Origin of the sequence: Paenibacillus segetis (assembly GCF_014639155.1) — a bacterium.
In the GTDB taxonomy this organism is placed as follows: domain Bacteria; phylum Bacillota; class Bacilli; order Paenibacillales; family Paenibacillaceae; genus Fontibacillus; species Fontibacillus segetis.
Genome location: NZ_BMFT01000001.1, coordinates 2,479,877 through 2,595,219 on the forward strand (window position 1 = coordinate 2,479,877; position 115,343 = coordinate 2,595,219).

General features: G+C 42.7%; 105 protein-coding genes, 1 tRNA gene and 2 riboswitches (2 of these 108 running past the window's edge). Of the genes, 14 read left to right on the forward strand and 92 right to left on the reverse strand.

What is annotated here, in order from left to right; translation table 11 throughout:
- The 5 genes from parC to IEW05_RS11570 form a co-directional block, all read right to left on the reverse strand.
- Positions 1 to 2,111, reverse strand: partial view of a DNA topoisomerase IV subunit A gene (parC, locus tag IEW05_RS11550; protein ID WP_188538825.1) — the 5' portion only. The gene continues 322 nt to the left of window position 1, outside the view; only the first 2,111 of its 2,433 coding nucleotides appear in the window; the start codon lies at positions 2,109 to 2,111; the stop codon falls past the left edge of the window.
- A gap of 13 nt (positions 2,112 to 2,124) precedes the next feature.
- A complete protein-coding gene (gene parE, locus IEW05_RS11555) occupies positions 2,125 to 4,113 on the reverse strand; it encodes a DNA topoisomerase IV subunit B (RefSeq protein ID WP_188538827.1) in 1,989 nt (662 codons plus the stop codon).
- Between the two features lie 121 nt (positions 4,114 to 4,234).
- Positions 4,235 to 5,215, reverse strand: coding sequence for an ABC transporter permease (locus IEW05_RS11560; RefSeq protein WP_373285830.1), 981 nt, complete (start codon positions 5,213 to 5,215; stop codon positions 4,235 to 4,237).
- Position 5,216: 1 nt separating this feature from the next.
- A complete protein-coding gene (locus IEW05_RS11565) occupies positions 5,217 to 6,200 on the reverse strand; it encodes an ABC transporter ATP-binding protein (RefSeq protein ID WP_188538831.1) in 984 nt (327 codons plus the stop codon).
- A 5-nt stretch (positions 6,201 to 6,205) separates the two neighbouring features.
- Positions 6,206 to 7,033 carry a GDSL-type esterase/lipase family protein gene (locus tag IEW05_RS11570; protein ID WP_188538833.1) on the reverse strand — a complete coding sequence of 276 codons (828 nt, stop codon included), beginning with the start codon at positions 7,031 to 7,033 and terminating at the stop codon, positions 6,206 to 6,208.
- Between the two features lie 143 nt (positions 7,034 to 7,176).
- On the opposite strand from IEW05_RS11570, the gene IEW05_RS11575 reads away from it, so the two are divergent.
- Positions 7,177 to 7,249 (forward strand) — tRNA-Lys (locus IEW05_RS11575).
- A 138-nt stretch (positions 7,250 to 7,387) separates the two neighbouring features.
- Here the strand turns inward: IEW05_RS11575 and IEW05_RS11580 are convergent.
- The 9 genes from IEW05_RS11580 to IEW05_RS11620 all read right to left on the reverse strand — a co-directional run bounded on the left by IEW05_RS11580 (position 7,388) and on the right by IEW05_RS11620 (position 18,763).
- The gene (locus IEW05_RS11580; RefSeq protein WP_229753348.1) at positions 7,388 to 7,921 is read right to left on the reverse strand and encodes a CAP domain-containing protein; all 534 of its coding nucleotides are present in this window, start codon (positions 7,919 to 7,921) and stop codon (positions 7,388 to 7,390) included.
- 143 nt (positions 7,922 to 8,064) lie between these two features.
- A complete protein-coding gene (gene mglC, locus IEW05_RS11585; RefSeq protein WP_188538837.1) occupies positions 8,065 to 9,060 on the reverse strand; it encodes a galactose/methyl galactoside ABC transporter permease MglC in 996 nt (331 codons plus the stop codon).
- A gap of 24 nt (positions 9,061 to 9,084) precedes the next feature.
- Positions 9,085 to 10,596 carry a sugar ABC transporter ATP-binding protein gene (locus IEW05_RS11590; RefSeq protein WP_188538839.1) on the reverse strand — a complete coding sequence of 504 codons (1,512 nt, stop codon included), beginning with the start codon at positions 10,594 to 10,596 and terminating at the stop codon, positions 9,085 to 9,087.
- A 154-nt stretch (positions 10,597 to 10,750) separates the two neighbouring features.
- Positions 10,751 to 11,782, reverse strand: coding sequence for a galactose ABC transporter substrate-binding protein (locus tag IEW05_RS11595; protein WP_188538840.1), 1,032 nt, complete (start codon positions 11,780 to 11,782; stop codon positions 10,751 to 10,753).
- 231 nt (positions 11,783 to 12,013) lie between these two features.
- Complete coding sequence (locus IEW05_RS11600) at positions 12,014 to 12,994, reverse strand: DUF4367 domain-containing protein (RefSeq protein ID WP_188538842.1); 981 nt, start codon at positions 12,992 to 12,994, stop codon at positions 12,014 to 12,016.
- Complete coding sequence (locus tag IEW05_RS11605) at positions 12,991 to 13,569, reverse strand: sigma-70 family RNA polymerase sigma factor (RefSeq protein WP_188538844.1); 579 nt, start codon at positions 13,567 to 13,569, stop codon at positions 12,991 to 12,993. The genes IEW05_RS11600 and IEW05_RS11605 overlap by 4 nt, the downstream gene beginning before the upstream one ends.
- A 151-nt stretch (positions 13,570 to 13,720) precedes the next feature.
- Entirely contained in the window at positions 13,721 to 15,274 is a 1,554-nt protein-coding gene (locus IEW05_RS11610) for a glycosyltransferase family 39 protein (protein ID WP_188538846.1), read from the reverse strand.
- A gap of 38 nt (positions 15,275 to 15,312) precedes the next feature.
- A complete protein-coding gene (locus IEW05_RS11615) occupies positions 15,313 to 17,373 on the reverse strand; it encodes a cyclic di-GMP-binding domain-containing protein, MshE-related (RefSeq protein WP_188538848.1) in 2,061 nt (686 codons plus the stop codon).
- A 19-nt stretch (positions 17,374 to 17,392) separates the two neighbouring features.
- A complete protein-coding gene (locus IEW05_RS11620) occupies positions 17,393 to 18,763 on the reverse strand; it encodes a sugar phosphate nucleotidyltransferase (protein WP_188538850.1) in 1,371 nt (456 codons plus the stop codon).
- 293 nt (positions 18,764 to 19,056) lie between these two features.
- Between IEW05_RS11620 and IEW05_RS11625 the strand changes: the two genes are divergently transcribed.
- The gene (locus IEW05_RS11625) at positions 19,057 to 19,374 is read left to right on the forward strand and encodes a hypothetical protein (RefSeq protein ID WP_188538852.1); all 318 of its coding nucleotides are present in this window, start codon (positions 19,057 to 19,059) and stop codon (positions 19,372 to 19,374) included.
- An 80-nt stretch (positions 19,375 to 19,454) separates the two neighbouring features.
- On the opposite strand, the gene IEW05_RS11630 is transcribed toward IEW05_RS11625, so the two are convergent.
- Genes IEW05_RS11630 through IEW05_RS11640 form a run of 3 tightly spaced genes read right to left on the reverse strand, consistent with a single transcriptional unit; the run spans position 19,455 to position 23,880 of the window.
- Positions 19,455 to 20,438 carry a substrate-binding domain-containing protein gene (locus IEW05_RS11630; RefSeq protein ID WP_188538854.1) on the reverse strand — a complete coding sequence of 328 codons (984 nt, stop codon included), beginning with the start codon at positions 20,436 to 20,438 and terminating at the stop codon, positions 19,455 to 19,457.
- Positions 20,435 to 22,225 (reverse strand): sensor histidine kinase, encoded by a 1,791-nt coding sequence (locus IEW05_RS11635; RefSeq protein WP_188538856.1) that lies wholly within the window; start codon positions 22,223 to 22,225, stop codon positions 20,435 to 20,437. Before IEW05_RS11635 ends, IEW05_RS11630 begins: the two co-directional genes overlap by 4 nt.
- A complete protein-coding gene (locus IEW05_RS11640; protein ID WP_188540832.1) occupies positions 22,222 to 23,880 on the reverse strand; it encodes a response regulator in 1,659 nt (552 codons plus the stop codon). Before IEW05_RS11640 ends, IEW05_RS11635 begins: the two co-directional genes overlap by 4 nt.
- 212 nt (positions 23,881 to 24,092) lie before the next feature.
- Between IEW05_RS11640 and IEW05_RS11645 the strand changes: the two genes are divergently transcribed.
- Positions 24,093 to 24,695 (forward strand): hypothetical protein, encoded by a 603-nt coding sequence (locus IEW05_RS11645; protein ID WP_229753349.1) that lies wholly within the window; start codon positions 24,093 to 24,095, stop codon positions 24,693 to 24,695.
- A gap of 110 nt (positions 24,696 to 24,805) precedes the next feature.
- Here IEW05_RS11645 and IEW05_RS11650 read toward each other — a convergent pair whose 3' ends face one another.
- The 16 genes from IEW05_RS11650 to lepB all read right to left on the reverse strand — a co-directional run bounded on the left by IEW05_RS11650 (position 24,806) and on the right by lepB (position 45,277).
- Positions 24,806 to 25,258, reverse strand: a complete 453-nt coding sequence (locus IEW05_RS11650) for a GNAT family N-acetyltransferase (RefSeq protein WP_188538860.1) — start codon at positions 25,256 to 25,258, stop codon at positions 24,806 to 24,808.
- Positions 25,251 to 26,435, reverse strand: coding sequence for a formate-dependent phosphoribosylglycinamide formyltransferase (gene purT, locus IEW05_RS11655; protein WP_188538862.1), 1,185 nt, complete (start codon positions 26,433 to 26,435; stop codon positions 25,251 to 25,253). The genes IEW05_RS11650 and purT overlap by 8 nt, the downstream gene beginning before the upstream one ends.
- A 207-nt stretch (positions 26,436 to 26,642) precedes the next feature.
- Positions 26,643 to 30,320, reverse strand: a complete 3,678-nt coding sequence (locus tag IEW05_RS11660; protein WP_188538863.1) for a dynamin family protein — start codon at positions 30,318 to 30,320, stop codon at positions 26,643 to 26,645.
- A gap of 217 nt (positions 30,321 to 30,537) precedes the next feature.
- Positions 30,538 to 30,822 (reverse strand): NAD/NADP transhydrogenase alpha subunit, encoded by a 285-nt coding sequence (locus IEW05_RS11665; protein ID WP_188538865.1) that lies wholly within the window; start codon positions 30,820 to 30,822, stop codon positions 30,538 to 30,540.
- A 42-nt stretch (positions 30,823 to 30,864) separates the two neighbouring features.
- On the reverse strand, positions 30,865 to 31,527 hold the full coding sequence (gene nth, locus IEW05_RS11670; protein ID WP_188538867.1) for an endonuclease III: 663 nt from the start codon (positions 31,525 to 31,527) through the stop codon (positions 30,865 to 30,867).
- 88 nt (positions 31,528 to 31,615) lie between these two features.
- The gene (locus IEW05_RS11675) at positions 31,616 to 34,348 is read right to left on the reverse strand and encodes an S-layer homology domain-containing protein (protein WP_188538869.1); all 2,733 of its coding nucleotides are present in this window, start codon (positions 34,346 to 34,348) and stop codon (positions 31,616 to 31,618) included.
- A gap of 72 nt (positions 34,349 to 34,420) precedes the next feature.
- Positions 34,421 to 35,026 carry a GerMN domain-containing protein gene (locus IEW05_RS11680; RefSeq protein WP_188538872.1) on the reverse strand — a complete coding sequence of 202 codons (606 nt, stop codon included), beginning with the start codon at positions 35,024 to 35,026 and terminating at the stop codon, positions 34,421 to 34,423.
- Between the two features lie 24 nt (positions 35,027 to 35,050).
- Positions 35,051 to 36,478: an N-acetylmuramoyl-L-alanine amidase family protein gene (locus IEW05_RS11685; RefSeq protein ID WP_188538874.1), complete on the reverse strand. Its 1,428-nt coding sequence runs from the start codon at positions 36,476 to 36,478 to the stop codon at positions 35,051 to 35,053.
- Positions 36,479 to 36,683: 205 nt separating this feature from the next.
- Positions 36,684 to 37,295 carry a GerMN domain-containing protein gene (locus tag IEW05_RS11690; RefSeq protein WP_229753350.1) on the reverse strand — a complete coding sequence of 204 codons (612 nt, stop codon included), beginning with the start codon at positions 37,293 to 37,295 and terminating at the stop codon, positions 36,684 to 36,686.
- A gap of 44 nt (positions 37,296 to 37,339) precedes the next feature.
- The gene (locus IEW05_RS11695; protein WP_308420402.1) at positions 37,340 to 38,905 is read right to left on the reverse strand and encodes an N-acetylmuramoyl-L-alanine amidase family protein; all 1,566 of its coding nucleotides are present in this window, start codon (positions 38,903 to 38,905) and stop codon (positions 37,340 to 37,342) included.
- A gap of 127 nt (positions 38,906 to 39,032) precedes the next feature.
- A complete protein-coding gene (locus IEW05_RS11700) occupies positions 39,033 to 40,391 on the reverse strand; it encodes an arsenic transporter (RefSeq protein ID WP_188538878.1) in 1,359 nt (452 codons plus the stop codon).
- 241 nt (positions 40,392 to 40,632) lie between these two features.
- Positions 40,633 to 40,938, reverse strand: a complete 306-nt coding sequence (locus IEW05_RS11705) for a hypothetical protein (RefSeq protein WP_188538880.1) — start codon at positions 40,936 to 40,938, stop codon at positions 40,633 to 40,635.
- A 208-nt stretch (positions 40,939 to 41,146) separates the two neighbouring features.
- The gene (gene leuD / locus IEW05_RS11710) at positions 41,147 to 41,752 is read right to left on the reverse strand and encodes a 3-isopropylmalate dehydratase small subunit (protein ID WP_188538882.1); all 606 of its coding nucleotides are present in this window, start codon (positions 41,750 to 41,752) and stop codon (positions 41,147 to 41,149) included.
- Positions 41,753 to 41,778: 26 nt separating this feature from the next.
- Entirely contained in the window at positions 41,779 to 43,200 is a 1,422-nt protein-coding gene (gene leuC, locus IEW05_RS11715; RefSeq protein ID WP_188538884.1) for a 3-isopropylmalate dehydratase large subunit, read from the reverse strand.
- Positions 43,201 to 43,457: 257 nt separating this feature from the next.
- Complete coding sequence (locus IEW05_RS11720; RefSeq protein WP_188538886.1) at positions 43,458 to 44,513, reverse strand: Gfo/Idh/MocA family protein; 1,056 nt, start codon at positions 44,511 to 44,513, stop codon at positions 43,458 to 43,460.
- Between the two features lie 212 nt (positions 44,514 to 44,725).
- Entirely contained in the window at positions 44,726 to 45,277 is a 552-nt protein-coding gene (gene lepB / locus IEW05_RS11725; RefSeq protein WP_188538888.1) for a signal peptidase I, read from the reverse strand.
- A gap of 153 nt (positions 45,278 to 45,430) precedes the next feature.
- On the opposite strand from lepB, the gene IEW05_RS11730 reads away from it, so the two are divergent.
- Positions 45,431 to 46,372: a LysR family transcriptional regulator gene (locus IEW05_RS11730; protein ID WP_188538890.1), complete on the forward strand. Its 942-nt coding sequence runs from the start codon at positions 45,431 to 45,433 to the stop codon at positions 46,370 to 46,372.
- On the opposite strand, the gene IEW05_RS11735 is transcribed toward IEW05_RS11730, so the two are convergent.
- Positions 46,363 to 47,205 (reverse strand): carbon-nitrogen family hydrolase, encoded by an 843-nt coding sequence (locus IEW05_RS11735; protein WP_188538892.1) that lies wholly within the window; start codon positions 47,203 to 47,205, stop codon positions 46,363 to 46,365. The genes IEW05_RS11730 and IEW05_RS11735 overlap by 10 nt on opposite strands.
- 464 nt (positions 47,206 to 47,669) lie before the next feature.
- Between IEW05_RS11735 and proB the strand changes: the two genes are divergently transcribed.
- From proB to mtnB, 5 genes are read left to right on the forward strand one after another with little or no spacing between them, the layout of a single operon-like run.
- Complete coding sequence (proB, locus tag IEW05_RS11740; protein ID WP_188538894.1) at positions 47,670 to 48,776, forward strand: glutamate 5-kinase; 1,107 nt, start codon at positions 47,670 to 47,672, stop codon at positions 48,774 to 48,776.
- A 25-nt stretch (positions 48,777 to 48,801) separates the two neighbouring features.
- A complete protein-coding gene (locus tag IEW05_RS11745; RefSeq protein ID WP_188538896.1) occupies positions 48,802 to 50,049 on the forward strand; it encodes a glutamate-5-semialdehyde dehydrogenase in 1,248 nt (415 codons plus the stop codon).
- 41 nt (positions 50,050 to 50,090) lie between these two features.
- Positions 50,091 to 50,954: a pyrroline-5-carboxylate reductase gene (gene proC, locus IEW05_RS11750; protein ID WP_188538898.1), complete on the forward strand. Its 864-nt coding sequence runs from the start codon at positions 50,091 to 50,093 to the stop codon at positions 50,952 to 50,954.
- Complete coding sequence (locus tag IEW05_RS11755; protein ID WP_229753351.1) at positions 50,951 to 51,640, forward strand: 2-hydroxy-3-keto-5-methylthiopentenyl-1-phosphate phosphatase; 690 nt, start codon at positions 50,951 to 50,953, stop codon at positions 51,638 to 51,640. Before proC ends, IEW05_RS11755 begins: the two co-directional genes overlap by 4 nt.
- 6 nt (positions 51,641 to 51,646) lie before the next feature.
- A complete protein-coding gene (mtnB, locus tag IEW05_RS11760) occupies positions 51,647 to 52,288 on the forward strand; it encodes a methylthioribulose 1-phosphate dehydratase (protein WP_188538900.1) in 642 nt (213 codons plus the stop codon).
- A 79-nt stretch (positions 52,289 to 52,367) separates the two neighbouring features.
- On the opposite strand, the gene IEW05_RS11765 is transcribed toward mtnB, so the two are convergent.
- The 25 genes from IEW05_RS11765 to IEW05_RS11885 form a co-directional block, all read right to left on the reverse strand.
- On the reverse strand, positions 52,368 to 53,474 hold the full coding sequence (locus IEW05_RS11765; protein WP_188538902.1) for a hypothetical protein: 1,107 nt from the start codon (positions 53,472 to 53,474) through the stop codon (positions 52,368 to 52,370).
- 26 nt (positions 53,475 to 53,500) lie between these two features.
- Positions 53,501 to 53,944, reverse strand: coding sequence for a hypothetical protein (locus IEW05_RS11770; protein ID WP_188538904.1), 444 nt, complete (start codon positions 53,942 to 53,944; stop codon positions 53,501 to 53,503).
- On the reverse strand, positions 53,941 to 54,510 hold the full coding sequence (locus IEW05_RS11775) for an RNA polymerase sigma factor (protein ID WP_188538906.1): 570 nt from the start codon (positions 54,508 to 54,510) through the stop codon (positions 53,941 to 53,943). Before IEW05_RS11775 ends, IEW05_RS11770 begins: the two co-directional genes overlap by 4 nt.
- 447 nt (positions 54,511 to 54,957) lie before the next feature.
- Positions 54,958 to 55,863, reverse strand: a complete 906-nt coding sequence (locus tag IEW05_RS11780) for an ATP-grasp domain-containing protein (protein ID WP_188538908.1) — start codon at positions 55,861 to 55,863, stop codon at positions 54,958 to 54,960.
- Between the two features lie 197 nt (positions 55,864 to 56,060).
- Entirely contained in the window at positions 56,061 to 56,750 is a 690-nt protein-coding gene (locus IEW05_RS11785; protein WP_188538910.1) for a DnaD domain-containing protein, read from the reverse strand.
- Between the two features lie 58 nt (positions 56,751 to 56,808).
- On the reverse strand, positions 56,809 to 58,104 hold the full coding sequence (gene asnS / locus IEW05_RS11790; protein ID WP_188538912.1) for an asparagine--tRNA ligase: 1,296 nt from the start codon (positions 58,102 to 58,104) through the stop codon (positions 56,809 to 56,811).
- Positions 58,105 to 58,139: 35 nt separating this feature from the next.
- Positions 58,140 to 59,345, reverse strand: coding sequence for an acetate/propionate family kinase (locus IEW05_RS11795; protein WP_188538914.1), 1,206 nt, complete (start codon positions 59,343 to 59,345; stop codon positions 58,140 to 58,142).
- A complete protein-coding gene (locus IEW05_RS11800) occupies positions 59,342 to 60,214 on the reverse strand; it encodes a 3-hydroxyacyl-CoA dehydrogenase family protein (RefSeq protein WP_188538916.1) in 873 nt (290 codons plus the stop codon). Before IEW05_RS11800 ends, IEW05_RS11795 begins: the two co-directional genes overlap by 4 nt.
- Before the next feature lie 136 nt (positions 60,215 to 60,350).
- A complete protein-coding gene (locus IEW05_RS11805) occupies positions 60,351 to 61,853 on the reverse strand; it encodes an AAA family ATPase (RefSeq protein ID WP_188538918.1) in 1,503 nt (500 codons plus the stop codon).
- The gene (locus tag IEW05_RS11810) at positions 61,846 to 62,379 is read right to left on the reverse strand and encodes a hypothetical protein (RefSeq protein WP_188538920.1); all 534 of its coding nucleotides are present in this window, start codon (positions 62,377 to 62,379) and stop codon (positions 61,846 to 61,848) included. Before IEW05_RS11810 ends, IEW05_RS11805 begins: the two co-directional genes overlap by 8 nt.
- Positions 62,380 to 62,672: 293 nt before the next feature.
- On the reverse strand, positions 62,673 to 63,158 hold the full coding sequence (locus IEW05_RS11815; protein WP_188538922.1) for a cell wall elongation regulator TseB-like domain-containing protein: 486 nt from the start codon (positions 63,156 to 63,158) through the stop codon (positions 62,673 to 62,675).
- A gap of 48 nt (positions 63,159 to 63,206) precedes the next feature.
- Entirely contained in the window at positions 63,207 to 64,505 is a 1,299-nt protein-coding gene (locus tag IEW05_RS11820) for an amidohydrolase (RefSeq protein ID WP_373285796.1), read from the reverse strand.
- A complete protein-coding gene (locus IEW05_RS11825; RefSeq protein WP_188538924.1) occupies positions 64,495 to 65,142 on the reverse strand; it encodes a redox-sensing transcriptional repressor Rex in 648 nt (215 codons plus the stop codon). The genes IEW05_RS11820 and IEW05_RS11825 overlap by 11 nt, the downstream gene beginning before the upstream one ends.
- A 12-nt stretch (positions 65,143 to 65,154) precedes the next feature.
- Positions 65,155 to 68,034: an ATP-dependent DNA helicase DinG gene (dinG, locus tag IEW05_RS11830; RefSeq protein ID WP_188540836.1), complete on the reverse strand. Its 2,880-nt coding sequence runs from the start codon at positions 68,032 to 68,034 to the stop codon at positions 65,155 to 65,157.
- A gap of 195 nt (positions 68,035 to 68,229) precedes the next feature.
- Positions 68,230 to 68,943 carry a tetratricopeptide repeat protein gene (locus IEW05_RS11835; protein ID WP_229753352.1) on the reverse strand — a complete coding sequence of 238 codons (714 nt, stop codon included), beginning with the start codon at positions 68,941 to 68,943 and terminating at the stop codon, positions 68,230 to 68,232.
- A gap of 56 nt (positions 68,944 to 68,999) precedes the next feature.
- Positions 69,000 to 69,383, reverse strand: coding sequence for an aspartate 1-decarboxylase (gene panD / locus IEW05_RS11840; protein WP_188538926.1), 384 nt, complete (start codon positions 69,381 to 69,383; stop codon positions 69,000 to 69,002).
- A gap of 3 nt (positions 69,384 to 69,386) precedes the next feature.
- Positions 69,387 to 70,280 carry a pantoate--beta-alanine ligase gene (panC, locus tag IEW05_RS11845; protein ID WP_188538928.1) on the reverse strand — a complete coding sequence of 298 codons (894 nt, stop codon included), beginning with the start codon at positions 70,278 to 70,280 and terminating at the stop codon, positions 69,387 to 69,389.
- On the reverse strand, positions 70,277 to 71,146 hold the full coding sequence (gene panB, locus IEW05_RS11850) for a 3-methyl-2-oxobutanoate hydroxymethyltransferase (protein ID WP_188538930.1): 870 nt from the start codon (positions 71,144 to 71,146) through the stop codon (positions 70,277 to 70,279). The genes panC and panB overlap by 4 nt, the downstream gene beginning before the upstream one ends.
- Before the next feature lie 278 nt (positions 71,147 to 71,424).
- Complete coding sequence (locus IEW05_RS11855; RefSeq protein WP_268238727.1) at positions 71,425 to 72,396, reverse strand: biotin--[acetyl-CoA-carboxylase] ligase; 972 nt, start codon at positions 72,394 to 72,396, stop codon at positions 71,425 to 71,427.
- Entirely contained in the window at positions 72,386 to 73,693 is a 1,308-nt protein-coding gene (locus IEW05_RS11860; protein WP_188538931.1) for a CCA tRNA nucleotidyltransferase, read from the reverse strand. Before IEW05_RS11860 ends, IEW05_RS11855 begins: the two co-directional genes overlap by 11 nt.
- A gap of 15 nt (positions 73,694 to 73,708) precedes the next feature.
- Positions 73,709 to 74,869, reverse strand: a complete 1,161-nt coding sequence (gene bshA / locus IEW05_RS11865; protein WP_188538934.1) for an N-acetyl-alpha-D-glucosaminyl L-malate synthase BshA — start codon at positions 74,867 to 74,869, stop codon at positions 73,709 to 73,711.
- A 39-nt stretch (positions 74,870 to 74,908) separates the two neighbouring features.
- Positions 74,909 to 75,622, reverse strand: a complete 714-nt coding sequence (gene bshB1, locus IEW05_RS11870; RefSeq protein ID WP_188538936.1) for a bacillithiol biosynthesis deacetylase BshB1 — start codon at positions 75,620 to 75,622, stop codon at positions 74,909 to 74,911.
- Positions 75,622 to 76,041 carry a methylglyoxal synthase gene (mgsA, locus tag IEW05_RS11875; protein WP_188538938.1) on the reverse strand — a complete coding sequence of 140 codons (420 nt, stop codon included), beginning with the start codon at positions 76,039 to 76,041 and terminating at the stop codon, positions 75,622 to 75,624. Before mgsA ends, bshB1 begins: the two co-directional genes overlap by 1 nt.
- Positions 76,042 to 76,057: 16 nt before the next feature.
- A complete protein-coding gene (gene dapB / locus IEW05_RS11880) occupies positions 76,058 to 76,861 on the reverse strand; it encodes a 4-hydroxy-tetrahydrodipicolinate reductase (protein WP_188538940.1) in 804 nt (267 codons plus the stop codon).
- Between the two features lie 138 nt (positions 76,862 to 76,999).
- Positions 77,000 to 77,332 carry a nucleotide pyrophosphohydrolase gene (locus IEW05_RS11885; protein WP_188538942.1) on the reverse strand — a complete coding sequence of 111 codons (333 nt, stop codon included), beginning with the start codon at positions 77,330 to 77,332 and terminating at the stop codon, positions 77,000 to 77,002.
- 160 nt (positions 77,333 to 77,492) lie between these two features.
- Between IEW05_RS11885 and IEW05_RS11890 the strand changes: the two genes are divergently transcribed.
- Together IEW05_RS11890 and IEW05_RS11895 are read left to right on the forward strand one after the other, a co-directional pair.
- Complete coding sequence (locus IEW05_RS11890; RefSeq protein ID WP_188538944.1) at positions 77,493 to 78,362, forward strand: YitT family protein; 870 nt, start codon at positions 77,493 to 77,495, stop codon at positions 78,360 to 78,362.
- Positions 78,363 to 78,483: 121 nt separating this feature from the next.
- Complete coding sequence (locus IEW05_RS11895; protein WP_188538946.1) at positions 78,484 to 79,287, forward strand: helix-turn-helix transcriptional regulator; 804 nt, start codon at positions 78,484 to 78,486, stop codon at positions 79,285 to 79,287.
- An 88-nt stretch (positions 79,288 to 79,375) separates the two neighbouring features.
- Here IEW05_RS11895 and IEW05_RS11900 read toward each other — a convergent pair whose 3' ends face one another.
- The 12 genes from IEW05_RS11900 to IEW05_RS11955 all read right to left on the reverse strand — a co-directional run bounded on the left by IEW05_RS11900 (position 79,376) and on the right by IEW05_RS11955 (position 88,695).
- The gene (locus IEW05_RS11900; RefSeq protein ID WP_188538948.1) at positions 79,376 to 80,347 is read right to left on the reverse strand and encodes an alpha-L-fucosidase; all 972 of its coding nucleotides are present in this window, start codon (positions 80,345 to 80,347) and stop codon (positions 79,376 to 79,378) included.
- Positions 80,348 to 80,594: 247 nt separating this feature from the next.
- Positions 80,595 to 81,482: a sporulation protein YpjB gene (locus tag IEW05_RS11905; protein WP_229753353.1), complete on the reverse strand. Its 888-nt coding sequence runs from the start codon at positions 81,480 to 81,482 to the stop codon at positions 80,595 to 80,597.
- A gap of 57 nt (positions 81,483 to 81,539) precedes the next feature.
- Positions 81,540 to 82,166: a DUF1405 domain-containing protein gene (locus IEW05_RS11910; RefSeq protein WP_188540839.1), complete on the reverse strand. Its 627-nt coding sequence runs from the start codon at positions 82,164 to 82,166 to the stop codon at positions 81,540 to 81,542.
- A 79-nt stretch (positions 82,167 to 82,245) separates the two neighbouring features.
- Positions 82,246 to 83,121, reverse strand: coding sequence for a menaquinol-cytochrome c reductase cytochrome b/c subunit (locus IEW05_RS11915; protein WP_188538953.1), 876 nt, complete (start codon positions 83,119 to 83,121; stop codon positions 82,246 to 82,248).
- A gap of 43 nt (positions 83,122 to 83,164) precedes the next feature.
- Entirely contained in the window at positions 83,165 to 83,836 is a 672-nt protein-coding gene (qcrB, locus tag IEW05_RS11920) for a menaquinol-cytochrome c reductase cytochrome b subunit (RefSeq protein ID WP_188538955.1), read from the reverse strand.
- Positions 83,837 to 83,851: 15 nt separating this feature from the next.
- Positions 83,852 to 84,394, reverse strand: a complete 543-nt coding sequence (locus tag IEW05_RS11925; RefSeq protein WP_188538957.1) for a Rieske 2Fe-2S domain-containing protein — start codon at positions 84,392 to 84,394, stop codon at positions 83,852 to 83,854.
- Positions 84,395 to 84,573: 179 nt separating this feature from the next.
- Positions 84,574 to 85,005 (reverse strand): DUF2487 family protein, encoded by a 432-nt coding sequence (locus IEW05_RS11930; RefSeq protein ID WP_188538959.1) that lies wholly within the window; start codon positions 85,003 to 85,005, stop codon positions 84,574 to 84,576.
- Between the two features lie 228 nt (positions 85,006 to 85,233).
- Positions 85,234 to 85,416, reverse strand: a complete 183-nt coding sequence (locus IEW05_RS11935) for an IDEAL domain-containing protein (RefSeq protein ID WP_188538961.1) — start codon at positions 85,414 to 85,416, stop codon at positions 85,234 to 85,236.
- Between the two features lie 151 nt (positions 85,417 to 85,567).
- Positions 85,568 to 86,659, reverse strand: coding sequence for a hypothetical protein (locus IEW05_RS11940; protein WP_188538964.1), 1,092 nt, complete (start codon positions 86,657 to 86,659; stop codon positions 85,568 to 85,570).
- Positions 86,660 to 86,794: 135 nt separating this feature from the next.
- Positions 86,795 to 87,397 (reverse strand): histidine phosphatase family protein, encoded by a 603-nt coding sequence (locus IEW05_RS11945; protein ID WP_188538966.1) that lies wholly within the window; start codon positions 87,395 to 87,397, stop codon positions 86,795 to 86,797.
- Between the two features lie 108 nt (positions 87,398 to 87,505).
- A complete protein-coding gene (locus IEW05_RS11950) occupies positions 87,506 to 88,105 on the reverse strand; it encodes an anti-sigma factor (protein WP_188538968.1) in 600 nt (199 codons plus the stop codon).
- Positions 88,102 to 88,695: an RNA polymerase sigma factor gene (locus IEW05_RS11955; protein WP_188538970.1), complete on the reverse strand. Its 594-nt coding sequence runs from the start codon at positions 88,693 to 88,695 to the stop codon at positions 88,102 to 88,104. Before IEW05_RS11955 ends, IEW05_RS11950 begins: the two co-directional genes overlap by 4 nt.
- Before the next feature lie 345 nt (positions 88,696 to 89,040).
- On the opposite strand from IEW05_RS11955, the gene IEW05_RS11960 reads away from it, so the two are divergent.
- Both IEW05_RS11960 and IEW05_RS11965 read left to right on the forward strand, forming a co-directional pair.
- Positions 89,041 to 89,886 (forward strand): FUSC family protein, encoded by an 846-nt coding sequence (locus tag IEW05_RS11960; RefSeq protein WP_188540840.1) that lies wholly within the window; start codon positions 89,041 to 89,043, stop codon positions 89,884 to 89,886.
- A 28-nt stretch (positions 89,887 to 89,914) separates the two neighbouring features.
- Positions 89,915 to 90,982 (forward strand): GNAT family N-acetyltransferase, encoded by a 1,068-nt coding sequence (locus IEW05_RS11965; RefSeq protein ID WP_188538972.1) that lies wholly within the window; start codon positions 89,915 to 89,917, stop codon positions 90,980 to 90,982.
- Positions 90,983 to 91,012: 30 nt separating this feature from the next.
- Here IEW05_RS11965 and IEW05_RS11970 read toward each other — a convergent pair whose 3' ends face one another.
- The 7 genes from IEW05_RS11970 to IEW05_RS12000 form a co-directional block, all read right to left on the reverse strand.
- On the reverse strand, positions 91,013 to 92,059 hold the full coding sequence (locus tag IEW05_RS11970) for a CapA family protein (protein WP_229753354.1): 1,047 nt from the start codon (positions 92,057 to 92,059) through the stop codon (positions 91,013 to 91,015).
- A 161-nt stretch (positions 92,060 to 92,220) separates the two neighbouring features.
- Positions 92,221 to 94,545 (reverse strand): universal stress protein, encoded by a 2,325-nt coding sequence (locus IEW05_RS11975; protein ID WP_188538974.1) that lies wholly within the window; start codon positions 94,543 to 94,545, stop codon positions 92,221 to 92,223.
- Positions 94,546 to 94,620: 75 nt separating this feature from the next.
- A complete protein-coding gene (gene kdpC / locus IEW05_RS11980) occupies positions 94,621 to 95,241 on the reverse strand; it encodes a potassium-transporting ATPase subunit KdpC (protein ID WP_188538976.1) in 621 nt (206 codons plus the stop codon).
- Between the two features lie 37 nt (positions 95,242 to 95,278).
- A complete protein-coding gene (gene kdpB, locus IEW05_RS11985) occupies positions 95,279 to 97,312 on the reverse strand; it encodes a potassium-transporting ATPase subunit KdpB (RefSeq protein ID WP_188538978.1) in 2,034 nt (677 codons plus the stop codon).
- A gap of 16 nt (positions 97,313 to 97,328) precedes the next feature.
- Positions 97,329 to 99,005: a potassium-transporting ATPase subunit KdpA gene (gene kdpA / locus IEW05_RS11990; protein ID WP_188538981.1), complete on the reverse strand. Its 1,677-nt coding sequence runs from the start codon at positions 99,003 to 99,005 to the stop codon at positions 97,329 to 97,331.
- 76 nt (positions 99,006 to 99,081) lie between these two features.
- Positions 99,082 to 99,159 carry a K(+)-transporting ATPase subunit F gene (gene kdpF / locus IEW05_RS26080; RefSeq protein WP_188540842.1) on the reverse strand — a complete coding sequence of 26 codons (78 nt, stop codon included), beginning with the start codon at positions 99,157 to 99,159 and terminating at the stop codon, positions 99,082 to 99,084.
- A gap of 121 nt (positions 99,160 to 99,280) precedes the next feature.
- A complete protein-coding gene (locus IEW05_RS12000) occupies positions 99,281 to 99,700 on the reverse strand; it encodes a DUF4218 domain-containing protein (protein ID WP_188538983.1) in 420 nt (139 codons plus the stop codon).
- Between the two features lie 203 nt (positions 99,701 to 99,903).
- Positions 99,904 to 100,091: riboswitch (cyclic di-AMP (ydaO/yuaA leader) on the reverse strand.
- Between the two features lie 402 nt (positions 100,092 to 100,493).
- A riboswitch (cyclic di-AMP (ydaO/yuaA leader) is annotated at positions 100,494 to 100,660 on the forward strand.
- Positions 100,661 to 100,888: 228 nt separating this feature from the next.
- Here IEW05_RS12000 and IEW05_RS12005 point away from each other — a divergent pair.
- The gene (locus tag IEW05_RS12005) at positions 100,889 to 101,320 is read left to right on the forward strand and encodes a hypothetical protein (protein WP_194434119.1); all 432 of its coding nucleotides are present in this window, start codon (positions 100,889 to 100,891) and stop codon (positions 101,318 to 101,320) included.
- 54 nt (positions 101,321 to 101,374) lie between these two features.
- Here the strand turns inward: IEW05_RS12005 and IEW05_RS12010 are convergent, their stop codons facing one another.
- The 14 genes from IEW05_RS12010 to aroB form a co-directional block, all read right to left on the reverse strand.
- Positions 101,375 to 102,046 carry an ABC transporter ATP-binding protein gene (locus IEW05_RS12010; protein WP_188538986.1) on the reverse strand — a complete coding sequence of 224 codons (672 nt, stop codon included), beginning with the start codon at positions 102,044 to 102,046 and terminating at the stop codon, positions 101,375 to 101,377.
- Complete coding sequence (locus IEW05_RS12015; protein WP_188538988.1) at positions 102,043 to 103,161, reverse strand: ABC transporter permease; 1,119 nt, start codon at positions 103,159 to 103,161, stop codon at positions 102,043 to 102,045. Before IEW05_RS12015 ends, IEW05_RS12010 begins: the two co-directional genes overlap by 4 nt.
- A 106-nt stretch (positions 103,162 to 103,267) precedes the next feature.
- A complete protein-coding gene (locus tag IEW05_RS12020; protein ID WP_188538989.1) occupies positions 103,268 to 104,647 on the reverse strand; it encodes a sensor histidine kinase in 1,380 nt (459 codons plus the stop codon).
- Positions 104,644 to 105,321 carry a response regulator transcription factor gene (locus tag IEW05_RS12025; protein WP_188538991.1) on the reverse strand — a complete coding sequence of 226 codons (678 nt, stop codon included), beginning with the start codon at positions 105,319 to 105,321 and terminating at the stop codon, positions 104,644 to 104,646. The genes IEW05_RS12020 and IEW05_RS12025 overlap by 4 nt, the downstream gene beginning before the upstream one ends.
- 401 nt (positions 105,322 to 105,722) lie before the next feature.
- Positions 105,723 to 106,817, reverse strand: a complete 1,095-nt coding sequence (locus IEW05_RS12030; protein ID WP_188538993.1) for a prephenate dehydrogenase — start codon at positions 106,815 to 106,817, stop codon at positions 105,723 to 105,725.
- 25 nt (positions 106,818 to 106,842) lie between these two features.
- Positions 106,843 to 107,940, reverse strand: a complete 1,098-nt coding sequence (gene hisC / locus IEW05_RS12035; protein ID WP_188540843.1) for a histidinol-phosphate transaminase — start codon at positions 107,938 to 107,940, stop codon at positions 106,843 to 106,845.
- Positions 107,941 to 107,969: 29 nt separating this feature from the next.
- Positions 107,970 to 108,791, reverse strand: a complete 822-nt coding sequence (gene trpA / locus IEW05_RS12040; protein ID WP_188538995.1) for a tryptophan synthase subunit alpha — start codon at positions 108,789 to 108,791, stop codon at positions 107,970 to 107,972.
- A complete protein-coding gene (gene trpB / locus IEW05_RS12045) occupies positions 108,788 to 109,987 on the reverse strand; it encodes a tryptophan synthase subunit beta (RefSeq protein WP_188538997.1) in 1,200 nt (399 codons plus the stop codon). Before trpB ends, trpA begins: the two co-directional genes overlap by 4 nt.
- A complete protein-coding gene (locus IEW05_RS12050; RefSeq protein WP_188538999.1) occupies positions 109,984 to 110,652 on the reverse strand; it encodes a phosphoribosylanthranilate isomerase in 669 nt (222 codons plus the stop codon). The genes trpB and IEW05_RS12050 overlap by 4 nt, the downstream gene beginning before the upstream one ends.
- Entirely contained in the window at positions 110,645 to 111,484 is an 840-nt protein-coding gene (trpC, locus tag IEW05_RS12055; protein WP_188539001.1) for an indole-3-glycerol phosphate synthase TrpC, read from the reverse strand. The genes IEW05_RS12050 and trpC overlap by 8 nt, the downstream gene beginning before the upstream one ends.
- Positions 111,474 to 112,514, reverse strand: coding sequence for an anthranilate phosphoribosyltransferase (gene trpD, locus IEW05_RS12060; RefSeq protein ID WP_188540844.1), 1,041 nt, complete (start codon positions 112,512 to 112,514; stop codon positions 111,474 to 111,476). The genes trpC and trpD overlap by 11 nt, the downstream gene beginning before the upstream one ends.
- 67 nt (positions 112,515 to 112,581) lie before the next feature.
- Complete coding sequence (gene trpE, locus IEW05_RS12065; protein WP_188539003.1) at positions 112,582 to 114,144, reverse strand: anthranilate synthase component I; 1,563 nt, start codon at positions 114,142 to 114,144, stop codon at positions 112,582 to 112,584.
- Between the two features lie 558 nt (positions 114,145 to 114,702).
- Positions 114,703 to 115,077 carry a chorismate mutase gene (aroH, locus tag IEW05_RS12070; RefSeq protein ID WP_188539005.1) on the reverse strand — a complete coding sequence of 125 codons (375 nt, stop codon included), beginning with the start codon at positions 115,075 to 115,077 and terminating at the stop codon, positions 114,703 to 114,705.
- Positions 115,070 to 115,343, reverse strand: the 3' end of a protein-coding gene (aroB, locus tag IEW05_RS12075; protein WP_188539007.1) for a 3-dehydroquinate synthase. It continues 830 nt past the right edge of the window; only the last 274 of its 1,104 coding nucleotides appear in the window; its start codon lies beyond the right edge, outside the window — the gene reads right to left on this strand; its stop codon occupies positions 115,070 to 115,072. Before aroB ends, aroH begins: the two co-directional genes overlap by 8 nt.

Below are 115,343 nucleotides of genomic sequence, written 5' to 3' on the forward strand. Positions count from 1 at the left end.
CCTTCTACCCATAGAGCGCAAGCGACCTGATCGCCTTCTTTGAGCGTAATTCCTCTAACGCCTGCAGATACGCGGCCCATCGGGTTCACTTCATTTTCAGCAAAACGGATAGCCATACCTTGCTCTGTAAGAAGTAGAATGTCCTGATTATTACGGCTAACCGTAACACTCAGCACTTCGTCGCCATCTCCAACTTTACAAGCCGCAATAGCTCCTGAACGCTTCGTTTCGTATTCTTTGAGCTCCGTTCGCTTCACTTGTCCACGTTTTGTAACGAATACAAGGCTCAGATCACTCTCGTCAAAGTTCCGCAATGGGATGACGCTGACGATACGATCCTCTTTGGACAGCGGGATCACATTAACAATCGCCGTACCATTGTCTTTCCACTTGAATTCCGGAATCTGATGAACAGGTAGAAGGTAGTATTGGCCTTTTTGAGTAAAGATCAATATATTCTGAAGTGTATCAACATCGAGCAGATGCTTGATGTAGTCGCCTTCTTTCACCCCTGAGCCATCTCGTTCTCCACCCGAGCGTGTAAACGATAGCATACTTGTACGTTTGATGTATCCTTCGCTCGACAAAGTGACAAGGACATCCTCTTGTGCCACCATAACTTCAAGATTTACCTTGAGTTCTTCTACTTCACCTTGAATGACCGAACGCCGTTCGATGCCGTATTTCTCCCGGATCTCCAGCATTTCCTTCTTAATGACGGCAATTAATTTCTTATCGCTGTCCAGAATCCCACGTAAAATGGCGATCTTCTTCTGCAGCTCATCTAGATCCTTTTGCAGTGCAGTAATCTCTAGATTCGTAAGACGATACAACTGTAAAGTAAGAATTGAATCTGCTTGACGTTCAGTAAAACCAAACATCCACTGCAAATTGTTCTGAGCATCCTGACGATTCTTCGAGGCTTTAATTGCTGCGATAACCTCATCCAAAATGTTCAATGCTTTCACAAGACCTTCCAAAACATGCGAGCGGTCTTCTGCCTTCTCTAGATCGTATTGTGTACGGAAAGTAACTACCTCACGTTGGTGGGCAATATAAGCATCCAAAATTGCTTTCAGTCCAAGCTGACGTGGTGCCTTCTTCACAATAGCGACCATATTCGAGTTATAAGTTACTTGTAGGTCTGTTTTCTTCAACAGATAGGCAAGAATCCCTTGTGCATCGGCGTCCTTCTTCAATTCCACAACAATGCGCAATCCATTCCGTCCGCTCTCATCACGAACCTCGGCGATCCCATCAACCTTTTTCTCTAGTCGAATATTCTCCATCGAGTTAACTAGACGGGATTTGACGACCTGATAAGGTACCTCTGTAATGACGATCTGTTGTTTGCCCCCACGTAGGGTTTCAATTTCCGTTTTGGAGCGGATGTAAATTCGGCCTTTACCAGATTCATAGGCATCACGAATACCATCTTCGCCCATAATAATGCCACCGGTTGGGAAATCCGGGCCTTTAACATGCTTCCGAATCTCTTCCATGCTGAGGTCCGGCTTCTCCATCACTGCGATACAGGCATCGATCACCTCACGTAAATTATGAGGAGGAATTTCGGTAGCAAAACCGGCGGAAATCCCGCTGACCCCATTTACTAGCAGGTTAGGGTATCTTGCAGGCAACACGACCGGTTCCATCGCGGTATTATCAAAGTTATCCTTGAACGGTACCGTACGCTTATCGATATCTCGTAACAATTCAAGTGCAATCGGTGAAAGTCTTGCCTCCGTATAACGCATAGCCGCTGCCGGATCATCATCCTGCGAGCCCCAGTTCCCATGACCATCTACTAGTACATGCCCCATCTTCCAGGGTTGCGCCATCCGCACCATACCGTCGTATATCGAAGAGTCTCCATGTGGGTGATAGTTACCCATGACATCTCCAACGGTTTTAGCCGATTTACGGTAAGGCTTGTCCGGTGTATTACCGGAGTCGAACATAGCGTATAGAATCCGCCGCTGTACAGGTTTCAAGCCATCGCGCACATCGGGAATGGCACGGTCTTGAATAATGTATTTGGAATACCGACCGAATCTATCACCTACGACTTCTTCCAGATAGGCCGGCAAAAAGTTCTCCAACATGCTCAAATCAAGTCACCTTCTATTCCTCAAACTCTGTAAAATCTACATTTTCAACGATCCAACGTTTCCGCGGATCAACCTTGTCTCCCATTAGCGTAGATACCCGACGTTCGGCCTTAGCGGTATCTTCGATTTGCACTTGAAGTAGTGTCCGTGATTCAGGATTCATTGTCGTTTCCCACAATTGATCTGGATTCATCTCTCCAAGCCCTTTATAACGCTGTAACTCAAAATTCTTGCCAAATTCCTTCAAATAATTTTGAAGTTGTTCGTCACTCCACGCGTACCTGATCGTCTCGAGCTTGCCGGAACGTCTAGTAATCTTATACAGTGGCGGTTGCGCAATATAGATCCGACCTTCATCAATTAATGGCTTCATATAGCGGTAGAAGAAAGTCAATAACAACACCTGAATATGGGCTCCATCTGTATCCGCATCCGTCATGATGATTATCTTAGAATAATTACTGTCTTCTATGGAAAATTCTGTTCCAATTCCTGCGCCAATTGCAGCAACAATCGCCCGATACTCATCATTCTTCAGAATATCAGCAAGTTTTGCCTTCTCTGGGTTCATCGGCTTACCTTTGAGTGGCAAGATTGCCTGAATTCTCGAATCACGCCCTTGCTTCGCTGAACCTCCTGCCGAATCACCTTCGACGATAAACAATTCAGTACGCGTAAAATCTTTCGATTGGGCTGGAGTTAGCTTCCCGCCAAGATTGGAGCTTTCACTCCGCTTCTTACCGGTCCGCATTTCGTCACGAGCCTTACGTGCTGCTTCCCGCGCTTTCGAGGCTTGAACCGACTTCTTGATTAGAGATTGAGCGACCTGAGGGTTCTCTTCTAAGAACAGCGCCATTTTCTCCGATACAATAGCATCCACCGCACTTCGAGCGGTAGCACTACCGAGCTGATCCTTGGTCTGACCAACGAACTCCACCTCAGACATCTTGACGCTGATGACAGCCATCATCCCTTCCCGCAAGTCGCTTCCTTCGAGGTTCTTATCCTTCTCTTTCAGGATGCCATTCTTACGGGCATAATCGTTCATAACCCGGGTATACGCCGTCTTAAAGCCCGTTTCATGTGTTCCTCCACCACGTGTAGGAATAGAATTGACGAATGAAGCCAATGTCTCTGTGTACCCTGCATTATATTGCAGAGCAACTTCAACCTCAATATCATCTCGCTCGGAAAAATAATGGATGACATCGTGGAGTACATCTTTCCCTTCATTCAAGAACTGAACGAATTGACTAGCTCCACCTTCATAGAAGAACTCATCAGAACGATCCGAGCGTTCATCCTTCAAAGTTACCTTTAGTCCTGAATTTAGAAATGCAATCTCTTGCAAACGTTCAGCAAGCGTATCGTAGTTCAGTCCAATGCCATTAGGAAATACGCGAATATCCGGTTTGAAGGTAATCTTCGTGCCGCTTCGGTTCGTATTTCCGATAATTTCCAGGCCGCCAACCGGTTCTCCTACATGCTCTTTACCTTGCTTGTCCACCCAATATTCGAAACGCTGACGGTGTATTTTACCTTTACGATAAATATCGACCTCAAGCCATTCGGACAGTGCATTAGTAACTGAAGCACCAACGCCGTGTAGACCACCGGATTTCTTATAACCGTTACCGCCAAACTTACCTCCTGCATGCAGTATGGTAAATACAACCTGCGGTGTAGGAATCCCTATCTTATGCATCTCTGTTGGAATACCACGTCCATTATCAATTACCGTTACCGACCCATCTTTATTCAAAGAGATATCGATTTTGGAGCAAAACTTCGCAAGATGTTCGTCAACGGCATTATCTACGATCTCCCAAACCAGATGATGAAGGCCCGAAGAGCTCGTACTGCCGATGTACATACCTGGTCTTTTGCGTACCGCGACAAGCCCTTCGAGCACTTGAATGTCGTCCGCGTCGTATCCCGAAGCCGTGCCACCAGGCATGTTCCCGGAAGCTCCGCCATCGAACAAATCGATCTGTTCGGCCATTCATGCTCCCCCTTTATGCTTCTTTATGATGTAGTTCAAAAAGTCATCTTCTTGAACACTCACAATATGTAGCAAATTTATTTTTCAAATGCAAACAAGTGTTTTGTTACCCTTGTCCATTCTAATTCAAGATATCCTGTTTCGTAAAGACAAGGAATGAAACAAACAATGAACAAACCGCCCAAATAGCCAATACTGTGATGGAAAACCCGAGTGTCATCCCTTCGATTGGGGCTGGAGATCCAGCTAAATAATCAGTCAAGCCCAGATTTACCATAAATAAATATTTCGCACTTGTCCATGCAGATGCCATATTCGTTAGTATATTCCCCGCAATCAGTGCCGCCATCATGATCACAATACTGGCTGCCGTACTTCTAACGAGTACCGATACCATAAAGGCAAGTATGGCGACAATCACACTGACATACCATACTAATCCCGCTTGCATAAATAAGTACTGCCATTGAGGAACGGCATGCACTCCGGAAATATCTACTTCAGATCCATTCAGAACAAATCCAGTGAGCACGGGCATATTAAATCCCCCATAATCAAAGAACAGTCCTGAGATCAAGTAACAAATAACATAAGCAGACACCACAATAAGTGAGACGAACATGAGTAAAGTGATCAGCTTGCTAAGCAGCACCTTCCATCGCCTGATCGGACGGGTCAGTAGCATTTTCACTGTACCTGTTGTTCGCTCAGAAGAAACGATATCAGATCCAACACCCATGATTAAAAGTGGAATAAACAACGTTGCTGCATTATTCAGAAATTCCCTGGTAAATGATACGCCACCCGTTTGTTGTGGGTTAATATCATGTTCCAAATAGTACTTCATTTGCTGAATATAAATCTTGCGATATTTCTTCCATTCCTCCGGTACTCGATCACTGCCAAGCGAATTCTGATTGTCTGTGATCGCCTGCTGAACCTGTCTACGCCAATCATCACCATACTTCTCTTGACTGTTCATGGCAACCCGGAGCTGCGCATAAGCGAAGATAGGTACAAGCACGAATAGAACAAGCAAAATGAAATAAAACCGCTTCTTCTTGATCATTTTAATTGTTTCATTCTTGACCAAGGATATCATCCTATTCAATGCCTTCACCTTCCGTCATTTCCAAGAACAGTTGTTCCAGAGTAGGATTGATCTTCTGTACAGATTCGACCAGAATGCCTTGATTGACCAATTGCGACACAAGAGCAGCAATATGATCAGGAGACATCATGGTGACAATTGCATGTTCTCCTATTCCCGCCAGAATCGAAACATCCAGAACACTGTCCGGATCTGTAACAATATGTATCCCCGCTGACCTCAGCAAGGCTTCTCCCTTCTGCCTTGGATCGAGCTTCCATATAACATAATTCGCGCCATCCGCTATTAATTCCTCCACCGTACCTACAGCCAATACACGTCCATGGCTAATAATCGCAACTCGGTCGCAAAGTAATTGTATCTCACTAAGTAAATGACTTGAGACAAAGACGGCCATTCCTTCTTCAGCTAACCTACGGATAAACACACGTAACTCCTTAATCCCCTTAGGATCAAGTCCATTGGTTGGTTCATCCATAATCAGCAGTTTAGGCTGCCCTAACAAAGCTTGAGCAATTCCCAATCGTTGCCGCATTCCCAGCGAATAAGTCTTCACTTTATCATGAATCCGTGCACTAAGTGCCACGATCTCAACCACTTCAGTGATCCGCTTTGTATCTACTCCTGGCATCATACGAGCAAAGTGTTCTAGATTCTCCCACCCCGTCAAATATGTATACATTTCAGGGTTTTCTACAATCGATCCCACATATGCCAAAGCCTGTTCCGGTTGTCTTTGAACATCATATCCACAAATCTGAACATACCCTTCTGTCGGACGGATCAGATCAACTAACATCCGGATCGTCGTTGTTTTACCTGCACCGTTTGGACCTAAGAAACCGAAGATTTCCCCTGATTGAACCTCAAAGGTAACATCTTTAACAATCCATTTCTTCCCGATCTTTTTCTTTAAGTGTTGTACCGACAAAACGGTTTGATGATTGTCTATTGCAACATTACTCTTAGCCGTCATTGTCATCACTCCTTATGCCCTTCATTCTTAGCTATCCCTTGAACAATACGCTCTGCTATCGCCTGATACCCTTCACCATTCGGATGGAAGTGATCACTGGACAAATAGATTGACCCATTATTCTTGAATAAATCATAGGTTGGCACGATCAGTGTGCGCTCGTATGAATTCATTGTCCGCATCGCAATATTATTCCATTGATTAACGGCTCTGTCCCCCATATCCTTCATACCTTCCAGATCGGAGAAAGGGTTATACAAACTCACATATACAAGTTGTGCACTTTGGTTTATGCTAGTTATCTTTTCCACAATTTTCTTAAAATTTTCACCTGCTACCTCCACCGATGCCTCAAGATCCTTCTCCGTCGGAAGTGCTCCACCCTTCAGGTACTGTTGATTTCCTTGAAATAGGTCATTCCCACCAATGGACAATACAATAATACCCGCCTTTTTCAATGTGTATTGCGTACCTTGATCGTCCAATAATGGTAAAAGCTTAGCGGTCGTTAACCCGTTTATACCTAAGTTATTTACTAATTTAGACTTCGTCCCATCTTTTACCAATAAATCAACACTTCTACGTACATAGCCTTTACCTGTATCATCACCCGTCCCTTTGGCGAGTGAATCGCCAATCGCCGTCACATCCAGCGCCGATTCAATTGCCGGAGCCGGCAATGTATTTTGCAGAGGAGACTGTGACTCGGTAGTCATCGTACCTAAGGGATTCATTATATCGTTGACCGCATAGAGAAAACCAATTATAAGTAACAACGTCGACACGCCTGAGATCAAACCTACCGTCGTCCAAATTTTAGTTGTTGAATTCATTATGAGCCTCCAGTTCCTCATGTCAGTCTAAGTTATGTAATTAACATAAAACTTCTGAATTCAATATGCAAATTTTGCAGCAAAAAAATACTAGCTTTTTATTTCTGTATGCGATATAATATTTTTTGTCGATAAAATTTCATGGGTTATTAGCTTAGCTGGCAGAGCAGCCGACTCTTAATCGGCAGGTCGTAGGTTCGACCCCTACATAACCCATAAGAAACAACAATGAAGAGAGGGCCAAATGGTCCTCTTTTTATTTGTACTTTGATTACCCCATAACGAAAAAGTGGCTGGTCCTATTGTCATAATCAACAAAGGATCAACCACTTATTTTAAAATAGTGACTTTATCTTACTTTCCGACAAACTCCTGCACCCAATAGCCATTGTAATAGCCCACACCGATCAAACCGTAATTCTCATTTAAAATATTTGCCTTGTGACCCGGACTATTCATCCATGCTTTCACAACTTCTTCAGCACTTTTTTGACCCATGGCGATGTTCTCACCTGCATAGCGATAAGTAATGTTGTAAGCATCCATCATATCAAATGGTGACCCGTACTTTGGGGACGTATGACTGAAATAATTGCTCTTGAACATATCTATTGCTTTGTCTTTAGCCATGGTCGATAAGTTCGTGTGAATGACAAGAGGCTTCAAACCAGCATTAACACGCTCTTCATTGACCAGTTGTACAACTTCAGCGGCATGCTCCTTCTGAATACGTGCATATACGGCCGCCAATTGCTTTGTCTGCTTCGTTGTAGCCGCATAAGCGGTTCCACCTCCAACTGAAGGCAAGACTGGCGCTACTGCTAGTGAAGTAACCATGATAGAGAATAGCAGACTCGTTACAACGCGTTTCGTAGTGCGTTTCTTCAAAATGATTCGCCTCCTTAGCACTTTAACCACTTTTTGGTGGTACTTGTCACATTTTAACATGATAATTCGACTTATGCATGCGAAAAAAATGGAAAAAGGGCGCTAAATAGCACCCTTATCATTAAAATCCTATTTTTAATGCTTTATTTTTTGGAAGCATATTTGCGCATGTCGAATGCTACTGCTGCAACGATGATAGCACCTTTAATAATCTGTTGCCAATAAGGGCCCACACCAACAAACGTCAAACCATAGTTAATCACAGTAAAGATGAGTACTCCCGCCATTACACCAGGTACTGTACCAATCCCACCTGTTGTGGAGACCCCACCAACAACGCATGCTGCAATAGCATCAAGTTCGTACATATTTCCATAGTTGTTCGTAGCACCGCCGGTTCTTGCCGCTTCAAGCACGCCTGCTAGACCATATAAAGCGCCAGCGAGAGAATAGATAATGATCAAATATTTGGAGACATTGATACCGGATACTTTTGCTGCTTGCTGATTACCTCCGATAGCATACATATTTTTACCTAGTCTGGTCTTGTTGAATACGACCCACACGATGAAACAAACTGCTATCGCGATAATGACGATATAAGGAATTGACCAAATACTTCCTGAGCCCATCGTTGTAAAATCATCACGTAATCCGCCAATCGGCTGTGATTGGTTGGGGTCTGTATCGAAGTATAGGGAGTTAATGCCATAGATTGCGACCATCGTACCAAGTGTAGCGATAAATGGAGGTACCTTTAATTTGGATACGATCAGACCGTTTATCATCCCGAATACAAATCCCACGATAATGGCAATGACGATCGGAACAATCATAGGCAGGTCTGGGAGATTGGGGAAGAAGCGCCTTGGATAGTCCTGAATTTGCAGCATTGAAGCAGAGATAACTGCTGTTAAGCCGACCATTCGCCCAGCCGAAAGGTCGGTTCCTCCTGTAATGAGAATGAACGCTACTCCCAAAGCGATGATAACACGTGTAGATGACTGATTTAATATATCGCGCAATGTATTAATACCAATAAAGCTAGGGTCATAGACTGCTATACCCAAGATAAGGACAGCCAAAACAATATAGATCGCATTTTCGGTCACAAATCCTTGAACTTTTTTTGTATTCATGATTTCTCTCCTCCCCTAGTGGCCTTAATGTTGGGCAGCCAAAGTCATTATTTCTTCTTCCGAAGTTTTATCTCCATCCACAATTCCCGTCACTCGCCCTTCAGACATGACCATCACACGATCAGACATGCCTAACAGCTCGGGCATCTCGGATGAAATCATGATGATACTCTTCCCTTGCTTAGCTAGATCCGCAATAATAGTGTAAATATCATATTTAGCTCCGACATCAATACCTCGTGTCGGCTCATCGAGCAATAAGATCTCAGGCTCAGTTAGGAGCCATCTGGCCAGCAATACCTTTTGCTGGTTACCACCTGATAGATTCATGATTAACGTCTTGGGTGATGGCGTTTTGGTCCGTAATTTCTCTATCATCTGGTTAACATTCTGTTTCTTCTTCTTCTCATCAAGTAGCCAATAAGGCCTCACATACTTATCGATATTAGCAACTGCCCCATTCTCATGAACGGATAGAACCGGGAAAATCCCCGTTGTCCGTCGTTCCTCTGTCAACAGAGCCAGCCCATGTTTCTTGGCACTTTGTGAACTTTTAATCGTTACTTGCTTCCCATTTATCGAGATCGTACCCGACTGAATCTCACGCAGCCCAAACAATGCCTCAACCAATTCGGTGCGCTGGGCCCCTACTAAACCACCTATTCCAAGAATCTCGCCCTTACGAAGTTCAAACGAGACATTTTTGAATGATTTAGGGACAGGTGATGTCAACTGATCCACCTTCAGAATGACATCACTTGGGACATTATGCCGATCAGGAAACCGCTGCGTAAGATCACGGCCAACCATTTTAGAAATAATCAGATCTGTCGTCATTTCTGCTGCTGCCCATGTACCAATCATTTTGCCATCACGCATGATCGAAACAGCATCGGAAATACGCAAAATCTCCTCCATTTTGTGAGAAATATAGATGATCGACACGCCACGGCTCCTCAGTTCATTGATGATCCTGAATAAGTGTTCCACCTCAACACTTGTCAATGATGAGGTCGGCTCGTCCATGACGATGATTTGTGAGTTGAACGAAACGGCCTTGGCAATTTCAATCGATTGAATTTTGGATACCGACAATTTACTAACGATCGTAGTCGGATCAATATCTATATCTAATTCTTTAAATAGCTCTGCTGTATCACGATACATCTTCTTATGATCTACGAACTTAAAGGGGCCAAATCCCCTTACTGGAAAGCGACCAAGCCAGATATTCTCCATCACATTACGAAAAGGAACCGGATGCAACTCCTGGTGAATCATGGAGACCCCAAACGCCAGTGCGTCCGAAGAATTTTGAATATTCACCTTATGACCGTTTAAGAAGATTTCACCCTCATCAGGCGTATAAATGCCAAACAAACATTTCATCAATGTGGATTTACCTGCACCATTCTCGCCCATCAAAGCGTGTACCGTCCCCGGTCTTAGTTGCAGCGTCACCTCATCCAGCGCCTTCACACCGGGAAATTCTTTGGTGATCCCCTTCATCTCCAACATATATTCTTGAGTAGACATACCTTCGCCCCCTAATCTGATTCTTTCGTGAGAGGCACAACCCTTATTTCCTCCGGAGTATATTCCTTATTACAAACTGAAAGGTTCGTACCCTGTGGTCCGAACCTCCCATGTTTACTCTGATTATGAGAAGTCCTGTTGCTGAGCCCAAGTCTTATTTGAAATTAGCTGCGTTTTCTTTCGTTACTTTTTGGTAAGGAATCCAAATGTATTGATTATCTGCAATATCGAAACCTACGGTATCTTTATTGATCGCAGAACCCTTAGCAAGTAAGGAAGCCAGTGTCACAGCCGCTTTCCCTTGGTTTTGAGCATCGTTAAGAACAGTTCCAAGGAGCGTACCTTGCTCCAAAGCTTGTAGGGCAGGTGCAGTAGCATCTACACCTACAACAGGCATATATTTGTCACCCGTGAAGTAGCCAGCAGCTTTCAATGCTTCGATTGCACCTAATGCCATGTCATCATTGTTAGCAAATACGGCTTCAATCTTGTCGCCTTTAGCAGCGAGGAATGCTGCCATCTTCTCTTGACCCTTCACTCGATCCCACATTGCAGTATCTTCTTGTACTTTCTCAACTTTAATCCCTGCATCTTCAACAGCTTGAATGGAATACTGTGTCCGTAGTTCAGCATCTTGATGACCTGGTTCACCTTTCAGCATGACGTATTGCAGAACTCCGTCACCGTTCTTATCAGCTTCTGGATGGGACTTCCAATAATCCACAATGATTTGTCCCGAAAGTGTACCGGATTCTTCTGCTTTTGCACCTACATAATATACTTTATCCCATTTCTTCATATCTTCAGGAAGTGGTTCGCGGTTTAAGAAAACAACCGGTGTATCCTTTGCTTTTGCTTTATCAATAATGACACCTGCCGCAGTACGGTCAACGGGATTAATGATTAGTGAATTGATTTTTTTAGTTAAGAACAAATCGATTTTATCGTTTTGTGTAGGCTGTGAGTTCTGGCTATCAACGATATCAACCTTCGCAATTCCTTCTGAATTCTTCTCGATCGAGTTTCGGACACCCGTCATAAACGTATCGTCAAACTTATAAATCGCTACACCGACTTTAGGAGTTGATCCACCATCACCTCCGCTTGCTTTGTTACCACTAGAGCACCCAGCCATCGTAGCGCCTAATAGCGCAGCAGCCATTACTACTGATGTTATTTTTTTCATTTCCCTTGACCTCCTGAGCATATTTGTATTTGTGTAGCAGTCGTTATGATTACGTTTTCAATTATGCATGTTTTTCCATTTAAATTGTATGCAAAATTCTGAGGTCTTCTATTAAAATTCTACTGAAGTTTTCTGAACAACAAAAAAGATGGACCGTACAAGGAAATGATCCTTGTTTAGTCCACCTTATTCCCAGCGATGATGCTCTAATGCATGTACAGCCAATCTCCTTTATTGAATCGATTCCGCAATACGGATTAACTCGCTTGGGTCAAGCCCGGATTTCTTACCAGCTATCCCGTAGATTACACCTTTATATTCCCAATCGATATCGCGTTCGTTCACCAACACAGCGTCCTGATCATTAATTTTGATCGCTTCAACCGTCCCATCTGTTGAACGAATAAATGCCGTTTCCTCATCAGCAAAACGATTTTGCATAATAAAAGATTTCCCTGTTTTCTCATTCTTGAAGAATAGATTAATATATTTAGAGTTACTTACAGTCCCATCGTCACCCTTGTAGAACTCTGCTCTGTCAAATGAGAATCCTTCGGGTAAATATGTCGGTAAAATGACATCAAAACAAGTATAGTCATTTAATTGATTAGGATTGTTAACTACAAGGATTTCTACTTTATTCTCTTGGTCTAATTTCTCCTGCTCAGCTTTAGTAACGACTTCACCATTGATGAAACCGACTACTTCCTCACCACTAGCGGTATAGACGGTTTCAGGATGCTCGTTGTCAATTTCTACTACAGGGTTACCATCACGATCAAAAATTTTACCCTCTAGTTCACTTGGAATGGAGATTAGTCCTGTCGGATACTCATGTTGCTCCACGGTAATATGTCCCAGCGATACACTTTGAACGATTCTACCAAATATATCTTGTGCAAATGCTGGCTTCATCAAGCCAATACTCAGTACACCAACAACCGCCAGTGTCGCCGCTGCAATTACGGGCCGCTTCATTTTCTTAGTTTTCTTCATATCTTCATCTCCTCTAGTACTGCTGCTATTTCTCCTAACTTGTAGCAAAATCTCTCCCTTATTGCTGCTCCTGCTGAAGTCCCTGTCCGCTAACCTCTTTCCGAATTCAAATAGTTCATTATATTCTTCACTATCTACTTTTGAGGGTCCTTGACCACTAATCATATAAGCATCCAACTCTTTAGAAAATTGTTGTTCAGCGCTTTTTTTACTCATTTCACTCCCTCACTTTCGTCCTCAATTCGAAGCTTCAACTTTTTCATCGTGCGATAAAGAATGACCCCAACATTACTTTCAGTTAAATCTACGATTCTGGATATTTGAATATTAGATAGATTCGCCCCAAATTTTAGACCAACAATGTTTCGTTCCCGCTCATTCAAGGTATCAAGAGCCCTGAATAGCTTATCGTTAGATTCTCCTAAAATATACAAACTCTCTGGATCCTTCTTTTTGGATATTAGCTCCTTAATACCTTCAAGCGAAAACATCTTCGTTCTTTTTTGGGCTCGAAAATAATCGTTAACCACATTCCGAGCGATCGCGAACATCCATACCTCAAGAGGCGATTTATCAGATGAATACGTTCCAAGTTTATTTAGAACTTTCTCAAACACCTGACTCGTCAGGTCCTCTGTCGTATAGCGGCAACTCACTCGATAGCTTATATAGTTATAGATTCTTTTATAGTAGGTCTCAAAAATAGTAGTAAACTCCAAACTCTCAGTCTGAGTTTCTCTTATTGAAACCTCCTCTTCAATTAAAGGAAATAGCAGTACGCGTTCCTGCATCTGATTAAGATCTCCTTCCTTGTTTGATTACTTAGCTAAGTAATTTCATATGTAAATACGCTTATTTGTTATTTTCATTACATGATTAAGACAAAAAAATCCTGAAGTCCATATAGACTCCAGGATAATTCATTTAGATTGCTCAGTATAGTTATTCTACAACTTTGTTCACTTTATATAATCGCCAGAATCCATTAAATTCTTTATACAATGTAGCCCACTCTGCACCTTGATCATAAAGGTTAGGATACGTTTGATTTACATTATCTAAAGATAATACTGCTTGAGGGTTAGGGAGTAATATGAAATCTACCTCGTGGTCTGTTGGACTATCTAGAGATTCTTTAAAATCATGATCACTTGTAATAATAAAATTCTTCGGATGTTTACTGCCCATAATAATACGGAAACTACTGAATGAATCCGTTAAGATCTTCTGATCAGACAAATTCTCATTAATATAAGCTGTTGCCGCCGCCCCTGCTTCTTGTTCAGCATATAACTTATTATGCCGGAAGGCTTCATACTCATCAGATGCAATCTTAGGGTTGTTCATCATCATTCCCATCACTACAGTACTGACCAGCATCCCGATAATCAGAAGTGTTGAACCTGTCTTTCGGAATTTCATCTGACTGATCTCATAAGGAGTCCATACAGCCACTATCGGAAAGGCATACATGTAATAGCGAATCCACGCTGCGGTTCCCCCTTTAAGAAGTAGGATTACCTGCATGAATGGAATGGAGACAGCCAGAATAATCAACATCAGGAAATCCCATCTGAATAAGCGACGCTCGATGATCCGTATGACAAATATGATCATAAGTGGGATACAGAAATACCATAAACGCTCCCCGACAAAAATTAAGGTAGCAATGGGATGCCCCATCAGAGATGTGTATTTATCATCACTCATTAATAAGTCAGCTTGCCCTAAATTGCCGTAAGTAGAGGTCAGGAAATAAAAGCCGTCACCCATGATTGTGTAGTTAAAGAAGATCCATAATAATCCGGAGAAAACAACCGGAGTTAACAGGACTGTCCAAGTCCCCTCCACTTGTTGCAAACGTTCCTTAATGGGATCTTGTTTACTTTGCACAATCCAGACCAGCACAACAATCGCCAAAGCCGCGCCAAAAAATACCGTTTCATACCTTGTCCAAAAAGCAAAGGCAAGTGCCAATGCTGCAATCACCAATGTCCTCGAACCATCATTACGCATCCACAGAAGAGTTTGAATGACAGCTAGATTTATAAAATAAATAAAAATAACCTCGGTTAATCCATTCGCTCCATAATAAAATATATAAGGATTAAACGCATAGAGAATCGCAATAATCAGACTAATCCATTTATTAATACCAAACTGTAAGCCAGCTTTTACAATTAATGCTGCAGTCAAAGCTGCGAACAAGCTTGAAACAATGACAGCAGCTAATCCGTACGTGGCTAGGCCAGGGAATAGTGGATAAAAGACCAGTATGATCATTTCCATAAAACTTGGTAAAGGATTCCAAATAAACCCGATATTCGCTAGACTCGGTTCACGGCTATACAGAACATAAAAAGCATTCGCCACACGGCTCGATGCATCACCGGACATAAATCCATAGATGGCTGTTAAATAATAACCAACCGCGAGCTCTAATAGTAATACAGCAATAAATATAACGACGATCGGTCGTTTCCACGCAGTAGCCATTTTCATTTCACCCATCCAATTAATTTATGAAGTACAACCTACATTTCACTGTTGAACGTCGATGCTCCATGATGTGTATCCGTTGTGGCATGTCCATGCGTCGTTTTCTCCCAGTAAGAAGGTTTTGTAATGAGTTGAATAGCTGCCTTGATCGCTGCAATACTCATTAATACCCAATAAATCGGTGCCAACAGCGTATATTTAATTAATGAAAATGAGAAGACTTTGCTTCCCTTGTCGTGTAATTCCTTAGTAACCCAAAAAATGCCTACCGTAAGACTATATACAAATATAAAATTACCAACAAACAGCTCAAATGCCGCAAAGTAATAAAGCGGACCAGGGAAAAATAGCGGGATGATTTCCACTTTTGCCAAATACCACAGCAGCAACATTGTCCAAAATATTGGGTTTAATAAAGGCAGTAGAGGAGTAGCCAACACCATCGCGTGAAATCCAAAGAAACCCTTCATACCTAGATCACGCCATAACTTGATTGGATTTCGCATATGAACTAACCAAGTCTGCATATAGCCTTTAATCCAGCGTGACCGTTGTCTGATCCAGTTCCCTACTTTGCTAGTCGCCTCTTCCCAAGTTCGAGAGTCTACAATAGCTGTCTTATAACCTTCTTTATAGAGTCGAACACCAAGATCTGCATCTTCAGTCACATTATATGGATCCCAAGCATTGATTTCTTTCAATACTTCCGTTTTAAAATGGTTTGAGGTTCCACCCAAAGGAATTGGAATATCCAATTTCATTACACCTGGTAACAGCAATTCAAACCACATACTATATTCATGTGTGAACCACTTAGTCAAAAGATTCTGAGTGCTATTAAAATAGTTAAGTTTCGCTTGTATACAGCAATAATTAGCAGGACTATTTTGAAAAGCAAGACATACCTTCTTTAGTTGATCCGGATCCGGACGATCTTCAGCATCATAAATAACGACGTATTCACCTCTGGCCCGAATCAACCCATAATTACATGCCTTCGGCTTGGTTTTGGGTAAGCTATGCGGAACGACGAGAACGGTATAATAGGAAGGAAGCTTCATACTCGTCAGTAACTGCTGGGCTTCAATATCATCTTCTTCAATCAGCAACCGTACATCCAGCTTTGATTTGGGATAATCTAAACTCTCAATGTTGTGAAGAAGCTTGGGGATAATGTTACTTTCTTTGTACATGGGAACCAAGAGGCTATAAATGGGTAGAGTTCGCTCATCTAATGCTGCAACATCTTCTTCCGTAAATCGAAGCTGAGATGTTTTCTTTGATCCTATGATAATAATCGCGTACTTAAAGACAGACATAAGAAGATAACCTAATTGAACAACAATATTCAATATGATTAATGTCCAGAGCCAATTCCACAACAATCCAACAAGTAAAATTGCCAATGACACATAAAAACCGATTTTTTGCCATTTTGTAAACGTGATATGCGCAGAGTTTTCCGGTTTTTCGAATAACAGCTTTTCCGTGCTCTGCTGCATCAATTCTTCAACATAGACCTCTTTCCAGAAAAACTCCATCTCATCACGTGTAGCCATAACTTGTTCAACAGGTCTTCCGAGGTATTCAGTTAATTCAGCGATTTTCTCCTCTGATAGAATCGTACTCACTGCAACCAAATAACGATTAAAATCACTACTAATAACGATCGCATTATAAGAACGAGCCATTGCTTCTGGCAATTTATTATCCCTCTCAAGGGAAAAATCGGCTCCAATTCTACCAATATTGTTCTGAGTCGCAATCGCACGATATAAACGATCCGGTTCAATAAAACGCAGCGACAACAGGATATCACCAAGAATTCCTCCGCTTTTCTGTTGGAAGGCAAGTGCACGATCCAATTGTTCCTGCGTGATTTGCCCAGTTTCCACCAGCATTTCACCTAGCCGACCCTTTCCAGACAGTTGCTTAGTGACCCGATGGATCTCCTCTCGACTAACACCGTATAAATCTGCAATAATATCGCCTAATCGCCCACCAAATTTACTCTGGTAATCAATAGCATCTTGCAACTGCTGACTAGTAATTAAGCCTTCACTTAACAAGGCATCACCAATTCGTATAGCTTTCACTTAACCTTCCCTCCCTTCTTCAGATACTTACTTTGGAACCAATCCAATCATAATCTAACCTAATTACATCATCTTCGCTAATTAATTTACCCATTTGTACCTCGATCAGATCAACATCATGTAACGCTCTAATCGCATGTTTGGATCCCACTTGAATATGAAACACATCTCCCGCGTTGGCTTGAAAACGTCGATCATCAATAACAACCTCAGCTTGACCATTAATAATAGTCCATATTTCATCCCGATTGGCATGAATCTGGTAGCTCATATGTTTTCCAGCCCAAATATGTACCCGTTTCGTCATGACTTGTTGATCTGAGAATTTATTAGCTACATCAATTACACGGTACCAGCCATATAACGTTTCTTCATACATCGGACGTGCTGAAATAGATTGCACAACATCTTTAAGTTTTTGGCTCATTTCTTTATCTGTAACAAGAATTCCGTCAGGGCTTGCTGCAATAACAGCGTTTGAAATACCCATTACAATAACCGGAATTTGCAATTCATTAATGATGTGCGTATTCATGCTATCTTCAGATATTATCCCTTTACCATTCAATCGCTTCGGCATGGTCTCTGTCCATTCATTCCAAGTACCTAGGTCATTCCATCTTCCCGTATATGGCCATACAACGACGCTCTCTTCCTTCTCTACCACTTGATAATCGAAACTAATTGTTGGCATTAAATGATACTTATCTAAAAACTCTTCATACCGAGTTGGCCAATTCCCAGCCTCTAATAGCTTTAGAATATAACCTAAGCGAAATGCAAACACACCACAATTCCACAATGCACCAAGTTCGATCAAATTCGACGCTTCAGCAACTGATGGTTTCTCTATAAATCTATCGATCTTAAGTAATGTTGAATGCGTATTCTTGGGTTCCGTGAGTATGTAACCAAACTTTTCCGACGGTTGAGTTGGCTTTAGTCCGATAAGTCCAATTTTAGCCTCCGAAGTTTCGAATTCCAACGCTAGTTGCTTGATCGTGTGATAGAAGCCATCATCCGCATCCACATCAACAGGCATGACTACAATGACTTCATCATCGTGTACATTCATTTTCGTATGTAAAAAGCTTGACGCTAGACAGATTGCTGGAAATGTATCCCGTTTAACAGGTTCGAGTACAAGTGGAACATCATTGCCAAGTTGAGATTGAATGACTTCTTGTTGAACTCTACTCGCAGCAATGACAGCCGAGTTTGCAAGATCAATTTCATTTAATCGGGCCCAAACACGTTGAATCATAGAAGTTTGAGAATCATCAGTAGGATTTTCACTATCCATGACCTTAATAAATTGTTTAGAACGATAATCATTAGATAATGGCCATAATCTCTTACCAGACCCGCCGGATAAAAGTATTAATCTCATCTAGTTCTCCCCCCAGCTTTTCATTACGTTCCAAGCTCATCTCTCAATTGAATCAATAAATACTAAACTAATAGTCTAATAGTCCAATAGTACTAAATTAAAACTTTTAATTTTACTATAACCTATCAGTTTTATTATTTCCAGTATATATATATATTACCTCATGATGGGTCGAACTTTGTAATTTACAACAATCTTTATTTCGACATAATCCATCAATCCCCCTAAATTACACCTAGTTTATGACTAAAAAAGACAAAATAATAAAGAACCGACATAGAAATCGACTAAACATGCTTAGTCTAATCTCTTCGTCGGTTCTAGCGTTTATTTCGCTCTCTCAAACGATCGGTGAAAAATCGCGGAGCAGGACATTAGAATCTGAAGAAGCGAAGCGTTCGTCTTTGCCGTGTGATTGTAACCTCATCGGGTGCTATTTAATCAAACAATCACACGGCAACAACGATCGAAAGATCAAACGGCATGCGCAGCGATCTTTATTCACTCCCACCAAAAGATCGGTGAAAAATCGCGGAGTAGGCCGTTTGAATCTGGAGAAGCGAAGCGTTCGTCTTTGCCGTGTGATTGTAACCTCATCGGGTGCTATTTAATCAAACAATCACACGGTAACAACGATCGAAAGATCAAACGACAAGCGCAGCGATTTCTTCCACCGATCTCCCTCTCTCGTCTATTTTACGAATGGAAACAACAACTTCTGATTCTCTGGCCATAACATATTGTCCAGATCAATAAGCTTCGTATCGGTAGGGATCCTGTCATCGATATGCTCGCCACGTGCAGCTTGCACCGCTGTGACTATAGCCATATATCCGTTATTAAAGGGATTTTGTACTACCATTGCTTGGACGGTACCCTCTTGCAGTAGCTCAAGCATCTCCGGTGGATTGTCAAATGTAATTAATTTCACCAAACCTGCATAACCCAAATCTACAACAGCTTTACCAGCACCGATAGAAGACTCTGCGCTAAGTGAGACAATACCGTTCAGATTAGGGAAATCCATCAGCATCTGTTTCGTTTGTTTATATGCCAATTGTTCGTCTGATCCACAATATTCGATGTCCATGACTTGAACGCCTGAGAACCGGGCGACGTAATCAAGAAACCCTTCTTCACGTTGATCTGCATTCCGTGCTCCTTGCACAAAATTAACAATCCCAATTTGACTATTCTCTCCTGTCAGTTTGACTAAGCGCTCCGCCGCTTTCTGGCCTGCTTCGTAATTATTTGTGCCTACATATGATTTAACTTTCGCTGATGCCACTTCCGAATCCATGGAAATGACCGGAATATTATAATAAGAAGTCTGATCTGTTACCTGACCTAATGCTTCATAATCACTCGCCGCTAGTACAATGACGTCAGGTTTGCGAGCAATCGATTGTTCCATTAAGGTAATCTGCTCCTTGTAATTATTCTCGTTATCAGGAGCTAGAAAATTCAGCTTAACATTATACTCTTTGGCTGCAGCTTCAGCTCCCATTCTGATAGTATCCCAATAATCTCCTCGATCGAGCTTAACGATCATATCTACTGCTATGATATTTTCTTCACTTTGCAAACTCTTAGAAGGTGTACACGATGAGAGCAGTAGTGTCAACAAAGCGACAATCATAATTCTCTTACCACAGATCACTATGATCTTACTCATGACTCATCCTCCCTTGGGTCAGGTATATCATCCGGCTTGACCATAGGAATTGTTATGGTTACCGTTGTCCCTTCTTCCTGTTCGCTCTCAAACTGTAGCCCAAATGTTTTACCGTAATAGAGTGAAATTCTCTCCTGTACATTACGTACACCGACTCCCGAGCCACCTCCACTCTTACTGACACTACTAAATATTTTTTTCAGCTTTTCTTCCGACATCCCCACACCATTATCCTTAATTCGAATGATCAGTTTGTCGTCCTCTGCGCTAACATATATTCCGATAAATCCTTTCTCAGGTGAGTTCTCTATACCATGATGAATCGCATTCTCCACTAGAGGTTGGAGGATTAACTTTAGCGTTAGACATTCAAGCACTTCATCCTCACAAATAATTTCATAATCAAACTTATTCTTGAACCGAATAGTCTGGATGATGAGATAATGTCGTACATGCTCTAACTCAGCTTGCACGGTAATGATATGACTTCCACTACTCAGACTGATACGGAAGAATCGCGATAGCGACGTGATCGTAGTCACAACTTCCTCGCTTCTACCTAATTCTGCTAAACGGGTTACAGAATTCAGCGTGTTGTAGAGAAAGTGAGGGTTGATCTGGGATTGGAGCACATCAAGTTCACTCTTTCGTTTCGCCTCTTGCTCTTGGATGATCTGATCCATTAGTTCACGAATCCGCCGTAGCATGAGATTGAACCTTTTTGATAGTTGTTCAACTTCATATGCCCCACTTACATACACGTTCGTTTGAAAATTACCTTTCTCAACCATGTATGCCGACCGTTCAAGCTTACGAATGGGTTGCGATATTTTGGCTGAGATATAGATATTTACAATCAACACAGCGATGATCACGATGATAAGAAACCAGATAATAAAGTCACTCAGTTCCCTTCTAGTTGTTAAAAATTCATCAGCATAAGCTACACCAACTATTTTCCAACCGGTTGGATTTACCGTACGAATCGTTATAATTCGCTGTTCGCCATCAGCATAATCGAGATAGCTACCATATTTATAATTAAGCACAGATTCCAGATTTTCGTATTTCAATCCCGCATAGATTAACTGCTGTTGAGGGTGATATACCATATTACCGACTGCATCAATAATGTACACGTAGCCTTTTTTACCAAGACTTACTTTTTGACCAAGCTGATCAATCGTACGAAAGTTAACATCAATGACAAGAACACCTACTTTTACTTCGGAGTTCTCATGGTACATAATCGTTTTGCTTAATGAAACCACCCATCGATATTGCCACTTAAACAGGTTCTGGATATGAGGGGCAGTAAATTGCAAAGCTCCAGGCTTCGAAATAGCAGTCTCAAACCAAGGTTGTTCAGTTAACTTCGTATTCTGCCGCATTGGAATTGATGGAACGTTCCTCACTAATTCCCCATCCTGTTTAAATAATGCCATAGAGACAAGATCATCCCGCGTATTAATAATAGTATCCAGTTGTTCGCCTAGTTGTTGATCAGTAACATCAGGCATCTTATTAATCTTTTCTTCTACGACATTAAAGATATCCTCCATCCCACTAACGTACAATTCCAGATTAGAATTAACCTGCTCTATCGTTTGTCCAAGACCAAGAAAGGTGTTCTCTTCCGCCGCACTTGAGAAACGATTAAACAACATAACACTTACCAAAAGGACAACCACCACAGTGATCGTAATCGAAGAGACAGAAATAAGAACTTGAATTTTGCGGATATGGAAGCCTCTTAGAAACCGGGTAATCATGCTCCAAAATTTCATTGGGGTCTTACTCCACTTCGATATTCTTTAGGTGATATTCCGAAGTTTTTACGGAAACAAAAGCTAAAATAATTAGGATCGGTAAATCCCACAGCCTCTGCAATTTCAAACGCTTTCATATCGCTGCTCCGTAACAGGTCCAAAGCTGCATCCATTCGTACACCCATCAAATAACTAACAAATGTCATCTTCATTTCCTTTTTGAAAATATTACTGAAATACCCCGTACTAATATGCAAATGGTTACAAACCTTTGTAATAGAAATATCATTCTCACTATAGTTCGCCAATATATATTCTCGCGCTTCAACTACCAACTTGTTATAGCTGGACTGCCGATTTGATGTAATATGATTTTTTAATTTCATGCAAATTCCAACGAACCAGGATTTGGCTTCTTCTGCAAGCGTAAATCTGGAAAGCTGGCCTAGAAGAGTAACATTATCACCAAATAGTTGATCTAAGTCCACACGAATATCCTTTGAGGCTTTGATCACAGCCGTTAGCATCTCAAGCAAATATACCTGAAAATCCTGATTTGATACTTGACTATCAATCAGAGCATGGAAATGGTCATCCAGTAAATCAAGTAATTCCTGATCACTACCTACTTTCAGGCAACGAATCATTTCCTTCTCCTTCATTTCGCCAAAAGAAAGCTTCGTCCAATTTCTCGTCTCGACGTCTTCAATCCAAATCACCTTATTGTTACCAAGGATTAACCGATAATCCAGTGCTTGCTGTGCTTCATTATACGAGGATTGAATATCACCAATATCACTAATCACTGAGCCGACACCAATCGTCACCGTCAATTTCAAGTATCGTTCCACACTATATAAAACTTCCTCAAGCAATTGAAAGGTTCGATTCGCAACGTTTTCCACATGGCTACCCTCATAAATGCTTAATACCACGACTTCATCATGATGAATAAATGCTTTGCTTGACTCTTCCCTACGTACAATTTCTTCCGCTATATTAAGGACCGCAAATAATTGAAGCTCAGTATCGTGTGTTTCCCTAAGAGACACAGATCCACTCCACTTAGTAGAGCGAAATGGAGCATTCGATGCTTTTGTAATTGAATCAATACAAATCACTGATACAAGGTAATTCTGTCCATTCAAATCAAGATCGTAATACAGACTTTTCTCACGAATTTCAGAGGCTGGGAGTCTACGTGACATTAAAGAGGACAGGAACAAACTTTGTAGAATTGGTAAATTCTTTTGATAATGTTCTGTCAACAGTTGTACATTTTCCTTGGCAGCCATTTCCTCGTCTAGCTGACCCTTTACTTTCTGAAGAACCTCTACTAGTTCGCCTGCAGAGAATGGTTTCAATATGTATTCATCTATACCTAGCCTAATCGCCTTTTGCGCATATTCGAATTCATCATAACCTGTCAGGATAATGATTTTAGTAGCTGGATAATGACAACGAATCCACTCAGACAACTGTAGACCGTTCATAAAAGGCATTTGAATATCGGTTACCACCACGTCAGGAAAAAATTTATCGACGGATTCTGCAGCTTCTTTCCCATTCTCCGCAGTGTCCATAACCTGATATCCAATACTCTCCCAATCAATTAATCCTAGTAATCCTTCCCTTACGTCTTCCTCATCATCCACTAATATCAATTTATACATCATGATCATCCCCTTCCTCATTGAGCATAACTAATCCTTTAATCTCCATAATTTCCAGACGATTTTATACCATTGTCTTATAAAAGTAAATGATGCCTAAATTGCATGCTCGACTATAGTCTAGTATTATTTTCATTCCTAAGTCGGTTTCGGTATTCCTTCTAATGAAATACCATGGTAATATCAAGAAGAAAAACAAAATAATAAAATTTATGGCGGGTAAACTTATGAATAATTCGATGCAAATTTATATTCTATTGAGCAATCCGCGGACCCTCGTAGCTAAAATGATTGGTTTGTATACCAGAGCTCCTTTTAACCACGCCTCTATTGCTTTTGATCCACAGTTACGTAAAGTGTATAGCTTCGGAAGAAAACATCCACTAATTCCAGTGTACGGCGGTTTTGTAAAAGAGAACATTCATAGCGGAGTATTTGAGAAAGCAACTTGTGCTGTTTACAGTTGTACGGTCAGCAAAGAAACTTATGATGCGATGAGAGCCTATGTTCAGAACTTTGAAGAAAATAATGAATTATACAGCTACAATTTTCTCGGCATTTTAGGGATCATTCTCAATATAGAACTCGGTGGAGAAAACTCCTATTTCTGTTCACAGTTCGTCAGTGACGTCTTTCAAAAAGGTGGGGTTAATCTAATCAATAAGTCAGCTGCATTAACAACTCCATCCGATTTACAGTCGTGTAATTTTCTTCGTCTAGTATTTCGAGGTCATTTGGACACGTATCGCAGAGCTTACTGCCTTCAATGGAATGCTACAGCCAATGAAAATCAATCGAGATACGCAGCTAATTAATGAAACAGAACAAAAAAAGAAGGGATGTTTCTTTAGATCATAATGATCTAAGAACATCCCTTCTTCAGTTATTAGTTCGGAGAACGAACAACTAACTGATCAAGATTGAATTATGATAATGTCTTACTTAAGCGGTATCCAGTGCAAATAAAACCTAAGTGTTCATAAAATGTTTTGGCGTCCATGTTGCGATCACCTGTAGACAGATACATCTGCGAGCTTCCATGCTGCTTACACCAGGTTTCTGCTTCTCGTAACAAACGTTTACCGATCCCGGTTCCACGATGTTCTTCATCCACTACCATCGCAGTAATCTGCGTCACTGGCTTCTTCATATCATGTGTCTGATAGAGCTTTAAGAAGGTTGTACCCACAACGTTTCCATCCAATTCAGCGACAAGATTACAGAATAGAGGATGATTGTCTAACATGGAGAGATGTTCTTTAAGCACACTAGGTGTCGTAGGATAACGGAGCTGACGCATCAATGGAAGCATGCCGTTAACATCGTCGCTACAGCTAGTTCGGATTACCAAGGTTGGAGCTAAGACCTGACTACTCATTAGACCATACCACCTTCAGTAGACTTGCCGCTTGATTAGCGCGGCTGCGAGCTGTTTCAACATCCTCTGCCCCACTTAGGGCAACTGCCATCCGGCGTCCTGGCTTACAGAGCGGTTTGCCAAACACGCGGATTTGCGTTCTTGGTAGACTCAGCGCTTCATCCATTCCAGCAATCACAAAATTTTCTCCTTCACGATCACCTTTTAGTGTTGCAGAAGCTCCAGGAGTCAGCAGTTCAACCGAATGAATCGGAAGCCCAAGAATGGCCCGTACATGTAGTGCAAATTCCGACAAATCCTGAGTGACCATGGTCACCATACCCGTATCATGTGGTCTTGGAGAGACTTCGCTAAAGACGATACCATCTTCCGTCACGAACAGTTCTACACCAAACAAACCAAACCCACCAAGCGCATCCGTAATTTTCCGTGCAATATTCTGAGCCTCGCTAAGCTGATCCTCATTTAGGAAATGAGGTTGCCAAGATTGGGTGTAATCCCCATCCTGTTGAATATGACCAATCGGTGGACAGAAGATTGTACCCGATACAGATCTGACCGTCAGCAATGTGATCTCACTAACAAATGGTACAAAGGATTCAACAATGACACGCATTTTTTTGGCGCGCGCACCTTCCAGAGCATTGTTCCAGCATCCTTCAACTTCATCAAGCTTCCTGCATACACTTTGACCTTTACCGGATGAACTCATCAACGGTTTGATCACACAAGGAATACCGACTTTTGATACTGCAGCTTGTAATTCTTCCAGGCTATCAGCAAACTCATAGTTAGCTGTACGTAAACCTAACTCTTCTGCAGCCAATCTACGAATTCCTTCGCGATCCATCGTCAACAGTGCTGCTGTTGCGGTCGGAATAACGGTGAAGCCTTCCTTTTCCAATTCAACCAGAACTGACGTAGCAATCGCTTCAACCTCCGGCACTATAATATCCGGTGAGATGTTCACGATGAGTGATCTCAAAGCCTCGCCATCTAACATGTCAATTACATATGACTCTTGAGCTACGCTCATAGCTGGAGCGTTCTCATACCGATCAACGGCGATCGTTTTGACTCCAAGTCGCCCTGCTTCGATCACTACTTCCTTGCCCAATTCCCCACTGCCGAGCAACATGATGCTTTTGGCCTGCTTTGATAAAGGAGCTCCCCACATGAGATCCGAAATACCTCCTGAAATAGAGTTCGTATTTATGAACAATAAATTGATAATATGATATTAAGCTCATTCTATTTTCAGGGATTTACACGAATTTTGCAATAGTCTTTCATTAATTTCACATTTTATTCGACAAAAAGTTACAAAAACCGAAACTGAGCTACCCTACACCGTCTCTTACTCTAATCGTATTAGGATAGATAATTAGATAGTCGCATGTAAGATTTGGTTCATAGAATGAAGTTTTTGACTTACATTCTTCCACGATTCTTCTCCATCAGAGGTAATCGTAATATCACTTATGCCCGTTTCCCATTCATCCCATTGTTCATTTAAAGAATGTACACGTATAGACAGTCCTCTAGCCATCTCCTCACTAAATAGCACAAACATGTCTCCTATGGCTTCGTCCATGACCTCTTTAACCTTATCCTCCAAAGGTGACTCGACAGCCTCACGTAATTTCTGCTTGCCGCCCCCCTCAAAGAAAGTCTTAGGGTTCTTAAAATACATCCAATAATCACCCGGTTGAAGTGCCTGCTCAAGCCAACCTTCTTTGGCAAGGACAGAGGCCCATTTCATCGCGGGATGAGCCACAAATGCTGGAATGTTCATCAATCGTCCTTTTAGTTCTTCCATCCAGATGTTATATTCCATATCCAGAAGAACAGTACACTTTTGCTCTACTCTTAGTGAGGTTACCTGGATTTCGCGTTCCAGCTCTAGTGACAATCCAGCCAACCAACCGTGAAACGTTGAATTAAACTTACGCTTTAAGTCACCACCATCATCTTGAAGAAGCGACGGATGGAAATATTCAAGAAACAGATCACCCGCAAGAAAACGAAGTCTTTGTCTGACATGATACAATAATTCTTCAATTTCCTGACGAATCTCCATATCTCGGTTCCGCAACTTCAATCTATCCAGTTCTTCCACAAATATCTTGCGGTCTTCTTGCAGTTTTTCGATGTGAGCTAGACGTTCCTCCTTACTTTGCATGATTGTAGTCGTCCATTGATCAACGCGGTCCATGATAACGTTCAGTTCTCTTTGTGCCGCGTCAATGAGCAGCCCTGCAGAATCTTGACTTATAAATTCAAAGAAAGCACGCTCAAACTTTGCAAAACCTGAAGCTTCGGAAACCTCTTCATTCCTCTTTCTAGCATCCAAGGCCATTTGGCTGGAAACCGCGTAAATTTGCGGAGAATCGATTCCGGCACCACGAAGACCATCCTGTACATATTCAATAACTTCTTCAAGTTCCCCGGACGTTGCAGCCAAATCAGCCGCATTGACAATGAAGAACATTTTATCGAGCGCAAAGCTTCCTTTAGCTCTTCCAAGATGAGCTAGAAACTGGCGGTCAGCCCTAGAAAATGCGTGATTATAATAAGTCACGTAGACAAGAGCATCACTATTCTTCATATATTGAAAGGTCACATTCGTATGGCGTGCATGGATTGAATCAGCGCCAGGTGTATCCACGATGACTAATCCTTGTTCTGTCAAAGGACAAGCGTAATACAATTGAATTTCAGCAACGAAGCAAGCCTTATTCTCATCTGATACATAGGAAGAGAAATCCTCCAGATTCGCGACAATCTGGCCCCCCAAATGGTTAGCGTATTCACTCCATCCGGAAGCTGCTGCTCGAAGAAAGCTATAGTGTGCTCTCCCTGAAGGAGGCACATCACTTATTTTTATTTTAGACACTTGAGACAACCAGTTCTGTTCCTTCCATGGCCCAAGTTGTAGGGACTCAAAAGAATAAGTTAGATCACTCTTCATCGCTTCAAGGGATTTAAAGATAATCTTAGCTTGACCATGCTCCATCCCTTGCTGAGGCGCCATAATTACATTAATCGCCGCTGTAGTTGGATGCGGCGATACAGGTAGGATCTCTGAGCCTAGCAGGGCGTTGGCGAAGGAAGACTTGCCTGCGCTGAACGCACCGAACAGCGCAACCGTGAACTTGCCGCCGCGTAAATGGGACGCACGGGCACGCAATTCCCGTACCCCTGTGCCAAAGGCCGGGTACGGGCCCAGCACCTCTGCGGCGGCCTCCAGCACTTCGGCCGCGGCCGTTAGGCGCCGCTGGCCGTTCCCGGCAGCGGCGGCGGGCACGGCAGGCGCGTGCGGCGCTTCTGCCGCGGCTACCGCCGGCGTGGCCGGCGCCGCAGGCGCCGATGCTACGGCCGCCGCCACAGTATCTGGCAGCGGCTGCAGGTCCCTCACCTCCGGCAGAATGCCCGGAGGGAGGGACGGGGCGGCGCCGAGCAGCGCCTGCAGGCGCTCGGCGCGTTCCTTAGCGGCGGCGTCAAGCGCCTTAAGCCGCGCCGCTGCCTTAGACCGCACCAGCAGCGCCTCGCGCTGTGCGGCCAGCTCCTGCGCCGCAACAGCTACGCGCGGTGCAAGCACCTCCGCAAGCAGCCGCTCGAACAAGAGAGTGGCTACGCGGCGGTAGCGGCCTGCGATGCCTGCTGCTACCGCCGCAGCATAGCGTAGCGTGTAGTCGCCAGAGAGGAGGGCACCCTCTTGAGCAGGCTCCGTGATCCACGACTCCTCCGCTTGCGGTAATGTCCTATCCATCTCAGTCTCCCATTCCGCACTCCAGAGCTCCTCACTTCTTCCGTAGCGGCGCAGCAGATCACGAACATGCCAATCCACTTGTGCTGCAGTCCCTTCCTTCAGCTTGGACAAAAAATCATCCCGACGGCGTTCTTTCTCCCGTTGGGTCTTTCCTCCCTTGAACAACAGTCCTGTCTTAAAGCTACTTTCACGACTGGCTAAATAAAGTTCTCCCGCCTCACGAAGCGAAGGAGTCATAATATGTACACTTCCAAGTAATCGATCTAGTTCCTTTGTAAACTCCATGCGCCTAGACTCGATCAAACCTTGGTTTGAGTGTATCTTTTCTTCTAGTGCCGTTAATATTACCGGCAGTTCTAGGACAGCATTCTCACCACCGATTTCCTGAATTAATGTAAAGCGTTCATCTTCCTCACTCACCTCATAACGCTTCAAAAAGCTCAACGCACCATGATGAGCGGAACAAGCGATACTATAATTTAGTAGCTCCGTTCTCTTCGTCAATAATTCAGTAATACACTCTCGTAGTTGCGACAGCATATTTAAAGGGTGAGTAAGCTCTTTTAACGATATGTAAAATACACCAGAAGGAACGATTCCCCACAGTTCAAACACATTCTGAACTGATTTTTGATAAGCCTCATAGGACACCTCGTCCTCCCGGTGCTTATCCATCTGGTTTATAACCAAGTAAAGTGGCTTGCCCCAATCAGCTAGAACTTTTGCAAAAGAAAGATTACTCTCCGATAAGACATGATTATAATCCATTACATAGAACACGACATCTCCCAAGTGAAGGGCTGAATTTGTAACTAATGCATGCGCCGCATCTCCGGAATCCACTCCAGGGGTATCTAGCAGAACCCCATGCTCACCCAATAGCGGAATCTCATCCCATACTGAAACCATAGAATATGAATTTCCATCACGACAATACTTCTCTAACTCTTCTATTGGAACATGAACCTCTTCACTGATGACATCTCCATTTACATTCACAGGGGTTAACAGAGCTTTGGGAAGACCATGACGGAGTACTGATACATTTGCTGTTGTTGGAAGAGGGGATGAAGGCAAGACCGCTTTCCCACACAATGAATTGATCAGACTTGATTTCCCTGCCGAAAAATGACCACAAAACGACAGTGTTAATTCGTTTGCATTTAACTTTTCCTGTAAATCATCGATTTCACGGTAAGTGGTCATATCTCCATACATCTTGTACTGTGCTCTTAGTTGGTCAAGAAGTAATTGAAGCGGATAATCCTGACTGGTTGTAATCGTCGCCATAAATAATCTCCTTCTCACTTGCATTAAGAATATAGACAGCAAGAAAGTTCACGTTTGTATTATTTGAACACTTTGTGTCTGTTTCTGTTTTTCAATATTTTACATTACCTTAGAGATTCATGGAAGCCTTGAGCGACATTTCATTAAAACAAAATTTCCAGATATAAAAATAACCGACCCCTAGGAATTTATCCCAAGAATCGGTCATTATTAAATACTAGATCAGTGAAGCCTCAACCTTATCTGCTTCAGACGGAATCAATATTTCAAACACTTTACCATGTTGTAATATGGTAATGCCCTTCTGTTTATCCTTCATGACTACTACTTCTGGCTTAACTGCCATCCGCTCTAAATAGTGCTCTGGAACTTCACCAGAATCACTAATCGTAATGCCATCTAATTCGCGTTCATCATGCTCTTGCAAATCAAGTTCAATCGCTTGTTCAAACACATCCGAGAACAATTCAAAGTTATCGGTGTATACGGAAATACATCTCATGGAGTCCCATCCTCTACTATCGTTATCTTTTTTTGTCACACTTTATTTATCTTTTCTGACTTGTGACCTTTTCATACGTTTCTTACCTTCACGACAAACATCAAGTAACGGACAGATTTGACACTGCGGATTCTGAGCTTTGCAGTGATATCTGCCGAAAAAAATAAGTCGATGATGTGTAAGCGTCCATTCATCTCTGGGGATACGCTTCATCAATTTCTTCTCGACTTCTAATACCGAATCGTTCCAACCTGCAAGTCCTAATCGCTTACTCACTCGTTCAACATGAGTATCTACAGCTATAGCAGGAACACCAAATGCATTAGAAACCACAACATTGGCCGTTTTTCGCCCAACACCCGGTAATTGCACTAGTTGATCATGCTCACTAGGAATGTCACTACCATACTTCTCGATTAGGATCATACACAATTTCTGTATATGCTTAGCTTTACTGCGAAACAGACCGATGCGGCGAATATCTTGCTCCAATTCTGCAGGCGGGACGGAGACATAGTCTTCTGGCGTTTTGTATTTTTGAAACAAATCCACTGTCACCTTATTCACAGTCGCATCGGTACACTGCGCAGACAATAATACAGCGATGGTTAATTCGAAAGCATTGCTATGCACCAATTCACAATGCGCGTCCGGAAACATTTCGCCTATGCAGTCTAGAATATGGCGGACATCCGCGGCATTCATGTCTCCATCCAACTCCCTTTAACGTAATAAATAACCGTCTAAATCCGGGGAAAATCCCGCATCAAGACGGTTATTCTCACGAAAATGATTATTGTTTTTCGACCTCAACCAGCTTGTCACCGTTGAAATACAAAACAATTTTATCATTTTCCTTCAAAGATTGCACGGATAATGTCGTATCTCCTTGATGAATATATGTTTCAGGTGTTACAGCGAACCGATAATTATTATCTGACAGATTCGCTCTAATTACAAGAATCTCTTTATTGATACCGTCATAACGCGATACTTTACGTTCAAGTACTGTCAGTACCTTAATGATAAGACTACCATCAGTGCCTTTACGAACCTCGACATGATCCGATGTTGTTAAGCTAGTTATACCTGTACTTACTGAACTTCCACGAAGTACCTTTACTCCTCCGGAGAGTGAGAAGGTTTCCGTAGCACCATCAAAAGATTTCAGCGTTAGTATAGAGCTATCTATTGATTGAATTTTACCCAATGTTAACTTCACTACTTGAAGTGAAACAGCCGTTTTACCACTGAAAGTCACATTAATCGTTTGTCCAGCCTCTAGATCCGCTAGCTTAATTACAGCACCATTCTCATTCATCAAAGTAGCTTCGTTCACATAAAATTCATTACTTACTCCATCTACAACAGCACGGATACGACTATTCGCAGTACTCACCGAACTTACTTCAAACTGAACTGTCGATTTTACTGCTAACGTCTGCAATGCATCTTGATTAGCACTCAGAATTAATGTTACAGGGTCACCCAACTTGATATCACCAATTGCTACATTGGTCTTACCGTACAATTCAATGGATGGTGTCGATCCTTGATAAGGTACAGCTACTGTTTTTCCATCAGCCAATTGAACCGTAATAATTTTCTTTGTTGTATCAGCTGTTAAGAAAGTTCCATCGTACTTATAAATTACTTGTAGGGACAATACGCGATCCCCGATATGTGTAATATTAATTTTCCGGTCCTTTGTTAACAATGATTCGACGCCTGACAATGTCGGAGTTTTTGAGTTGTAATCCAGTTTTGTCTTCTCGTCTACCACGAAAACATGAGGTTTCTTCGCTGAGTCAAGAACCGTAAGTGTCTTTGATTTAGTATCATAGTTAACAACCGCTGCGTCTGATAGTTGTTCGGATTGACGTCCTTGTACAACGATTTGAGTCACTTTTTCCTCCGGATCAAGGGTCAATTCGACCTTATCTCCACCGTTCACATCAGCGATCAAATCCGCCAAACTAGCATCACTTATTCCGTTTATCACCACTTTTGGCTTCTCAGCTAGATATTTCAATTCTGGATAACCGCTGGCATTTTTATATGACAAAAGAGAATTCCCATCAATACTAATCAAGGTTCCTGTTACCGTACGTTCCACGCCTTGCGTTACTTCGATCGAATCCAGTACGTTATTCTTAACTACATAACTCACAGCCATATCCGGCTTTAATTCACCCAAAGTAAGAATCTGAGACTGATAACGCACAATAGTTCCATTAGCGCTGTCATCAAATTTAAATGTTTCCGTGTTACCGGAAGCGTCTTTAATACTCAACGTTTTATCTGTAACATTTACGCTACTTACGGTTCCTTTACCGCTCTTATTCACAATCGCAGATTTTACCTGCACAATAATCGGCTTATTAGCCCCCGAGTAAGTTTCACGCTGAACTACTACCGTGCTATCTGGTGTGAGGTTTTCCGCCTTTATAGCATTACCGTTCTGATCAAGGAAAGCTGTGTTCTGATCATAAGTATAAGTCACGGAATCGTTATTCACTAGAAGTAGCATGCGATTGCCACTGAGCATCCGCAGTAATGTACCTTCTGTGCTATCAAGCTGCTGTTTGGCATCGAGCACTTCAACGTAGGCAGCTGAACCAACCTTGTCCACAACGAGTACTTTGGTATAAGGTTTAAGTTCCGCCTTCGTTGTTTTAACTTCTGAATCTTTTGTAAAATATACGCTCCGGTTGTCTAGAATGAAGCTCTTCAGCTGACCGTTTACAGCTAGTGTCAATTTACTATCCGTCAACTCTGTCACAATGCCTTCAAAGACATTATTATAATTAGGAGTAAAATGATCTCCACCACGACTTAGAAACGTAGCAAGCTGTGCTCTAGTAACATTACCTAGTGGATCAAATTTATTACCTTCAACACCTTTTGTAATATCCAATTGAACAGCTACATTAACGTATCCTCGGCTCGATGCTGTAATTTTATCATTATCAGCGAACCCGGTAGAATTACTAGCTGAAGCTTTTGCTTCCGCATCCTTACCTAATGCTCTCACTAGAATCTTGGCTACCCATTCTCGAGAAGCTTTTTTCGAACCCCAAGTTTCTTTAGCTCCAGTAGCTGCAGCCTCTTCTTTCTTGTCGATGAGGTTTTTCTTTACTGCAAGTTCTACATAAGGTTTGTAATAGTTACCGACATTAAGCTCGCTCGGTGAATTAGAACCATCACCTTTTTGGGAGTCCAAGTTCATGAAGCGGATCGCCATAGTGATGGCTTCCTGTTGAGTCACACTATCACTTGGACGGAACTTACCTTCATTACCAAGAATGATTCCTTCAGCTGCTAGTTTGTAAATATGTTTTTCAGCCCAAAACCCGTCTTTGACATCACTAAATATAGAAACAGATGCTGTGCTTTGGTTCGAGGCAGTTGGCGCTGCTTGATCAGCGAAGGCAGCTGCTCCGCCACTTAAGCACATAGCCGTTACTAACATTGTCGAAACTGCTTGTTTTGTATTTCGTTTGAAGCTGCGTTTAAATGATGACATTAATTTCTCCCCTTTTTAAAAAATGGTCCCTACCATATTCGACGGTAAGGGACCTCATTCCTCTAATTCTCTCTAATTTCTTGTCATTGGATGTTCCAATTCAACATGTCCCATTAGACTATCTACTTGAGCTCCATCAACAAGAAGTTCGATTGTCTTCACTTCAGTGAACTGGAACATCGTTTGCTTCAATGAATCAATAGCAAGAGATTCTCCGCCAGCTCCAAGACGAGCTTCATCTGGCAATGTAATGTCCACCGTAAGTTCACCATCGGCAAATTTGACAGATTTGAATATTACCTTTTCCCATAGAGCGAACAAATCTGCATTACCACTGTCCTGCAAAGTTTTCAAAGCAACTTCGTATTTCTGGGTATCCTCGGAATACGAAATTTCCTTAGAGACCTGCTTCAAATCCATCATTTGATCATCCGTGTAATACGTTTTAATTGTTTCCTTCGTTTCCTGAGTTTCTTTCGTGTCCGTCTCCACAGTGTTATTTTCTGATCCCTCTGTCGTGTTACCTGGTGACACAGTAACAGGATCACTGACACTATTACTTTCCGTCCCCTCATTTTGGGAGTTACTTCCCGATGAAGCCTGAGGTTTCTGACCACAACCTGTGCTCAGGACCAACAAAAGAATCAACATCCCGAAGACCCACTTTTTTTTGTTCATGATGACTCCTCCTTTGTTGAACACTTAGTTGACACCAAGATATTCCTTGATACCCTTTACAACTCCAGCCGCTACACTGTTCTGGAACGATTCAGTATACAATACTGCATCGTCTTTAGGGTTACTTAAATAACCGCATTCCAGAAGAACGGCTGGCATTTTGGTTTCCCGAGTGACATGCAAGCTTTTGGAGCGTACTTTCCGATCAGTCAACCCGGAAGATGAAACGAGATACTTATGCATCACATTTGCAAGTTCGATACTTTCTTTCCGAGTATAATACGTTTCAACTCCACTAGCAGTTGCAGATCCAGAGTTAGCATGGATTGAAATAAAGATATCAGCATTCAAATCATTTGCGATCTTTACCCGATCCTGGAGCGTAGGGTACGTATCGCCGCTTCGTGTAAGAACATAATCAATTTCAGGCTCATTCTTCAGCAACTGCTCCACTTTCAATACAACAGCGAGGTTGAAATCTTTCTCTTTCTTTTTCGTTACACTTATCGCACCTGGATCGGTTCCTCCATGACCAGCGTCGATCACAACTAGCTTTTTACCACTTCCACCCGGAACGGATGGAGTAGAAGAATCGCTATTTAGATCTACAAAGATGAGCCCATCATTGTCATTGGTCAGTGTATAGTTTATAGATTTCGTTAAATCTATGACCACACGAATCGTAGAGGGACTATCACTAAATAAGGAATAACGAATTTTGGATACGTCAGGGTAGCCTTCTACGTCGATATATCCATTCATGTTGGAATCTAGCATTTGTCCGTTTGAGAACGTATCCGAAAACTTCGCATTTGGTAGATCAACAACCAACCGATCAGGACCCGTTAGTTTGAAAATATTAGGTGTCACATTTTTATCGGTGGCAATCATCAGTTTATTGTCACTAAAACTTATACCCCCAATTGATGCTAAATTAACATTTACATCTGGAGGTGTAGGATTGGTAGATCCATTATTAGAATCATCATTTCCACCCGATCCGTTTTCATTCCCGGAATTTGGGGTAATTAAATACGCAGACTTCGTTTCGTTATTCCATTGAACTGTTAACCCTACTTGCTCACTAATGAAACGTAAAGGAACAAGTGTCGTATCGCCTTTTAATATTGGAGCAACCAATAATTTAACTTGGTTATCGTTCACTGTTGCCATTTTGTTATCCACAACAAGCTTCATTGTTGTACCGGATTGCTGTATGGTTACCGTGCGCGTTACTTTATCCCAGTTGACGTTAAATCCTAGCTCCTCGACGACGACACGAATTGGTATCATTACATTACCGTTCACATTTTGAACTTCCCCGTTCTTAGGTAAGTTCAGTGCTTTTCCATCAAGATAGATGCTAGTATTACTAGCAGCATGTCCCATCCCCGGAAAAATGAACACAAAACTACAAAGAAACATCACCAACACTAAACCTATTTTTTTCATCCGTCACCCCTACCATCCTAATATTTTTGTCTGCGAAGAATAAGTAAGTAGCTCTCTTAGACTTCGCTAGACGACATATTAGACGTTAGGACCCCTTAAAAGTTGCGTAATTATGCCATTTTAATCGAAAAAGTTACAATTTTATCACTTTTACAAAAAAACCATCCCCTAGCCAAAAGGCTGACGGGATGGTTTTTCACAAAATTTATTTAGTCATTGGATGTTCCAACTCAACGTGGCCCATTAAGGTGTCTACCTTATCCCCGTTGACCGTTAGTTCTAGTTGTTTCACTTCTTCAAATTGGAAGAACGTTGCCTTCAGGGCATCGATAGCGAGAGATTCTCCGCCTGAACCAAGTCTAGCTTCGTCTGGCAATTGAATATCAACCGTTAATTCTCCATCTGTAAATGAGGTGGAATTCAGTATGACCTTCCCCCATAAGGAGATCACACCACTACCACTAACATTTTGCAGCGCCTTGAATGCCTCACTATATTTCGAATTAGCTTTGGCATCCACAAAAGTAATTTCCTGCTCCATCTCTTTCAAATCCATGATATCGTCATCCGTATAATAGACCTTAATTGCTAGTTTCTGTGATGTTGGCGTATCAGTTTGCTCATTTGGATCGTTATTCTGAGCTCCCTGAGTGGAATTAGTTGAGTCCGGTACAACCGTTGCCGGCGGCTCTGCCTCATTTACAGACAAATTCGGTAATTGCTCATTCTCTCCAGAACCCGCCAAGGGCTTCTGACCACAACCAACTGCAGCTATCATCAAGAATATCATAAGTGCGATTACACTTATTTTTTTCATTTTGTACCCCCCTTAAAGTCTTTCGCCGCTGCTTGTCCCATTCATTACAGACCAAAGTATTCTTTGATACCAGCGACAATTCCTGCTGCAATACGATCTTGTACAATCGGATCGAACAAGACAGACTCATCATATGCATTACTTAAATAGCCAGACTCTAGAAGTACTGCTGGCATCGTAGTTTCCCTAGTAACAAGCAGATTCTTTTGACGTACCTTTCGATCATTAAGTCCTGTTGCCTGTACTAAATTTTTATGCATCACATTCGCAAGGGCAATGCTGTCATCACGCGTATAATACGTTTCTGTACCACTAGGGTTGGTCTTAATTGTATCATCCACACTGTTGGCATGAATAGATATAAAGATGTCCGCTTTTATATTATTAGCAATATTCGGTCGATTCTTAAGTGTTAAAGTCGTGTCATCACTACGATTCATTACAACGGTAATATTAGGTTCCAGCTTCAAAAGCGCCTCTACTTTCAGAGCAATTGCTAGATTATAGTCTTTTTCTAGTCTAGTAGGACTACTTGTACCCGGATCTGTACCGCCATGTCCCGCATCAATCACAACCACTTTTTGTCCAATGGTGGCATTTGGTAGCGTCGGACTGACAGTTACTCCCGACAAATCGATAATTAGCATACCATCGTTTAAATTGGTAACTGAATACTGACTACTCTGATTCAGATCCATAACAAATCTGATCGTCGATGGCGCGCTGCTGAATAACGAGTATCTTACTTTAGAGATGCCCGCATTATCAGTTATTCCTAGTTCCCCTTTATTACTTGCATCTAAGGCAAAAGTATCACCAAAGGCTGCATTAGGTATATCTACGACAATCCGATCAGGACCAGACATCGTAAAGACATTAGGCTTAACCGCTCCATCTACTGCTATCATTAATTTATTGTCCAAGAAGCTTACATTATTAATATGGGTAAGCGTTTCTGATATGTATCCATTGCCTATCCCTGTTTCTGAATTATTATCAGGTACGGTCACAACATTCCCACTATTAGGAGCTGAGGTCGCTCCACCCGGGAGTATTTCTTCGGCTGTTCCGCCTTCAGGGCTATACAAGTAAGCAGACTTAGCTTGATTATCCCAGCTTACCTTAAGTCCCATCGACTGACTGACAAAACGTAAAGGGACCATCGTCGTATTATTTTGCAAATACGGTGCAACACCAAGAGCTACACTTTCTTCACCAACCAATGCCGTTGCCTTATTTAGCGTAAGTAAAAGTGCCGTATCCCCTTGTTTGATCGTGACGGTTCCGCTCTTCTTCTCCCATTCCACATCGTACCCTAGACCCTCCGAAATAACGCGGATAGGGACCATAACACTCCCTTTAACGTTACCAGCCTGAGCTTCCTTAGGCTGAGCCAATTCCAAACCATCTAAGTAAATATGGGTATCCGTCGAAGCTGCATGACCCCAACTTGGAAAAGCCAATAAGAAAACTATCAGAGTCAAGAAAAAACCAAATTTCTTCATCATCATGCTCCTATCATTCTTGTAATTTACCGGATGATGACCGGTATGCTCCAGTAATTTCGACAACAACAAATCAATCTGACATATTAAACGCTTCCAAATCACCAAATGTTGCTAATTACTTCCATAGTAACAGAAATAATTATTTTCTCATAGACTTATATCTTCATAGAAAGACAAAGTAAGACAACAAGGCTATCTTCCACCTTGTTGTCTTATTCAATTGAACTTTTCAATTAACAAATACCAGTTGTACCCAATAAAATAATAAGAACAATGTAAGTAATGTTGTTAATGGAATTACAATTAACGAGACGCTTAAATAATCCTTCCATTTCACCACGATATTATTTTTTCTTAAGATATGCATCCAAATAAGTGAGGCAAGTGTTCCAATAGGTAATAACAATGATCCTATATCGCTACCAATAATATTTGCAAGATAGATAGTCTTTAACGTAATTGGATCCAATCCCATTTCGGTTAAGGTTATGGTTCCGAGCATTAATGCCGGATGATTATTAAATATATTAGATAGTATTGAGACTAATCCTCCCATAAGTAGGCTCACATGCAGGAGCCCCTGGTTAACAATAGGTTCACATATTCTTATAAGCATGTCTGTTAGCCCGGCATTGTGAAGTCCGTAAATAATGACATACATAGAGAACGCAAAGATAAAGATGTGCCAAGGAATCTTCTTTAATATATCCAACGGAGTAATGCCCAAATGATACCATCGCCATAAAAGTAATACGAATGACCCTAATACAGCAACCCATTCGATTGGAATAGCCAGATAAGAGGCTACAAAGAGGAGACACCTCATCGCAAAGACAAACAATAATAACCTCAACATAGATCTAGTACGTTTACTCTTTGGTTCTTCAGCTGCGCTTCCTGTTAATGGTTGGGGATGTTTGATTAACAATTCCTTCTTCAAATCATGCTTAAAATTTGGCAAAGTTTTTGGCAATTTTCTTTTTATTAAGATAAACATTAACCATGACATAAAGCACAAACCCAAAGTTGCTGGTATGAACATCATGGCTGTATGCATATAGAGAGACATATGAACAATTTTTAATGCGATTAAATTTACAATATTACTTACACCAATGGGTGCGCTAGAAGCGGTTGCAATCAACGCTCCACTTAATAGATAGGGAATCATTTCTTTTTGTTTTAATTGAAAACTTCTGAGGAGTAAGATTAATATTGGAGTCGTAATCAAAATACTGCCATCGTTATTAAACAGTAGCGTCATTAAAAAACATAATATTTGAATGTACCAGTATAGACGATAGCCTGAGCCTTTAGTTAAAACGGCTAGCCTTTCAGCTGCCCAGTTGAAGAAACCAAAGCTTTCTAGTATGACAGCCATCACAACGGTCGCCATAATAGTCATCGATGCTCCACCAATTTTACTGAAAATATCTATCAGGTCTCCACTAGATACTATTCCTGTCATTAATATAATCGCTGCCCCGATCGAAGCTGGCCAAGCTTCATTTATACCACCTGGCCTCCAAAATATTACCAGCAAGGTTATAATGAAAACAAATACAGTAATTCCTATTCCATAAATCATAATTTTTCCTCCTTAACTATCAGCAATACAACACTCCTTAATGGTTATATTTTCTATATCTATATTCTTCTCTACTATGTAGGAACTGGATTTTTAGCTAAATCTATTAAAATGTGTGTTCAACTAATAGAATCAAGATTTCAAAAAAAAGACCACCCTCTAGCCGACTATGACCAGTTAGATAAGGCGATCTTCTTTGTTTATAGTCCGATAATTCCAGATGGATTTCTTAGTTTAATATCTATGATAGGTTGATCTGTGCAAAATTCGGAATAAGAGTTAGACGGCCTTTTCCAGGGCCCTTACCATCACCAGGAACGAAGATCCCCACTGTCTGTACACTAGCAATACCCACTGCAAAATCGGAATGTGGTTGAACATCAAATGTAAGAGTCGGTGCATTGAATCGAGTTACAACTAGCCGGAGCAATCTATCTCCTTCATTTCTTAGTTCTATCAGTAGGTTGATACCCGGCGGGCTTTCTTCTATAAAATAACCTTTTCCAACTCCAACAGCTTGCTCAACATGTAGATCCACATGCTTCATTGTTATTGACTCCTTTCGATATCAGATACAGTATAGTATTTTATTTCTAACAATTTGCTACTGGCTATTTGACTATTAATAGAATAATAGACATAAGTACCATCCTGAACTTTTAGATAAAAAATCCCACCCAACAAACAAACAAAAGCCCATCTCGCTCACTTTGAATAAGTGAACAAGATGGGCTTGATTTTGCTATATAGCTAGATTATGCAGAGACTACGTTAGCAGCTCTCTTTTGCTCATATGCTGTAATCAAATCCTCATGTTGAAGTGTAAGACCGATATCATCCAAACCTTGCAATAAGAATTGACGACGGTGCTCGTCGAGGTCAAATGCGATGCTCAGACCGTATTCGTCAGTTAAAGTTTTGTTCTCCAGGTCAACCGTCAATTGATATCCATCATGCTTAGCCGTACGTTGGAACAAATCTTCGACTTGTTCCTCCGAAAGGATGATTGGCAGGATACCATTCTTGAAGCAGTTGTTATAGAAAATGTCTGCGTAGGAAGGTGCAATAACACAACGGAATCCATAATCCAAAATGGCCCAAGGTGCATGTTCACGAGAAGATCCGCAACCGAAGTTAACACGTGAGATGAGCACGGATGCTCCTTCGTAACGAGGTTTATTCAGTTCAAACTCAGGATTTACATTACCTTCAGTGTCGAAACGCCATTCATAGAACAAAAATTGTCCAAACCCTGTACGTTCGATACGTTTAAGAAATTGTTTAGGTATGATAGCATCGGTATCTACATTGACACGGTCAACGGGTCCTACAATACCGGTTAGTGTTTTAAATTCTTCCATGGTTAATTCTCCCCTCTTCACCTTGGTTAGCTTACGATTTCGCTCTTAACATTCCAATCACGTACGTCAACGAAACGTCCTTTGATCGCTGCTGCTGCGGCCATAGCTGGAGATACAAGATGCGTTCTACCTCCGCGACCTTGACGCCCCTCGAAGTTACGGTTAGAGGTGGATGCGCAGCGTTGTCCCGGCTCCAATACGTCAGGGTTCATTGCCAGACACATACTGCAGCCCGCTTCACGCCATTCAAATCCAGCTGCTGTAAATACTTTATCCAGGCCTTCTTCTTCCGCCTGAATTTTGACACGTCCTGATCCAGGAACAACGATAGCCGTTACTTTGTCAGATACTTTATAGCCCTTTGCAATTTCTGCTGCGGCGCGTAGATCCTCAATACGTCCATTTGTACAAGATCCGATAAACACATAATCAATCTCGATATCCGTCATCGGTGTACCTGGTGTCAAGCCCATATACTCAAGCGCCTTTTCAGCCGCTTTCCGCTCATTATCACTCTCAAAATCAACCGGATTAGGAACAGTTGCATTAATGTTCGTTCCCATACCTGGACTTGTACCCCAAGTTACTTGTGGGATCAGAGAATCCACGTCGAAGTCAACAACACGGTCATACTGTGCTCCTTCGTCGGTTGTGAGTTTTTTCCATTCAGCAACTGCAAGATCAAATTGAGCTCCTTGCGGCACATGTTGACGACCACGTAGATATTCAAATGTCGTGTCATCCGGTGCGATGAGTCCTGCTCTAGCCCCAGCTTCAATCGACATATTGCAGACAGTCATCCGTTCTTCCATCGTTAATTCACGGATAGCTTCCCCTGTATACTCGATAACGTAACCTGTAGCAAAGTCAGTACCATATTGAGCAATAACTCCAAGAATAAGGTCCTTAGCAGTTACACCCGGTTTACGTTTACCAACAAAACGTACTTCCAAAGTTTTCGCTTTGGCTTGTTGGAGACATTGCGTCGCCATAACGTGTTCTACTTCACTCGTACCAATACCAAATGCCAACGCACCAAACGCACCATGCGTCGAGGTATGGCTATCGCCACAAACGATTGTTTTACCGGGGTGTGTTAAACCAAGTTCTGGCCCCATAACGTGAACGACACCTTGATCAATCGTATCTAGGTCATACAACGTAACACCAAAATCACGGCAGTTCTGAGATAGCGTATCAATTTGTTGTTTGGAAATCGGGTCTTTGATGTTATAACGATCTTTCGTTGGTACGTTATGATCCATGGTTGCAAAAGTTAGCTCAGGACGACGTACTTTACGTCCACTTAGACGTAAGCCCTCAAATGCCTGAGGCGAAGTTACCTCATGCACTAGGTGCAAATCGATATACAAAATGCTAGGTTTGCCTGCTTCTTGATGAATAACATGATTGTTCCAAATTTTCTCATACATTGTCTGTTTACTCATTATTTATCACCCCACTGAAGGATTCGAACATGGACGAAACGCTACATCCTTAGATGACTAAGATAACGTTCCGATTAATGAAACTACTATATCATGATTCAGAACTTGTTAGAAATACATAAATACAATCAATTCGATAGGTAATAACTATAAGAGACTTATTTCAAACGATATGTTTCTCGGCAATTAAAAAAACATCACATACAGCTCCCTCTCTTCAATACGAGGATGCTGAATTGTGATGTCTTTTGTTAATATTATAAATTCAAATGTACAACTTGTCCGGTTCGATCTGATTCAAACACAGCTTCCATCAAAGTCATAATGCGCAAGACTTCTTCGTTCTTAACGATTCGATCCGCTGTTCCTTCAATTGTATCAACAAAGTTATAGTAGAAGTCACGAACGTCGCACTCAATTCTTGGGACTGGAGTTTCAGTAACGGTACTCTCTGAACGAGGCGCCATTGTTTTGGTCAAACCAGCACCAGCTACAATTGGAACGGCATCTTTAGTATCTGCTTGATCCCAAGTTGCAACTTTTCCATTCATATCCCAGTCTTCAATCATTGCTGTTCCATTGAGTCCTGTTACATACCATAAAGGCAAAGCAATAAAATTCGTAGTTCCCACTTCTACTAATGCTGTTCTGCCGCCTTCAAAAGTGAGGAATACTTTGATACCATCATCAACTTCATGACCCAAAATATAACTCAATTTGGCGTACACACTAGTAACCTTTTGCGGAAACAAGAGCAACAAGCGGTCAAACAAATGCACACCCCAATCCAAAAGCATGCCGCCTCCGCGATTCAGATCATGACGCCAATCCCCAGGAATACCCCGAGAGCCATGAACACGTGACTCTACATGGAATACTTCTCCAAGCACATTCTCATCTACAAGCTTCTTAATCGCTAAATAATCTTCATCCCAGCGGCGATTTTGATGAACCATAAATACATTACCGGTTTGTGCGGAAGCGCTCATGACTTCTTCTACTTCTTGACTGTTCATCATTGCAGGCTTCTCACAAATAACATGCTTACCGGCGTTAAGAGCCTGTATAGTAATGGGGTGATGACTATCATTTGGTGTGGCAATTAATACAATATCGACAGAGGGATCATCCAGTACAGCTTGATAATCCTCATAGATTTTATAACCTTGGGCACGTGCCGCTTCTTGTCTGGCTTCTTTAATATCAAATACACCCGTCACCTTGATTCGAGATACATTTTCTAGCTTACGTCCATGCTGACTGCCCATTCCACCATAACCGACAATAACCAAGGAATAGATTTTATCATTCATTTCCTATTTCTCCTCCTGCGCATGTTAAGCATCCATAATTTTTATTTGAAGCATTTAAATTATATCATGTATTTTAATACGTTCATGGTATTAAATCATAGTATAAACACGATGTCCATACATATGAGCACCACGTCCATAAATAAAACGTCAAAAAAAACAGCCCCCCAAACAAGGGGACTATTTATTCATAATTAGGATTTAAACTTCGCTTAAAACGAATCAATCCCCATCACATGATCTTGCGGAACGGGACCGATGACCCTACTGTCTTTACTGTGATTCCGATTATCTCCCATCACGAAGATGGATCCTTCAGGAAGTGTCCAAACTTGATCCAGACCTATGTCCATTTGTTCCTTAATATAAGGTTCAATTAATTCTTCACCATTACGATACAAATGACCATTATTTACTTCAATCGTATCACCAGGCAAACCAATGACTCGTTTGACATAAAAAATTTCCTTATCAGATTCTCCGGACATGAGCCGGAAAATTGGATGTTCTTTGATGTCATCCATTAAAGTACGTTTTCGGTCAACCCTACTGTCAATAATAACGACATCCCCATAGTCAGGAAGCTTATTAAGCGTATGGGGGAGTTTCCAAGCAAAAATTCGCTGATTGTCATTTAGCGTTGGTTCCATAGAATGGCCATCTACCTTATACGGTTGAATAATGAAGATACCAATAATCATACTAAGCACAAAACCGAGTATGATGGAGAAACTCCAGCCCTTTATCTCATTCCATACTTTCATCTCTAGGCAACCTCCTGAAACTACTTTTCCTGTATTATACATAAATATTTAGATTAAATAAAATATCGCTCCTACAGCTGAATTATAATATACTCACTTATAGGAAATACTTATAGGTCATTCTCAATGAACCTGATTACGAAAGGTGATTATATGGAATTAAGACAACTCCAATATACGCTACAAATTGCTGAAGAGAAGAACTTCTCTAGGGCAGCTGAGAAGCTGCATATTGCACAGCCCTCACTAAGTCAACAATTATCCAAACTGGAACAGGAACTCGGCGTCAAATTATTCCATCGGAATACAAGTTCCGTTGAATTAACACATGCAGGCGCAAGCTTTATCTCGCATGCCAGAAAAATAATGGACGCGGTCGAACAGTTGCATCAAGAGATGGATGATATCTCTCAGCTACGTGCAGGTCGTGTCATTATTGGAAGTATGCCGATCACTGGATCCCACCTACTACCCTATGTTCTGCCAGCCTTCAAAGAAGCTTATCCGGAGATTCGTGTCACTTTATTGGAAGATACCTCGCTCAATTTGGAGAAGCTAACGGCAGGCGGTGGTACGGATCTCAGCTTGCTCTCCCTACCTTTGCAAGAACCAACCTTAACTTACGAAACCATCTGTGAAGAAAAAATAGATCTGGCTGTTCCACCTAATCATCCTTTAGCCAAACTAAAAGCACAGCCAGGTGGCATTAAGCTAGAGCAACTTCGAGATGAGTCATTTATCGTACTCAAGAAAGGCCAAGGTTTCCGTAAAATAGCGTTAGATTTATGCCGTGACGCGGGGTTCGAACCCCAGATTGTCTTCGAAAGTAATAACATTGAAACCGTGCAATCCCTAGTTGCGGCAGGTATGGGCATCACGCTTGTTCCTAGATTTATCGCCCGCGCCGAGCGAAGCGAACTGATTCCAGTCTATTTGCCACTCGCAAGTCCGGTCCCAAGCCGTACGCTAGTTATTGCATATCGTAAGGGACGTTATTTATCTAAAGCCGCAGAGGCTTTTATAGAAACATTTAAATTGACGATGAAAGAACACTTACGAGATGAAGATGAGAATGGCAATGGAACTCAAGGATAAACCTTAGCTACTCTCCCAAAACCAACTCCATAAAGCTCTGGACGTCGGTCTTCAAAAACCTGAATCTTATTTCTAACATGATCTACTAGGGTGAGGTCAATGCGAGCTGTGACGATCTCTTCTCGTTCACTACCTTCCGCAATAATCTCACCCCACGGATCGATGATCATAGAATGACCGAAAAATGAATCGCTAACGGTATTGCCAACTCGGTTGCAGGCTACAACATACATCTGATTCTCTATCGCTCTTGCCATAAGCAACGTCCGCCAGTGGTGCAACCTAGGATGCGGCCACTCGGCAGCGACAAATAATATTTTTGCGCCCAATAATGATAATGTACGAGCCTGTTCAGGAAAACGAATATCATAACAAATAGAGGCTCCTGCCTTCATCTCATCCAACTCAAAGGATAGAAAAGCCTCACCAGGAGTCAAATATTTCTCCTCCTCCATTAGCCTAAACAAATGGATCTTGGAATAAGCCCCAACCTCTTCTCCGCTTCTATTGAAGATAATCATCGTATTGAATACTTTACCTGCTCGATTCTCGGCTATTGATCCAGCTACGATATGAATATCGTGCTGTTTTGCAAACGCAGAAATCCATTCTCGAGTCTGACTTCCATCTATATCTGCCAGCTGATCAATTTGCGATAGTGCATAACCGGTATTCCACATCTCCGGTAGTACAATAACATCTGGTTTCACGGAAGCCGCCACTGCTTCTTCCATCCAACGCACCATTATTTCCCAATTACGCTGCGGCTCCCCGGTCATGATATCGGTCTGAAGCAATGCAATATTCCATGAAGTTCCCGCCACTTGAGACATATATACCATCCTTCCATTTCCCGTGCTTTTTCTTTTGTCTCATCATAATGTCCGTCTCATTCCATCGTCAATCCCATCTATACAGCTCGGATAGATCAGTGGAATGGAATACACTACTGTATTAAAGTATTTTGTTTTGCATTGCCTCTTATCGCATGGTATTCTAACAGTAATTAATTATCGTTCACGAGACATCAACAAACGTGTAGACGGGACCAGTACGAGAGATCAGCGGATCCTCAGAGAGTAAATTCCTTAGGCTGTGAGAATTTACAGTTCGCACCCTCCGAAACCTATCCCCGAGCGGCCGGTATATGATTACCGGACAGCGCCCCTGTTACCGGGCTTAAGTTGGATGAGATTACTCATCAATAAAGGTGGTACCGCGGAAGTCAAACTTTCGTCCTTTGCGCTGCAAAGGCGGAAGTTTTTTTTATTTTCAATTATTCTAAGGAGTGAAATCCATGTTACGTCGTATCGTCGTCAAAATCGGGAGCAGTTCACTGACCTCTCCAGAGGGAGGATTGAATCGGGAAGCGATAGCTTACTTTGCAGCTGAATTAGCTGCTCTCTATACTGCAGGCTACCAGCCCTTACTAGTTACCTCGGGTGCTGTCGCTGCAGGGTTCCGTGAGATCGGATACGCGGAACGTCCCAAACTATTACATGAGAAACAGGCAGCTGCGGCCGTTGGCCAGGCACTGTTGATGCAGAGCTACCGCGAAGCACTCGCCGTTCACGGGATCCTTTCGGCACAAGTACTGCTAACTCGTTCTGATTTTCAAAATGTGAAGCGAACGGGCAACGCCAGCATGGCCATAGAAGAACTACTTAAGCATAATGTGTTACCTATTATCAATGAGAACGATACGGTATCCATCGATGAATTGAAGTTTGGAGATAATGATACATTATCTGCACTAGTAGCCAATTTGCTTAAAGCGAATCAACTCATCATTCTGACTGATATGGACGGACTTTATACCGAAGATCCACGAATTAATCCTGCTGCCGTGCGTATCAATAGAGTTACTGAGATTACAGATGAGATATATAGTATTGCTGGCGGCGCTGGTTCTTCTGTAGGAACGGGTGGTATGCGTTCGAAATTGGATGCAGCCAAAATTGGAGCCTTTGGGGGCGTGCCCGTATTCATCGGAAAAGTGAACCAACCAGGTGAACTACTTGCTATCTTAGAGGGTAAAGGTCAGGGAACCTATTTTGAAACCCACTCAGGTTCACTGCCAAGGAAAAAACAATGGCTTGGTTTTTTATCCACACCGATTGGCTCACTTGAGGTGGATGCCGGAGCTGAAGAAGCCCTTATACACGGTGGACGAAGCCTTCTTCCTGTAGGTGTACGCAAGGCATTAGGCCATTTTCATGCTGGTGATGTAGTTGAAGTTCATAATACCGAAGGCGAAATATTAGGCCGTGGTGTTGTGAATTATGATGTAGAGCAAATGCAGGAAATTTTAGGTCTGCTCAGTGCCGATGTGGTTAAAAAGATAAATAGCGTCCATCGTTTAGAAGTGATTCATCGGGATGAATGGATTTCATTAAAAGCATAAATTTATAATATTGGAGGTAATAAACATGAGTGAAGTAATACAAAAGACTAAGCTTGCCAAGCAAGCGGCTTCGACCTTGAACAGCTTAACGACAGCTCAGAAAGATGAGGCCCTATTAATTACTGCCGAAGCACTAATTGCTAATAGTGATGTTATCATCGCTGCAAATGAAGAAGACTTGGTGCGTGGACGGGAGAACGGAACTTCATCCTCGCTATTAGATCGACTAGCCCTCAATCATGATCGAATCAGAAGCATTGCCGAGGGACTACAGCAAATCGTAGAGCTTCCTGATCCTGTCGGTGACATTCTTGAACAGATGGATCGTCCTAATGGGCTCCATATTGTGAAACGTCGGGTTCCACTAGGTGTGATTGGTATCATTTACGAGGCCCGCCCAAATGTGACCGTCGATGCGGTAGGCTTGTGTTTGAAAACAGGAAATTCCGTTGTGCTTCGCGGAGGTTCATCCGCACTCTCATCTAATCGTAAAATCGTAGAGATCATTCACGATGCACTAGCTACTACCTCCATCCCTAGCCATGCAGTTCAATTAATTGAAGATCCGAATCGCTCTTCGGTGGATGAAATGCTTAAACTTAACGGTCTACTTGATGTTGTCATTCCACGCGGGGGTAGCTCCTTAATTCAAAATGTCGTTCAGAACGCAACGGTTCCGGTTATTGAGACAGGTGCAGGGATTTGTCACACTTTCATAGATGAATCTGCTGATTTAGAAATGAGTACAGCTATCGCAATTAACGCCAAAGTGCAACGACCATCGGTGTGTAATTCAATGGAAACACTGCTCGTTCATGAAACATTCGCTGCGTCACATCTTAATGAAATCGCACAAAGCTTTCGCGAAGCCGGAGTAGAGCTAAGAGGTTGCGCAAAAACAAAGGAAATTGTCGAGTGGGCGCTACTTGCTTCAGATGAAGATTACGCTACCGAGTATAACGATTATATTCTCAATATAAAAGTAGTTCATGATATGGATGAAGCCATGGCCCACATCGCGCGTTTCGGTACGAAACATTCCGAATGTATTGTAACGGAGAATCGTAGCCATGCCGAGCGATTCCAACAAGAAGTTGATGCCGCTGCCGTATACCATAATGCTTCCACTCGTTTCACGGACGGATTTGAATTTGGATTTGGTGCAGAAATCGGCATCAGTACACAGAAACTGCATGCAAGAGGACCGATGGGCCTACCAGCTTTGACATCCAGCAAATATATTATCGATGGCCATGGTCAAATTCGCCAATAAGCTTAACAAACCTTATTTATTGACAGGAGGTCAATCATATCATGACAACTTCATCCACAACTCATTCGCCACTTTCTATCTGTTTTAATGGTGCTGGTTCTATGGCGGAAGCCATTGTAAAAGGACTCATCGCACGTGAAGTCGCGAGACCTGAACAGATCTCTATGCTTAATCGTAGCAATCAAGAACGCCTGAATGAGCTAACGGAGAAATACGGAGTTATAACTGCTAACCTGGAAGATGTAAAGCGTGAATTACTAACTTCTGCCTCCATCATTGTTCTGGCGATGAAGCCGAAAGACGCTGGAGCAGCTCTTAAAGAACTAGGGCCGCTCCTTCAAGAGAAACAACTAATTGTTTCAGTAATTGCTGGACTATCCATCGATACTATACAGGCTCTACTTGGGTTTAAAGCTCCAGTTGCTCGGACGATGCCTAATACCTCCAGTTCAATTGGACTTGGAGCTACGGGGATCGCATTCTCAAAGGAAACAACTGCGGAACAAACCAATCAGGTGTTATCCATGTTTGAAGCCGTTGGAACAGTCAGTGTCATTCCTGAAGCGCGAATGGAAATTTTGACGGGTGTGTCCGGAAGCGGTCCCGCATATATTTACTACATGATGGAAGCTATGATGGCTGCAGGTATCGAAGGTGGACTGACACCGGAGCAAGCACGTGAGTTGACGGTACAGACTGTACGAGGCGCGGCCTCCATGATGATTGAAACGGGAGAAGATCCAGCTAAGCTTAGAGCTGACATTACTTCGCCAAACGGATCAACACAAGCGGCCCTTGAAGTGTTGGCAGCGGGCAACTTCACTGCCACAGTGAAGGCTGCCGTACACCGATGTGCCGAGCGTTCACAGGAAATGGGCGAAGCAGTAAAAAAGGCTTTATTATGAGTGATTCTGCACTGCCACATAATAAAATGAAACACCCTGTCATTTTTTGTGACTTCGACGGAACGATCACGAACAGTGACAATATCGTTGCCATCATGAAGTATTTCAAACCCGAAGGCGTCGAAATGATCATACAACAATTAATATCGCAAGAGATTTCTATTCGTCAGGGTGTTAGCGCCATGTTCGGCCTAATACCCTCCTCTGAAAGAGATGAATTAATCCAGTGTGTGCTTGGACAAGCAGGAATTCGAGAAGGATTCGCGGAATTCCTGGACTTTCTACGAGAATGTAACATCCCGTTCTATGTTACAAGTGGAGGCATAGATTTCTTTATGAAGCCACTCTTAGCCGCTTTCAATATTCCTTCAGAGCACATCTATTGTAACGAGGCAGATTTCACTGAAGACCACATTACGATTAACTGGCCACATCCATGTGACGATCAATGTAGCAGCGACTGCGGCATGTGTAAAACAACGGTCATACGCCGTTTTTCCGAAGATCATTATGAACGTATTCTAATTGGTGACAGTATCTCTGATTTTGAAGGAGCTAAGCTTGCTGACCGGGTCTACTCACGTGCCTCTTTGACTAAGAAATGTCAAGAGCTTGGCGTAACACATACACCATTTGAGACTTTTTTCGATATCAAGGAGGATTTATTGAGTCGGGAAGGAGCTTGATGAGCCGTGGATTATGCAGATATAACGCTAGAGGAGAAGCAGACCGTACTCGAGGAACTGAGAACAATCAAAGAGCAGTTTGCAGCTAGAGATTGGTTCCCGGGTTCAAGCGGTAATCTCTCCGTTCGTGTCGGGGATTTTTCACCTGACTCCTTCCATTTTGCAGTAACTGCAAGTGGTAAGAACGAATCTGTACATACACCTGATAACTTTCTATTTGTTGACTCTTCCTGTGAACCGTGTGAGACGACCAAGCTCAAGCCAAGTATAGAAGCGCTCATACACGCGAAAATTTACCGTATGACCGGCTGTAGCGCTATTTTCCATGTGCATACCGTATTTAATAATCTATTAAGTGAGCGATTTGGCGAAAGTGGATTTCTTCAAGTTCAAGGTATTGAGCTCATTAAAGAGCTTGGTATCTGGGAAGAAAATACTTCGATTCGGATTCCCATCCTTCCCAACCACGCAGATATTCTTTCGATTGCTAAATTAATTCCGTCCGCTCTCAACCCAGACATTCCTGGCATCCTGCTACGTAATCATGGAATATTCGCTTGGGGTAAGAATGCATTGGAAGCTAAGCATCACTTGGAGGTATTCGAGTTTATCTTTGAGTTAGAATATCGACGGTTAACTTTGGGCTAATTATAAAGGGTTCCTTTTTTTAGAGGTAGTTAGCCTCCAAAAGGAACCCTTTTATGAATCATTACAAACAGAAGAAGACTTATCTCAATTTGTCGTCCTTTTTATCGTCCCAAAATGCTTCATGTCTCTTCGGTTTCGCCAGTAGCTTCAATCCACCGCCAATTAGGATCACAGAAATAATGAATGGACGAAGATAGGTATCGATTCGATAGTAAATCCGCAGCTCTGGAAAGTGGTTATTAAGCACCGGAACCACTAAATTCATCCCAACATAGTAGATACCGAGCATTAATAGTACAATACCAATCCAATGCTGATGATTACCCTTGCTATGGATCAGTGGAACATCCTCTAACAGCTCTCTATCATAACGGCTTGATAACTGAAGACCATCAAAGAAACTATAGAACCAAATGACCGGGATGATAAATAGAAACAGTGATAAACGCAATACATCGATGATATAGAAGCTTCCAAGAAAAAGTGTCATGAGTTGCAGTCCGCGTTTCTGCATACCGAGATACATTTGTCCGGCACCAGGAAAAGCGGACAGGAGCGTCGCAAGAACTTTACTGCGTCTACCATCAATTTTCCCCGATTCCCATTCATCAAATATCGTCCGATCTACGAGTAGCTCCCCTGCTTGCTTACGATGAATTAGCTGAACTGCATCGAACATACAATAGAGCCAGATGATTGGCAGAAGCCCTAGAAACAATAGAAATACAGATTGGCTCGTTACACTAGTAATGAAGAACATGATCGTGATCAGTCCAAAGAACGAGATGAGAAACGATAAACCTCTTTGCATCAATCCCAACTGAAAATGACCAAGTCCAGGGACAAAAGATAGCAGAATTGTAAAAAAACGTTCTTGAGGCTCATCTCTTCGCAGCATTGGATCTTCAGGATAATGGTGTGCAGACTCCCTTGGTGTAGGTTCTCTTAACAACATTACGAGCAGATCAATCATTGATATAACCCATAGAATTAACGCGCAAATTGCAGTTGCAAGGAAGAACTCTCCTTCGTTAGATACTGCAGCCAAGAAAGCACCACCAAGAAGTCCTCCAAAGAAAAAGATCGGGTAAATCAAGCCCCTTCCTCTTCTCCCCCAGTACAAGTGACCCAGACCTGGGATGAAGTTCAGAATAAAGGCTAACAATCGATTACGATAATATGGCAAAACTCATCCATCCTTTCTCAGTAAGATTACGGTTTTATTTTATCAATCCAGCTTGATGTTTTATCTAACAGTTGTTGACTAAGCGACTGGCCCTCAGTCTGATGAATGACTTTCTCAGTTCCTAGCGTTATATAGTCAAACAATCCACAAGACATTAGGAAAAGCGTTATGGATGCGGCAATTACATAATGAAACAACGGATGACGACTCCAATTACGTGACCAAGTGGATTTAGTATGGTACTTCTGCTCAGCAATAGGGATTGACCTCATAACCTTTTCTGTGAATCGATCCTGATCTGCAAGTTTCGGAAGCTCCTGCTCGAGGGAAGTCAACGCCTCAATGTACGCTGCTAAAGATTCATCATCTTGTAAAAGATCATTTTCGAGTTCCTCATCATTCACTTGAATATCATCTCTACGAATATAATCCTTCCACACGTTCTCATCGTTTGCTCTCAGCTTATTCAATTCCACTCCTCCTTCTTCCAATGTTCGCGAATCCACGACCTTGCACGATATAATCTAGATTCTACCGTCTTAATGGCGATTTGTTGTTCTTCGGCGATTTCTTCATACCCTTTTTCCTCCAAATAGAACGCTGTTACTATATCTCGATGTCCTGCTGGAAGCTGTGAAATTTTATCGTGAAGTTGTTGTCTACCTTCTTTATCTATCAATCCTTTCAGGATATCATCATCATGTGAATGGAATGTAGTTACAACATCGATTGGATCCCATTGTTCTTCTCTCCGGCGGTCCCGCCTTCGCTTCATATCAATGGCTTTGTTTACAGTAATCCTAGTAAGCCAGGATTTAAACCCTTGGGAACGGTAACCAGAGAGAGACTTATAGACTTGTAGAAAGGTTTCCTGGGCAGCATCTTCCGCTTCCTTCGCATCATGCAGAACCGAATACGTTACGCGGTACACATAGTTCCCATATTCTTGCACTAACTTGCGAAAAGCTTGAACATCTCCCTGCTGAGATTTAAGTATTAGAGACTCTTCGTCAATAGCTCTCTCCTCCTTCCCCACTTTAATAAACGATACAAAATTGACTTAACCCTGCATGAATTCAAAAAATTAATTTTTCTACTACTCTACAGTAGATTCAGCAGAAAAGTATTCACCCAAAAATTGCTTACACCTGTCCACAATGGAAGAACGTTCTTGTAATTTGTCTTTTAAAAGGTGGACATCTGCAGTATAGATCATACACTAACATAAAAACGGTAATCTACTACATATGGATGAGAATTTCAATACTTGATCTATATATGATCTTGCTGATAGGGGAACAATATGTTCCTCGTGTCCACCTTTTAAAAGACAATATTCTCATTTGTATTCATCCAAGAGACATATCTATTTTTAAGAACTTTCACATAGAAAAATAAAACTGCACCTTCAATTGTTGGGGAGTGAATCTAACAATTGGGGTACAGTTCAAATTGAAAATAGGTTACTTTGCAATAAATTTAATTAGAACCGATTAAGACGAACTCTCAGAAAGTTATAGATTTCCTCTGAAATATTTACGTTACAGCATGATTCAAGTCCTTCAAATCCTGGAGATGAATTTGCTTCGCAAATCTTGTAGTGATCCCCATCAAAAAGCAGATCTATTCCAGCAATATCCAAATTAAGCAATCGCGAGGTTTCCAAGGCTAGCCATTCAATTTCGGCATTGATCTCATAGGGTTCAACCTTACCACCACGGGAGTAGTTCGCTTTGAAGCTATCATTCCCAGAGATACGTTTCATCGCAGCCACAGCTCTACCACCGATGGTAATAACACGAAGATCAATTCCACGGCTCGACTCTACGAACTCTTGTAAAATCATAGTTGCATTTTCTTTGTAGGCACTAATCATCTCAAGTAAATCTATAAACTTAGATTTGGTCTCTGCCAAGAATACTCCGCTTCCTTGAGAACCAGAAATCGTCTTTACTACGACAGGAAAACCAAGGTGTTTCTCAACTAGATCAACGTCAACTTTGGACCGGATTAGCATGGTTTTGGGTACAGGAAGATTGTGTTCTGCCAAAATTTGTTGCGTAAAAAGCTTGTCTTTCACAGTATCAATACTCTGTGACGAATTAAATGTCCGAACACCCAATCTTTCCAGATGACGAATCAACGCAAGTCCAAAATAATTCGTCCCCGCTCCCATCCGTGGCAATACAAAGTCTGGTAATTGCTGCACTTCACCGTCTACCATTACACTTTTTCGGTCATCTCGTGTCACAATTAACTCAAACTGCTCTGGGGATAATACACGAATATCAATCTCTTGCTTCTCTGCTTCGCGAACTAGACGATTGAGCTCAAACGTTTCTGGCTTCACTTCATTTGTTGCACTCTTGTAAATGATCCAGCCTCTCAAGTTACATAGCCTCCCGCCACTCGGGCCCCAAATTCTTACTAGTCCAGAATAGCACAAATAGGTTTATTCACGCTATTTAAAAAAAGACAAGAACAAAAATCCAGAGGTTTGATCCAAATAAAATTTGATCCAAATAAAAAAAGAGGCGTCCCTCAGTCATCCAATGATGACTTTGGAACAACCCCTTATTATTGTTGTTATGATCGACCACGAAATTTCTGCGCGTATGCTTTAGCATCCTCAGCAGTTTGTACTCGGTTACGGCTCCATTCCAAAAGAATGCGATCAATATACCGAAAATGTACCTTTCCAGCAAAGACGGCTTCCTTCAGCGATAGTAGAATCAACTCTTCCGGGTAGCCATCTTGATCCAGCCAACCGGAGATCGTTTCACACTCCATCGGCGATAACGGACGAGCAAACTCTTTTTCGAAAATGACGAATAGGTTTCGCTCTTGCTCTTCCTGCTGTTGTACTGAAACTACTCGGTCTTTTGCATGTTGCCTTGCAGCAGCCCGTTCTTCAGCAATACATTGGCCGAGCCGATCATACATCCCTGACAAGTTATATCGCTCAGAATGAATACCCGTTGTCTCATCGTTATCCTCGTCAATGGTAATCCATCCATCTTTCATCAGACGCCTGATAATCGAAGATACCGTTCCAGTGGATGTCCCCATCCGCTGTTCTAGCTCATCTATAGATGGAAAATCATTATGCTCTACTTGCTGGTAAGCCAGCAGTTGTATGAGGAGCATTGCTTCTGTATCACTCAGTCGAAGCTTACGATAATGGGAAAGAAGAGCGTATGGAAGATTCACCATACCAACTTCCATCCCAAATGAGATTCCTTTAGCCCAAACTTTCCAGCCTTCTGTCATAGCCATACTTGATCACCTTTCTCCATTTCACTAAAAGTCAGGTGAATAAACGTCCATAACTTATTTATGGATAAAGACGATACAACGTACGAGGGAACGGAATGGTCTCCCGAACGTGATCCAATCCACAAATCCAAGCCACAGTACGTTCAAGCCCTAGACCAAAGCCAGAGTGCGGTACCGAACCGTATTTACGTAGATCCATGTACCATTGATATGCCTCTGGAGAAAGATCATGCTCCTTGAACCGTGACTCCATCAGTTCAAGATCATCGATCCGCTGAGATCCTCCGATGATTTCTCCATAACCTTCAGGAGCAATCATATCCGCACAAAGAACGACTTCCGGACGATTTGGATCAGGCTTCATGTAGAAAGCCTTAAATCCGGCAGGATAATGTGTAATAAATACGGGCTTATCATAGCTTTCGGCAATCGCTGTTTCGTGAGGTGCACCAAAATCTTCACCCCAGGCAATTTCGAAATCTTTACTGTTCAGAAACTCAATAGCTTCATCGTAGGTGATCCGAGGGAAAGGAGCCTTGATGTTCTCCAGCTTGGAGATATCCCGTCCAACAGCTTCCAGCTCAGCACGGCAATTGGTTACTACCGATTGCACAACGAACTCGATAAACTGCTCCTGAACCTTCAAACTTTCTTCATGATCAACAAAAGCCATCTCCGGTTCGATCATCCAGAATTCGATAAGGTGACGACGTGTCTTCGATTTCTCCGCACGGAACGTCGGGCCAAAGGAGTACACCTTACCAAGTGCCATTGCTGCAGCTTCCATATAGAGCTGACCACTTTGGGTTAGATAAGCATCCTCTTCGAAATATTTCGTGTGGAACAGATTCGTAGTTCCTTCTGCTGATGTAGGTGTCAAGATCGGCGGATCCACCAATGTAAATCCATTTTGATCGAAGAACTTCTGCACAGCGCGGATGATTTCCGCACGAATAACTAGAACAGCCCGTTGCTTCGCTGAACGAAGCCACAAATGACGGTGATCCATCAAGAAATCTACGCCGTGTTCCTTCGGGGTAATCGGATAGTTCTCAGTCAAATGAATAATTTCCAAATCGGTTACCGTCATCTCGAAGCCAGAAGCACTTCGCGGTTCTTCACGAATAATACCGGTAACATACATTGAAGATTCCTGTGTCAAACTCTTAGCGCGTTCCCAAGTCTCTTCCGACACTTCGCTCTTCACTACGACGGCTTGAATATACCCAGTTCCATCCCGAAGTTGTAGGAACTGAATCTTTCCACTGGAACGTTTATTATTCAACCAACTTCCGATAACGACAGTCTCCCCGACATGCTCGTTAACCTGACGGATCACAGTTTTGATCGCCATGAACTAATCTCTCCTCTTACGTGACAATATTTAATTTATTTGTTTTCGAGTACGATGCGATGTGTATCGCGAGCGATAACCAATTCTTCGTTCGTAGGAATAACAAGCACTTCTACCTTGGAATTCGGTGTTGAAATTCGGCGAGGATCCCCGGAACGAACTTTATTAAGTTCTTTGTCGATCTCTACACCAAGATATGTCAAGTTCTGACATACTTTTTCACGAACGATTGCTGAGTTTTCACCGATACCTGCTGTAAAGACAATGACATCTACACCGTCCATTGCCGCAGCATAAGAACCGATGTATTTACGCAGACGATATTCGTACATTTCAAAAGCAAGCGTCTCATTAGGTTCGCCAGCTTCCATTCCGTCCGTAATATCACGCATATCACTACTTGAGCCTGAAATAGCTAGCAATCCACTATGTTTGTTCAACATCGAATTAACTTCGCTAATGGAAAGCTCCTCTTTGTTCATGACAAAGGTAACAACAGCTGGATCTAAGTCACCACTACGCGTTCCCATCATAAGTCCTTCAAGTGGAGTTAGTCCCATGGATGTATCATAAGATTTACCGCCTTTGACAGCCGTCAAACTACCACCATTACCAATATGACATGTAATGATCTTCAAGTCCTCGATTGGACGATCTAGATATTCTGCAGCCGTCTTACTTACATACTCATGGGATGTACCATGTGCACCGTAGCGACGAACATGATGTTTCTTATACAATACCTTCGGAATTGGATACAAATATACTTTTTCCTCCATCGTTTGATGGAACGCCGTATCAAATGCAACCACTTGAGGTACGCCTGGCATATTCTTCTCTGCAGCGGTAATCCCCATTACTGCTGGTGGATTGTGCAAAGGTGCCAAGTCGAAGAGACGACGAATTTCGGATTTCACATCACCAGTTACAAGCACGGAGCCATTAAATGCTTCACCGCCATGTACTACACGGTGGCCTACAGCTTGAATTTCCCCTATAGACTCAATGACGCCGTGTTCTGGATCTGTAAGCATATCAAGCACCTTACGTATCGCTGTGTTATGCTCCAAAATTTCACTAACTTCTGTTACTTCTTCTTTGCCTGTAGGCTTATGATTCAGAATGGAGGAGTCCATTCCGATACGTTCTACAAGTCCTTTAGCCAAAACGGATTCGTCCGTCATGTCATACAGTTGATATTTAAGGGATGAGCTCCCTGAGTTGATTACTAATACTTTCATATCCGGTCACCATCCTTGTCGTATTTGAAAAATCCTTCGCCAGTTTTAACACCTAGATGACCAGCGCGAACCATTTTCTTCAACACAAAAGAAGGACGGTATTTCAATTCACCGAACTCACGGAACATACGCTCAAGAGCAGCGAGTACAGAGTCCAGACCAAAACGGTCAGCCATCTCTAACGGTCCATATTGGAACTGATACCCAATGCGCATAGCATCATCGATATCTTGCGCCGTCGCAACACCTTCACCAAGCACATGAAGCGCTTCGTTGATCATTGTACAAATGATCCGCGAAGTAACAAAACCAGGGGATTCATATACCATGATTCCGCGTTTATCGACAACTTCTTCTACGAAATGTTTAGTTTCTTCGAATGTAGCTTCAGATGTCTTCAATCCACGAATAATTTCTACAAGGTTGATGCGAGATACTGGATAAATAAAATGCATACCAATAACACGTTCTGGGTACATGGTGGATCCGGCAATTTCTGTCAAGCTAAGTGTTGATGTATTGCTGGCAAGCAGAATGTTGCTTGGGCATACTTGATCAAGCTGCTTGAATACCTCTTTTTTTGCATCCAAATCTTCCGAAATGGTCTCGATGACCATATCGCAGGTACCAAGTTCGGCAAAATGAGTAACTTTATGGATTTTGGATAATATAAGTTTCTTCTCCGCCTTAGTAATTGCCCATTTCTCGAGTTGCTTATCTAAACTCATTTCGATCATGCTGTAAGCATAGTTTAACTTTTCAGGAGTTTCTTCTACAAGTAGAACATCCAGGCCTTTTGCCGCCAACATTTCGCTGATGCCTTGGCCCATCGTTCCGCCACCAATGACACCTATTCTTTTGAAGTTCATAATTCAGTCGATCCTTCCTTTCGTCTTCTCTACATATATTGTACCCTTCATGTCGAATAATACAATGTTTTATACCCAACATATAATAATATCTTAGCACGAAGAAAAAGTAAAAAAAAATAACCGGCATAATGTTTTATGCCGGTAAAGTTGTACTGTCACGAAATTGACATCGAAATTGTTCCCCAGAGAGTCGTTCTTCTCGAAGAAGGATGTCAAGTGATTTATCAAAGGCCGCAGAATGATCTAATAAGAGTTGTTTCGTTCTGGCAGACAAGTCGTCTAAGATCTTCGCATTCTCATTCATTAATACTTCCGTAGTAACCATGTCCATGTTGACGATGCCTAGAGAGGTCAATCCTGAAGTCATCATCGTGCGAACCATGTTCAACGCCTGCTCGAAATCATTACTCGAGCCCGTACTGCGGCCTCCATAATAAATTTCTTCAGCTGCTGCACCTGCCAATGCAATCATGATTTGCCCTTCCAAATAAGCTTTCGTATAAAGGTACTTCTCTTCCTGGGGATTATGCCGTACATATCCTAGCGCTCTTCCGCGTGGACTCAGGACAACTTGATTCACACTGCCCGGCGCTACAACCTCAGCAGCAACAGCATGTCCCAATTCATGAATCGCCACACGTTTTTTCTCTTCAATCGTCGATTCACGATCTGTCTTCTCACCCAGCATAACTTTGTCGATTGCCATCGACATATGGCGCTGTGCAATCTTATTCTGCTCATCACGCATGGCATAGATGGCTGCTTCATTCATTACGCTCTCCAGCTGAGCACCTGAGAAGCCGTAGGATTCCTCAGCAACCTTATCTAGATTAATATTGTCTTCCAGCGGTTTATTCTTCGCATGAAGCTCCAGAATGTGACGCCGTCCTTTTTTATCAGGAAGATCAACTTGAATATGTCGATCAAATCGTCCCGGACGTAATAGAGCACTATCCAGCATTTCTTTACGGTTCGTTGCAGCAATAAGCAAAATTCGAGGTGCTTCCGATGAATACATACCATCCATCTCGGTCAACAATTGGTTGAGCGTTTGATCATACTCCCGCTGCTGGCCACCTTCTCTTTTCCCACCGATCACATCGATTTCATCAATAAATATAACTGCGCTTTCCTTATTCTCTTTGGTAGCACGCGTCCTAGCATCCTTAAATAGGTCACGAATGCGACCCGCACCGACGCCGACGTACATTTCAACAAATTCACTACCAGAAGCCGCAACAAACACTGAATTCGTATATTGCGCAGCGGCTTTTGCTAATAACGTTTTCCCTGTCCCTGGAGGACCGGTCAGTAGAATGCCTTTTAAAGGTCGGATGCCAAAATTCTTGATCTCGTCATGACGTACTAAGAAATCAAGTGCTTCCTTAAGCTCTTGCTTGGCGCTCTCCTGTCCACCGATTTCTTCGAATGTTAGCTTGTCAATCACCTTTTTCTTGCGATTACGGCCTTGTAAAGCCCCAACCGCAATCCCGCCACGGAGCTTAGTCAATACAAATAATGCTGCAAGCAAAGCAAGAACAAAAACAATCGGTAGAATGTTTACTCCAATATAAGCCATAAAAATCAGTAGCACGGGCACAAATCCAATAGCAACTTCAAGCATCCATTTACGCATTGGGCCATACCCCCAATTTCTGCGGAACCCGTGGCAAGATAATGAACTTACTATTAGTTCCATCTGTCATCGTAATATACACATTGTTCTCATCAATCTCTGCATTAGCTGTTACCGAGCTATCTTGTTGCTCTAGCTCTTCCAAAGCAGCTGTAATCTCGGTATATTGTTTATTCTCCATTGCCTGTGCCACCGGAAACAGTACTTGTTCCCACAACTTGTCCAAAGCAGGTGATGAGTCATCTACAACATCTAATTTTATCGTTCGATTGCCGATAAGTTTTTTTCCATCTCGCTCTATATATTTGACCAAACCACTAATGTCGGTTCCTGGTTTCAATCCCAGTTTCAAATCAACCTCATTACGGGTAATATCGAATTGAACAGTATTAACGCCCTCATACCCCGTCACCAGTTTCTTTAGGGGATCTTCAACCGCCCACTGGCGATAAGCAAACCATCCACCAAACAATAGCAGCGCTGATGCAGCAACTGTTAGAACGATCGGCCATGTACGAAGTTTCACTATATTGTCCCCCTTATATAATATTGAATCTATAATAATGAATATTTACAATTGATATATCACACCGTCATTACTATTTATACTAATTTGTATATCTATTTAACAAGTAAAAGTATATCACAAAGTATATACCACTTCGATTGAAATTGTGGCTATAATTTAAATTTTAATTGAAAAAGTTTTAACTAGTTGTGAAATCTATGTCATTACACGCAAAATAAGCCACGCGTTATCGATGTTCTCTAAGAGATTCGAACGCGTGGCTTGTTGATTAATTAAGTTAACCGCATAATTTATCGATTCGGCAGTGTAAACACTTCCGATAGCGGTTCTCCGCTATTAAAATCGTAGAAACGATAATAGTGATGCGCCTTCTCTTTATAGAAAAGTTGCCACACTAATTTAGTGTCGTAAATACCCGGAACTAATCTAACAATATCGATGGTAGGGAAGCGTTCATGAATTATCTTAGTGATCTGAGCCTCTGTAGTTCCCTCAGAGACTGGTGACACGCGTGCTTCTTTCCCTTCTTGCAGCCAGACCATTACATCCTGTCCAGATTCGTCTTTACCCTTGACGACCCAGCACACTTCATCCCAAACCGATTTCCATATTTTATCTACATCTTTTATACCGGTTTCCTGCTCTGCTCGCACAACTGCAGCCTTCTCACCATTCCATAAATCCTGCTGGATAAAAATGTAGAAGCGATGAAGCCCAAAGAGCACGAGCAGCAGGGTCAGGACAGAGAGCAGTATCCATTTGGTTCTCTTCTTCACCCTTCTCTTCCTCTCCCCGTTTCAGACTTATGAAGCCTCAGTATCCACTTAACGAGACAAAAGCCCTTCAAAAGCTGCCTGTGCTTCATAACGTACTTTCTCTTCGTCAATGGTCAGTGCTGCCCCATGTTTAATGACTTGCTGTCCATTTACCCACACGTGCTCAACATCTTTTGCCCCTGCTGAATACACTGCATGCGAAATGAAATCGGTTCTTGGTAGAAAATGAGCCTGCTCCGTATTAAGAGCTATAAAATCAGCTTTCATTCCCTGTACCAATTTTCCCGTATCGTTAAGAAAAACTGATTTAGCGCCATATTCTGTACCTAGCTTTAATGCTTCCAAAGCAGGAATCGCGGTCGGATCACCAGATACCCCTTTATGAATCAACGCGGCTAAACGGATCTCCTCAAACATGTCGAGGTTATTATTGCTGGCTGCACCATCTGTACCTAGTGAGACAGTAACTCCTGCTTTGAGCAATTCAGGTACCCTAGCGATCCCGCTAGCAAGCTTCAGGTTACTACCAGGATTATGAGATACCCCTACCTGGTGAGCACTTAAAATTTCAATTTCTTCATCCGTCAAATGAACGCCATGCGCAACAAGTGATGGGCGTGAGAACATCCCCATATTAAGCAAATGCTGAACTGGACGTACACCAAAATCTATTACGTTCTGCTCAACTTCAGCCTTAGTCTCCGACATATGAGTATGTATCGGCAAATTTAAGTCATGAGAAGCCTGTACAAACTTTTCGAAGAAATTAGGAGGACAAGTATACGGCGAATGCGGTGAGATCATAGTTGTGATTCGTCCGTCAGCTTTGCCGTGCCAGTCTTTCGCAAAACTCACAGCTTCTGCTAGCTTTTGACGTTGCACATCCTCTGGGCACAGCCCAATTGCTCCGCGCATCAGAACGGCACGAATACCTGACTCTTCCACTACTTTAGCTACTTGGTCCATTTGGTCGTACATATCTAGAAAGGTCGTTGTTCCACCTTTGAGCATTTCTAGCACGGACAAAGAGGTTCCCCAATAGACATCACTACCGGTAAATTTGGCTTCCATTGGCCACATTTTATCTTGAAGCCACACTTGAAGGGCTAAATCATCCCCATACCCACGAAGTAACGACATCGCCGCATGACCGTGCGTGTTAACCAAACCTGGAAGAAATAAAAGCCCCTTCCCATCAAAGATCTCTGCGCCTTCAGTTCCCTCAGGCAATTTTTCACCGATATAGGTAATCAAATCGTCTTCTATCAACATATAACCATGAAGCACAGGGCAAGCATCATTCATGACCGCAAATGTCCCGTCCTTGATCAATAATTTATGACTCATCAGATAAATGTTCCTTTCCTTCTAGATAGTAAGCCAAGCTGAGTAGATCGGTTGTAAAATCTGCACCATGAATTCGAATTTCTGGTGGAACCTTAAGGATAGTCGGAGCGAAATTCAAAATCGCCTCAATTCCAGCTTCAACCAGCACATCCGCTACACGCTGAGCTTCCGTGTCTGGAACCGTTATAATTCCGATGCGAATGTTATTTGCCTTTACCGTCTCCTTTAATTCCTCAATCGGCTGTACGGTAATATTATTAATTTGGGTACCTATTTTCGATGGGAATGCATCAAAAATACTAACAATTTTCATGTTATCTTTCAAATATGCATTGTAATTGGATAACGCTTGCCCTAAGTTACCTGCTCCGACCAAAGCTACGTTTATTGGCTGGTCTAAATTCAAAATTTGACGTATTTTCTCGATTAGATAAGATACATCATAACCAATCCCTTTTCGACCAAAATCTCCAAAATAGGCAAGATCCTTACGAATTTGAGCAGGGTTTAAAGCCAGTTTCTGACCAAGCTCCTGTGAAGAAACCGTCGGTACTTCCCGCTGACTTAATTGATTGAGAAAACGTAAATATACGGGTAGTCTTCGTACTACCGCATCTGAGATTTTTTCTGATTTCATGCCTTTTTCCTCCTAATCCGCTAATGAAGAACCCTCTTGTTCTTCAGCAATCAGCCATTCCGAAATACGAGGAACCATCTGTCCAAGTGGCATATGCTCCATCTTCGGTCCGGGTAATGAATATAAAAAGTATTTTCCGTAGTAGGATTCCAAGATGCGCGTATCATAAACAACCACAATTCCTCGGTCTTGCGAAGAACGGACCAATCGTCCAAAGCCTTGCTTAAAGCGGATTACCGCCTGAGGCACAGACAATTTCATGAACGGGTTCTTCTTCTCCCTCTGAAGCCGTTCACTCTTCGCTTCAATCAATGGATGGTTGGGAGGTTGGAAAGGCAAACGGACGATTGCCAAGCTTGTTAAAGCTTCGCCTGGAATATCCACCCCTTCCCAGAAACTGCTCGTTCCGAGCAGTACGGAGGCACTCTGCCCCTGAAATCTACGGGTCAGTTTACTACGATTGCCACTATCCATACCTTGACCTATAACTGTGATGCCCTCAGAAGATAAAAGCTCTTTAAGGGGATCATAGACCTGCCGTAGCATTCGGTAAGATGTGAATAATACCAGCATACGCCCCCGAGTAACGATTGCTGTGTCGGCAAGAGACTGTACAAGCGTACTGACAAAATGATCGTCACCTACGCTTCCCTTAACACTTGGAAAATCCCTTGGGATGACTAGTAATGCTTGGTCCCGATAATTAAAAGGGGACGGAAGCATCGATGTAAACAGTCGATCCTCGGAGGCAGCCTCCTCAAGTCCAAGTTGTTCAATCATATATTGGAAAGATTTATCGACCGACAAAGTGGCCGAGGTCATCACAACACTCTTCTTTTTATCAAAGAAATATGACTTTAATTGTGCACTCACATCGATCGGAACGGCAAAGATTTGTAAGGACCGACTACGGTAACTACCGTTGCCCTCAATCCAATACACTGTCTCGTCGTCATCCAGTTTGATGAAGAAACGTAGTCCTTCACGTTCATTCGCGGCATCTTTCAATAAACCGCTAATGTCCGTCATTAAACCTTCGGCGCCAAAATCATCAGATTCATCTTTGATTTCACTCAGTATACGTTCCCCTTTGCGAATAACATCGCCCAAAGCAACATAAATCTGGTTCTCCAAATCAGCAGCAACATCCCATTCCTTAGGCTTCTTGTTTGGAAGCAATCGAAGAACGAATTGACCAGGATCTCCTGGAGCCGCATCACTACGGTCAGGCATGAGAGTGAAGAGCATCTCACTCAATTTATCCCAATTCTCCTTCACCTCGATTAGAGAGTGATACATGCTATCGATCAAAGAACACCATCCTGAAGCTTTTTCGTTCTTCGCACTCTGGAGTAGACCTCTAAGATTGGGTAACTGCCCTGTCTTGCTATCTTTATACAGGCGAGTCAAGGTATGCACAACAGTAAAATACTTTAATTGAAGCCCTAAATGTTTACCTGCAACATCTTCCAAGTGATGAGCCTCATCGATAACAAGTCGCTCGTAACTCGGCAGTAATTGATGCCCGGCTTGAATATCGGTGAACAATTTCGAATGGTTCGTAATGACGACATCAGCGATTCCAGCTTCATGTTTAGCCCTGTGGTAATAACATTTACGAAACCATGGGCAAGCACGTCCAAGGCAAGAATCTGATTCACTGGCTACGGTCTCCCAGAAGTCTCCGCCTCGATTGCCCATATTGAGCTCTTCATCGTCCCCGGTTTCGGTTTGCGTCAGCCATACGATCATTTGTGCGGCAATCATGACATCTTCTTTGGGTGTTGCAAAGTCTCTTCTGTTAATTTTATGTTCAAATTTTCTCAAACACAAATAATGCTGTCTACCTTTAAAAACTGCAGCCCGAAACGGAAAAGGAACCACTTCTGTCAATAACGGAATATCACGCTCTCGCAGTTGCTCCTGGAGATTAATCGTATGCGTACTAACCATTACCTTTTCATCTTGCTTCACGCTATGATAAATGGCAGGCAAAAGATATCCAAGTGACTTGCCTGTTCCTGTTCCAGCTTCAACCAAGAGATGCTTGTCTTCCTGAAACGCTTGCATCACTTCATTTTGCATGATGTTCTGCGCTTCACGTTCTTCATATTGCGGTAATTTGGCACGCAGTCGCTCCCGAATCTCATCCATAAATTGCTCAAATGTCATCATAGACAACGGATTACTGTCGATACCATATCTTGGAGGAATCATCTCCATCCAATCATCTACTTGCAGCGCATATTGGCGATAATAAGTGAAGACATTCGGATTAGCATCAAATTGCCGTTCCTTCTCCTGTAACATGGCATCAAAAAACCAGCCTAAATCGCTATCTTCACCTGCAAATAGATCTGACAATCGTTGCAGAGTGAGCAGCGGCAGACCGAAAATTTCCTCCAGACACTTTATAAAAATAAGAGCTGTAGCCAAAGCGTCGCTATCCGCCTGATGTGGACGATCATGCTGTACTTCAAATTCCGAGGAGACTTGACCAAGTTGGTAAGAAGTTAGCGAAGGAAAAATAATTTTCAAAAAGTCCATCGTATCTAGAATTCGACCGGTAAAAGGTAAATATCCTGTCTTATCCAATGCGCTCTGCAAATAATTAAAATCAAAGGCCACGTTATGACCAACGAGCACTACATCATTAAGCAAAGGAACCATTTCCATCATGACCATATCAAGATCTGGCGCATCCTTAACATCATCTTCTGTTATGCCTGTTAATCCCGTGATAAACGGTGGAATGGCTACGTTCGGCTTAACATAGGAAGAATATATCTTGGATACTGAGAGATCTTCATCTATAATGGCAAGCCCCACTTGAATTATCTCATCGGAGGGCTGGTTACCCGTCGTTTCAAAATCGAGTACGGCATATTTCATTAGTTCATAAGTCCCTTTCATTGCAGTCTCTTTTACAGCATAACAGAAGAATGCAATTTTGAAAATTAGTGCACACGTAACCTACATTTCAACAAGTTACAACGGTTACACAATGATTAATTCAATTATATAACAAAGCGATGCGCTCCGCTTGTCGGATGATCGCATCGCTAATGGAATGACTTTTCCTTTATGTTACAACAGCGATGTCAATTGATTCCCAAATTGTAGCTTACCGGAGTGGTGCATACAAACCTCCAAATTAGCCAATGGTTCGGGCAGAGATGGATCGCTGTGATGTGCCATCGTGAAGTACTCTTTCGCTTTAACACGTACTCCTCGATTCGCTTCAATACATCCTAATGCATTATAAATGATTGCTCGCAAACGGTTATTAGCTGCTCCCTTTAGTACACTGTGAAAATGATTAACTGCATCCTCTAGATGTCCCATGTGAAGATGGCACATTCCCATATAAGTATGCGTGAGAAAACTGTCAGGGAATTGTTCAAGCGCTTGATTAAACTGCCCTTGTGCTTGTGGATACATTAACAGCTTGTAATATCCTTGACCTTTGATAAATGCGTCATTCTTCATGACTAAATCTTGGGACTCAAGTTTTTGATTTTCTTCAGGACTGCCCCAATTTTGGCGCATAATGCCCATCTTTTCCTCGAAACAAAGCCATTCTTCAATAATGCCGTCACTCATATGCTTGAGCAGATTCCATTTATGACCCAAATCTTGTTTTTGCACACCTTGGGCCATCGGGTAATGCCGACTAATTTCATCAAGCATCTCGTTCATTTCCGCAAATACATGCTGAAACATCATTTGCACCCCACCCTTAACGAAGATGAACTCAGTAAGAACCTTAAGTTCATTTTCTGTTACCGGAGCACTTTTCATTCCCGAAGGTATTAATTGCATATCCAATTCAAATGATCGTTTAATACCACGAAATATTAGCGAACAGTCGAGTGAAGCTCCTGATCCGTTTTCTCAACAGGATGATTATTCTCTCCTACAAACACCACGGTAGGTTTATGGCTTCTTAATTCCTCTGGAGACATCTGTGCGTAAGAAATAATGATGACATTATCGCCTGGTTGTACCAATCTTGCCGCTGCTCCGTTCAAACAAATGACTCCACTTCCGCGTGGTCCTGGAATTACGTAAGTTTCTAGTCGTGCACCATTATTATTGTTAACGATCTGCACCTTCTCATTCTCCAGCAGATCAGCAGCCTCCATCAAGTTCTCATCGATCGTAATGCTACCAATATAATTTAAGTTGGCTTCAGTTACAGTGGCACGATGGATTTTTGATTTCATCATTGTTCTATACATGGCTTATAACCCTTTCTTTGTTAGAATCACATTATCAATAAGTCGTGTCTTCCCAAATCGAACGGCAAGCGCGATCAAAATATCCTCATGAGCATCTTCCGTAGAAAGTCTATCTTCCAATGGTGTCATACCTGGAAATTGGACAATCTCCACATAATCGATCTGAGATAGGGGTTCTGATTGGATCGCCTGTATCAGATCCTTTCTTAGCTCACCAACGGTAGTTCGCTCATTTTGTTCCACTTTTTTCTTAACCAGCTGAAGACTTCTTGATAATACCAGAGCAGCCTTGCGCTCCTCAGAACTCAAATATACATTTCGTGAACTAAGGGCAAGCCCATCCTGTTCCCTTACGATAGGGCAAGGCACAATATTAACATCCATATTGAGATCCCTTGTCATTTGGGTGATCACTGCTACTTGCTGTGCATCCTTTTGTCCAAAATAAGCATTATCCGGTGAAACAATGTGGAGCAATTTACCCACAACCGTCGTTACTCCGTTGAAATGACCGGGTCTAGATGCGCCACATAATCCTGCAGTCAATTCATTTACGGAAATCGTTGTCTTTGTTGGGTTTGGATACATCTCTTCTACGCTAGGAAGAAAAACCGCATCTACACCTTCACGATCTGCCAATGCCAGATCTTTATCTGAATCACGTGGATAGGTCTCAAAATCTTCACCCGGTCCAAATTGAATGGGATTCACAAAGATACTCAGCACCACGAGGTCGTTGTGCTTACGTGCTTCTGACAATAGACTGGCGTGCCCTTCATGTAAGAATCCCATGGTAGGGACTAAGCCAACCTTCAGATTCTGGCCCCCTTTGGCAGCTCTAAATCGCTCATCCTTCAAATACGTTCTTAAACTCGCGATTTCCGTAAATACCTTCATGATTCTGACTCCGCCTTCCCTTTACCGTAAAGTTGATCGATAACTCCTTCTTCAGCTGCAAATACATGAACTTCTGCTGGGAATGCCCGAGTCTTCACTTCATTCACATATTCTGAAATCCCATTACGGATTTGTTCACCAATATTAGCATACGTCTTAACAAAGCGTTTCTCCCGATAATCAGACGTATACTTAAGCACATCATGAAATACCAATACCTGTCCATCGCACCCTCGTCCTGCCCCGATCCCAATGGTTGGAATGGAAATTTCCGCCGAGATTGCTGCAGACACTTCCTCCGTAACAAGTTCAAGTACGATAGCAAATACTCCCGCTCGTTCAAGTGCTTTTGCGTCTTCAATTAAGCGGCGAGCATCCTTCTCATCTTTCCCTTGAATACGGTACCCGCCGATTTGATTGACCGATTGAGGCGTCAGACCGATATGACCTAATACAGGCACACCCGCTTGTACAATGGAATGTACCGTTGGAGCAATTTCTGCCCCACCTTCCATTTTGACTGCATGAGCGTGACCTTCCTGCATAAGACGCCGTACATTCCGGAACGTTTCATCCAAACTTCCATGATACGTCATAAAGGGTAAGTCCGTTACGATGAAAGTATGCTCAGCTCCCCGCGCTACCGCACGAGAATGATATACCATATCATCCAATGTTACGGGAACCGTGGAATCATAGCCTAATACAACATTTCCGAGAGAATCACCAACCAATATCATATCGATACCAGCCTCTTCTGCAAGCTTGGCTGAAGGATAATCGTATGCTGTAATCACCGTTATCGGATTTGCATCTTGCTTCATTTTTTTAATTTTCACAATATTTAGCGCTTGTTTGCCTGCCATTATTACCCATCTCCTTTTCGATTTCTACATCAAATGACTTTAGCGCCCACGACAAAAAAACCTTTTAGTTTAGGCACTAAAAAGGTCCGAAATCCAAAGAAGAGTCACTTTCATTCGTCCCTTCTGTCTCGGTCCTCTTCGGCTCAGAGCAGAATCCAACGTTACCAATAAACCAATTTACCTAATATTCAAACCAATTGCAATACTGTCATGAGTGCAGTTTAGAGTTCTAATACCGCCTCGTGCCAACAGTATAACAAATAATATTAAATATTTCATCAACCAAGTTGTACTTCCCCAGAAAAAATATTGATGTTCTGCCCGTCATTACTTTTCAATATCAAAGCTCCTGAAGGATCTAACCCATCAGCAGTTCCTTGTATTTCACCACGAGCTGTCTTAACCGTTATTTTCTTGCCAATTGTAACGGATAATGCTTCCCATAGATGTCCAATCGGAGTAAATCCTTGTTCAAGATATAATTCATATAATTTTTCGAACTCGTTCATAACTGCACCTATCAACAAGGCGCGATCACAATCTCGACCACTCTCAATCTTGAGTGATGAAGCTATTCCCTTTAAGTCCGCCGGATAATCCTCAATACCCAAATTGACATCGATCCCCATACCCGCAACACAATAACGGATTAACTCATCTTCACCAACAGATTCAATCAGAATACCGCATACCTTACGTCCATCGACCAACAAATCGTTGGGCCATTTGATTCCAGTATTCACGCCAGTTACTGCACGTATGGCGCGACAAACCGCTACCGCACATAACAAGGTGAGCTGGGGAGCACAAGATAGCGGGAGTTCCGGCCTTAGCAACAAGCTCATCCATATACCTTTACCCGCCGGAGAGAGCCATTTACGCCCGTGTCGACCGCGTCCACTCGTTTGCTCCTCGGCAATAATAAGACTGCCTGAAGGGGCACCTTGTTCGGCAAGCAGGCGCATTTCCTCCTGTGTCGAGGTCGTCACATCAATTAACTTCAATCGTTGTCCGAACGAATTGGTTTTCAATGCTTTAATTACATCGGTATATTCTAACTTGTCTGGCTTACTGACCAGACGATACCCCCTGCGTGAAATGGCTTCAAACTCATAGCCCTCCAAACGCAGCTTATTGATTTGTTTCCAAACTGCAGTCCGGCTGATTCCAAGACGCCGGCTAATCTCTTCACCGGAAATATACTCTCCCGGAGTTTGCATCAACATATCCAGTAATTTGTTATCTTCCACCTAGGTTCACCACGGCTTTCGCTTGTTCCAACAATAACTCTTTCTCGTTGGGTATTTCACCCATTGCAACACTAAGTAACCACTGTTTCATTAGTTCCCCTAGCCAAGGTCCGGCCTTTTTGCCAGTGATGAAGAGAACCTCACTTCCACTTACAGCCAAATCCTGCACGCTATGTACAGTAACACCTTCGTGCCACTTACATGTTAACTCCAAGGCACGAAGCTCAGTCCCACTCCTTGTTGTATCAAGCATACAGCATTCCCTAAGCAGTATAGTTTGGCGCTTAAGCCACCTTGCAGCCACGGGTTTACCAAATCTGACTTGCAACTGAACCCAGTTTATACGAAGCTGCTCTTCATTCTGCAGACTGATCTTTGATCTTATCTCGCTCCAGGCCTCATCGAACAAGACGATTTCTGAAGTGCTTTGTGCGACAGAATTGGAGAATGTCCAAGCTTTCATAAGACGGGATACTTCAGCACCAGAAATATCCAGGCCTTGCACTAACAACGACCAACGTATCTCCGAATCTTCTTCCTGAACATATACAATAGCCTCAAGTAGGTCTCTTCGTAGCTCACTAGGTAAAATAACGGGGACTTTAACGTAATGGAGTAACCCACTACGCTCAATCAAGGCCAGTCCACGGAGAGGATGTACACCAAGCACTATTTTCTCCAGTTCAACACGTATACGCTCCATAGCAATAAAAGACAGCTTATCTCTGCCCTCAAGTAATGCACGCCACATACTCTTTACTGGACGAAATGCGAAGTTAGCGGTGAAACGAATCCCCCTCATCATTCGTAAGGCATCCTCATCAAAACGTTCGGCAGCAATTCCTACACAGCGAATGACACCTAACTCGATATCTTCCCGACCATGAAACGGATCAATTAGCGTACCATCTATATCACGAGCGATCGCATTCATCGTAAAATCACGGCGCTGCAAGTCCTCCGTGATATCATCCACATATTCAACACTTAAAGGGCGACGATGATCTCCATAGGATGATTCCTTACGGAATGTCGTCACCTCAAAATGATAATCTGCCATTAGAACAGTAACTGTACCGTGCTGTATCCCCGTTGGTACTGTACGTTCGAACAGCTCAATCACCTGTTCCGGATTTGCCGAAGTTGCAATATCCATATCATGTACTGGACGCCCCATCAACTCATCACGTACACAGCCTCCCACAAAGTACCCCTGAAAGCCACTCTCAAGCAGCTTTCGAAGTACCTCCTCCCCCTGACGTTGCATCAGGGGGTCTACCTGTTTCCATGAAATCATCTTCAACAAGCCTCCTTAGCCACAAGCCGGGTTCAAAAGAGGTGCTTTCTGACCAAGTACCCGATAATAAATCGATTCATACTGGGACATGATCGCTTCACTACTAAATTCATGATTTGCACGGAATAAACAAGACTCTCTTATTTCCTTTGCAAGCTTCTCGTTCTTCAACAATAAAACACAATAATCTGCCATTTGACGCGTAACACCGATTGGAGCAAGAAAACCTGTCTCGCCGTGTGTGACCAGTTCTGGAATCCCTCCAGCTACACTGCCAACCGTTGGTACACCACAAGCCATCGCTTCCAATGCTACAAGCCCAAAGCTCTCCTTCTCCGAAGGAAGGAGTAAAATATCAGCCATGGAAATAACATGTGCGATATCATCTTGCTTCCCGAGAAAATGAACCCGATCTTCTAAGCCCATTTCTTTAATCTTAGATTGAATCTTAGGAAGTTCAGGCCCTTCTCCTACAAATAAAAGGCGTGATGGAACCTGCTCATTTACCATTTTAAAAATATCTACAACGTCGCTTACCCGTTTGACCGGACGAAAGTTAGAAATATGCATGAGCACTTTTTCTTCCGGCTGAGCGAAGTCGCTACGGCATTTGCTGGCGTCACGCGGATGATACACCCTTTCATCCACAAAATTGTAGGTCAAATCGATATCTCTTGTGATATCGAGTACTTCTCTAGTTTCCCTCATTAAATCACGAGATACACTGGTTACTGCATCACTCTCATTGATAGCTAGACGGATCAAGTCCTTAAGCGATTCGTCTTGGGCAAGCACAGTAATATCCGTTCCATGAAGGGTAGTCACTACCTTTAGCTTATCTCCGACCATTTGTTTCGCCAGGAATGCGCAGACCGCATGGGGAACAGCATAATGGACATGTAAGATATCCAGCTGCTGCGTCTTGGCTACTTGGGCCATTTTTGTCGCCAGCGATAAATCATAAGGCGGATAACGGAATACATAATAATCACTAACATCTACTTCGTGATAAATGATGTTTTTATGAAAGCTACCCAGCCGAAAAGGGACACTATGAGATATAAAATGAACTTCATGCCCTTTCTCGGCGAGAAGCTTGCCGAGCTCAGTCGCCACAACCCCCGATCCGCCAAGCGACGGATAGCAGGTAATGCCAATTTTTAAGAATCGGTCCATAAACCGGGGGCCTCCTTTTGTATCTTGCTTAATCTTATTTTATGTGCGAATAGGCCCAAATAGATTCACCACGTAAGGTGACTTCACGGCAAAACCTTCGGCGTATGGAATTAGCTTCCTTTGCCCAAGCAGGGCATCCCTTGCCTTAACGCGCTCTACATATCCTTGATTCAAAGGGGTCAGCGCTACATCTTGATCTGGTGAAACCTGTCCAAATTGGGATTGATAACAGCCTAGTGCCGCTTCTTTCTTCCCATAATAATCGGTTACATCTACGAGCAAATCTGGAGTTTTCCAGTCATTAATGAAATAGAAATACAAATCAGGCGCAGGAACTGCGGGTTGCTCCGGCATATAACGACGTAGCTTTGCGTTAAACACAGCTTCCTCTACAAGCTTACTGCATGCAACATGGTCCGGATGACGGTCTTCCCAATAAGGAGCAAAGATGACACTTGGAGCATGAAGTCGAATGACCTCCGTGACAGCTGCAACATGATCAGGTGTGACATACAACCCGCGATCAGGTAGTCCCAAATTGCAGCGCATCGTAACTCCTAGCACTTCGGAAGCTGCAGCAGCCTCCTTTTTGCGCAATTCAACATTACCATTAGAAGATAATTCAGCTGCTGTCAGGTCGCAAATACCAACCTTTGAACCTGCAGCGACCTGTTTAGCTATCAATCCGGACATCCCAATCTCTGCGTCATCAGCATGTGCACCAAAAATTAGAATATCTAAATTCTCACTCATTAGGATAGCTCCGGCTTATGTAATTCAACTAGCTCGCGCCAACCAAAATCACCACGGTCAAGTGCACGCACCAGAATTTCTGCCGTTGCCATATTCGTAGCAACTGGAATACCGTGAACATCACAAAGACGAAGTAATGCTGTAATATCTGGTTCATGTGGTTGAGCTAACAATGGATCACGCAGGAAAATAACAAGGTCCATCTCGTTCTGTGCAATTAACGATCCGATCTGCTGATCCCCTCCAAGCGGTCCAGACAAGAAACGGTGAATGGTTAAGTTTGTGTTCTCCATAATTCTCAATCCAGTAGTTCCTGTAGAGTAAAGCTTCTTATCCTTAAAGACATGTTCATATGCAATAACAAAGTTGACAATATCTTCTTTCTTCCGGTCATGTGCAATAAATGCTATATTCATCATCAATCATATCTCCTTATCAGTCCACAAAATGTTCGAATCCATATATCATTCCTTTATATTCTAGCACTTTCTTAATTGCTAAGTTAACCCCTGGCATATACCCAGACCGTTCGTATGAATCGTGGCGAATTTTCAGTGTTTGGCCAAAACCACCAAAGATAACCTCCTGCTGTGCAAACACACCCGGAAGACGAACGCTATGGATGCGGAACCCGTTATAGTAACCACCTCTTGAACCATCTATCAGTTCTTCTTCCTGTGGATTACCTTGACGAAGTTCCTTCCGATTCTCAGCGATTAACTCAGCTGTCTTAACCGCTGTCCCCGAAGGAGCGTCTAATTTCTGGTCACCATGATACTCGATGATTTCCAAATGAGGAAAATATTTAGCCGCTTGCGCAGCAAATTTCATCATCAGAATAGCACCTATAGAGAAATTAGGAGCTATCAATCCCCCAATCCCACACTCACGGCACTGCTTGTCCAGATCCTCGATTTGCTCTGTGGTAAATCCTGTCGTACCAACAACTGGTGACACACCATGTTTTATTGCCAGCGTGGTGTTACTATATGCCGACTGAGGTGTAGTAAAATCTACAAGCACTTGTGGTCTACTCTCAACCAACGCCAACTCCAAATCTTGACTTAAAGTAATACCACAAGGTGGCAATCCAACCAGTGTCCCTGCATCCATTCCCTCTTCTGTTATGTTAATCGCCGCTACTAGTTGAAGTGTCGGATCTTCCAATACCATCTTCACAACTTCTTTACCCATCCTGCCAGCAGCACCGGCAACAGCTACTCTGATATTTTCTGACATAATATTAATTCCTCACTTCCTCTAGATTGGTGATTGACCACTGCGATCCTTAAACCGTTGCTCTATAGCGGTACTGGTCAATTCCTTTGATTGTAATCGAATATAGGCTTATATTACTACAGCATATGAAGGCCCTGCCTATTCGGTGTCCTTTTTACTCCAGCGATTAGCGTCACGAGTTGAAAATTTGTGCATCACTTTATCATGCGCTTCAGCCAGGTCGATTCCCAGTGAATTTGCGAAACAAATAGTAATGAACAAAATATCACCCAGTTCAAGTTCAATGGAATTATCCGGTTCACTATCTTTCTTGGGCTTCTCACCATAAGTATGATTCACTTCACGTGCAAGCTCACCAACTTCTTCACTCATACGAGCTAACATGCTTAGCGGGCTAAAATAACCCTCTTTGAATTGGGAGATGTAATCATCGACTTCGCGTTGCAGTTCTGCAAGAGATTTTTCTTTCAATAATAGGGCCTCCCGTCAAGTTGTCAGGTTTTAAACCTATGTTATCGTAAAGACGTTTTGAAAACAAATCATTTTTTAATGTATTTAAAAAAAGGTATACTAAGGAAGAATGCACACAATATAAGAGATACTTCAACATTTTAAGCAGGTGAGGGATTAAATGAATACTAACAGGTTAACCAACTATATCAAACCAGTGCTGGCAATATTACTTGGTACCGCGATCTATGCTTTCGGGCTACTCTATTTCATTATACCCAATAAATTGATGGAAGGCGGGGTTACAGGGGTTACTATTTTACTAAATTATGCCTTTAATATCTCCCCCTCACTCTCGAACTTTGTTCTAAACGTCCCACTATTTCTTGTAGGGTGGAAAATTCTTGGTGGACGCCAGATCGTATATACTGGAGTTGGAATTTCATCACTTACATTTTTTCTGTGGTTGTTCGAAAGATTGATTGAAACCGGATGGATCGTTCCGTTTACAACTGAACGTGATTATATCCTCGTTTCTTTATATGCTGGGGTAACTTTAGGAGCTGGGCTTGGCATTGTGTTCCGTTTCGGTGGTACAACCGGTGGTTCTGATATCGTAGCACGAATATTAGGACGTAAGTATGGATGGAGTATGGGACAAATAATCCTCAGCATCGATATCATTATTATTGGACTATCACTTATATACATTAAGAAGGAAAACATCCTTTATACACTTGTTGCAGTATACATAGCCTCAAAAGTTATCGATTTTATTCAAGAAGGAGCCTATTCCGCCAAAGCCTTCACCATTATAAGCGACTACGCTCCTGAAATTGCGGATATTATTACGAAGGATATGGAACGTGGGGTTACTCTAATTCCAGCTATCGGCGCATACTCCAAACAAGCCAAACATATGGCATATTGTGTAGTATCCAGACAGGAGATAAGACGTCTAACCACAATCGCCAAATCAGTCGATCCTAGGGCATTCATCATTATCAGCGAGGTACATGATGTTCACGGTGAGGGATTTAAAGAAGAATAAATTTGGGTTTTTAGTACAATTTCCGCATCCAGGTAGGTGATCAACTATACTTGTACTTGAACTGAAGGTTCCACCGTTTCCTCTGCTAGCAACGGTCGGTCATACGTTATGGCCACCCGGAGTGGTACATGCCAAACGTCAATTTAACGTATTTGACATCATCATATGTATCAATGGCACACTCTATATGGAGGAGAACGGGATTCAATATGACATCGAAGAAGGCATGATGCTGGTACTTGAGCCTGGAAAGGAACATCGCGGCTACCGTCCGACCGATGCTGATACCGAGGTTTATTGGATTCATTTTCAATATCCCCCGACCTCGAAACCGATGCTCGTCGAGAAGAATAATTGGCAGCAACCTTTGCTGAACCGAACGGATCAGGATACCGAGGCACATCCGGGCATGGTGGACGTTCCCAAGTTCACTGCCATAGATTTGCGTATCATTAGACCGCTTCTAAAGGAAATGATAAAAGTACATAGCGTGCTTTCTGCGTACCGCTCCTACGAACTGCAAACTTTATTCGGCCGCTTTCTCATGGAACTGCAAAACGGCATGAGAAAGAGCAGCCCGCAAGCCCGCTCCCTTTTTCTCGGCGAGAAAGTAGCTTCCTATTTGGCAGACCACCTGGAGTTGCCCTTTGACTCCATACAAATGGAAAGCGACCTGCACTACCATTTCGATTATTTAGCGCGCTGTTTGAAGCAGTATTCAGGAATGAGTCCCCTGCAATATAGGCATCATCTTCAGATTGAACGTGCCAAACAACTATTGGTGCATTCGGAACTACCCCTGATCGAAATCGGTGAACAATGCGGATTTCGTGATAATAACTATTTTACGCGCCTGTTCAAACGCCAAACTTCATTTACGCCAGGAGAGTACCGAAAGCGATATCAGTTCATTGTTATGGATTAACAATAATACGATTCATGCAAAAAAAACGGCAGCCATGTATGGGCTGCCGATTTTGCATTTTATTCCTTCCTCAAGTCCGTGGACTAAATCACTTTCTAAACAACCAGTTTTCAGGAATAGCTTGAAGCTCTTTCGGCTGCCGAAATGTTTCTCCGATTTCCTTAAAGCGGTCCATAACATTTGTATCCAACAACCCATGTTGATTTGGGGCACCATTTAATAAGAATGTCACGTTGTGTTTGTTCGCATCAAGAACTTTGTCCAGTACCCAGTCAGTTGTTTTAAGCTCCATCGTCGTATCCGTCGCTCTCCAGAACCACGTTTCCGTCAGTATATTACAGCTCGCCCCTGGGCCTGCAAACGAGTCCTCTATTTCTTGCCCGGCAGCATTTTCATAAAAAACAATATCCGTATGATCCAGAGTGGATTCACAGCTAATATTCATCAATAAGCATTTCGGCTGCAATCTTTTAACTAAATCATTAATTTCGTCGAAAGGAAGGTCCTCATAATTAGGTCCACCCCAATGAGCGTTCCAGCCGTCAATAATCAGAAATGGAATGTCGCCATAACTTGTTAGCAATTCCTCGATTTGATTTTTTATAAACTGTTTATCATCTGGAGTGCATTTTTTCCGGCCGATTTGATGGTGCAGGTCCAGCATTGAGAAATAGAGACCCGCATCAATCCCTTCCTGCCTAAACGCATCAAGATATTCCTTGACAACATCCCTAGGACTGGTTGCATTTCGGATGCAGTGCTCTGTATACCGAGTAGGCCATAAGCTGAATCCCTCATGATGCTTTGCGGTCAGTGCAGCAAATTTCATTCCCGCGGATTTGGCAGCCTTCGCCCATTGCTTGCAATCCAGTTGGTCCGGATTCCAAGCCTTTGGATCGAATGGGAATCTGCGAGGTTCATCTTGATTCTCATGCCCATATTCCCAATCTTTCATCTCCGTTTCGGCAAACTGAAATGTAGCGCTATTAAAGTGAATAAACATTCCAAGTCTTTGATTCACGAACCATCGTTGTCTTTGTACCAAGTCTTGATTATCCATAAAATAACCTCCTCAAGTTATCTGGTAATAGTTCACCATCATATGATATCTACCACTCTAATGGATTATCATCCTTGATACATCTAACAAAATCGATATTATATCGTACAATTTCTACATTTATTCATATCATCTTCAAATGGCTGCCATGATAAAATAAAAAAAATGACATTCCAAACTAATAACTGTTTGATGTCATTTTTATTCTTATGTTGAGAAGTCGAATATCAACAGCGAAAGTAAATAGTTACAATCGATAATGATTATAGCGGTCTTCTTCTCTTTTAACTGAAGAAACGTTCTGGTTGGCACGATATTTACGGAATCCCGCGTATGATAAAGTCAGAACGATCCAGCCCCCGATTAGAGTGCTCCAGTACCAAGGATTATCATACCCTGTAATGGGTAAGAACACCGGCTCGTCCGCCCTGCGACCAAACAGCTCTTTCAACATACCCTCACCAAGATCAAGCGCGTGTTCTAGTGCTCCCATGTCTAATGTCTTATCATTACTCAGTCTTTCAACATAAGACAGCCATGATTCAAATTTTGTGATTTCTGCTGGATCACGAGCAATGATTGCTGCAGAACGAATTACCTCATAACGGTCCTTGAATTCCTGAAATGCCCCCCGTAGTATCGTAGGTTCTCCACCCGTACGTGCTTTCTCCATGCTCTGAAGATTATCTGCCATAACTTTGTAATACTGAAGCCATAAAGCCCCTTCACGATGATTCAGGCTATTCACAGCCAGTCTCAGCCTTGCTGACGTCCCAGTCCATTCATCTTGTGAAACTTCCACTCTAGCTAATGTCTCCCTAGTATCCATAATGCTCTCCGCTAGCGCATGAATCCCTTCCACAGACGTTAACCCTTTGAAAGACAGTCCCTCAAGAGCGTCGATGAGGATTTCCATCGCTTCTAGTGCACCCGGTGCGTTACCTTGTTGCATATTGTTATAAAGGCGTTCTGCCGCCGTCTCAAGTCTCTGTAGTTTCTCAGTCCGCTCTGACTCTGCGCTTCCCTTTGCAGCAGTTCCTACAGAGAATGCTTCAGCGTAAGATGGCACGGCTAAATAACTCCATAACAGGAATACCAGCACCGACAACAATCCGATCCTTTTCCTATAGCTCACGAACATCCCTCCTTACCATTCATGGTATGGCAGGCTGTCCACAGTTAGAACTCTAGTTCAGGTTCTTTTTGCATGTTTCAATGTAATCCATGCAACTATCACACTCGCAACGGTTAGCAGTACCGTGAAGACCATAACATTACCTACATGATCGTAAAGAGTTTGCGGCAACCAAGGATACACATCAAAAGTGTAATCCACTGTATCATTTAATAACGTCCAACATCCAGCACCTAGGAGCATCAACGTACCGAATTTAAACATACGCACAAATAATAGCGCCTCTATCGCCATAGCCAAATGAGAAACGACCAGCATCCAGTCCTGCCACACCAAATCATCACCTAAATAAGCACCCGTGAATATCATTGATACTGCCCAAACGCCATATTTAACACTCGTAACAACAGCCAACGCTTCTATTAATGTACGTAATCTACCAAATTGAGCTAACGCCCCCGGAAATAATAGAAACAATAATGAAAGTGTGAAGAACAAACTTGCCGTTGGGCTATCTGGAACGAAAACGATCTGCCAATGGGGGTGGTTTAACCACGTGTCCCGAAGCTGATCACCATACCATATGTATCCATATACCGTTCCTAATAAATTAACTATGAAAAACAACCAAAGCATAGACCGACTCGATAAAAACGCTCGGCTCCAAAAGAGAGACAACCGCAATTTCATTCCCCTTCCCTACCACTTTCAGGTAAATTAAAAACCTGATCGTTATTACGATCAGGTTAAGATAAGTATAATTTTACTGTTCCGCTTTTTGTTTAGCAAGCCAGTCCGCCAAATGATCAATATCTTGATCACTCAGACCAGCAGCTATAGCGTTATCATACATCTTAGGCATCTTGTTATTGTAGCCTTCTTTAATGATAGTGAGGATTGCTTCCTTATCATGCTTATCACCGACACCACGTAGCGACGGGCCACTTGCCCCTTTCAAATCAGCCGCATGGCATGATATACAAGTTGCTGTCTTATAGGTTTCCATTGCAGGATCATCTTTGTCCACGATCGCAATTTCTTTTTGCTGTATTGCATTGGAAGTCGGAAGCCCCTTTTGCCTATTCTCTATAGCTTTCTCTTCGCGCTTGATATGCTCTGGCTTATCACCCGCTAATTTCAGCTCATGTTGGTAATGAGTCCAAGCGAAATTGGTCAGGTATACTACCGCCGCCAATGACAGCAACATCAAGGACGATGCAATAGGTCTACGATAGAAACGGCGTTCCTTACCGCGGTCCAGAAATGGCGCGAGCAGTAAACCACCAAATGCAGCCGTTGGAATACCCGCCGTCCCTAGAACTACCCAATTCCCGGAAGCATATGGATACTTTAGATACTGGTACAAGAAGAGAAAATACCAGTCCGGCATAGGAATGACCGAAGCACTTGGATTAGCCGGAAAACCGAGAGGTGCTGGTTCCGAAATGGTTAGTACAAGAAATCCAACAAGCACAACCACCCCTACCATCCACTCTTTCAGTAGAAAGTTAGGAATAAACGCTTCTGATTTACCAGGGTAAGCTGTGTAATCGGGAGGTGTAATAAAGCCTTTACCTTCTCGAACACGCGAATCACCGACAAATACGACCTTTTCTTGCGACTTTTCTCCGTGAGCCATGTAAATGCCTCCCTTCATCTTATTATGGTGAGTCGACTTCCTCTTAAAGTGGTCCAGAAATTCCTTGTCTGCGGATCATAATAAAATGTCCCACCAATAGGATAAGCAGCACAGCTGGAAGGAAGAACACGTGAATTGCAAAGAATCTAGTCAATGTCTCAGCTCCAACGATAGTACCGCCTTGGAGCAGCTCTTTCAAAATCGGTCCCAAGACTGGAATCGAATTGGCAATCTCCAATGTAACCTTCGTTGCAAAATAAGCTTTATTGTCCCAAGGCAACAAGTATCCCGTCAAACCAAGTCCGATCATAACGAAGAAAATGAGCATACCTACAACCCAGTTCATTTCTCGAGGTGCTTTGTATGAACCCGTGAAGAATACACGAAGGGTGTGGAGGAACATCATAACGATTACCAGACTCGCTCCCCAGTGATGCATGCCACGAACAATTTGTCCGAAAGCCACCTGGGTTTGTAAGTACTCGACACTCCCATAAGCATTGATAATATCAGGAACGTAGTACATCGTAAGGAACATCCCAGATAAAATCTGAATAACGGTAATGAAGAACGTCAATCCACCAAAGCAATATACAAATGCAGAAAAGTGATGCGCCGGGTTTACATGCTCTGGTACTTCATGGTCCGCGACATCCCTCCAAATCGGCGTGATATCAAGACGTTCATCGATCCAGTTATACAAGTTTTTAAACATCCTATCTACGCCCCCTTATTTCACGATCGTGTTCGGAATAATATCCCCGAGCAAAATCCAATCATTTTCCAGCTTCACACGGTATTCATCAAGTGGCTTAGGTGCAACCGCAAGTTGCTTGCCCTCTTTTGTATAGTGCGCACCGTGGCATGGGCAGAAGTACTGCTCTGGAAGATCCTTATTCTTGTTCCAACCAACCGTACATCCCAAGTGCTTACAGATCGGTGAAAGCGCATAAATTTTGCCGCTCTCGTCTTTACGTATCCAAGCCGTAAGTGTTGCTGTACTGAGATACCATCCGTCTTGCTGTTTGAGTTCAAAAGTAAACTCCTGAGGTTCATTCGTTATTTTGCTAGCTTCTACTACTTTTACGTAAGTACCTTCGCCCTTTTGCTGTAGAATCGGGTCCACAGCAAAACGAACCATCGGAAGTGCTACACCGCCCATCATAAAAGCAGTTGCGCCTCCCAAAGTATATGTAAGAAATTGCCGGCGGGACATTTCCTTACGACTAGGCGGTTCATGCGATGATGAATGTTGGTCGTTTTGATTGCTCATTACTTTCTCCAACCCCCTTTGCCAGCCAATTCATTTTCTTGTTTACAATGATAAATGTCACTTTAGTTAGGATTTCATATTAATAATATATTAGCGTTCAAATAGCGTCAAGAATTTCCAGTTGACTTTCCCTACCAAATAAGCAGATCCATCTAAAAATTGTCGATATTTAGACACATTTACACTACGCCTCCACTTTGCCAAATAAGCTGAATTTTGTCCTGAATTCCCGTTTTCGAAAGTGATGATTCAGATCCCGTAAATCCTTGCGGTGTAACGACTAGATCGATATTTGACAGTGATAAATCTAGCAGATTAACATCAGCTGATATAAGGAAAACAAACTTGAAGCCGGACGACTTGACATTGTGACAAATTTCATTTATAAATTCGACTATATTTTCTCTTCCATACTGAATAGAAGGGTATGTAATCGTTCTCCCCTTAAAGGGAATTTCCACTAAATCCAATATATCCCTCAGCCTTTCCAAGGCCTCGGTTACTTCATGTGGCTGCTCTTTCCCCGTAAGCCCAGTAACTGGAATCAGGCAGGTATCCAAATATGGTCTTAATTCATCCCACGAAGATGATTCTACTTCACTAAACTTCATGCTCATACCCCTCCCTTTATTCTCCTCATTATATACAATGAAATGTCCTTGACAAAGTCATTCTTGAGAGAATATCTTTGATCATTAATCGTGGGGTATTGAAATGATCTCCATTTTTTAGCTCGGAAATATTAGTACTTTAACTATCATAATCATCCCAGGCGTTTGTAAGTTCGATTAAACCTGTGTAATACAAAAAGAAGAAATGCCTTAAACGGCATTTCCTTTTTATTTCTCCAGTAATTTTAGTTCATCCGTCAGGAGCCGAAAGGCCACCTCATCGCCATTGACCAATGCAGAATCGATCTCACGATATAGCTGCTGATAACGATGACTGCGTAGAGCTTCGTCCCATACCATTTCCGCCGCCAAACTAAGCATTACTTCGTAAGTAACCTTCATTTTATCCATTGGATGCACCTCCAAACACCTTTCACTACAAACCTAATCATACTAAAGCATATTCACCATTCGCAGTACCGTATGTGGCGTTAGCCCCTAGTCACATTAAAGTGCTTATGCCTATGAGCCATCCCCAAGCAATTGCACAAAAACCTTCCACTTATCGAATTTTTTGGAGTCCTTGAACCGCAGATCTTCCGAAATTCGTCGTCTGTATGTAACGTACTCGCTCATCATCTTCGCCCATTCTTACCATTCCAAGGTGCAGCATCATTCGTAGAATTCGTTCTTCAAATATAGATTCAGATGAATCATAATAGAATGGTTTGATCAGAGTTTCCATGTTCTCGTATAGTGAAGATATCATCACCCATTCTTTAGAACAACGTTCAATCCAGTAAACAATGGAGAGCAAGTTAGGAATGGGACCCTTATACAATCTTAACCAAAAGCTTACAAACTGCATCATTGGATCACGCTTTTCATCGTCCAACATAGAAACACCATGTGGAGTCAGCCGAAGTCCACCTACGTCCTCACGAATGAGTCTGGCGTGAAAAGCATAGTCATACAATAATGCAAAACGACTCGGGTAGTCCTTGAATCGTCGGCCATAACCAAATCTCCAGCCTTTTCCAACAAGTGATTCCGAGATATGTAGGGTTTCCATGATTTGCATTTGATTCCTTCGGTACATAATCCCCTCATTATTCAAGGGAATCTCATGATTCTGCACATACCTGAGAAATAAATTTAAATCCTCTGGGAGAAGATCAATCTCCTCACGATACATCGATGGTTCCCCTAGGGCTGGAATCATTTCTGATTTGAAGCGTCGTTCCAACACCTCTCTGAAACGTTGACTTAAGTCCTCAGGCACCTCGAACAAGTACCTTGTATTTTGCGTAGACCCATTAAACAGCCACCCACGTTGTCTAAACCTGGTAATAACGTCCCTGGGGCTTTCCTTTTCTCTAGCGTCTTCTGTGAAACGTGACTGCTGTGCAAAGGCGATTAATTCTTCCAGGCTGAATTGGCGCCTGCCATCAAACAACAAGGTATTTAGAAATCGCAAATCTTCCAAACTTAATCCGCTTACATGCTGCTCAATAAATTCTCTGCTCCCAATCGTCTGCAAGATCGATTGAATCAGCTCATGTTTGGAATTTTCGTTGCAGTCACATCGATAGTGATTCGCTATTCTACTAAGCTGTCCGATATCGGCAAAAGTGAGCATATCCGCCAAGTTCATGTTTTACCGCCTCACCGTTTTACTATCATTATGGGAAAATATGCAATTTTTATTCCACTAGCGCAAAAAAAAATAACCCTACCAAGGGAGAACACTGAAAGTAACAATTCATCAGCAGTGTTCTCCGAGGCCGGATTATTTGTAATGATCTTCAGCAAATTCTTGCAAGTGGCGGGTGCAATTGTATAATACTAAATCCCAATCCTTGTCCTGTTTCTCCACAATCGTAAGCGACAAGTTTCCTATTCGCTCATTATATTTGTTCTGATACAAAGCAATATATAACTGAGCAAGCAATCCCCCATGTGAAACAACAAGCACATTACGATCACCGTAACGCTTATCCAAATCCTCCATGAAAGCTAACGCCCGGATCCGAATTGCCTCATCTTTCTCTTGCCCAAGATCAAGCTGATCCCAATCCTTGCCCCACAGGGTTTCACGCTCTATAGAGGTTAAGCCCTCTACCTGGCCAAATGCTCGTTCCATAAGTCTAGAGTCGGGATCGTACAGTGGAATGTTCAGCTTATCTGCAATAATCTTTCCCGTCTCTTGGGCTCGTGATAAACCACTCGTAATCACAAAGTCCCAATGATAAGTTGCATCATCCCTCAATCTCTGAGCAAGCTGACTCGCCTGTTTTCGTCCTTCATCATTCAATGGAATGTCACTTTGTCCCTGTATTTTACCAGCTGCATTCCAATCTGTAAGTCCATGGCGAATTAATCCTACAAGCATCTTTATCCTCCTAGTCTTGGTGTGATAACTCTCAAGCACCTGAATTATGATAATAAAAAAATAAACGTCGTCTCCCAGAGTAATCAATGGAAGAAACGTTTATTCTATTCATCTCCTTGCACGCCTAATCCCTTTCCATGAAAATAAGGCAAGACCCATTCCCGCCATGGAGAGTATCATCCAGTATTGCGGATAAGACGGCCCCATCTGAGCCGCAAACGGCTCAATAATCCCTCTAGATGAGCTTGGCAACGTTAGGGTAAATTCTTCTGACGCCTCGATATCGGAAACGGCAACAACCGCAGGCAATATTCCAGTCATTGGTTTAGCAGCCTCATTGTGTTGTTTGGAGTTCCCCATCATTAGCAATAAGAAACTGCATAGGAACACTGCCAAGAAACAAGCAGCCCATATTGAAACACGTTGGCGCATCCCCCGTGTGACTTTAGCTTCTTCTGCCTGAGGTGCTAGCCATGGAGATTCAGCATAAATACGATCCATAACCCTTCGGTTAATACCCTCTGCCTGTTCATCTGAGATCTCAACGGAAAAAGCATGCATCGCATTCAAACTTTCTTTCCAAATTTGATATTCAGCGGCGCAAGATTCGCAACCCAAAGTATGCCATTCCAGCATTCTACGTTGTGGATGATTGTCAGGTAACTCCGGCATCATTCCAAACAACTCTTGGGCCTCTTTACAGTTCATCTGCTTTTCATCCCTTCATAATGCTCGTAGACGGGTTCATAAAAGTAGGGTTCAAGCTGAATCTTCACGCTACTACGTGCCCTGAATAACAGAGATTTCACTGCACTCACACTCTGACCTAGAATGCCGGCAATCTCTTGATAATCCAGTTGATCGTATTCACGTAAAATTAAAGCAGATCTTTGTTTTTCCGGTAGATTGTTGATGGCCTCGCGTACCATACTAACCTTCTCACTGCGCAAAATCGCTTGTTCCGGAACAACATCACTTGAAGCAACCGGTACATAGCCACTTTCTTCTAACGGAATGTTAGCACTACGCTGTTTCCGAAGTTCACTAAGCACAGTATTTCTGGCAATCGTATACAACCAGGTGGAAAAAGAAGCATCCACTTCCCGGAAGGAGTTCAGACTTCGAAATGCTTTATAGAACGTTTCCGAGCACAAATCTTCTGCGAGTAACTCTAAATGAGCACTCTTTAACATGTGATAAACAAAAGCTAGAATTTTGCGCTGATAGCGGCGCATCAGCTCCGAGTATAACTCTGTATTACCTTCTTTAATCTCACGAATCATTTGGGAATCCGTCATTATGAGTGCGATCCTCCTCGCCCATCCATGTACTTCTTCCCCGTTCGACTTCACTTATTTTACCGAACAGGATATAAAAAGTTGCGGTTTATATGTAGTATTTTCAAAAAAAGATCCAATAAATTGCTACATTTACATAACAAGCTCTAACCGATGAATATTATACCATAGAACTTGGGATTAAAAAAATATCTAATGTGGCTGAGATTTACAACAGTAATAAAAATTCACAAGTCTACCATAGAAATAATTTATCATTTATCTTACAGAAAGTTTACTGAAAATAATGTATAATGTTGTTCGATTCTACTGAGAGGAAGGTAATCCGTGAGATTGTCTATAGGCATGAGAAATATTAAAACTGCCATTGCGATTTTTATTGTAGTCATTATTTCAGAACTGTTAAATCTGGAGTATCCTTTTTATGCGGCCATCGCCACCATCATCTCAATGGAGAACTCCGTAACAAATTCATTTACCGCAGGCAAGAACCGTATGATGGGTACCTTTGTTGGAGCAGGTGTCGGCCTGATTTTTGCTATCATCGATCCGAAAAATGCCTTCTATTGTGCCGTAGGTATTGTATTTGTTATCTATATATGCAATCTATTGAAGTGGAATAAATCCATTTCGATAGCGAGTATCGTATTTCTAGCCATCATGCTGAATTTACACGTCGGGGAAAGCCCACTCCTATATGGTCTTAATCGGATTTTTGATACTTTGATTGGTGTCACTGTTGCAGTTGTCGTTAACTATTTGATATTTCCTCCTAAGCATGAGTACAACCTGCACATCGCCCGCAAAACATTGATGAGGCGATTAACTGATGCGGCTGAAGAAGTTATTAGCCTCGGAGTAAATGGCGACTTAAAAGATCTCAAAAAAGATATTGCTGATCTGGAAAAATTTCATGAGCTTTGTAAGTTAGAGTTTCATCTCACGAAAGACCACGGTCAGACGATGAACCATATTGAAGAAGAGATAGAAATCTGCAAGCACATTTACTCACACATGCGAATGATCCAAAGATTATATATTGAACAAGATTTACTTCATGACATTCCAAATACTAAACAGTTAGATTCAGAATCCCTAAAGATCGTTATCGACTATCATATCGAATGTATCTTCAAAGAAATCGAAAGCTTAGGACTTATTATTCCGGTTACTTCAACATCAATGAATTGATTTCTATTCTTTCTGGGAGGTTGACAACATGGATTTCAGACGGGTTACAGGACATGAACTAGGACAGGCTGCCGCATTAGCAAATAAAGTCTTTTGTAAAGATGGAGAACAATATATGGGCTCCGCGTTCCCTACAATATTTGAAGCTGGGGTGAGCCATTCTTATGGTGCATTCAATGAGAAAGGTGATCTTGTAGCGTTCATGGGAATGGTTCCTCAGCTGATCCGTTCCAATCAAGCTGAATTGCGTGTGTTTTTCATTGGAGCAGTCTGTACAGATCCTGATTACCGAGGTCGGGGGCTCGCCTCCAACTTATTAACACTATGCTCTGAACACGCCAAAGATGCCGGCGCATCTCTAATGTTCATCTCCGGTGATCTTCCACTATATACAAACGCAGGAAGTGTTTACTACGGTAAATCAACTCAGTTTATTATTGATGCTCCTGTTATGGACAAGCTTGCAGCAGAACATAATGCTTGGAATTTCCGAGATATGCAACCAGAAGACATCTTTGTAGTTCATGAACTGTTAACTTCTCAAACAGGAACGATCAAGTGGGGAATTCCTGACTTACAGCAAGCTATAAGCGTAGCTCCCATGGCGAAGGTTTCTAAGCTGACCCAAGCGATTCGGGTAGCTGAAATACCCGGTAAAGGTATACGCGCTGTAGTCGTACTAGGTTTGCCAAAATCAGCTACCGTGTCGGAAATGGAGCCTACCAGATTTGATGGAACTGTCATTGAATGGGCAGGGTCGCCTGAAGCGGTCGCAACACTGTTGTCCCACTCCTTCTTACACTTCAATTTATCCTCACTGCAAATGAACCTGCCGTGGCAATATACCCAGCTTGCTGCTTCCCTGAAATCGGCCGGTGCACAAAGTACCGAAAGCACCAACGCCGGGACCGTCTTAGTAGTTGATAAAGCTGCGCTTATTACTCAAGCAAGCTTAGATGCTAATGTCGCTCAGGATCTAACCTATGCTGAGCTATGCTCACTTTTATTTGATCCAAGCTCTGAAGTCTTCGTACCAGGATATGCAAAGGTTGAACCGTTGCCACTGCCTTATATGTATGGATTGCATTTTGTTTAACAAATTATGAATTTTCAAATAGTTCTATGATTATTTTTCCGTTACATTCCCGTGGGCATCAATTTTTGCATTATAGGAGAGCTTATTCAATAACTTAATTGTCTTTTTATTATAAGCTTCTGGCATAAAGTTCGGTTGCCCATGGATAATTTTTACAGGGGTTATTTTACTCGTAATTTTTGAACCTTTGATTTCAAAATCCACGATCATCGAATCTAACGTTTTATCTCCTCCACGAGTTGAACGGTTAAATACGAAATTTCCTAAAGAATAATATATCGGCTTGTGCTGATAATATTCGATGCCCATCAGACAATGACTATGCGCGCCAATGATCATATCTGCACCACTATCAATCATTTGCTTAGCCAGCTTGCGAGCATATGGTTCTGGATAATCTTTAAATTCCTCGTTCCAATGGAGATAGACAATGGTGAAGTCATTCTCTTGCGTGGATTTCTTAATTTCAGTTAGCAAAGGCTCAAGTGTATAAGCAGATGCGGCCCCCGCATTTTTCTCACCCGCATACCATGAAGGACCTGAAAGAACGCGACTAACACCAAGTACGGCGATTTTTTTATCCTTTATCGTCTTTACATAGGGTGAAAAAGCTTCTTTAATATTCTTTCCAGCCCCTGTGTAACCAATTTTGTATTTATTAAGCTGAACTATGGTGTCCAACATAGCATCTTTGCCATAATCGAGAATATGATTGTTAGCTACAGTTACCCCATCCACACCCGCATATACTAAACCCGCTAATGCAGTAGGTTTTGATCGAAAGACAAATGTTTTGTTATCTACTGGCTTACCTTTAGTCGAAACCGGTGTTTCCAAATTCGCAAATGCCATATCGGCTTGTTTCAATTTGGGGGCTACTTTCTCAAAAGGATAGTTGACTCCAAATTTAGCTATTTGATCTCCAACATAACCATCAAGCAGAATATCACCCACGAACGTAAGCCGAATTTGGTCCGTTTTATCTACCTCAGGCTCCCCTAAAGCGATAGTAGCTGGGAGCGTGAGTATTAATATAATAAAAACACATATAAATCTCCTAATCATTCGTGCCCCCATCCCTATACCTCCTCTATGTTTTACACCCAACTCAAGCCTATGTGACAAATCCGGTACTTATTAATAAAATCATGTAAAAGAAGGATAATCAATACTAAATTTTCCAATTGATAAATAAGACCTACCTCGTAAGTTGAGATAGGTCCTCTGTCCACCTTAATTTATTGATCTTCCCTCGTGAAATCAGCAACGACCAGCACATCCACATGTCTAGCTGAACGCAAAATTTGCTTGGTGACATCACCACGGAACCATTTGCGTAGCCACGAGCGTTGAGACTGCCCAATAATAATTTGGGTGCTCTGTAATGCCTGTGATCTTTCCAGTAGCAAAGAAGCTACACGGCTCGGGATTACGTTAGGTATGGTTTTAAAAATTCCTCCCAGCCTTTCCGTCAGTTCCTTCAATTCAGCGATACGCTTATCCGTTAGCTCCCCATGCTGCTTCATCTCTTGTACATACGTGACATACCAGTTGGCTTTGAGTCGGTATGCAATTCGGAACCCTCGACGGATGAGTCTTTCCGAACCTTGGCCGAGCGTGATACACACGTAAATGACTTCCTTTCTTCTCCAAGGCCCTCGCAATGACCCATCACGCTCCCAAGCCTCCAAACGCTCATCCACATCATCAGCAATCTCTCGCAGTGCCAGTTCCCTTAGTGCGATTAAATTCCCGATTTTGAAAAAATGATCTAGTGCCTGATCAACTTTCGCCAGCGCATAAATTTTGCCCTCTTTCATCCGCTCCTGAAGCGCTTTGGGCGTCACATCGATTAACTCTACTTCGTCTGCCCGCTGCAGCATACTGTCGGGAACAGTCTCTCTTACCCTAACTCCGGTAATTTGCTCTACCGCATCATTCAAACTCTCCAGATGCTGAACATTCACCGTAGAAATGACGGATATTCCCGCATCAAGCAGCTCCATAACATCCATATACCGTTTCTTGTGCTTGCTACCCGGCATATTGGTGTGCGCTAGTTCATCCACTAACACGACTTCAGGATTCCGCCGAATGATGGCCTCCGTGTCCATTTCCTCCAGAATGGTTCCGCGGTAATCGATACGCAGTCTTTGCACAGATTCAAGCTTAGCCACTTGCTCCAACGTTTCTTTACGCCCGTGGGTTTCTAACAACCCGATGACGACATCGATCCCTCTTTTCAAGAGATCATTTCCTTCACGTAGCATCTTGTATGTTTTGCCCACGCCAGGAGCTGCCCCAATATATACCTTAAAAGTACCTCGACGGAAATCTTCAATTTTGTCCATGACTTCCTGATTGCTAAGCCTATGGTAAGCATCCGATTCACGTTTATTACGGATTTTCAGCGCTGGCAGAACACGTTCTCCCTCCTGTTCCGCACGATCTGCCACGAAGAACACATCCACGTTACGGATATGCTTCAGAAGAGAATTGGCGATCGATCCTTTTCGTATTTCCTGCCATGCGCTTTGCTTCGAATGCCCCATGACGATCCGCGTAATATTATGTCGCATTGCATATTGCACAAGTAAATGTGGAATCTCACGTTTTGAGCGAAAAGGAATTTCCTCCATTGATGCACCGATTTTCTCCGCCAACTTCCATAATGACCGTTTAAATGTAGCAGCATCTTTTGAGGGAGCGAGACCTTGTTTCCAAAAGGATACTACCGCTAACTCACCGTTTAGCCGCTTCGCTATTTGCTGTCCACGGCGGATATGTATCGAGCCGTTCCAGTAATACTGCGCAGAAACAAGCACCTTTTCCGCGATACCAGCTGCTCCATGCAGCCCCTGCTCCTCTCGGTGCTTCTCTAGGGTGTAATTTACATCCTCTGCCACCATTCGGAGCGCCAGCTCCCGTAGCTTACTTAGATTTCCCTTATTTAACAGTGGGATATGGTCCCTTTTGCCCAAATGTCCCTCAGATACGCGCTGAAGTATTTTCTCGGGAGTTACGTCAATCAGAACCAACTCATCTGCCAAGGCTAACACGTCTGTCGGAATAGAATACTCCACTTCCATCCCCGTCCACTGTCTTGCTAAATCCGCAGCACCTTCCAACTCATATACGTTCACCGTCGTAATCACGCTAATTCCGGCGCTAATTAAATAATTGATATCTTCGAGCCGTCCAAGGCGCTCCGCCCCGTTCCGGTTACGGTGTGCCAATCCATCGGTTAATACAACCTCCGGGTTACGCTTCACGATGGCTTCTACATCCAAATCCTTCTTTTCAATTCCGTCCTTAACCCAGTGTATACTTGGAATCCGTTCCAAATCACCAAGCTGATCCCTGGTCTCAGGACTTTGATTGGTGGATACAGCACAAATAACCACATCAATTCCCTGACCTTTAAGACTCTGGCCTTCACGTAGCATCTGGTATGTTTTGCCCGCCCCACTAACAGGACCGATAAAGATTTTCAGGCGTCCACGGTGTAGCTCGTAGATAGAAAGCAACAACTCTTCAGGTGTCTTTCTCCGGTACGTTTCCATAAATAAGTACCACTCCCAAACACGCTTTAATCCCCGCCTGACTCCAAGAAATCAGGCAGGGACATATGATACATTTTACGATTTCACTAATTTCTGTAGATCCATATTTAACTTCAGTACATTCACCCGTTTTTCCCCGAACAGTCCTAAATCACGGCCCTCTGTGTGCTGGTTCACCAACTCCTCCAGTTGCGAAGCTGGAATACCGGTCAAATTGCTGATTCGTGGAATCTGCACAATCGCCGAGTCAGGAGAGATATGTGGATCAAGCCCGGAGCCCGAATTGGTTACCAAATCGATTGGCAATTCGTTCAACGGCACATCCGGATTATCAACTTGCCACTGAGTAATGAAATCCTTCGTACGCTGCAACATATCGAGATTAGATGGTCCATAGTTATTGGATCCCGAAGCCTCCGCTTTATACTCAATACTGGATACCCGACCATGGAACAACGCCGGATCACTAAAGTTTTGCCCGATCAATTCTGACCCCACAACGACACCAGCATCATTCTTCAGCAAGCTACCATTCGCTTGAGATGGCATAATAACTTGAGCAATCGCCGTAGATGTTAATGGGTAGATCATTCCACAGATTACGATGAATACGATACAAAGCCGCACGATTGTAAAAAAATATAAACCTTTAGATAGGGACTGCTGTTCTTCAGCCGTCTTAATGGAGTTCGCCATGATACTCTCACTCTTTCTATAGTTAGTCAATACACCGTTATATCCATACACTGACAATCATATCAATGAGCTTGATGCCCACGAAAGGAACAATGACTCCACCGAGTCCGTAGATCAAAATATTTCGGCTGAGCAGCTTAGTAGAACTCATTGCTTTATACGAAACACCTTTCATTGCAAGAGGGATTAGCAATGGGATAATAATGGCATTAAAAATCAACGCCGAAAGAATCGCCGAGCTCGGAGATCCAAGTCCCATCACATTTAAGGCTTCCATCTCAGGTATAGCCAGCGTGAACATCGCTGGAATAATAGCAAAATACTTGGCAATATCATTCGCAATACTAAAGGTAGTCAAAGCTCCCCGTGTCATAAGTAACTGCTTACCGATAGCAACAACCTCAATAATTTTCGAAGGATCCGAATCTAGATCGACCATATTCGCCGCTTCTTTGGCAGCCGTTGTCCCGCTGTTCATCGCTAGACCAACATCGGCCTGCGCCAAAGCAGGAGCATCATTTGTACCGTCCCCAGTCATAGCGACCAGTTTCCCTTCGTTTTGTTCACGACGAATGACTGCAATTTTGTCCTCCGGAGTACTTTCAGCAATGTAATCATCTACACCAGCTTCACGAGCTATGGTCGCTGCGGTTAGCGGATTGTCACCCGTACACATAATCGTCTTGATCCCCATCGAGCGCATCTCTTCAAAACGTTCCTTCATGCCAGGCTTCACGGTATCTTTTAAATAAATGAGTCCATAAATCCGGTTGTCTACCGCAACAGCAAGTGGGGTTCCCCCTAACCTAGCAATGGCATCTGAGTTACTATCTAGGTTATCTGGTATCTGTCCGCCATTAGACAATACCCATTTCTTCACGGAGTCTACCGCCCCCTTACGAACGCAGCGACCGTCACGCAGATCTATACCACTCATCCGCGTCTCCGCCTTAAACTCTACGAATTCCCCGCCATCTCCAAGACTAGCGTCATAGCTACATTCCAGCTTTTTAGCTAATTCAATGACCGATCGTCCTTCAGGAGTCTCATCCTTCAAGGAGCTAATCGCCGCCCATGCGGTAAGTTCAGCTGTCGTTTCATTCCCTACTGGAACAAATTCACTCGCCATCCGGTTACCAAATGTAATCGTACCTGTCTTGTCTAAGATCATCGTATTGATATCACCAGCCACCTCAACGGCCTTCCCCGACATGGCCAACACGTTAAACTGCGTAACTCGGTCCATACCTGCAATACCAATCGCTGAGAGTAGTCCGCCGATCGTTGTTGGAATCAAGCAGACTAATAAGGCTATCAGAACAGGAATATCCAGTTCAATACCTAGATAGTCCGCAATCGGGCGCAAGGTAACTACTACAATCAAAAAGATAATTGTCAGACTGATTAGGAGCGTATTCAGTGCGATTTCATTCGGTGTTTTTTGGCGTTTGGCCCCTTCTACTAAGGAGATCATCCGATCTAGAAACGATTCACCAGGATCGCTTGTAATTCGCACTTTAATCTCATCACTAACAACCCGTGTACCCCCTGTGACGGAGTTAAAGTCACCACCAGCTTCTTTAATTACGGGCGCCGATTCACCAGTAATAGCTGATTCATCCACGGAAGCTAAGCCTTCTATAACCTCGCCATCACCAGGAATTAATTCACCTTGGCTGACGATAACGAAATCTCCTTTGCGGAGCTCGGAGGAAGATACAGTCTTCAGTACCGTTCCCACCAATTTATTAGCTGTAATATCTTGTTTCGTCTTCTTGAGCGAGTCGGCCTGAGCCTTCCCGCGTCCTTCAGCTAACGCTTCAGCAAAGTTAGCGAACAGTACAGTGAACAACAGGATGAACAACACGGTAATATTAAAGCCCATCGATTTTTCGGCGTTAAAGTATCCCGGTGCCAACACCATGAGCAAAACAATAATTGTCCCGATCTCAACGACGAACATCACTGGATTCTTCATCAGAGTTACCGGATTAAGCTTAATAAAACTATCCTTAACAGCGCTTAGGAGTATGGGTCCGGTCAGCAGCTTTTTTCTTTTTAAAGTACTCATTTTGTTCTCCCTCTTCCTACCGTAAGGTCAAATATTCTGCAATTGGACCGAGCACAATGACCGGCAAAAAGGTCAGCGCACCGATAATCAGCACCGTAACGATCAGAATGCCGGTAAAAAGGCGATTATCTGTACGGAAGGTACCCATTGTCTCTGGAACCGGCTTCTTGCGAAGCAGTGAACCAGCTACCGCCATCATAGCGATCATCGATATATAGCGGCCTACTAGCATGACGATCCCTGTCGTAATATTCCAGAAGGATGTATTGTCAGCAAGTCCTTCAAATCCCGAGCCGTTATTAGCCGCGGAAGACACATATTCGTACAATACCTGCGATAACCCATGAAAGCCGGGATTCGTAATCGCACCTTTGCCGAGATCGGTCAGGAAGGCTCCAGCCGTTGGTACGAGAATAATTAGAGGGTGTACCAAGATCGCGATCGCAATCAGCTTCATCTCCCTCGCCTCAATCTTTCGACCAAGAAATTCGGGTGTCCGACCAACCATTAGACCACAGAGGAATACGCCCAAGATGGCATACATCAGCATATTGATTAACCCAACACCCTTACCTCCAAATACATTGTTTAGCATCATCAACGCTAGCGGGGTAATTCCGCCTAATGGAGTCTGGGTATCATGCATGTTATTTACACTCCCCGTGGTAGCTGCCGTTGTTACCGTGGTGAACAGTGAGGATTGTGGTATGCCAAAACGGACCTCCTTACCTTCCATACTCCCCTGTGAAGCATTGATCCCCATGGCATTGATCGCCGGATTCCCATGGCTTTCAGCATAGTAGTTCAATGAGAGAAACAGGACAAACAACGTCATCATGGCGGAGAAAATTACCCAACCTTGACGTTTGTTCTTAGCGAACAGACCAAACATATATGGGAGGGATGCTGGTAGCACCCACATCGATAACATTTCCAACACGTTAGTGAGCGGGTTCGGATTCTCAAATGGATGCGACGAATTAGCACCAAAGAAACCTCCACCGTTCGTACCCAAATGCTTAATGGATTCCAGTGAAGCAACAGGGCCGATGGCAATTTGCTGGGTTTGCCCCTCGAGCGTAGTGACCTCGAGCGTCGACTTCAGTGTCTGTGGTACATGTAATGCAACCAGTGTTAGAGTAACTAGCAACGCTAATGGAATGAACACACGGATATGTGCTTTAACGAAATCCTCGAAGAAGTTACCCACCGACTTTTGACCGGTAATCCCTCTAACAAAAGCGACTGCAACCGCAAATCCGCTAGCCGCCGAGGTGAACATCATCATCGTAATAACTGCCATTTGCGAGAAATAGGAAAGCCCTGTTTCCCCGCTATAATGCTGCAGATTCGTATTAGTCATAAAGCTGATTACCGTATTAAAGCTAAGTGTCTGCTCCATATCCCCAATTCCGTTAGGGTTAAGCGGGAGCCCCCGCTGTAATCTAAGGAATATATAACTGAAAGCCACTAGAACGATATTCGTCAAAATAAAGCTTATCGCATATTTCTTCCAGGACATTCGGTCCCGTTTTTTTAAGCCAATCAAGGCATAAATGCCTTTTTCAATTCGAGCAAACCCTTTGTCCGTACGATTCGGTTCATTGGAGAACACATGATATAAATAAGTACCCATTGGTTTAACCAGCAGCATTAGGATTACGATAACAGCTACAATTTGCAAAATGCCCATGAATGACTGACCCTCCTTAAATTAGGCCTAAATTGCCTAAATTTTTATGCTTTTACTAGAATAATGCGATATGAAATTAAAATTTCTCCGGATAGATCAGGGCATATACTAGATACATGAACAATAGAACGGTAACAGCTATGATCAGAATCACAAATCATTCCTCCCTATCCTGAACTACACCTTCGCACCAGTGCATAAATCCATAGAACAAACCATAAATCACGACTAATGCAGCCACCATATACAGATCCATCATGGTCTTTTCAGTCCTTTCAATTGTCTAGCTGTGCGGATTTGTCTGCCAAAAAAGACACATCCCCGCTGTGTGAATATATGACATATTTCGCCCCGAGCCCTTTATAGACTAATCTTGGATTTAAAGATGTTGTAATAACAAAAATCGGTTTTCTCGTCCAAGTACGACACATTTGAATATATCGGCAACATAATGTTAGGCTACTTTCGAACAAATACACTTTGCCCACCGGAAAAGATGGTTGAATCCAAGTGTTCTGATGATTTGTATCCACCAATACAAAACGCTCAATGCCCAATTCTTCTAGCCGATTTTTTCCTGCCTGATTGTTAGTTAACCCCGCAACCTTAATCCCTTTGAATTTCAATAATTTAATGAAAAGTTCTCCTGCTTTTGTTGGTGCCCACACAAGTACATATTCATTTTGATCCGCCATATCTATCTTTTCCCCTTCTCAAGTACATAAGGAGGCAACGAAAATCTCCGAACGATCTTGTGACCATCGTCATTTTCGGACACAGTCTGAATATAGCTGCATCGCGTCATTAGACGTTACCTTTACATCCATTTTTCATAAAAAGGTACAGTAAAGAGCCACAGAGGAAATCCTCTGTGACTCTACATGGGGTCACATTGCACTCATCCTCTCTCCATACGCTTACGAGGTTAGCTGTCGGATTCGGGCAGTGAGAGTTGCCCTACCTGTATAAATGCAAATTGCCTCACATTCTACAGGATTCACCCCATAACTGACTTCCGACTCTCACATCGGTAGTCAATTGTTGGTTCCCCCGCTTTCCTTAACGGAAATTAAGCGGATCAAATATTCAGTTATGTTATGGAAACAGGTGTAATCATACTCTCTAAGCAGATTTCTTGTAAAATGCGTTCCTTGGCAAAAAAAAGCAAAATCGAAACCAAATACATATTGGATAACGCTTACTTACTATCTAATCTCTTTATATCTCTTGTTTTCACAGTTCTAAGGCATTTATCGAATAAACCTCAATTATTGTGATTACTACTTTTCAGGAGTGAAAAATTAGCTATCTGCATATCAGAAGTAAAGAAATCAAGAAACCGAGCTTGAGGAAGATAGAAGCCTTGTATAAGGCCACAAATGTGCTTTTAGTCACTTTTTCTTCTGTTGCTGACCGAATTTGGCTTAACTACGGCCAATAAGATATCTTTTGTTTTTTACAAGGGAATCAAGAAATAGTATCATTCTGATGAAACACACGCTGAATTCCTGCAACCGCGGGAAACGGGGGAACCATCAGGCCGAGCTGGCCTACTTGGGGTGAATCCGACGGAGAATGATTAGTTCTCATGAGGTAGGGCGACTCTCACGGCCCGAATCCGACAGCTAACCTCGTAAGCCATAGAGAGAGACCCTTGATTTGCCACGCATTTGCGCCAGGCTTATTTGTACCTGAATCCGCAAACTGCAGCAGAGGTCCTCCTCTGTCTGCGGTTTTTTTGTTACTCCAAATGAACGAGCATACTTCTCGTTGCTATAAGTTAACAATCAACCTGTTATTTTGGAAAGGAATATAAGATGATGACTACTCATTTGATTAACAAACACCCATTCAACAATAGGAAATATGTCCATTACGTAAAAATGTACGCAGATTCTCTATACGCCCTTAGTTATTTGTTGTTGGAGGACAACACAGCTGCAGAACAAGTAACTACAAATACCTTCCTGGAGCTCTGTGAACCTTTTGCTCAAGATAATTGGGATCCTAAAACATTTTCATTACATGCTTATCAAAGCTGTATTCGTCAATGCACTGAACGGGTGGTAGATGTAGATAGACAGCTTCTTTCTCCTGATACTCCAACGTTGGACGAAAAAGCACTGGAATTTCTATGGTATGGATTGAAGCTTCCACTTATCGAAATATCAGTCATTCTTAGTAACAGTATTCCTACATTAAAGGAACAGCTCATCATGATACGTGAACGGGCAAGAGTTAAAGCAAGTACGATGCAGGTCCTGCCACGTAAAAATCTTGATCAAATAAGACTTGTCAACCTTGCGCAAAAGTAAAAGGGTATCCCCTAAGCCATTTACATGACTTAAGGAATACCCTTGATCAAACTTTTATACTAACACGCCATCCTTCAAGTGTAACACACGATCACACCACTCCAACATTCGTTCGTCATGTGTGACCATGACAGCAGATTTACCTTCTGCCTTCACTTCATCAGCTATCATTTGCACCACTTGTCTACCCCGCTTAAAATCCAAACTTGCTGTTGGCTCATCGGCGAGTAGAATCGCTGGATTGTTCATCCATGCCCGTGCGATCGCCACACGTTGTTTCTCCCCACCAGATAACTTCTCAGGATAATAATTGCGACGGTCCCATATATCCAGCCGTTTCAGCAACTGAGCCGCCCGATCTTTCGCTTCCTTGGCGTGCATCCCCGTTAGACTAGCAACGTATAACAGTTGTTCCTGCACTTTTAAATACGGAAGTAAATTGGCACTTTGAAACATAAATCCAATTTTGTGCAAGCGGATCGATGTAAGTTCCTGTTTACTCTTTCCCGTCAGTGATTCTCCGTCTAGAACAATCTCTCCGCTTGTTGGACTCAGCAACGCCCCTGCGGTTGATAGGAATGTACTTTTACCCGATCCGGATGGACCAAGAACCGCGATAAATTCTCCTTCATTAACCTCAAGATTTAGTTGATTAAGGATAGAGACGTTTAAATCCCCATCACCAAAAGTCTTTGTGACTTGATTCATGATTAGTTTTGCACTCATGCTCCAACCCTCCCAATAGCTTCTAATGCATCTACTTTAGCAACCTGAGTTACTGATATCAGTGATCCTAATAAAGACATACCCACAAATAGACCACTTGTAGATAAAGCTGTAGATAGATTCATCTGGAATGGCATGGACTCAGGAAGGACTGAATTAACACCCCAAGTCAACAATAGACTTAAACTTAAACTTATAATGGATAAAATAAGTACTTGTCCAACAACACTTCTTGCCAAGTATGCCGTCTTGGTTCCCATCGCTTTTAGAATACCAAACTGACTTGTCTTTTGAATCGTTATAACATAGAAGAAGACCGCAAGTACCAAAGCACCGATCACATAGAGGAAGGCAATCATCATCAAGAGTGATTTTTGCTCTTCTGCGTATCCCGGAATATTTGAAATAGCTTGCTTCTGGGTAACCACTTCCATTGAGCTAAGTTCATCAGATAGCTGCGTTACTTGATCAGATGTAACATTTAAAGCGATCGCATTGAATAATGAAGATTTAAGTACCTCAGGGTCCATAGACATCTTCGCCTTCATCGCCTGCCAGTCATGAATATTCATATATACAACCGGAGTATGACTATAAGACTGATTGTCAACAAAGCCTGTAACGGTCAATGTCATACCTGTCATTTGATCCTTAATGGTACTGCCAATTTTCAAGCCCGACTCGACCAACGTAGAATCTACAACGACATTGCCATTTTCTTCATTAGTGACTTTTTCCCCTTCCACAACTTTCGGTGAAAGTGCCCCCGCCATATCTACTGCAAAGAAAGTAACATCACTTTTCGAATCAAGGTCATCAACTGTGATGGTACTCATTTGCATGGCAATAGGTGTCGCCTTCTCTTCTCCCACCAACGAACGGACCTTATTCAAATCATCTTCGCCCAGTTGAGAACGTCTGAACTTTTGCTCCGCATCCCCCTGTAATACGAAATGATTATTTGGCATGCTTTGGATAGCTGAAATATTAGCGTCTGCTAACCCCTTCGCAAGTCCGGTTACGAACAGAACAAGAAAAGAGACTAATAACATAATAACTACAATAAAAATGTATCTAACCTTCGAGTGGCGCATTTCTCTTAATGCTAAGAACATTCAATTTCCCTCCTTATCTCTATGTCATTAGTTTAGGAGGGAATGATGAACGGAATATGAATAACAAATTACAATTTACAAATTACAAATTACGATGACTTTTGAATTACCTTTTATAAGGTAAAATGACCTTAAAGATGGTCCCTTCCCCTACCTTGCTTGTGACTTGAATACTCCCTTTATGAACTTTAACAATTTTTTGCACAATGGATAACCCAAGCCCTGTACCGTTAGTTTCACGGGTGCGCACCCGATCCGCTTTATAGAATCGATCAAAAATGTTCGGCAAGTCCTCTTCTGCAATGCCCTCACCTGTATCAGATACGGAAATGATGCATTGCTCCCCTTGAACCTCTGCTGAAATCGTTACCTTACCGCCTGCTGGTGTATGTTTGATTGCATTCGTTATAAGATTCATCCATACCTGATGTACTAAATCTTCATCCGCATAAAGATATATATCTGGCACACTTAATTTCAGAAATAATTCTTTATCCGTAAGCTTCCACTCCATAATTTGAGCGACTTGACGAATCTGCGTACGTAAATTAAATCTCTTCACATGCAATGCATTAGAATCATAATCCAATGTCGATAAAGTGAGTAATTGTTTGCTGAGTAACGATAAACGTCTGCTCTCCTCCTCTATGATCGAAAGGTAATGGACCCTTTGGTCCTGTGCTATAGAATGATCCTTTAGGGTTGTAGCAAAACCCTGAATTGAGGTGAGTGGAGATTCAATTTCATGCGACACGTTAGCAACAAACTCCTGTCTCGCCCTTTCAGTCCGCTCTAGTTCTTGACTCATAATTGTAAAGTGTTCCGCTAATTGCCCTATCTCATCACGTCTGCGTGTTTGCACTTTCAGGTTATACTTCCCCTTGGCAATATCTTGGGTAGCTTTAGTAAGACGTGTAATCGGTCTAACGATATGAAGTGTGCTAATCATCAAGAAGAGCAAACTGAATAATACTGCCGCTCCTAACAAAAGCGCGAAGAACACCCTGAGTTCACCAAACTGTACATTCGCATCAGGACGCATAAACATGGCATAAGTTCTATTATCGATCTGAACAGGTACACCTATCGCATTTTCTATTTCACTATCAAAAAAACCTGTAATAAACAAATTCGCTTTATACTCAGCAACGCCATGAAATATATTTCCGTCCAATACATGCTGTAATTGCTCTTGTTTCAAATTATAGCTTTTAAAGGGATTACCGAAAAAGCGCTCGTCCCCCTTATTATCGGTTAAATATATTCGATATCCTAACGAAGCAGCATTACTGAGATATTCATCGATAGAATTAGGATGCTCTTCACTGAATTTCTGAAGATTTAAGGCCATTTGCGTTAATTTATCATCATTTTGAGGTTTGATCTTTACATGATAATAGCCATTCGATAACAAAAATCCGAGCAGAAAGCTCACCACGATCATGGAGCAAAAAAGAATACACATCCGTGCATATAACGACTTCATGTATTCACCAGCTCCATTTTGTATCCAACACCTCTAACGGTACGAATAATGAAGCTGTCCTCGTAATCTGCGAATCTTCCCCGCAATCTTTTGATGTGTACATCCACCGTACGTTCATCACCTTCATAATCAAATCCCCACACCAGCTCAATCAATTCACTTCTTGAAAATAACCGACCAGGAAACTGAGCTAATTGAGCCAGTAATTCGAACTCTTTGGCAGGGAGTAATAGAATATCTTTACCGTCTGTAACTTCATAATTTTTACGATCGATCACAAGCTCTTTCAACCTGATTTTGTCTTCAAAAGCGACGGAATATCGGCGAAATAAAGCTCGAATCCTGAATAACAACTCATCAGGTTCAAAAGGTTTGGTTAAGTAGTCATCTGTTCCACGCAAATACCCTTGTTCCTTATCACTTAGTTGCTGCCGTGCCGTCAGTAAAATAATCGGAATATCGTAATTTTCGCGAATATATTGGCAGAGCTCCAAGCCATCGATATGTGGCATCATCACATCAAGAATGGCCAGATCAACCGTGGTCTCTTTCATTTTATCTATAGCTTCTTTACCATCCTTCGCTTCCAGGACAAAATAACCTTCATTCGTTAATACATGTCTTAATAAGGTACGAATATGTGGATCATCGTCTGCAATTAATAAATTTTTCACCTGGTCCAACTCCTAACAAACTATATATTCCTGACACGTAATATCACTGTTCTTTAGTTTAACTTATATCTCTACATTTTCAAAAGCTAATTCGCACCTGTTAAATTTTCAATCAAAGTGTAAGCGATGATTATATGACTTTATATAAAGCTGGATTATTCTCCGCAGAAGAGCTTTATCGGATTCGATTACAAGGATTAGCTTCTATTCGAAAATAGGACAAAAAAAAGACCACTTCTTCGCGAAGTGGTCACCGCTTATTTAGAGCGGTAATTATTGGATAGGAGTGGAGAGAAACCATACTGTAGTTCTATTATATTGTATACGTTTTCATTCTGTCAACACATTTTTATTAGCGCTTACATTCCTTGATACAAGGCCATTTCTGGCCTTGTATCTATTTACATATGAACCGTATATCCAAGAGTCTGAAGATGCTCTTTGGCCCTCTCCATCTCGCCTTCATTTCTGAAGGATAGACGCATAACACCAGGTACATCTTCCCGGCTCTCAATGATCTGAATGTTACTTAGGTTAATCTTACGAACACCCAGTTCGGTTGCAATTTGGCCGATAATACCAGGATGGTCAGGAACATCAATATAAATATCAAAGAGCGATGTTATAGCACCCTTACGTCGTTCAGGAAGTTCACTGCGGAACAGATTTGCTTTTTCAAACGCCTTTTCGATTCCAGGACCATCCATTCCTTCTAGCATAGAGATAAATCCGCCAACTTCCTGATTCCAATCTCGCAGTAATGATAACAACACATCACGGTTACTAAGAAGAATATCCCGCCAAATGATGGGATCACTTGAGGCGATACGAGTAATATCCCGGAACCCCCCCGCAGCTAACATACGGTAAAGTTCATTGTTCTCGTTGTAATCGCGAACCTGATTAACTAAGGCTACCGCGATAATATGTGGTAAATGGCTAATAGCGCCAACGATTTCGTCGTGAAGCATCGGCTCGACTCTGACGATTTGTGCTCTTGTATACGTCAGTAGTTGCTCCAACCGAACATAAGCCTCTTCAGGTACTTCTGGAGACGGTGTTAATACGTAGAAGGCATTCTCAAATAACAATGAAGTAGCAGCATCTACGCCAGAACGCTCTGAACCAGCCATTGGATGGCCGCCGATGAAATGGACACCGGGATGGGAGAAACCTTGAGCACAGGAAGCCACTGCTGCCTTTGTACTACCTACATCTGTAATAATACATCCTTGCTTCAACGGAAGCTGAGTTAACTGCTTTAGGTAAGACTCTAGATTACCCACAGGTACACATAAAAAAATAAAATCGGCATCACATGCCGCTTCTTCCATAGAAAGAGTCGCGGCATCTACGACGCCGCGCTCCATAATTCTTGTCATGGATTCAGGTCTATGGCTATGTCCGATTACCGTAATGCCAGGCTTTCCCTTCAGACATAGTGCCAATGAACCACCGATCAATCCTACTCCAAATATTGCGACTTTTGTTGTCATATTCCCTCACTCATTCTTTACTTAGTTATACATGTGCTTCTTTCTTATTTAGCACTTGTTTCAATGCTGCAATGAACTTTGCGTTCTGATCAGCGGTACCAACAGAGACTCTAATGTAATTAGGGTACTTCGAAAAGCCTGCACGGACAATGATACCAAGCTGTAATAGCTCCTGAAACAAATTCGTTGCCGATGTCTGTACATCCACCAAGATAAAGTTACCGTGTGCTGGGAAATACGAAAGGCCCAATTGATCAAATTGCTCATATAAATATTCAATACCATTACGATTTTTTGCCCGACAATCCGCGATAAACTCTCCATCAGCGATGGCAGCCTTCCCTGCAGCTTGTGCAATTCTCGTTGTATTAAATGGTTCACGTACCCGGTTGATCAACTGGATAATTTCCGGTTGTCCTACACCGTATCCAATTCGGAGGGAAGCAAGACCATATATTTTGGAGAACGTCCGTAGAACGATCACATTGGGGTATTTACTCAAGAGACTAATTCCATCAGTATAAGTATCGTCTGTTACAAACTCAGCATAGGCTTCATCCAGAACTACCAGGACACCTTCTGGTACGGAATCTAGGAAAGTGGTCAAAGCGTTATCAGAAACAATGGTACCTGTAGGATTATTAGGATTACATATCCATATAATCTTCGTTTTATCGGTAATTTCACTTCGCATTGCATCTAAATCATGAGTTCCATCACGTAACGGAACTTCGATACTAATAGCGCCCTCAATATCAGCATTAGACTTATACACAGAGAACGTCTGATATGCCATGATCGTCTCATCCCCGGGAACGAAGAAAGCCCGAGTAATCAGAGCAATAATCTCATCCGATCCACATCCAAAAATAATTTGGTCTCGGTTCACTCCAAGATGACCTGCTAATACCTCAGTCAGTTCAGCGGCACTACCGTCTGGATAAAGACTGATTTGTGCAAATTCCGCTTCAATAGCTGCGCGTACTTGGGGTGAACAACCATAAGGGTTCTCATTAGAAGCAAGCTTAATAACCTCATCCAAACCAAGCTCTCTCTTCACTTCTTCAATCGGTTTACCGGGTTGGTATACCGGAAGATTTACGATTTGGGGTTTAGCCAACATCATGATTCCTCCTCTATCTCTTCATTAATTTATGATTTTAATAATCTCACAAAATCGTGAATTTGCAACAAGCCTTCTTCTTTGGTGTGCTCATTTTGCAGCAAAGGAATACTTTCTTCTATTTTACGTACAATCGCGCTCCCGACAACAACGCCATCACAAATTTTTGAGAACTCCCTAACCTGTTCAGCACTTGATATACCAAAGCCAATCGCAACGGGCAAATCACTAAGTTCTTTGACGGACTTGATAAATGACTCAAGCCCTTCATGGAAAGTAGCTCTCTCTCCCGTGACTCCCAGCGAGGATACACAATATATAAATCCACGAGCTTTGGATAATATGACAGCAATACGATCTTCAGATGTTGGGGCAACCAACGGAACAAGTCTGACACCTGTTGCATCAGCTAGCGCAAGTACTTCTCCTGATTCCTCCACTGGCAGATCAGGAATAATTAGACCACTAATACCTGCTTGCTGCATGGAGGAGAAAAACTGTTCTAATCCCATCTGTAGGACAGGATTATAATAAGTGAATAATACAAATGGCATATTTACACCACGGGCTCGGGCCTCACCTGCAACCTTGAAGCAGGTCTCTATTGTAATCTTACGAACCAGAGCACGTTCTGAAGCCCGCTGAATCACTGGACCATCGGCAAGTGGATCTGAGTATGGTACACCCAATTCAACAATATCAGCGCCTGCTTGTTCCAAAGCTACGATAATATCTACCGTCGTGTCGGGATCGGGATCACCTACTGTAATAAATGGAATGAATGCCGTTCTCCCTGCTTCTTGAAGACGTACAAACGTTTCATCCAACAAGTTCGAGGTTATCACGCTCATAGTATATCCCCACCCTCTGTATAAGCCATAATCGAATCCACATCTTTATCTCCACGCCCTGATAGGCAAATGACTATAAGTTCATCACGATTCATATGTGGAGCTAATTTAACTACTTGAGCTACAGCATGTGCAGATTCCAGTGCAGGGATAATCCCTTCCGTCCGACTGAGCAGTTGAAGTGCATCCAACGCCTCTTTATCCGTAATTGGATAATATTTAGCGCGTTCTATATCTTTTAAGTAAGAATGTTCCGGTCCGATTCCTGGATAATCCAGTCCCGCTGAAATAGAATGTGCTGGCATGACTTGACCATGGGCGTCTTGTAGGAGATAACTAAGTGAACCTTGGAACACCCCTTTAGTCCCTTTCGTCATTGTTGCCGCATGAAACTCTGTATCTACCCCTCTGCCTGCCGCTTCTACACCAACCATTTGAACATCGGTGTCCTCCACGAAAGGATAAAACATCCCGATAGCATTGCTTCCTCCACCAACAGCTGCTACCAGCATATTGGGAAGTCTTCCTTCAGCTTCTAATATTTGACGACGTGTCTCATCGCCAATTACACGTTGAAAGTTACGGACCATCATCGGATATGGATGAGGACCAGTAGCCGAGCCAAGAATATAAAAAGTATCCTGTACGTTGCTGACCCAATAACGAAGTGCCTCATTGCAGGCGTCCTTCAAGGTCCGAGTACCGGACATGACAGGAACTACTTCCGCACCGAGCAATTTCATCCGGAACACATTCAATTGCTGGCGTTTCGTATCTTCTTCACCCATAAATACTTTGCACTCAAGTCCAAGTAAAGCAGCTACTGTTGCCGTAGCAACACCGTGTTGACCGGCCCCTGTCTCCGCGATTACTTTGTTCTTGCCCATTCGCTTAGCCAGAATTCCTTGACCAATCGCGTTATTGATTTTGTGCGCTCCCGTATGATTCAAGTCTTCACGTTTTAAATATATTTTTGCACCGCCCAAGTGCTCCGTTAAACGTTCAGCATAATACAACGGCGTTTCCCGCCCGCTATATTGCTTCAACAAATAACTAATCTCTGCTTGGAATTCTGCATCATCTTGAAAATGTCGGTAAGATTTCTCCAGTTCAATGAGTGCATTCATCAATGTTTCTGGTACATACCGTCCGCCAAAAGGGCCGAAACGACCGTGTTCATCAGGTACTTGCGTCATAACCCTTTCACCCTCTCTACAAATGCTGTTATTTTCGTTATATCCTTGACTCCATCGCTCTCTACTCCGCTAGAAACATCAACACCGTCAGGTGCTATAGTATCAATTAATTCACTTACATTACCGGCATGAAGACCTCCGGCCACTAAACATGGAATGCCTTGATTCTTGGCCCACGTTTGGTAAGGTGTCGCTAAATACCAGGGGAATGTTATACCCGAACCACCACCATAATGGGGATCATAAGTATCAAGCAACAAGCCATCCAACACTCCATTATATCGCTCAAGTAGCTCTTCTACTCGAATTGATTCGTCATCTCGAACAGAGAATGCCTTATATATTTTGAGGCCAAAAAGTTCCCTTGCTTCACGGCAAAATTCTGGACTCTCCGATCCATGTAATTGAAGTACATTGAGTGGAACCTCAGCAAGCAGACTTTGGAGTTCCTCTAAGGTTGGATTTACGAACACACCAACGCTCTGTGGATTGCTGTCTAATGTCCATTCATTCAGAACAGATAACAGCTCAGCAGCCTGGGAGCTAGTTACTTGACGCTTGCTCCTAGCAAACACAAATCCAACATAATCGAGAGGTAAGTTTATCATAGATTTTAGCACTTCAACGGACTGAAGTCCACAAATTTTTACGGCAACATCACTCATTTGTGTAGCTCCCTCCACTAGAAGCATTCTTTGATACGGCCACTTTAGGATGTCCCATTAACTCATAAACTGCCTGATCTACCTGCTCCTTACGCATAAATATCTCGCCGATGAGCAGCCCCTTTGCTCCATTTGCTGCAAGATACTCCACATCCTCGCGCGTTACGATCCCACTTTCACTGATCAGTGTGATACTCGATGGCACAAGCTCTGCCAGAGCAGCCGTTGTCTCAAGTGAAGTCTCGAAGGTCCGTAAATTACGATTGTTGATCCCGATCATTTGCGCCGTTCCTATGCTAAGTACTCTCTCTAGCTCCTCGCGATCATGAACTTCTAGCAGTGAGTCAAGTCCAAGTGAATCAGCAATCTTTATATAATTACTAAGCTGCGAGTCACTCAGTATCGCTGCGATGAGCAGTACGGCATCTCCTCCAAGCAACCGTGCCTCATAAATCTGACGCTCATCAATTATAAAATCCTTTCGTAGTAGTGGCACGCTAACAGCTTCACGAATGGCCGTCAAATAAGAACCACTGCCCTGAAAATAGATCTCATCCGTTAGCACGGAAATGCAATCCGTACCTGCCTCCTCATATCCTATAGCAAGCTTCACTGGATCAAAGTCTGCTCTGATTAAGCCTTTTGATGGCGAAGCCTTCTTCACTTCGGCAATGAGGCCAAGCTCACGCTTGCGACCTACAGTGAGCGCTTTATGAAATCCACGAGTCGGCGGAAGCTCCGCAACTCTTTGCTCAGCTTGCGCTATCGAAAAAGTTGCTGCTAACAACTCAACTTCTTGTTTCTTTGTCTCAACAATGCGATCAAGATACATAACTGATGTCCCCCGTTGTTTGAATGAGCTGTTCTAACTTGCTAAGTGCATTGCCAGAATCGATTGATTCTGCAGCAATTGCTACCCCTTCACGAATGTCTTTGGCGATCCCTGCTACATAGATGCAAGCTCCAGCATTTGCGAGTACTACATCTCGATATGCACCCTTTTGGCCTTGCAGTACACGTCTTATAATGTCTGCGTTTGTTACCGGATCTCCACCAATCATATCAGCTAATTGATATGTGCCAAGTCCAAGATCACTAGGGTGTAGATCGTAAGTAACTACCTCTCCATTTTTCAACTCAGATACACGTGTTGGCGAAGAGATACTTATCTCATCTAGCCCTTCTTGACTTGTTACAACAAGTGCTCGTTTGGATCCTAACTCACGTAACACCTCGGCGATCGTCTCTGTTTTGTTACGATCATAGATACCGAGCACCTGACGGTCAGCACCTGCCGGATTAGTCAGTGGTCCAAGCATATTAAATACTGTACGTATTCCAAGTTCCTTACGTGGGGCTGCCGCATACTTCATCGAAGGATGATACAGCTGTGCAAATAAGAAGCAGATACCGATATCATTCAGGCAGCGTTCCGCTTGTTCGGCATTCAGATGAATATTTACACCAAGCGCTTCAAGTACATCTGCACTTCCAGCTCGGCCTGAAGCAGAACGATTCCCGTGCTTAGCTACCCGTACAGACACCGAAGCTGCGACGATAGCAGATGTAGTGGAGATATTAAACTTATGAATACCAGATCCACCTGTTCCACATGTGTCGAGTAATTGTCTGGTATCTGTATGCAAACGACTTGAATGGGAGCGCATCGCTTCAGCAAATCCGGTAATCTCATCCACCGTCTCACCTTTAATACGTAGTGCAGCAAGTAATCCCCCAATTTGTGCCGAAGTTGACTCTCCATTCATAATGGATCCCATAATGTTACGTGCCTCTTCACGCCCTAAGTTCTCACCCAATATTAATCGACTAAGACCATTTTGTACCGGATGTACTAAATTCATCATCGTTTACTCCCTTCTTATCTCACAGCATTTCGCTGAAATTTGTGCCCTGAAATATTTTTCGATCTCATCGGCTTTCTGAACTATATTCATACAAGTAATCCTGATTAAGGACGGAATCACTATGGGTTTTTGTTGGGAACATAAATTCCGCCGTTCGGATTGCTTTTAATAGTGCTTTTGCTTTGTTACATGATTCCTCGTACTCATTCTCTGGGATAGAATCCCAAACAATACCGCCTCCGGCTTGCACATATGCCTTACCTTGCTTAAAGACGATAGTTCGAATCGTAATGCAAGAGTCCATATTACCGGAGAAACCAAGATAACCAATAGCACCCGCATAGGTACCACGCGCTTCACGTTCTAGTTCTGCAATAATCTCCATAGCTCGTAGTTTCGGTGCACCAGATACGGTACCAGCCGGGAGACAAGATAGAAAAGCATCAAAGAAATCCTTATCATCCCGAAGCTTGCCGGAGACCTTAGAAACCATATGCATGACATGCGAGTAACGCTCAATTTCCATGTATGACTCGCATTTCACACTGCCAAACTCTGATACTCGGCCTATATCATTTCGACCTAGATCAACGAGCATCAAATGTTCCGCGCGCTCCTTCTCGTCCTTCAGCAAGTCTACTTCCAATTGCTGATCTTCTTGCTCTGTTGCCCCGCGTGGACGGGTTCCGGCAATCGGGCGTGTCTCCACTCGTTCGCCTTCAACCTTCACTAACGCTTCTGGTGATGTTCCAACGATGATCTCATCATCCAGTTTGAGATAATACATATAGGGTGATGGGTTCATCGTGCGAAGAACACGATACACATGCAGAGGATCTACTTCGGTCTCAATATGGAATCGTTGGGACAATACCACCTGAAATATGTCACCAGCAGCGATATATTCCTTACCCTTCTCCACGTTGGCGATGAACTGTTCTTTGGTCAAATTGGAGCGGACATCCCCAAGTTCTACATCAGCTGGAAGTGGGCGGCGGTTAAAACTCTCACTCGGTCCTTCCTGTTGCAAAAGATCAGCAATTTCATCCAACTTTTGCTCCGCCAGTTCATATGATCTAGCGATATCCTCGTCACGGTCCCCTTCTTTGACATGAACATTCGCCACGAGCAACAAGTGTTGCTTCACATGGTCAAATACAATCACTTGATCACAAAACATGAACTGAATATCCTTTAAATTCATATCATCCACTTGATGAGCTGGTAGTTTCTCATAATATTGCAGAAGATCGTATCCGAAGAAACCAATCGCGCCTCCAGTAAATGGTGGTAGTTCAGCCAGTTTAGGGCTACGATAACTCCGCAGGATCGCTTTGAGCGCTTCAACAGGCTTACCTGGTAAACTCTGTTGTTTACCTTCACGCTCCATGACAACCTCGCCCTTCTTAGCCGACACCATCATAAATGGATCGGTACCGATGAACGAATACCGTGCCCACTGAATGCCACCTTCTACACTTTCAAGCAAAAATGCTCTGTCTCTTTGAGCGATTCGACGGAAAATCCGAATCGGGGTTTCCATATCGGCGAGCAATGTACGGACGATGGGAATCAAATTATACTCTTTAGCTAAGGCAATGGTTTGTTCCAGTCGCGGGGTTGCCATGTCTTTCACTTCCTTTTCATCAATTAGTTTGTTTTTGTGGTGAGATGAACGTAACTACGAGAAATATTTGGGCTTTCGATCGCTGTTATCCTCAGATTTCTTGAATTTATGCCGCGATTAGCGGATGAAATCCGAGGATAAAGGCGAACGCTTCCGCTTCTCCAGCTCCAAATTTTCTCTTCGTTACTTCCTCACCACGGTTGGTATATAGCACACAAAAAAACCTCTACCGAAGTAGAGGTTGATGGTTGGATTTGCAGTTCATCTGACAGCCCTATTGTTAAATAGCGTAATACAAATAAATTCGATGGGATACATGTAGTCCTAAAGATACACTACACCTATAAAAGGAAGTCGAATCTTCCTCTAACCCAAAATTCGAATTTCATGTAACGCTAAATAAACCAGGTCTATCCTCAGCTCAACTCTGCTCATCTCAACTAAATACTCAGCTCTACTCGTCTCAAAACATCTCAAAAACTAAATTACTTAAAAAATTATAATTTCAATATAACCTATGCTACCGTAGTTTGGCAACTCCCAGTTTATTCGTGATACTTATTGACCGGAGGCGCTCAAATCTGGACGTAAACTCTTCGCTTCATTCTGATATACGTGTTTCATTTCCCGTTGACTCTTCGTGGTATTCGTCTGAATGAGCAGCCGTATACACATCGGCAGACCACCTTTAACAGGAATTTCTGTAGAACACATTAATGGAACCATATCCCACCCATTCAACACGCGAATGGCTCTTGCGGGAAAAGTCGCATCTAGATCTGGAGTCACAGTAATCCATACACTACAGATATCCTCAGGATCTATCTCATTTCGCTCCACAATCTCCTTCAATAGGATGGCCGTTGCCTGAAGAATATCCTGTTCTTCATTGCGGGTTACCGTCGTCGCCCCGCGAATTCCTCGGTTATACATGCTGCCCCTCCTCTTTCAGCTCCTGGATCACATGGCGTACATCATCTGCTGTAACATCATTTACGATTTCAACTTCCCCTATGCTAATGGGAAGTACATAGATGATTTGATTTTCCTTAAACTTCTTGTCATGCATCATAGCCGCAATGATATCATCCTCGTTCATTTGAGATGGTATCGTTGTAGGCAAACCGAATCGTTCAAATAGATCCTTCGTTACTAAATATATAGACTGGTCTCTTCCACGGTTCACAGCGATTTTTGCT

Excerpts from the sequence above, each read along its gene's own strand:
- parE (WP_188538827.1), bottom strand. The coding sequence starts at position 4,113 with ATGGCCGAACAGATCGATTTGTTCGATGGCGGAGCTTCCGGGAACATG.
- IEW05_RS11560 (WP_373285830.1), bottom strand. The coding sequence starts at position 5,215 with ATGATATCCTTGGTCAAGAATGAAACAATTAAAATGATCAAGAAGAAG.
- IEW05_RS11565 (WP_188538831.1), bottom strand. The coding sequence starts at position 6,200 with ATGACGGCTAAGAGTAATGTTGCAATAGACAATCATCAAACCGTTTTG.
- IEW05_RS11570 (WP_188538833.1), bottom strand. The coding sequence starts at position 7,033 with ATGAATTCAACAACTAAAATTTGGACGACGGTAGGTTTGATCTCAGGC.
- mglC (WP_188538837.1), bottom strand. The coding sequence starts at position 9,060 with ATGAATACAAAAAAAGTTCAAGGATTTGTGACCGAAAATGCGATCTAT.
- IEW05_RS11590 (WP_188538839.1), bottom strand. The coding sequence starts at position 10,596 with ATGTCTACTCAAGAATATATGTTGGAGATGAAGGGGATCACCAAAGAA.
- IEW05_RS11595 (WP_188538840.1), bottom strand. The coding sequence starts at position 11,782 with ATGAAAAAAATAACATCAGTAGTAATGGCTGCTGCGCTATTAGGCGCT.
- IEW05_RS11600 (WP_188538842.1), bottom strand. The coding sequence starts at position 12,994 with ATGAGTAAAAAAAGCGCTGAACAACAATTTTCTAAAGAGTTGGATGCT.
- IEW05_RS11605 (WP_188538844.1), bottom strand. The coding sequence starts at position 13,569 with ATGCAGGAACGCGTACTGCTATTTCCTTTAATTGAAGAGGAGGTTTCA.
- IEW05_RS11610 (WP_188538846.1), bottom strand. The coding sequence starts at position 15,274 with ATGGCTACTGCGTGGAAACGACCGATCGTCGTTATATTTATTGCTGTA.
- IEW05_RS11620 (WP_188538850.1), bottom strand. The coding sequence starts at position 18,763 with ATGAGATTAATACTTTTATCCGGCGGGTCTGGTAAGAGATTATGGCCA.
- IEW05_RS11625 (WP_188538852.1), top strand. The coding sequence starts at position 19,057 with ATGCTTAGTCTAATCTCTTCGTCGGTTCTAGCGTTTATTTCGCTCTCT.
- IEW05_RS11630 (WP_188538854.1), bottom strand. The coding sequence starts at position 20,438 with ATGAGTAAGATCATAGTGATCTGTGGTAAGAGAATTATGATTGTCGCT.
- IEW05_RS11635 (WP_188538856.1), bottom strand. The coding sequence starts at position 22,225 with ATGAAATTTTGGAGCATGATTACCCGGTTTCTAAGAGGCTTCCATATC.
- IEW05_RS11640 (WP_188540832.1), bottom strand. The coding sequence starts at position 23,880 with ATGTATAAATTGATATTAGTGGATGATGAGGAAGACGTAAGGGAAGGA.
- IEW05_RS11645 (WP_229753349.1), top strand. The coding sequence starts at position 24,093 with ATGGCGGGTAAACTTATGAATAATTCGATGCAAATTTATATTCTATTG.
- IEW05_RS11650 (WP_188538860.1), bottom strand. The coding sequence starts at position 25,258 with ATGAGTAGTCAGGTCTTAGCTCCAACCTTGGTAATCCGAACTAGCTGT.
- purT (WP_188538862.1), bottom strand. The coding sequence starts at position 26,435 with ATGTGGGGAGCTCCTTTATCAAAGCAGGCCAAAAGCATCATGTTGCTC.
- IEW05_RS11660 (WP_188538863.1), bottom strand. The coding sequence starts at position 30,320 with ATGGCGACGATTACAACCAGTCAGGATTATCCGCTTCAATTACTTCTT.
- IEW05_RS11665 (WP_188538865.1), bottom strand. The coding sequence starts at position 30,822 with ATGAGATGTATTTCCGTATACACCGATAACTTTGAATTGTTCTCGGAT.
- nth (WP_188538867.1), bottom strand. The coding sequence starts at position 31,527 with ATGAATGCCGCGGATGTCCGCCATATTCTAGACTGCATAGGCGAAATG.
- IEW05_RS11675 (WP_188538869.1), bottom strand. The coding sequence starts at position 34,348 with ATGTCATCATTTAAACGCAGCTTCAAACGAAATACAAAACAAGCAGTT.
- IEW05_RS11680 (WP_188538872.1), bottom strand. The coding sequence starts at position 35,026 with ATGAACAAAAAAAAGTGGGTCTTCGGGATGTTGATTCTTTTGTTGGTC.
- IEW05_RS11685 (WP_188538874.1), bottom strand. The coding sequence starts at position 36,478 with ATGAAAAAAATAGGTTTAGTGTTGGTGATGTTTCTTTGTAGTTTTGTG.
- IEW05_RS11690 (WP_229753350.1), bottom strand. The coding sequence starts at position 37,295 with ATGAAAAAAATAAGTGTAATCGCACTTATGATATTCTTGATGATAGCT.
- IEW05_RS11700 (WP_188538878.1), bottom strand. The coding sequence starts at position 40,391 with ATGATTTATGGAATAGGAATTACTGTATTTGTTTTCATTATAACCTTG.
- IEW05_RS11705 (WP_188538880.1), bottom strand. The coding sequence starts at position 40,938 with ATGAAGCATGTGGATCTACATGTTGAGCAAGCTGTTGGAGTTGGAAAA.
- leuD (WP_188538882.1), bottom strand. The coding sequence starts at position 41,752 with ATGGAAGAATTTAAAACACTAACCGGTATTGTAGGACCCGTTGACCGT.
- leuC (WP_188538884.1), bottom strand. The coding sequence starts at position 43,200 with ATGAGTAAACAGACAATGTATGAGAAAATTTGGAACAATCATGTTATT.
- IEW05_RS11720 (WP_188538886.1), bottom strand. The coding sequence starts at position 44,513 with ATGAATGATAAAATCTATTCCTTGGTTATTGTCGGTTATGGTGGAATG.
- lepB (WP_188538888.1), bottom strand. The coding sequence starts at position 45,277 with ATGAAAGTATGGAATGAGATAAAGGGCTGGAGTTTCTCCATCATACTC.
- IEW05_RS11730 (WP_188538890.1), top strand. The coding sequence starts at position 45,431 with ATGGAATTAAGACAACTCCAATATACGCTACAAATTGCTGAAGAGAAG.
- IEW05_RS11735 (WP_188538892.1), bottom strand. The coding sequence starts at position 47,205 with ATGTCTCAAGTGGCGGGAACTTCATGGAATATTGCATTGCTTCAGACC.
- proB (WP_188538894.1), top strand. The coding sequence starts at position 47,670 with ATGTTACGTCGTATCGTCGTCAAAATCGGGAGCAGTTCACTGACCTCT.
- IEW05_RS11745 (WP_188538896.1), top strand. The coding sequence starts at position 48,802 with ATGAGTGAAGTAATACAAAAGACTAAGCTTGCCAAGCAAGCGGCTTCG.
- proC (WP_188538898.1), top strand. The coding sequence starts at position 50,091 with ATGACAACTTCATCCACAACTCATTCGCCACTTTCTATCTGTTTTAAT.
- IEW05_RS11755 (WP_229753351.1), top strand. The coding sequence starts at position 50,951 with ATGAGTGATTCTGCACTGCCACATAATAAAATGAAACACCCTGTCATT.
- IEW05_RS11785 (WP_188538910.1), bottom strand. The coding sequence starts at position 56,750 with ATGGCTATGACAGAAGGCTGGAAAGTTTGGGCTAAAGGAATCTCATTT.
- asnS (WP_188538912.1), bottom strand. The coding sequence starts at position 58,104 with ATGGCGATCAAAACTGTGATCCGTCAGGTTAACGAGCATGTCGGGGAG.
- IEW05_RS11795 (WP_188538914.1), bottom strand. The coding sequence starts at position 59,345 with ATGAAAGTATTAGTAATCAACTCAGGGAGCTCATCCCTTAAATATCAA.
- IEW05_RS11800 (WP_188538916.1), bottom strand. The coding sequence starts at position 60,214 with ATGAACTTCAAAAGAATAGGTGTCATTGGTGGCGGAACGATGGGCCAA.
- IEW05_RS11805 (WP_188538918.1), bottom strand. The coding sequence starts at position 61,853 with ATGCGTAAATGGATGCTTGAAGTTGCTATTGGATTTGTGCCCGTGCTA.
- IEW05_RS11820 (WP_373285796.1), bottom strand. The coding sequence starts at position 64,505 with ATGAGTCATAAATTATTGATCAAGGACGGGACATTTGCGGTCATGAAT.
- IEW05_RS11825 (WP_188538924.1), bottom strand. The coding sequence starts at position 65,142 with ATGAAATCAGAAAAAATCTCAGATGCGGTAGTACGAAGACTACCCGTA.
- dinG (WP_188540836.1), bottom strand. The coding sequence starts at position 68,034 with ATGAAATATGCCGTACTCGATTTTGAAACGACGGGTAACCAGCCCTCC.
- IEW05_RS11835 (WP_229753352.1), bottom strand. The coding sequence starts at position 68,943 with ATGAAAAGTGCTCCGGTAACAGAAAATGAACTTAAGGTTCTTACTGAG.
- panD (WP_188538926.1), bottom strand. The coding sequence starts at position 69,383 with ATGTATAGAACAATGATGAAATCAAAAATCCATCGTGCCACTGTAACT.
- panC (WP_188538928.1), bottom strand. The coding sequence starts at position 70,280 with ATGAAGGTATTTACGGAAATCGCGAGTTTAAGAACGTATTTGAAGGAT.
- panB (WP_188538930.1), bottom strand. The coding sequence starts at position 71,146 with ATGGCAGGCAAACAAGCGCTAAATATTGTGAAAATTAAAAAAATGAAG.
- IEW05_RS11860 (WP_188538931.1), bottom strand. The coding sequence starts at position 73,693 with ATGATTTCATGGAAACAGGTAGACCCCCTGATGCAACGTCAGGGGGAG.
- bshA (WP_188538934.1), bottom strand. The coding sequence starts at position 74,869 with ATGGACCGATTCTTAAAAATTGGCATTACCTGCTATCCGTCGCTTGGC.
- bshB1 (WP_188538936.1), bottom strand. The coding sequence starts at position 75,622 with ATGAGTGAGAATTTAGATATTCTAATTTTTGGTGCACATGCTGATGAC.
- mgsA (WP_188538938.1), bottom strand. The coding sequence starts at position 76,041 with ATGATGAATATAGCATTTATTGCACATGACCGGAAGAAAGAAGATATT.
- dapB (WP_188538940.1), bottom strand. The coding sequence starts at position 76,861 with ATGTCAGAAAATATCAGAGTAGCTGTTGCCGGTGCTGCTGGCAGGATG.
- IEW05_RS11890 (WP_188538944.1), top strand. The coding sequence starts at position 77,493 with ATGAATACTAACAGGTTAACCAACTATATCAAACCAGTGCTGGCAATA.
- IEW05_RS11900 (WP_188538948.1), bottom strand. The coding sequence starts at position 80,347 with ATGGATAATCAAGACTTGGTACAAAGACAACGATGGTTCGTGAATCAA.
- IEW05_RS11915 (WP_188538953.1), bottom strand. The coding sequence starts at position 83,121 with ATGGCTCACGGAGAAAAGTCGCAAGAAAAGGTCGTATTTGTCGGTGAT.
- qcrB (WP_188538955.1), bottom strand. The coding sequence starts at position 83,836 with ATGTTTAAAAACTTGTATAACTGGATCGATGAACGTCTTGATATCACG.
- IEW05_RS11925 (WP_188538957.1), bottom strand. The coding sequence starts at position 84,394 with ATGAGCAATCAAAACGACCAACATTCATCATCGCATGAACCGCCTAGT.
- IEW05_RS11930 (WP_188538959.1), bottom strand. The coding sequence starts at position 85,005 with ATGAAGTTTAGTGAAGTAGAATCATCTTCGTGGGATGAATTAAGACCA.
- IEW05_RS11935 (WP_188538961.1), bottom strand. The coding sequence starts at position 85,416 with ATGGATAAAATGAAGGTTACTTACGAAGTAATGCTTAGTTTGGCGGCG.
- IEW05_RS11940 (WP_188538964.1), bottom strand. The coding sequence starts at position 86,659 with ATGAACTTGGCGGATATGCTCACTTTTGCCGATATCGGACAGCTTAGT.
- IEW05_RS11945 (WP_188538966.1), bottom strand. The coding sequence starts at position 87,397 with ATGCTTGTAGGATTAATTCGCCATGGACTTACAGATTGGAATGCAGCT.
- IEW05_RS11950 (WP_188538968.1), bottom strand. The coding sequence starts at position 88,105 with ATGAACTGTAAAGAGGCCCAAGAGTTGTTTGGAATGATGCCGGAGTTA.
- IEW05_RS11955 (WP_188538970.1), bottom strand. The coding sequence starts at position 88,695 with ATGACGGATTCCCAAATGATTCGTGAGATTAAAGAAGGTAATACAGAG.
- IEW05_RS11960 (WP_188540840.1), top strand. The coding sequence starts at position 89,041 with ATGAGAAATATTAAAACTGCCATTGCGATTTTTATTGTAGTCATTATT.
- IEW05_RS11965 (WP_188538972.1), top strand. The coding sequence starts at position 89,915 with ATGGATTTCAGACGGGTTACAGGACATGAACTAGGACAGGCTGCCGCA.
- IEW05_RS11970 (WP_229753354.1), bottom strand. The coding sequence starts at position 92,059 with ATGGGGGCACGAATGATTAGGAGATTTATATGTGTTTTTATTATATTA.
- IEW05_RS11975 (WP_188538974.1), bottom strand. The coding sequence starts at position 94,545 with ATGGAAACGTACCGGAGAAAGACACCTGAAGAGTTGTTGCTTTCTATC.
- kdpC (WP_188538976.1), bottom strand. The coding sequence starts at position 95,241 with ATGGCGAACTCCATTAAGACGGCTGAAGAACAGCAGTCCCTATCTAAA.
- kdpB (WP_188538978.1), bottom strand. The coding sequence starts at position 97,312 with ATGAGTACTTTAAAAAGAAAAAAGCTGCTGACCGGACCCATACTCCTA.
- kdpA (WP_188538981.1), bottom strand. The coding sequence starts at position 99,005 with ATGGGCATTTTGCAAATTGTAGCTGTTATCGTAATCCTAATGCTGCTG.
- IEW05_RS12000 (WP_188538983.1), bottom strand. The coding sequence starts at position 99,700 with ATGGCGGATCAAAATGAATATGTACTTGTGTGGGCACCAACAAAAGCA.
- IEW05_RS12005 (WP_194434119.1), top strand. The coding sequence starts at position 100,889 with ATGTACGCAGATTCTCTATACGCCCTTAGTTATTTGTTGTTGGAGGAC.
- IEW05_RS12010 (WP_188538986.1), bottom strand. The coding sequence starts at position 102,046 with ATGAGTGCAAAACTAATCATGAATCAAGTCACAAAGACTTTTGGTGAT.
- IEW05_RS12015 (WP_188538988.1), bottom strand. The coding sequence starts at position 103,161 with ATGTTCTTAGCATTAAGAGAAATGCGCCACTCGAAGGTTAGATACATT.
- IEW05_RS12020 (WP_188538989.1), bottom strand. The coding sequence starts at position 104,647 with ATGAAGTCGTTATATGCACGGATGTGTATTCTTTTTTGCTCCATGATC.
- IEW05_RS12030 (WP_188538993.1), bottom strand. The coding sequence starts at position 106,817 with ATGACAACAAAAGTCGCAATATTTGGAGTAGGATTGATCGGTGGTTCA.
- hisC (WP_188540843.1), bottom strand. The coding sequence starts at position 107,940 with ATGTTGGCTAAACCCCAAATCGTAAATCTTCCGGTATACCAACCCGGT.
- trpA (WP_188538995.1), bottom strand. The coding sequence starts at position 108,791 with ATGAGCGTGATAACCTCGAACTTGTTGGATGAAACGTTTGTACGTCTT.
- trpB (WP_188538997.1), bottom strand. The coding sequence starts at position 109,987 with ATGACGCAAGTACCTGATGAACACGGTCGTTTCGGCCCTTTTGGCGGA.
- IEW05_RS12050 (WP_188538999.1), bottom strand. The coding sequence starts at position 110,652 with ATGAGTGATGTTGCCGTAAAAATTTGTGGACTTCAGTCCGTTGAAGTG.
- trpC (WP_188539001.1), bottom strand. The coding sequence starts at position 111,484 with ATGTATCTTGATCGCATTGTTGAGACAAAGAAACAAGAAGTTGAGTTG.
- trpD (WP_188540844.1), bottom strand. The coding sequence starts at position 112,514 with ATGAATTTAGTACATCCGGTACAAAATGGTCTTAGTCGATTAATATTG.
- trpE (WP_188539003.1), bottom strand. The coding sequence starts at position 114,144 with ATGGCAACCCCGCGACTGGAACAAACCATTGCCTTAGCTAAAGAGTAT.
- aroH (WP_188539005.1), bottom strand. The coding sequence starts at position 115,077 with ATGTATAACCGAGGAATTCGCGGGGCGACGACGGTAACCCGCAATGAA.